The organism is Sphingomonas sp. SP5 (assembly GCF_058313455.1).
In genome coordinates this window covers 1-112549 of the sequence record NZ_JBZFLF010000002.1, presented here as the reverse complement: position 1 = coordinate 112549, position 112549 = coordinate 1, and the positions used below count along the sequence as shown (strand labels likewise).

The 112549-nt window shown below is 68.8% G+C and carries 106 protein-coding genes and 1 pseudogene (1 of these 107 cut by a window edge); 50 read left to right on the top strand and 57 right to left on the bottom strand.

Features of this window, described 5'->3' with window-relative positions:
• Positions 1-96, top strand: partial view of a response regulator gene (locus tag AC4GY7_RS04300; protein WP_443584960.1) — the 3' portion only. It extends 267 nt beyond the left edge of the window; 96 of the gene's 363 nt are visible here — the last part of the coding sequence; its start codon lies off the left edge, out of view; the stop codon is at positions 94-96.
• Between the two features lie 489 nt (positions 97-585).
• Here the strand turns inward: AC4GY7_RS04300 and rpmG are convergent, their stop codons facing one another.
• On the bottom strand, positions 586-753 hold the full coding sequence (gene rpmG / locus AC4GY7_RS04295; RefSeq protein ID WP_017977469.1) for a 50S ribosomal protein L33: 168 nt from the start codon (positions 751-753) through the stop codon (positions 586-588).
• 178 nt (positions 754-931) lie between these two features.
• Here rpmG and AC4GY7_RS04290 point away from each other — a divergent pair, with 178 nt between their 5' ends.
• The 4 genes from AC4GY7_RS04290 (at position 932) to AC4GY7_RS04275 (ending at position 2692) form a co-directional block, all read left to right on the top strand.
• Positions 932-1267, top strand: coding sequence for a hypothetical protein (locus AC4GY7_RS04290; RefSeq protein WP_491112164.1), 336 nt, complete (start codon positions 932-934; stop codon positions 1265-1267).
• Between the two features lie 13 nt (positions 1268-1280).
• Positions 1281-1847 (top strand): TMEM165/GDT1 family protein, encoded by a 567-nt coding sequence (locus AC4GY7_RS04285; RefSeq protein WP_491112163.1) that lies wholly within the window; start codon positions 1281-1283, stop codon positions 1845-1847.
• A gap of 99 nt (positions 1848-1946) precedes the next feature.
• The gene (locus AC4GY7_RS04280) at positions 1947-2438 is read left to right on the top strand and encodes a Dps family protein (protein WP_491112162.1); all 492 of its coding nucleotides are present in this window, start codon (positions 1947-1949) and stop codon (positions 2436-2438) included.
• A 68-nt stretch (positions 2439-2506) separates the two neighbouring features.
• On the top strand, positions 2507-2692 hold the full coding sequence (locus AC4GY7_RS04275; RefSeq protein WP_443584956.1) for a DUF1328 family protein: 186 nt from the start codon (positions 2507-2509) through the stop codon (positions 2690-2692).
• Between the two features lie 4 nt (positions 2693-2696).
• Here AC4GY7_RS04275 and AC4GY7_RS04270 read toward each other — a convergent pair whose 3' ends face one another.
• On the bottom strand, positions 2697-3539 hold the full coding sequence (locus tag AC4GY7_RS04270; protein WP_491112161.1) for a metallophosphoesterase: 843 nt from the start codon (positions 3537-3539) through the stop codon (positions 2697-2699).
• A 50-nt stretch (positions 3540-3589) separates the two neighbouring features.
• On the opposite strand from AC4GY7_RS04270, the gene AC4GY7_RS04265 reads away from it, so the two are divergent.
• Positions 3590-5182, top strand: a complete 1593-nt coding sequence (locus AC4GY7_RS04265; protein WP_491112797.1) for a cisplatin damage response ATP-dependent DNA ligase — start codon at positions 3590-3592, stop codon at positions 5180-5182.
• A gap of 51 nt (positions 5183-5233) precedes the next feature.
• Here AC4GY7_RS04265 and AC4GY7_RS04260 read toward each other — a convergent pair whose 3' ends face one another.
• From AC4GY7_RS04260 to AC4GY7_RS04250, 3 genes are all read right to left on the bottom strand, one after another.
• A complete protein-coding gene (locus AC4GY7_RS04260) occupies positions 5234-6121 on the bottom strand; it encodes an alpha/beta hydrolase family protein (RefSeq protein ID WP_491112160.1) in 888 nt (295 codons plus the stop codon).
• 183 nt (positions 6122-6304) lie between these two features.
• The gene (locus tag AC4GY7_RS04255) at positions 6305-7132 is read right to left on the bottom strand and encodes a glutaminyl-peptide cyclotransferase (RefSeq protein WP_491112159.1); all 828 of its coding nucleotides are present in this window, start codon (positions 7130-7132) and stop codon (positions 6305-6307) included.
• A gap of 109 nt (positions 7133-7241) precedes the next feature.
• Positions 7242-8075 carry a cold-shock protein gene (locus tag AC4GY7_RS04250; protein ID WP_491112158.1) on the bottom strand — a complete coding sequence of 278 codons (834 nt, stop codon included), beginning with the start codon at positions 8073-8075 and terminating at the stop codon, positions 7242-7244.
• A gap of 320 nt (positions 8076-8395) precedes the next feature.
• Between AC4GY7_RS04250 and AC4GY7_RS04245 the strand changes: the two genes are divergently transcribed.
• The 5 genes from AC4GY7_RS04245 (at position 8396) to rpoN (ending at position 12956) form a co-directional block, all read left to right on the top strand.
• Entirely contained in the window at positions 8396-9016 is a 621-nt protein-coding gene (locus AC4GY7_RS04245; RefSeq protein ID WP_491112157.1) for a ribonuclease D, read from the top strand.
• Position 9017: 1 nt separating this feature from the next.
• The gene (lptC, locus tag AC4GY7_RS04240) at positions 9018-9656 is read left to right on the top strand and encodes an LPS export ABC transporter periplasmic protein LptC (protein WP_491112156.1); all 639 of its coding nucleotides are present in this window, start codon (positions 9018-9020) and stop codon (positions 9654-9656) included.
• A 6-nt stretch (positions 9657-9662) separates the two neighbouring features.
• Complete coding sequence (locus AC4GY7_RS04235; protein WP_491112155.1) at positions 9663-10208, top strand: LptA/OstA family protein; 546 nt, start codon at positions 9663-9665, stop codon at positions 10206-10208.
• Positions 10209-10584: 376 nt separating this feature from the next.
• Complete coding sequence (gene lptB, locus AC4GY7_RS04230) at positions 10585-11361, top strand: LPS export ABC transporter ATP-binding protein (RefSeq protein ID WP_491112154.1); 777 nt, start codon at positions 10585-10587, stop codon at positions 11359-11361.
• 116 nt (positions 11362-11477) lie between these two features.
• On the top strand, positions 11478-12956 hold the full coding sequence (rpoN, locus tag AC4GY7_RS04225; protein ID WP_491112153.1) for an RNA polymerase factor sigma-54: 1479 nt from the start codon (positions 11478-11480) through the stop codon (positions 12954-12956).
• 27 nt (positions 12957-12983) lie between these two features.
• On the opposite strand, the gene AC4GY7_RS04220 is transcribed toward rpoN, so the two are convergent.
• A complete protein-coding gene (locus AC4GY7_RS04220; RefSeq protein ID WP_491112152.1) occupies positions 12984-13982 on the bottom strand; it encodes a ligase-associated DNA damage response exonuclease in 999 nt (332 codons plus the stop codon).
• A gap of 96 nt (positions 13983-14078) precedes the next feature.
• Between AC4GY7_RS04220 and AC4GY7_RS04215 the strand changes: the two genes are divergently transcribed.
• Both AC4GY7_RS04215 and AC4GY7_RS04210 read left to right on the top strand, forming a co-directional pair.
• The gene (locus tag AC4GY7_RS04215; RefSeq protein ID WP_443584946.1) at positions 14079-14252 is read left to right on the top strand and encodes a hypothetical protein; all 174 of its coding nucleotides are present in this window, start codon (positions 14079-14081) and stop codon (positions 14250-14252) included.
• Between the two features lie 163 nt (positions 14253-14415).
• Entirely contained in the window at positions 14416-16821 is a 2406-nt protein-coding gene (locus AC4GY7_RS04210) for a ligase-associated DNA damage response DEXH box helicase (protein WP_491112151.1), read from the top strand.
• 151 nt (positions 16822-16972) lie between these two features.
• On the opposite strand, the gene AC4GY7_RS04205 is transcribed toward AC4GY7_RS04210, so the two are convergent.
• On the bottom strand, positions 16973-18907 hold the full coding sequence (locus AC4GY7_RS04205) for a potassium transporter Kup (protein ID WP_491112796.1): 1935 nt from the start codon (positions 18905-18907) through the stop codon (positions 16973-16975).
• A gap of 141 nt (positions 18908-19048) precedes the next feature.
• Here AC4GY7_RS04205 and pdeM point away from each other — a divergent pair, with 141 nt between their 5' ends.
• The gene (gene pdeM, locus AC4GY7_RS04200; protein WP_491112150.1) at positions 19049-19711 is read left to right on the top strand and encodes a ligase-associated DNA damage response endonuclease PdeM; all 663 of its coding nucleotides are present in this window, start codon (positions 19049-19051) and stop codon (positions 19709-19711) included.
• A 51-nt stretch (positions 19712-19762) separates the two neighbouring features.
• On the opposite strand, the gene msrA is transcribed toward pdeM, so the two are convergent.
• The 4 genes from msrA to pabB form a co-directional block, all read right to left on the bottom strand.
• Positions 19763-20416 (bottom strand): peptide-methionine (S)-S-oxide reductase MsrA, encoded by a 654-nt coding sequence (msrA, locus tag AC4GY7_RS04195; RefSeq protein WP_491112149.1) that lies wholly within the window; start codon positions 20414-20416, stop codon positions 19763-19765.
• A gap of 38 nt (positions 20417-20454) precedes the next feature.
• Positions 20455-20601 (bottom strand): hypothetical protein, encoded by a 147-nt coding sequence (locus AC4GY7_RS04190; protein WP_443584941.1) that lies wholly within the window; start codon positions 20599-20601, stop codon positions 20455-20457.
• A 163-nt stretch (positions 20602-20764) separates the two neighbouring features.
• Positions 20765-21964 carry a pyridoxal phosphate-dependent aminotransferase gene (locus AC4GY7_RS04185; RefSeq protein WP_491112148.1) on the bottom strand — a complete coding sequence of 400 codons (1200 nt, stop codon included), beginning with the start codon at positions 21962-21964 and terminating at the stop codon, positions 20765-20767.
• A gap of 39 nt (positions 21965-22003) precedes the next feature.
• Positions 22004-23782 carry an aminodeoxychorismate synthase component I gene (gene pabB, locus AC4GY7_RS04180; RefSeq protein WP_491112147.1) on the bottom strand — a complete coding sequence of 593 codons (1779 nt, stop codon included), beginning with the start codon at positions 23780-23782 and terminating at the stop codon, positions 22004-22006.
• A gap of 80 nt (positions 23783-23862) precedes the next feature.
• Here pabB and AC4GY7_RS04175 point away from each other — a divergent pair, with 80 nt between their 5' ends.
• On the top strand, positions 23863-24522 hold the full coding sequence (locus AC4GY7_RS04175) for an MBL fold metallo-hydrolase (protein WP_491112146.1): 660 nt from the start codon (positions 23863-23865) through the stop codon (positions 24520-24522).
• A gap of 33 nt (positions 24523-24555) precedes the next feature.
• Here AC4GY7_RS04175 and AC4GY7_RS04170 read toward each other — a convergent pair whose 3' ends face one another.
• A complete protein-coding gene (locus AC4GY7_RS04170) occupies positions 24556-24933 on the bottom strand; it encodes a hypothetical protein (protein ID WP_491112145.1) in 378 nt (125 codons plus the stop codon).
• Between the two features lie 248 nt (positions 24934-25181).
• Between AC4GY7_RS04170 and rpmF the strand changes: the two genes are divergently transcribed.
• From rpmF to AC4GY7_RS04145, 5 genes are all read left to right on the top strand, one after another.
• Positions 25182-25361 (top strand): 50S ribosomal protein L32, encoded by a 180-nt coding sequence (rpmF, locus tag AC4GY7_RS04165; protein WP_198354171.1) that lies wholly within the window; start codon positions 25182-25184, stop codon positions 25359-25361.
• 32 nt (positions 25362-25393) lie between these two features.
• On the top strand, positions 25394-26425 hold the full coding sequence (gene plsX / locus AC4GY7_RS04160) for a phosphate acyltransferase PlsX (protein ID WP_491112144.1): 1032 nt from the start codon (positions 25394-25396) through the stop codon (positions 26423-26425).
• Positions 26422-27390 (top strand): beta-ketoacyl-ACP synthase III, encoded by a 969-nt coding sequence (locus AC4GY7_RS04155; RefSeq protein WP_491112143.1) that lies wholly within the window; start codon positions 26422-26424, stop codon positions 27388-27390. The genes plsX and AC4GY7_RS04155 overlap by 4 nt, the downstream gene beginning before the upstream one ends.
• Positions 27391-27655: 265 nt before the next feature.
• A complete protein-coding gene (locus AC4GY7_RS04150) occupies positions 27656-27955 on the top strand; it encodes an integration host factor subunit alpha (RefSeq protein ID WP_443585172.1) in 300 nt (99 codons plus the stop codon).
• 5 nt (positions 27956-27960) lie between these two features.
• Positions 27961-28308: a MerR family transcriptional regulator gene (locus tag AC4GY7_RS04145; RefSeq protein WP_443584934.1), complete on the top strand. Its 348-nt coding sequence runs from the start codon at positions 27961-27963 to the stop codon at positions 28306-28308.
• A 176-nt stretch (positions 28309-28484) separates the two neighbouring features.
• Here AC4GY7_RS04145 and AC4GY7_RS04140 read toward each other — a convergent pair whose 3' ends face one another.
• Positions 28485-29147: a TetR/AcrR family transcriptional regulator gene (locus AC4GY7_RS04140; protein WP_491112142.1), complete on the bottom strand. Its 663-nt coding sequence runs from the start codon at positions 29145-29147 to the stop codon at positions 28485-28487.
• Between the two features lie 115 nt (positions 29148-29262).
• Between AC4GY7_RS04140 and AC4GY7_RS04135 the strand changes: the two genes are divergently transcribed.
• Positions 29263-31650, top strand: coding sequence for a TonB-dependent receptor (locus AC4GY7_RS04135; protein ID WP_491112141.1), 2388 nt, complete (start codon positions 29263-29265; stop codon positions 31648-31650).
• Positions 31651-31895: 245 nt separating this feature from the next.
• Positions 31896-33161 (top strand): spinster family MFS transporter, encoded by a 1266-nt coding sequence (locus tag AC4GY7_RS04130; RefSeq protein ID WP_491112140.1) that lies wholly within the window; start codon positions 31896-31898, stop codon positions 33159-33161.
• 148 nt (positions 33162-33309) lie between these two features.
• Here AC4GY7_RS04130 and AC4GY7_RS04125 read toward each other — a convergent pair whose 3' ends face one another.
• From AC4GY7_RS04125 to AC4GY7_RS04115, 3 genes are all read right to left on the bottom strand, one after another.
• Positions 33310-34836 carry a peptide chain release factor 3 gene (locus AC4GY7_RS04125; protein ID WP_491112139.1) on the bottom strand — a complete coding sequence of 509 codons (1527 nt, stop codon included), beginning with the start codon at positions 34834-34836 and terminating at the stop codon, positions 33310-33312.
• A gap of 325 nt (positions 34837-35161) precedes the next feature.
• Complete coding sequence (locus tag AC4GY7_RS04120) at positions 35162-36037, bottom strand: aldose 1-epimerase family protein (RefSeq protein WP_491112138.1); 876 nt, start codon at positions 36035-36037, stop codon at positions 35162-35164.
• Between the two features lie 67 nt (positions 36038-36104).
• Positions 36105-36716, bottom strand: a complete 612-nt coding sequence (locus AC4GY7_RS04115; protein ID WP_491112137.1) for a L,D-transpeptidase family protein — start codon at positions 36714-36716, stop codon at positions 36105-36107.
• A gap of 211 nt (positions 36717-36927) precedes the next feature.
• On the opposite strand from AC4GY7_RS04115, the gene AC4GY7_RS04110 reads away from it, so the two are divergent.
• The gene (locus AC4GY7_RS04110; RefSeq protein ID WP_491112136.1) at positions 36928-37638 is read left to right on the top strand and encodes a murein L,D-transpeptidase catalytic domain family protein; all 711 of its coding nucleotides are present in this window, start codon (positions 36928-36930) and stop codon (positions 37636-37638) included.
• 534 nt (positions 37639-38172) lie between these two features.
• Here AC4GY7_RS04110 and pheT read toward each other — a convergent pair.
• The 5 genes from pheT to rpmI form a co-directional block, all read right to left on the bottom strand.
• A complete protein-coding gene (pheT, locus tag AC4GY7_RS04105; RefSeq protein WP_491112135.1) occupies positions 38173-40563 on the bottom strand; it encodes a phenylalanine--tRNA ligase subunit beta in 2391 nt (796 codons plus the stop codon).
• Positions 40564-40709: 146 nt separating this feature from the next.
• A complete protein-coding gene (pheS, locus tag AC4GY7_RS04100) occupies positions 40710-41828 on the bottom strand; it encodes a phenylalanine--tRNA ligase subunit alpha (protein WP_443585330.1) in 1119 nt (372 codons plus the stop codon).
• A gap of 14 nt (positions 41829-41842) precedes the next feature.
• Positions 41843-42160, bottom strand: a complete 318-nt coding sequence (locus AC4GY7_RS04095; RefSeq protein ID WP_491112795.1) for a GIY-YIG nuclease family protein — start codon at positions 42158-42160, stop codon at positions 41843-41845.
• Between the two features lie 243 nt (positions 42161-42403).
• Entirely contained in the window at positions 42404-42769 is a 366-nt protein-coding gene (gene rplT, locus AC4GY7_RS04090; protein ID WP_491112134.1) for a 50S ribosomal protein L20, read from the bottom strand.
• A 12-nt stretch (positions 42770-42781) separates the two neighbouring features.
• A complete protein-coding gene (gene rpmI / locus AC4GY7_RS04085; protein WP_017977259.1) occupies positions 42782-42985 on the bottom strand; it encodes a 50S ribosomal protein L35 in 204 nt (67 codons plus the stop codon).
• A gap of 174 nt (positions 42986-43159) precedes the next feature.
• Between rpmI and AC4GY7_RS04080 the strand changes: the two genes are divergently transcribed.
• The 3 genes from AC4GY7_RS04080 (at position 43160) to AC4GY7_RS04070 (ending at position 47362) form a co-directional block, all read left to right on the top strand.
• Positions 43160-45268 carry an AsmA family protein gene (locus tag AC4GY7_RS04080; RefSeq protein ID WP_491112133.1) on the top strand — a complete coding sequence of 703 codons (2109 nt, stop codon included), beginning with the start codon at positions 43160-43162 and terminating at the stop codon, positions 45266-45268.
• Positions 45269-45612: 344 nt separating this feature from the next.
• Positions 45613-46542, top strand: a complete 930-nt coding sequence (locus AC4GY7_RS04075) for an ABC transporter ATP-binding protein (RefSeq protein WP_491112132.1) — start codon at positions 45613-45615, stop codon at positions 46540-46542.
• 58 nt (positions 46543-46600) lie between these two features.
• The gene (locus AC4GY7_RS04070) at positions 46601-47362 is read left to right on the top strand and encodes an ABC transporter permease (RefSeq protein ID WP_443585325.1); all 762 of its coding nucleotides are present in this window, start codon (positions 46601-46603) and stop codon (positions 47360-47362) included.
• Here AC4GY7_RS04070 and AC4GY7_RS04065 read toward each other — a convergent pair.
• The 5 genes from AC4GY7_RS04065 to AC4GY7_RS04045 form a co-directional block, all read right to left on the bottom strand.
• Positions 47334-48056 (bottom strand): CPBP family intramembrane glutamic endopeptidase, encoded by a 723-nt coding sequence (locus tag AC4GY7_RS04065; protein WP_491112131.1) that lies wholly within the window; start codon positions 48054-48056, stop codon positions 47334-47336. The genes AC4GY7_RS04070 and AC4GY7_RS04065 overlap by 29 nt on opposite strands.
• A gap of 212 nt (positions 48057-48268) precedes the next feature.
• Positions 48269-49231 carry a class II fructose-bisphosphatase gene (glpX, locus tag AC4GY7_RS04060; RefSeq protein ID WP_491112130.1) on the bottom strand — a complete coding sequence of 321 codons (963 nt, stop codon included), beginning with the start codon at positions 49229-49231 and terminating at the stop codon, positions 48269-48271.
• A gap of 317 nt (positions 49232-49548) precedes the next feature.
• On the bottom strand, positions 49549-50991 hold the full coding sequence (locus AC4GY7_RS04055; protein ID WP_491112129.1) for a carbohydrate porin: 1443 nt from the start codon (positions 50989-50991) through the stop codon (positions 49549-49551).
• 163 nt (positions 50992-51154) lie between these two features.
• Entirely contained in the window at positions 51155-51970 is an 816-nt protein-coding gene (gene dapD / locus AC4GY7_RS04050) for a 2,3,4,5-tetrahydropyridine-2,6-dicarboxylate N-succinyltransferase (protein ID WP_491112128.1), read from the bottom strand.
• Complete coding sequence (locus AC4GY7_RS04045; protein ID WP_491112127.1) at positions 51967-52632, bottom strand: pyrimidine 5'-nucleotidase; 666 nt, start codon at positions 52630-52632, stop codon at positions 51967-51969. The genes dapD and AC4GY7_RS04045 overlap by 4 nt, the downstream gene beginning before the upstream one ends.
• Positions 52633-52758: 126 nt before the next feature.
• On the opposite strand from AC4GY7_RS04045, the gene AC4GY7_RS04040 reads away from it, so the two are divergent.
• Positions 52759-55092: a S8 family peptidase gene (locus tag AC4GY7_RS04040; RefSeq protein ID WP_491112126.1), complete on the top strand. Its 2334-nt coding sequence runs from the start codon at positions 52759-52761 to the stop codon at positions 55090-55092.
• A 50-nt stretch (positions 55093-55142) separates the two neighbouring features.
• A complete protein-coding gene (locus tag AC4GY7_RS04035) occupies positions 55143-56141 on the top strand; it encodes an LLM class flavin-dependent oxidoreductase (protein WP_443585318.1) in 999 nt (332 codons plus the stop codon).
• Here AC4GY7_RS04035 and AC4GY7_RS04030 read toward each other — a convergent pair.
• The 4 genes from AC4GY7_RS04030 to AC4GY7_RS04015 form a co-directional block, all read right to left on the bottom strand.
• The gene (locus AC4GY7_RS04030) at positions 56101-56781 is read right to left on the bottom strand and encodes an HPP family protein (RefSeq protein ID WP_491112125.1); all 681 of its coding nucleotides are present in this window, start codon (positions 56779-56781) and stop codon (positions 56101-56103) included. The two genes, AC4GY7_RS04035 and AC4GY7_RS04030, sit on opposite strands and share 41 nt — an antisense overlap.
• A 60-nt stretch (positions 56782-56841) precedes the next feature.
• Positions 56842-58224 (bottom strand): sensor histidine kinase, encoded by a 1383-nt coding sequence (locus AC4GY7_RS04025; protein ID WP_443585316.1) that lies wholly within the window; start codon positions 58222-58224, stop codon positions 56842-56844.
• A 117-nt stretch (positions 58225-58341) separates the two neighbouring features.
• Positions 58342-59007: a response regulator transcription factor gene (locus tag AC4GY7_RS04020; RefSeq protein WP_230628729.1), complete on the bottom strand. Its 666-nt coding sequence runs from the start codon at positions 59005-59007 to the stop codon at positions 58342-58344.
• A gap of 12 nt (positions 59008-59019) precedes the next feature.
• Positions 59020-59334, bottom strand: a complete 315-nt coding sequence (locus AC4GY7_RS04015) for a hypothetical protein (protein ID WP_491112124.1) — start codon at positions 59332-59334, stop codon at positions 59020-59022.
• A gap of 111 nt (positions 59335-59445) precedes the next feature.
• Between AC4GY7_RS04015 and AC4GY7_RS04010 the strand changes: the two genes are divergently transcribed.
• Positions 59446-61227 (top strand): ABC-F family ATP-binding cassette domain-containing protein, encoded by a 1782-nt coding sequence (locus AC4GY7_RS04010; RefSeq protein WP_491112123.1) that lies wholly within the window; start codon positions 59446-59448, stop codon positions 61225-61227.
• A 3-nt stretch (positions 61228-61230) separates the two neighbouring features.
• Here the strand turns inward: AC4GY7_RS04010 and AC4GY7_RS04005 are convergent, their stop codons facing one another.
• The 6 genes from AC4GY7_RS04005 to AC4GY7_RS03980 form a co-directional block, all read right to left on the bottom strand.
• Complete coding sequence (locus AC4GY7_RS04005; protein WP_491112122.1) at positions 61231-62253, bottom strand: sensor histidine kinase; 1023 nt, start codon at positions 62251-62253, stop codon at positions 61231-61233.
• A 72-nt stretch (positions 62254-62325) separates the two neighbouring features.
• Entirely contained in the window at positions 62326-63132 is an 807-nt protein-coding gene (locus AC4GY7_RS04000; protein WP_491112121.1) for an ATP-binding protein, read from the bottom strand.
• Between the two features lie 40 nt (positions 63133-63172).
• Positions 63173-65161 (bottom strand): tetratricopeptide repeat protein, encoded by a 1989-nt coding sequence (locus AC4GY7_RS03995; RefSeq protein ID WP_491112120.1) that lies wholly within the window; start codon positions 65159-65161, stop codon positions 63173-63175.
• On the bottom strand, positions 65154-66524 hold the full coding sequence (gene prsR / locus AC4GY7_RS03990) for a PEP-CTERM-box response regulator transcription factor (RefSeq protein ID WP_491112119.1): 1371 nt from the start codon (positions 66522-66524) through the stop codon (positions 65154-65156). The genes AC4GY7_RS03995 and prsR overlap by 8 nt, the downstream gene beginning before the upstream one ends.
• Positions 66521-68563, bottom strand: a complete 2043-nt coding sequence (gene prsK, locus AC4GY7_RS03985) for an XrtA/PEP-CTERM system histidine kinase PrsK (protein WP_491112118.1) — start codon at positions 68561-68563, stop codon at positions 66521-66523. Before prsK ends, prsR begins: the two co-directional genes overlap by 4 nt.
• A 4-nt stretch (positions 68564-68567) precedes the next feature.
• Positions 68568-69956, bottom strand: a complete 1389-nt coding sequence (locus AC4GY7_RS03980) for a TIGR03013 family XrtA/PEP-CTERM system glycosyltransferase (protein WP_491112117.1) — start codon at positions 69954-69956, stop codon at positions 68568-68570.
• A 157-nt stretch (positions 69957-70113) separates the two neighbouring features.
• On the opposite strand from AC4GY7_RS03980, the gene AC4GY7_RS03975 reads away from it, so the two are divergent.
• Positions 70114-71151 (top strand): mannose-1-phosphate guanylyltransferase/mannose-6-phosphate isomerase, encoded by a 1038-nt coding sequence (locus tag AC4GY7_RS03975; RefSeq protein ID WP_491112116.1) that lies wholly within the window; start codon positions 70114-70116, stop codon positions 71149-71151.
• A 13-nt stretch (positions 71152-71164) separates the two neighbouring features.
• Here the strand turns inward: AC4GY7_RS03975 and AC4GY7_RS03970 are convergent, their stop codons facing one another.
• The 5 genes from AC4GY7_RS03970 to AC4GY7_RS03950 all read right to left on the bottom strand — a co-directional run bounded on the left by AC4GY7_RS03970 (position 71165) and on the right by AC4GY7_RS03950 (position 76623).
• The gene (locus AC4GY7_RS03970; protein WP_491112115.1) at positions 71165-71728 is read right to left on the bottom strand and encodes a Uma2 family endonuclease; all 564 of its coding nucleotides are present in this window, start codon (positions 71726-71728) and stop codon (positions 71165-71167) included.
• Between the two features lie 50 nt (positions 71729-71778).
• Complete coding sequence (locus tag AC4GY7_RS03965) at positions 71779-72240, bottom strand: DUF3429 domain-containing protein (RefSeq protein WP_491112114.1); 462 nt, start codon at positions 72238-72240, stop codon at positions 71779-71781.
• Positions 72241-72493: 253 nt separating this feature from the next.
• On the bottom strand, positions 72494-74137 hold the full coding sequence (gene groL / locus AC4GY7_RS03960; protein ID WP_443585304.1) for a chaperonin GroEL: 1644 nt from the start codon (positions 74135-74137) through the stop codon (positions 72494-72496).
• A gap of 69 nt (positions 74138-74206) precedes the next feature.
• Positions 74207-74494 (bottom strand): co-chaperone GroES, encoded by a 288-nt coding sequence (gene groES / locus AC4GY7_RS03955; protein WP_443585303.1) that lies wholly within the window; start codon positions 74492-74494, stop codon positions 74207-74209.
• Positions 74495-74640: 146 nt separating this feature from the next.
• Entirely contained in the window at positions 74641-76623 is a 1983-nt protein-coding gene (locus AC4GY7_RS03950) for an alpha/beta hydrolase family protein (protein WP_491112113.1), read from the bottom strand.
• Positions 76624-76876: 253 nt separating this feature from the next.
• Here AC4GY7_RS03950 and sppA point away from each other — a divergent pair, with 253 nt between their 5' ends.
• The 3 genes from sppA to AC4GY7_RS03935 all read left to right on the top strand — a co-directional run bounded on the left by sppA (position 76877) and on the right by AC4GY7_RS03935 (position 79714).
• Positions 76877-78766: a signal peptide peptidase SppA gene (sppA, locus tag AC4GY7_RS03945; RefSeq protein WP_491112112.1), complete on the top strand. Its 1890-nt coding sequence runs from the start codon at positions 76877-76879 to the stop codon at positions 78764-78766.
• Between the two features lie 2 nt (positions 78767-78768).
• The gene (locus AC4GY7_RS03940; protein WP_491112111.1) at positions 78769-79329 is read left to right on the top strand and encodes a GNAT family N-acetyltransferase; all 561 of its coding nucleotides are present in this window, start codon (positions 78769-78771) and stop codon (positions 79327-79329) included.
• Positions 79330-79522: 193 nt separating this feature from the next.
• The gene (locus AC4GY7_RS03935) at positions 79523-79714 is read left to right on the top strand and encodes a hypothetical protein (RefSeq protein WP_491112110.1); all 192 of its coding nucleotides are present in this window, start codon (positions 79523-79525) and stop codon (positions 79712-79714) included.
• Between the two features lie 13 nt (positions 79715-79727).
• On the opposite strand, the gene AC4GY7_RS03930 is transcribed toward AC4GY7_RS03935, so the two are convergent.
• Together AC4GY7_RS03930 and AC4GY7_RS03925 are read right to left on the bottom strand one after the other, a co-directional pair.
• Positions 79728-80378 (bottom strand): trimeric intracellular cation channel family protein, encoded by a 651-nt coding sequence (locus AC4GY7_RS03930; protein ID WP_491112109.1) that lies wholly within the window; start codon positions 80376-80378, stop codon positions 79728-79730.
• Between the two features lie 358 nt (positions 80379-80736).
• On the bottom strand, positions 80737-81369 hold the full coding sequence (locus AC4GY7_RS03925; RefSeq protein ID WP_491112108.1) for a hypothetical protein: 633 nt from the start codon (positions 81367-81369) through the stop codon (positions 80737-80739).
• Between the two features lie 241 nt (positions 81370-81610).
• Between AC4GY7_RS03925 and ychF the strand changes: the two genes are divergently transcribed.
• From ychF to AC4GY7_RS03910, 3 genes are all read left to right on the top strand, one after another.
• The gene (ychF, locus tag AC4GY7_RS03920) at positions 81611-82711 is read left to right on the top strand and encodes a redox-regulated ATPase YchF (RefSeq protein WP_443585297.1); all 1101 of its coding nucleotides are present in this window, start codon (positions 81611-81613) and stop codon (positions 82709-82711) included.
• 346 nt (positions 82712-83057) lie between these two features.
• On the top strand, positions 83058-84368 hold the full coding sequence (locus tag AC4GY7_RS03915) for an alkaline phosphatase family protein (RefSeq protein ID WP_491112107.1): 1311 nt from the start codon (positions 83058-83060) through the stop codon (positions 84366-84368).
• 11 nt (positions 84369-84379) lie between these two features.
• A complete protein-coding gene (locus tag AC4GY7_RS03910; RefSeq protein ID WP_491112106.1) occupies positions 84380-84826 on the top strand; it encodes a MaoC family dehydratase in 447 nt (148 codons plus the stop codon).
• 48 nt (positions 84827-84874) lie between these two features.
• Here the strand turns inward: AC4GY7_RS03910 and AC4GY7_RS03905 are convergent, their stop codons facing one another.
• The 4 genes from AC4GY7_RS03905 to AC4GY7_RS03890 all read right to left on the bottom strand — a co-directional run bounded on the left by AC4GY7_RS03905 (position 84875) and on the right by AC4GY7_RS03890 (position 90676).
• Positions 84875-85543 (bottom strand): hypothetical protein, encoded by a 669-nt coding sequence (locus tag AC4GY7_RS03905; RefSeq protein WP_491112105.1) that lies wholly within the window; start codon positions 85541-85543, stop codon positions 84875-84877.
• Positions 85544-85642: 99 nt separating this feature from the next.
• Positions 85643-86173 carry an adenine phosphoribosyltransferase gene (locus tag AC4GY7_RS03900; protein WP_443585293.1) on the bottom strand — a complete coding sequence of 177 codons (531 nt, stop codon included), beginning with the start codon at positions 86171-86173 and terminating at the stop codon, positions 85643-85645.
• A gap of 72 nt (positions 86174-86245) precedes the next feature.
• Positions 86246-89476 carry an efflux RND transporter permease subunit gene (locus tag AC4GY7_RS03895; RefSeq protein WP_491112104.1) on the bottom strand — a complete coding sequence of 1077 codons (3231 nt, stop codon included), beginning with the start codon at positions 89474-89476 and terminating at the stop codon, positions 86246-86248.
• Between the two features lie 12 nt (positions 89477-89488).
• Positions 89489-90676 (bottom strand): efflux RND transporter periplasmic adaptor subunit, encoded by a 1188-nt coding sequence (locus tag AC4GY7_RS03890; RefSeq protein WP_491112103.1) that lies wholly within the window; start codon positions 90674-90676, stop codon positions 89489-89491.
• Positions 90677-90890: 214 nt separating this feature from the next.
• Between AC4GY7_RS03890 and AC4GY7_RS03885 the strand changes: the two genes are divergently transcribed.
• Complete coding sequence (locus AC4GY7_RS03885; RefSeq protein ID WP_491112102.1) at positions 90891-91613, top strand: SIMPL domain-containing protein; 723 nt, start codon at positions 90891-90893, stop codon at positions 91611-91613.
• Between the two features lie 63 nt (positions 91614-91676).
• On the opposite strand, the gene AC4GY7_RS03880 is transcribed toward AC4GY7_RS03885, so the two are convergent.
• The 3 genes from AC4GY7_RS03880 to AC4GY7_RS03870 all read right to left on the bottom strand — a co-directional run bounded on the left by AC4GY7_RS03880 (position 91677) and on the right by AC4GY7_RS03870 (position 92671).
• Positions 91677-91934, bottom strand: coding sequence for a GlsB/YeaQ/YmgE family stress response membrane protein (locus AC4GY7_RS03880; protein ID WP_017979892.1), 258 nt, complete (start codon positions 91932-91934; stop codon positions 91677-91679).
• A 106-nt stretch (positions 91935-92040) separates the two neighbouring features.
• Positions 92041-92340 (bottom strand): CtrA inhibitor SciP, encoded by a 300-nt coding sequence (gene sciP, locus AC4GY7_RS03875; RefSeq protein WP_140872437.1) that lies wholly within the window; start codon positions 92338-92340, stop codon positions 92041-92043.
• Positions 92341-92443: 103 nt separating this feature from the next.
• Positions 92444-92671 carry a hypothetical protein gene (locus AC4GY7_RS03870; protein WP_443585289.1) on the bottom strand — a complete coding sequence of 76 codons (228 nt, stop codon included), beginning with the start codon at positions 92669-92671 and terminating at the stop codon, positions 92444-92446.
• A 137-nt stretch (positions 92672-92808) separates the two neighbouring features.
• Here AC4GY7_RS03870 and mnmA point away from each other — a divergent pair, with 137 nt between their 5' ends.
• Together mnmA and AC4GY7_RS03860 are read left to right on the top strand one after the other, a co-directional pair.
• Positions 92809-93921 (top strand): tRNA 2-thiouridine(34) synthase MnmA, encoded by a 1113-nt coding sequence (gene mnmA / locus AC4GY7_RS03865; protein WP_491112101.1) that lies wholly within the window; start codon positions 92809-92811, stop codon positions 93919-93921.
• A complete protein-coding gene (locus AC4GY7_RS03860; RefSeq protein WP_491112100.1) occupies positions 93918-94175 on the top strand; it encodes a UvrB/UvrC motif-containing protein in 258 nt (85 codons plus the stop codon). Before mnmA ends, AC4GY7_RS03860 begins: the two co-directional genes overlap by 4 nt.
• A gap of 194 nt (positions 94176-94369) precedes the next feature.
• On the opposite strand, the gene AC4GY7_RS03855 is transcribed toward AC4GY7_RS03860, so the two are convergent.
• From AC4GY7_RS03855 to pdxH, 3 genes are read right to left on the bottom strand one after another with little or no spacing between them, the layout of a single operon-like run.
• The gene (locus AC4GY7_RS03855) at positions 94370-95164 is read right to left on the bottom strand and encodes a PhzF family phenazine biosynthesis protein (protein WP_491112099.1); all 795 of its coding nucleotides are present in this window, start codon (positions 95162-95164) and stop codon (positions 94370-94372) included.
• Between the two features lie 10 nt (positions 95165-95174).
• Positions 95175-96122, bottom strand: coding sequence for a cation diffusion facilitator family transporter (locus tag AC4GY7_RS03850; RefSeq protein ID WP_491112098.1), 948 nt, complete (start codon positions 96120-96122; stop codon positions 95175-95177).
• Entirely contained in the window at positions 96119-96709 is a 591-nt protein-coding gene (gene pdxH, locus AC4GY7_RS03845) for a pyridoxamine 5'-phosphate oxidase (RefSeq protein WP_491112097.1), read from the bottom strand. Before pdxH ends, AC4GY7_RS03850 begins: the two co-directional genes overlap by 4 nt.
• A 231-nt stretch (positions 96710-96940) precedes the next feature.
• On the opposite strand from pdxH, the gene ku reads away from it, so the two are divergent.
• The 4 genes and pseudogenes from ku (at position 96941) to AC4GY7_RS03825 (ending at position 103893) form a co-directional block, all read left to right on the top strand.
• Positions 96941-97807: a non-homologous end joining protein Ku gene (ku, locus tag AC4GY7_RS03840; protein ID WP_491112096.1), complete on the top strand. Its 867-nt coding sequence runs from the start codon at positions 96941-96943 to the stop codon at positions 97805-97807.
• Positions 97800-100227 (top strand): annotated as a pseudogene (gene ligD / locus AC4GY7_RS03835) (DNA ligase D). The gene ku and the pseudogene ligD overlap by 8 nt, the downstream one beginning before the upstream one ends.
• 313 nt (positions 100228-100540) lie before the next feature.
• Positions 100541-103015: a circularly permuted type 2 ATP-grasp protein gene (locus AC4GY7_RS03830; RefSeq protein WP_491112794.1), complete on the top strand. Its 2475-nt coding sequence runs from the start codon at positions 100541-100543 to the stop codon at positions 103013-103015.
• Positions 103015-103893 carry a transglutaminase family protein gene (locus tag AC4GY7_RS03825; protein ID WP_491112095.1) on the top strand — a complete coding sequence of 293 codons (879 nt, stop codon included), beginning with the start codon at positions 103015-103017 and terminating at the stop codon, positions 103891-103893. The genes AC4GY7_RS03830 and AC4GY7_RS03825 overlap by 1 nt, the downstream gene beginning before the upstream one ends.
• Before the next feature lie 145 nt (positions 103894-104038).
• On the opposite strand, the gene AC4GY7_RS03820 is transcribed toward AC4GY7_RS03825, so the two are convergent.
• A complete protein-coding gene (locus tag AC4GY7_RS03820) occupies positions 104039-104296 on the bottom strand; it encodes a hypothetical protein (protein ID WP_491112094.1) in 258 nt (85 codons plus the stop codon).
• 95 nt (positions 104297-104391) lie between these two features.
• Between AC4GY7_RS03820 and AC4GY7_RS03815 the strand changes: the two genes are divergently transcribed.
• From AC4GY7_RS03815 to AC4GY7_RS03785, 7 genes are all read left to right on the top strand, one after another.
• Complete coding sequence (locus AC4GY7_RS03815; RefSeq protein ID WP_491112093.1) at positions 104392-105336, top strand: DnaJ C-terminal domain-containing protein; 945 nt, start codon at positions 104392-104394, stop codon at positions 105334-105336.
• Positions 105337-105343: 7 nt separating this feature from the next.
• Positions 105344-106294, top strand: coding sequence for a YihY/virulence factor BrkB family protein (locus AC4GY7_RS03810; protein ID WP_491112092.1), 951 nt, complete (start codon positions 105344-105346; stop codon positions 106292-106294).
• Entirely contained in the window at positions 106291-107094 is an 804-nt protein-coding gene (gene fabI, locus AC4GY7_RS03805) for an enoyl-ACP reductase FabI (protein ID WP_491112091.1), read from the top strand. The genes AC4GY7_RS03810 and fabI overlap by 4 nt, the downstream gene beginning before the upstream one ends.
• Complete coding sequence (locus AC4GY7_RS03800) at positions 107095-107286, top strand: DUF4160 domain-containing protein (RefSeq protein ID WP_491112090.1); 192 nt, start codon at positions 107095-107097, stop codon at positions 107284-107286.
• A 33-nt stretch (positions 107287-107319) separates the two neighbouring features.
• The gene (locus AC4GY7_RS03795) at positions 107320-107574 is read left to right on the top strand and encodes a DUF2442 domain-containing protein (RefSeq protein ID WP_443585275.1); all 255 of its coding nucleotides are present in this window, start codon (positions 107320-107322) and stop codon (positions 107572-107574) included.
• On the top strand, positions 107571-108641 hold the full coding sequence (aroC, locus tag AC4GY7_RS03790) for a chorismate synthase (RefSeq protein WP_491112089.1): 1071 nt from the start codon (positions 107571-107573) through the stop codon (positions 108639-108641). The genes AC4GY7_RS03795 and aroC overlap by 4 nt, the downstream gene beginning before the upstream one ends.
• 67 nt (positions 108642-108708) lie before the next feature.
• Complete coding sequence (locus AC4GY7_RS03785; RefSeq protein ID WP_443585273.1) at positions 108709-109173, top strand: hypothetical protein; 465 nt, start codon at positions 108709-108711, stop codon at positions 109171-109173.
• Positions 109174-109240: 67 nt separating this feature from the next.
• Here the strand turns inward: AC4GY7_RS03785 and AC4GY7_RS03780 are convergent, their stop codons facing one another.
• From AC4GY7_RS03780 to AC4GY7_RS03770, 3 genes are all read right to left on the bottom strand, one after another.
• Positions 109241-110530 carry an adenylosuccinate synthase gene (locus tag AC4GY7_RS03780; RefSeq protein WP_491112088.1) on the bottom strand — a complete coding sequence of 430 codons (1290 nt, stop codon included), beginning with the start codon at positions 110528-110530 and terminating at the stop codon, positions 109241-109243.
• A 270-nt stretch (positions 110531-110800) separates the two neighbouring features.
• Entirely contained in the window at positions 110801-110950 is a 150-nt protein-coding gene (locus AC4GY7_RS03775) for a hypothetical protein (protein WP_491112087.1), read from the bottom strand.
• A gap of 29 nt (positions 110951-110979) precedes the next feature.
• Positions 110980-112086: an ATP phosphoribosyltransferase regulatory subunit gene (locus AC4GY7_RS03770; protein ID WP_491112086.1), complete on the bottom strand. Its 1107-nt coding sequence runs from the start codon at positions 112084-112086 to the stop codon at positions 110980-110982.
• Between the last annotated feature and the right edge of the window lie 463 nt (positions 112087-112549).

Here is a 112549-nt window from a genome sequence, read left to right as displayed (position 1 = left end):
GACGAGGAGCGCATCCGCGCGGCGGGCGCGCGATCCTATGTGTCGAAGCCGATCAGCCTCGCCCGCTTCATGGACGCGGTGACCGCGCTGCTCTGACCCGGAAAACGAAAGACGCCCTGCCGAGCGATGAAGCTCCGACAGGGCGCCGCGCGCTCCCAGACCCCTGCCCCCCGAGAGAGGCTGAGTGCTGCAAGCGGAATTCATAACGCAGGTTGGCCGCGGCTGGTTCCGGACGACCGGCACCACCGGTCGCCAGCGACGCGCGTCCGGTGGATCACGATGGGTCGCGATGCGTCCGAACGCACCGTTCGACGCCACAAAAACCAAGGGCGGCATCCTCCGCGAGGAGGATACCGCCCTTGATCCGTAGTGACGCGATACAGGGCGACCGGGGGAATCCGGCCGCCGAAATCTGCTATGACGCGCGAACATGAACGCAATATGGCCGAACCTAGCCCGGCCCAAGGCAGATCACCCAGTGCCTTGCGATGTCACGCGCGCACGCGAAGAGCCGCCGGCGCGGAGTGCACCAGCGGCTCTGCGTGAAGCCGTGCAGACGCGGCGCTGGTCGCGCCGCAGCCCTGCTTACTTGATCTTGGCTTCCTTGAACTCGACGTGCTTGCGCACGACCGGGTCGTACTTGCTGAAGCTCAGCTTCTCGGTCTTCGTGCGCGGGTTCTTCTTGGTGACGTAGAAGAAGCCGGTGTCGGCGGTGCTGACGAGCTTGATCTTGACGGTAGTCGGCTTGGCCATGAGCCCTAATCCTGAAAACAAGGAGAGCGGCAGCACCAACGCCGCCGCTCGATCAGTCGCGGCGCATGGGGCAGCATCGCCGGAAAGTCAACCGCGCGTTGCCCCAGCGCGGGTTCTTAACCGCCCCCTTACCACTGTCGGCGCACGCTGAACCTCGGAAAAACACATGGAGGGGGTAATGACAGGCAGTCTGGAGGGAGACGGTGAAGGGCTGGCGGCAGTACGCGCCGACCTGGCGGCGCGAATCGCGGCGATCGACGTGCGGGCGCCCTATGCCTTTGCCCGCGACCTCAAGCCCGACATCAACCAGATCCGCCTGATCGCGCATCGCGCCGGCCTGAACCCGGCGGTCACCGTCACGCACTTCGTCGATTCGGCGCTGTCGCGCGGCGAACATGGCGCGCTGGTGCATGGCTGGCTGCGGGTGCTCGGCGATGCGGTGGCGTGCGAGCGGCAGGACGTGCGCGCCTGCGACGCCTTCGCCGCCGCCTGTTCGGTACGGCTGTCCGGCTGATGGTGCCCGGCTGATGGATGCCCTGATGGCGGCGCTGCTCGCCGCTGCGCTGGCGCAGATCGGCGATCGACCCGCATGGCTCGCCGCGATCCTGGCCGACCGCTACCGGGCGCCGGGCGTGGTGATCGCGGGCGCTGCCGTCGCCATCCTCGGTGCAGGCTTGGCCGCGGCCGCAGCCGGGGCCCTGCTCGCGCCGCGCATGACGCCTGAGGCCAAGCAGCTGTTCCTCGCGCTGGCGCTGCTGTTCCAGGGCGGCGGCGCCTGGTTTCCGGTGAAGGCACCCGACCGGCTCGATCGCTGGCGCATCGGCGCCCTGCTGACCAGCCTTGTCGGCCTCTTCATCCTCGCGTTCGGTGACGGCGTGCAGTTCATCGTGATGGCGCTCGCCGCACGCGCGACGTTGCCGTGGCTCGCCGCCGTGGGTGCGATGCTGGGATCGCTCGCGGTGATCGTCCCCGCCGCCGTGCTGGGCGAGGCAAGCTGGACCGCGCTGCCGCTCGCCGTCGCGCGGCGCATCATCGGCACGCTGTTCGTCATCGCCGCACTGTGGCTGGGCCTCGGCGCGATCGGCCTCGTCTGAGCGTCGTCCGATCAGTGTGATCCGCAAATTGCCCGCTGGAAATGGAGCGATTCCATCATCGGATCGTTCCCGCAACGAACCTATTCCAGGAGCAAACCCATGCCCGACCCCAATCCGGCGCTCAGCACGCCGACCGACCTCAGCAACACGCGTTCGGTAGCGGACGCACTCAATGCGTCGCTGGCGGATTGCTATGCGCTGTACCTCAAGACCAAGAACTTCCACTGGCACGTCTCCGGCCCGCATTTCCGCGATTACCACCTGTTGCTCGACGATCAGGCGGCGCAGATCCTCGGCGTGACGGACGCGATCGCGGAGCGGGTGCGCAAGACCGGCAACACGACGTTGCGCTCGATCGGCGACATCAGCCGCCGTCAGTCGATCGCCGACAACGATCAGGATTTCGTCGACGCGCACGCGATGCTCGCAGAGCTGCGCGAGGACAATCTCAAGCTGGTCGAAGGCTTCCGCGTAGTAAAGGACGCGGCCGAAGAGGCCAAAGACAATGCCACCAGCGGCATCGTCGATGAATGGACCGATCAGGCCGAGGAACGCGCCTGGTTCCTGTTCGAGGCCAGCCGCAAGGGCTGACCGCTCTCCGCGGCGGTCAACCCACTGGGGCCGCCGCCCATCGTCTCATCCGCCAGAAAGGACCCGCCATGCTCAAGCTTGCCCTCACTTTCCTCATCATCGGCGTCGTGCTGGGCCTGCTCGGCTTCGGCGGCATCGGCGGCGCCTTCGTCGGCATCGCCAAGATCCTGTTCTTCATCGCGATCGCGCTGTTCCTGCTGTTCCTCGTCATCAGCCTGGTGGCCGGCAAGGCGGTCAAGGACGCGGTCGACTGACGTTTTACCGTGCCGGCGGCCGCATCAGGCCGCCGACGCGCACCAGCCAGATGTCCGGCGGCGCACCGACGCGCACCGGAAGCTCGCTGGTGCCGAGGCCGGCGGTGACGATCGTCACCCGGCCGGGATCGTGGACGATGCCGCAGCGGTAATGCGAATCGGTCACCTCCACGGGTGCGCCGATCAGCGGCAACACCACCTGTCCGCAATGGGTATGCCCCGCGAGCAACAACCGGGTGCGCGGCGGCAGCCGCATGGCGATATCCGGCGAATGCGCGACCATCACGCCGGCGCCATCCAGCATCGCCAGTGCAGCGCTGGTCGGGGCGATCCGCTCGCGATGCGTCGCCGGATCGTCCAGCCCGCCGACGGCGAGTGGCCCGATCGCCTGGGCTTGGTTGACCAGCACCACGACACCGATCCGCCGCAGCATCGCGGCGAGCGGCGCAGGGTCCGTCCAATGGTCGTGGTTGCCGAGCACCGCCACCACGCCCAGCGGCGCCCTCAGCCGCGCCAGAGGCCACTCCAGCAGCGGGATCGCGCGCTCCGCCTCGGCCACGCCTTCCCCCTCGACGAAGTCGCCGGCGATCACCACCAGATCGGGATGCAGCGCATTCACCCTAGCCACGATCCGGGCGAGCCGACCTTCGTCCATCGCCGCGCTTTCCATGTGGATGTCGCTCATCAGCGCGATGGTGATCGGCGGTTTTCCAGCGGGCCAGCCGGGCAGGTTCACCGCCGTACGGCGGATCACCGGATCGGCACGGGCGCCGGCATAGCCCGTCAGCAGCGCGGCACAGAGCAGCAGGACGAGCCCCAGCGCGACGAAAAGGAGACGGCGGATCACGCCGCCGCCCGTAGCGGGAGCGGAACGATCGCGCCATGCGTTTGGCAGCCATGCACGCCTTCGCCGCGCTTCTCGATTCGCTCATCTACACCCGCGGGCGTAACGCCAAGCTGAAGCTGATCGTCGACTACCTGCATGCGACGCCCGATCCCGACCGCGGCTGGGCGATGGCGGCGCTGACCGGGGATCTCGACCTGCCCGGCGTCAAGCCGGCCCAGATCCGCGCGCTGATCGAGGCGCGGGTAGATCCGGTGCTGTTCCGGATGAGCCGCGATTATGTCGGCGATACCGCGGAAACGGTGGCGCTGCTCTGGCCGGAGCTGGTCCCCGCGGCCGATGGCGGTCCGCTGTCGATCACCGCCGCGGTGGATGCCCTGCGCCACCTGTCGCGCTCGGATGCGCCGGCGGTGCTCGCCGGCATGCTCGACCGGCTGGATGCCGAGGAGCGATTCGCCCTGCTCAAGATGGCGACGGGCGCATTGCGCATCGGCGTCTCCGCGCGCCTCGCCAAGACGGCGCTCGCACAGGCCTTCGGCCTCGACGTCGATGCTGTGGAGGAGGTGTGGCACGGCCTTACCCCGCCCTATGCCAGCCTGTTCGCCTGGGCACAGGGCAAGGGCGAACAGCCGACGTCGGCTGACGTCCCCGTCTTCCGCCCGTTCATGCTCGCGCACGGACTGGAGGATGCGCAGGTTGATCTTGCCGACTATGCCGCCGAATGGAAGTGGGACGGCATCCGCGTCCAGATCGTTCACGTCAACGGCCAGACGCGGCTCTACAGCCGCACCGGCGACGACGTGACCGCCAGCTTCCCCGACGTCGCCGCCGCCTTCGCCGAGGCCGGCACGGTGGATGGCGAATTGCTGGTCAAGGGTGAGTTCCAGGGCGGCGCCCTGGACGAAGGCGGCGGTGCGGCGAGCTTCAACGCGCTCCAGCAGCGGCTGGGCCGCAAGGTGGTGAGCCAGAAGATGCTCGCCGATTATCCCGCCTTCGTCCGGCTCTACGATATCCTGTTCGACGGAACGGAAGACCTGCGCGCGCTGCCGTGGAGCGAGCGGCGGGCGCGACTGGAGGCATTCGTTCCGCGGCTCGATCCCGACCGGTTTGATATCAGCCAGGTGATCGAGGCCGCCAGTTTCACCGAACTGGAGGCGATCCGTGCCGGCGCCCGCGACGCCGCGATCGAAGGCGTGATGCTCAAGCGGCGTGACAGCCCCTATGTCGGCGGTCGCCGTGCCGGCCTGTGGTACAAATGGAAGCGCGACCCGCTGACCGCCGATTGCGTGATGATGTATGCCCAGCGCGGCAACGGCCGCCGCTCGTCCTATTACAGCGACTATACCTTCGGCTGCTGGACCGAGGACGGCGAGCTGCTGCCCGTCGGCAAGGCCTATTTGGGGATCACCGACGAGGAATTGCGTATGCTCGATTCGTTCGTGCGCCGCCACACCCTCAACCGCTTCGGGCCGGTGCGCGAGGTGGAGAAGACGCTGGTGCTGGAGGTCGCCTTCGATTCGATCCACGCCTCCACCCGCCACAAATCCGGCGTCGCGATGCGCTTTCCGCGGATCGCCCGGATCAGGACGGACAAACCCGCCGCGGAGGCGGACCGGGTGGACACGTTGCGGCGGCTGGTGACGTAGACGGGCACCTGCCGGCTACGTGCCAACCGGGCCGATCATCGCGCGCCGCAGTTACCGGGCCTTCACTCTGTCTCCGGTCGCCGCCACCGCGCGCAGGATGAGCGACACGGTGCCTGCTCCCTCCGGCTCGGTTGGGTTGATGATGCGGAAATGCGAGGGGCGCTGCGTGCGATAGACGTCGACGGGGTCGCCGGCCGCACGGGCACGTCGCACATATGGATCCATCAGGTCAGCGAACGCCCCCTCGGCCATATATTGCGGTATGCCCAGGGGAAGGTGATCTCGCGCGGAGGCGTCACGGTAGCGTTGCGGCACACGCGCGGGCGTGCCGCCCATCAACGGCATGATCACCGGCTTGTCGCAGACCTCCTTGTCCTTGCCGATGAACTCGGCGAGGCTGCTGGGGCCGTCGATCGCGACAACCGCGGCAGGCCTCACCGGATCGGCAGCGTAGATGTCGCTTGTCGGCGCCAGCCTGGGGCGCACCGCCGCCCAGCTTGCAAGCAACGCGCCCGCCGAATGACCAACTACGATCACGCGATCCAGGTTCAACGGATAGCGCGACGCCAGCGGGCGTAGCGAATCGATCGCGGTACCGGCATCGTGAAATGTGCCAGGCCAACCCCCGCCAACCTGCCCCAGCTGCCGATATTCGACGTTCAGCGTCGCGACGCCACGCCGGGTCAGGGCGTCGGCCAGCGGTGCGACACTGCGGGCCGTACCGCCGATCGAAGCATCCCAGCAGCCGCCATGCAACACGACGGCGACGGGAAACGGGCCTCTTCCGGGCGGCAGCCGTAGCTCCTCGATCTGCTCGGCGGCCGGGCCGTAGCGCAGGACGGCGGCAGGCTTGCTGACCGGAAGCCGTTCGAGCGCCGGTGGACCATGCCAATAGACCAGCCAGAGCATGTGCACGAAGGGGGCCACGAACCATGCCACGACGATCGCCGATACCGTGCCGACACCGATCAGCCACCGTCGTTTCGTCATGTTCGCCTACTCCCCCAGGCAGGCGATCGGTCTACGACGGATCGACAATCCTGTCGAGTATAGGCCGGGTCGGACCTGTCGTCTTCCGGCGCACCGTGGCACGGACCGCCATCGCGTCGCCACCGCAGCCGGTCACCGCGCCCGGCCGACCTCGGCACCAAGCTTGATCTCGAACAGCGTCGGCCAGTATTTGCCCGTCACATACAGCCGATCATGCGCCGCATCATAGGCGATGCCGTTGGCGACCGCATCGGGATCGGGGTTGCCGATCTCGGCAAGGAGCGGCCGTACGTCGATCAGGCCGTCGACCTTGCCGGTCGCGGGGTCGATCCGTGCGATGAAGCCGCTCATCCATACGTTGGCGAGGATGCGACCGCGGACATATTCCAGTTCGTTGAGCTGCCGGAGCGGCCGACCGTTCATCGTTACCGCGATCCTGCCACGCTCCGCGAAGGTCGCCGGATCCATCACCCGCAGCGTCGGCGTGCCGTCGGACAGGATGATCCGGTCGCCATCGGTCGTCATCCCCCAGCCCTCGCCCGCGTACCGGAACGGCTTGCCGGTTCGGCTCAAAGCGGGGAGCGCCCAGCGAAAGCCGATTCCCGTCTTCCACGTCACGCTGAGCAACTGGTTCTTCCAGCAGGCGATGCCCTCGCCGAACAGGTCGGGGGCGATTCGCGCTCGCGCGGCGACCTTGCCATCGGCCAGCGTCACGCGGCGGATGTCCGATGCGCCCTCCTTGCCCGTGCTTTCGTACAAGCCGCCGCCGCAGAATAGCAGCCCTTCGGTAAAGGCGCCCTTGTCGTGTGGTAGCCGGGCGACCACCGTCGCCGCATAGACCGGCACGCCCGCCATCGGCGCTTGCGCTGGCGTCGCGGCGCGCTGTCCCGCGGAGGCGGGCGCCTGCGGCAGGTCGGCCGTCACCGTGATCGCCGCCATCGCCATCGCCAGTCTCAACATGCCTGCGCCTCCTGTACCCGCCGTTCGATCGCACGGCCGCGGATGAAACGCAAAAGGCCCGGCGCCGCTGCTGCGGAACCGGGCCCTTCGACTTAGCGAATCGGGATGATTACGATGCCGGCGACAGGTTCACCGCGGCATATTTGCCACGACGGTCGACCTCGATCTCGAACGACAGGCGGTCGCCTTCGTTCAGCGTCGGCATGCCGGCGCGCTCGACGGCCGAGATGTGCACAAACGCATCGGGCTGCCCGTCGTCACGCTGGATGAAGCCGAAGCCCTTCATGGCGTTGAAGAACTTGACCACGCCGGTCGCCTTTTCGCCGGTCAGCTGACGCTGCGGGCCACCGGCACCGCCGGCGCCGCCACGCGGGCCACGATCGCCGAAGCCACCTTCGCGCGGCTCACGCGGCGCACGCTCGGTAACGGCCATCGGCTCGCCATCGATCTTGAGCTCGGTGGCCGAGATACGGCCGCCGCGATCGACGAGCGTGAAGCCGAGCGGCTGCCCTTCGGCCAGCGCGCTGAGGCCGGCCTGCTCGACCGCCGAGATGTGCACGAACACGTCTTCGCCGCCGTCGTCGCGGACGACGAAGCCGAAGCCCTTCTGCGCGTTGAAAAACTTGACCACGCCGGTGCCTTCGCCGACCACCTGCGGGGGCATGCCGCGGCCGCCGCCGAAGCCGCCGCCACCACCGCCGCCGCGGAAGCCACCACCACCGCCGCCGCCACCGAAGCCGCCGCGGTCACCGCCGCCGCCGAAGCCGCCGCCACCGAAACCACCACCGCCGAAGCCGCCACGGTCACCGCCGCCAAAGCCGCCGCCGCCGAAACCGCCGCCGCCGTAGCTGCTGCCGCCACCGAAATCGTCGCCGCCGAAACCGTCGCGCTTATCGCGACCACGTCCGCCACGGTTGCCGCGGCCACCTTTGTCGTAACTCATAACCCTGTTCGTCTTCCCGGTTCGCCCGCATCCAATCCGTTCGAAGAACCCGTGCGCCGGACGACGAACGCGAGCCCTCGGGCGCCAAACCTATTGCGCCTTGGGAGTCGTCATAGCGCACAAAACAAGTCCCCGCGAACAAATTCGTCGCAATCGAGTGTCGCTTCGCACCAATACATCCCCGACCGTGGCCGTAACGGCACAACCCATGTGTCTGTGCGCGCGCCGAGGCACATCGAATCCCGCCGGATAGCGAAGCCGGGCGCAGGGATGCGCGCTTGCCCATTGAGCGCCGGGCGGTTGCGGCGTAGGGCCACGCCATGACCGTTCACTTCCATGAGGAAGACCTCCCCGCAGACGTCTTCGCCCCCGGCGCCTCGATCGCCGTGGATACCGAAACCATGGGCCTCATCACGCCCCGCGACCGCCTGTGCGTCGTGCAATTGTCGGACGGCGGCGCGGACGAGCACCTCGTCCGGTTCGGCCCCGACAGCGACTATGCCGCGCCGAACCTCAAGGCGGTGCTCGCGGATCCGGCGCGGGTGAAGCTCTATCACTACGGCCGGTTCGATATCGCGGCGCTTCAGCATTATCTGGGGATCATCGCGGCGCCGGCCTATGATACCAAGATCGCCTCGCGGCTGGTGCGCACCTACACCGATCGGCACGGCCTCAAGGAGCTGGTGCGCGAACTCCTCGGACAGGAATTGTCCAAGCAGCAGCAATCCTCCGACTGGGGTGCGCCCGAACTCAGCGACGCGCAGAAGGATTATGCCGCCAGCGACGTCCGCTTCCTCCACCGCCTGCAGGCCGAGCTCGACCGGCGGCTGGCACGCGAGGGCCGCACCGCGCTGGCGCAGGCGTGCTTCGATTTCCTGCCGACCCGCGCGGCGCTCGATCTCGCCGGCTGGCCCGAGATCGATATCTTCGCGCACGCCTGACGTGGGCGCGGTCATCGTCCCTCCCCGATCGGCGCGACAGCGCTGGGCGGCGCCCGGCAGCCGGCACGACCGGCTGATCGCGCTGCTCAACAGCGGCCTGCCGATCGCGATCGGCGTGCTGTTCGCCTTTCTGGTGATGGCGCCGCTGACCGCGGGCAGCGAAGTGTCCTTCGTCCTCGACAAGAACAAGGTCGAGGTCGCCAAGGAGCGGATGAAGCTGCAATCGGCCACCTATCGTGGCCAGGACGACAAGGGGCAGGCGTTTGCGCTCAACGCCGGATCGGCGGTGCAGCAGAGCAGCAGCGTGCCGATCGTCCAGATCAACGGCATGTCCGCCGACCTGCAATTGCAGGATGGGCCGGCGGTGCTGCGCGCGCGGCAGGGGCGCTACGATCTCAACAGCGAACAGATGACCGTGCCGGGATCGATCACCTTCCGCGGCCCGGACGGCTACAGCCTCGACACCAGCAACGCCACCATCGACCTCAAGTCGAAGACGATGGACAGCCGCGGCAAGGTGACCGGCACCGTGACGCAGGGGACGTTCAGCGCCAACCGGCTCAGCGCCAATCTCGACGACCGCACCGTGCGCCTCAGCGGCAATGCCCGCTTGCGGATCGTGCCGCGAGGGGCGAAATAGCGCGCCATGCGTGCCCTTCCCGCTCCCATCCTGACCGTAGCCCTGCTGCTCGCCGCCGCGCCCCTCGCGGCGCAGACCGCCCACAATTCGAACGCACCGATCGATTTCGGCGCGGACAATATCGAATTGCAGGACAAGGCGAACCGCGCCGTGCTGTCCGGCAACGTGTCGGTGAAGCAGGCGGAGATGACGCTCAACGCCGCCCGGATGACCGTGACCTACACCGGCCAGGTCGTCGGCGGCAATCCGCAGGTGTCGCGCCTGGACGCGAGTGGCGGCGTCACCGTGCGCCGTCCGGATCAGACCGCGAAGAGCCAATATGCGATCTACGATCTCAACCGCCGGGTCATCACCATGCTCGGCGCGGTGACGCTGACGCAGGGCGGCAATACGGTGAACGGCGGCCGGCTGACCATCAACCTCGACACCGGTCGCGCCGTGATCGACGGATCGTCGGTGCGCGGCGGCGGCGGCAGCACGCCCGGCGGCAGCGTCAGCACCGCACCCAGCGGCCGCGTAACCGGCACCTTCTCGGTACCCAAGCGCAACTGACGCTCACGCGCCTTCCCGCCCAAGGCAGGGCTATCGCATATGGCTGGGACGGCTGTCGCCTTCGGATGAAGGCGTATGCCATCCCGATATTCTTCGTCACCCCGGACTCGGTCCGGGGTCCACCGTGCCCAAATTAACAACGGATTGGTGCGCGGCACGGTGGATGCCGGACCAAGTGCGGCATGACGGAGGAGCGAAGAACACCATTCCCGGATCAGACGGCCCCTATGCGACAGCCCTGCCCCGACGGGGATGATGATCGCATCGCGCCACCCTTTCGCCGAAAAGGGGTTTCCTCCCGCGTCATCCCGCGCCATGACGCGGCCATGCACGAAGCCTGCCAAGGCTTTTCTCATCCGAAGCAAGGCCTCGCCCGATGGACGCCGTGACCGACCTCCAGACCGCCGAAGCGATCCACGAAGACCCGGTGAACCGCGGCCTGCAGGCGATCTCGATCGCCAAGTCCTACGACAAGCGCGTCGTCCTCACCGACGTGTCGGTGTCGGTCGACCGTGGCGAGGTGGTGGGGCTGCTCGGCCCCAACGGCGCAGGCAAGACGACCTGCTTCTATTCGGTGATGGGCCTGGTGAAGCCCGATTCGGGCCGGATCATGCTCGACGGCGAGGATATCACCAAGCTGCCGATGTACCGGCGCGCCATCCTCGGCCTCGGCTATTTGCCGCAGGAAACCAGCATCTTCCGCGGCCTGTCGATCGAGAAGAACATCGGCGCAGTGCTCGAACTCTCCGAGCCCGACCCTGCCGAGCGCGTGCGCAAGCTCGACAAACTGCTCGACGAATTCGGCCTCACCCGGCTGCGTGCCTCCCCCGCGATGGCGCTGTCGGGCGGCGAGCGCCGCCGCGCCGAGATTGCTCGCGCACTCGCCGCCGATCCGTCGATCATGCTGCTCGACGAACCGTTCGCCGGCATCGATCCGATCTCGATCGCCGACATCCGCGATCTGGTGAAGGACCTGAAGCGCCGCGACATCGGTGTGCTCATCACCGACCACAACGTCCGCGAAACGCTCGACATCGTCGATCGCGCCTACATCATCTACGACGGACGCGTGCTGTTCGCCGGATCGCCGGAGGAACTGGTCGCCGACGCCAATGTCCGCCGCCTGTACCTGGGCGAGGGCTTCTCGCTGTAGGGATATGAAGCCGGCGGTCCCCCCAACCGTCATCCCAGCGCAGGCTGGGATCTCGTGCGGCCGGTGCGTCCGCTCGAAAAAGACCCCAGCTTGCGCTGGGGTGACGGGCTAGCCGCATGAGCCTCGCCCCCCGCCTCGACATCCGGCAGACGCAGTCGCTGGTGATGACGCCGCAGCTCCAACAGGCGATCAAGCTGCTGGCGCTATCCAACCTCGAGATCGAAAGCTTCATCGCCGAAGAGGTCGAGAAGAACCCGCTGCTCGAGGCGCAACAGACCGACGAGGTCGTCCGCCCCGAACGTCCCGAGCGCGACGAGCCCGCCGGCGCCGACGAACTGGTCAGCGGTGCCGCCAAGGCCGATCCGCTCGACGTGGATTACGCCACCGAAAGCCATCAGCAGGACAGCGTCGCCGATGGCGGCGGCGGCTTCGACGGCGCGCTGTCGATGACCGGCGGCAGCACGGGTGGCGGCCTCGGCGGCGAGGATGGGCTCGACTTCGATTCGTTCGCGGACACCGACACCAGCCTCGCCGACCATCTGCTCGCTCAGGCGGGGGCGGTGGTGGATGGCACCGACTGGTTCATCGCCCAGCATCTGATCGACCAGCTGGACGAGGCGGGCTACCTCACCGTGCCGTTGCTCGATATCGCCAATCGCCTCGGCATCGCGCTCGCGCGGGTCGAGCGGGTCCTGACGCTGATCCAGACGCTCGACCCGACCGGCGTCGGCGCGCGCGATCTCGCCGAATGCATCGCACTCCAGGCGCGCGAGGCGGATCGCTACGATCCCTGCATGGCGCGGCTGATCGACAATCTAGACCTGCTCGCGCGCGGCGACCTCGCTCGCCTGAAGCGCATGTGCGGCGTCGACGACGAGGACATGGCGGACATGATCCGCGAACTGCGCGGCTACGATCCCAAGCCCGGCTGCCGCTATGGCGGGGAACCTGCGCTCGCCGTTACGCCCGATCTGTTCGTGATGAAGACCAAGGCCGGCTGGGGCATCGAACTCAACGCCGCGACACTGCCGCGCGTGCTGGTCAACCGCCGCTATTATCACGAACTCAGCCACGGGCCGCAGGGCAAGGCATCCAGGGCCTGGCTGTCCGACGCCCTCGCCTCCGCCAACTGGCTCATCAAGGCGCTCGACCAGCGCCAGCGCACGATCATCAAGGTCGCCGCCGAGATCGTGAAGCAGCAGGAGGCGTTCTTCCTGAAGGGCGTCGCGCACCTCAAGCCGATGACGCTCGCGCGGGTCGCCGAGGCGATCGAGATGCACGAATCGACCGTCAGCCGCGTCACCAGCAACAAATATCTCAGCTGCGCACGCGGCGTGTTCGAGCTCAAATATTTCTTCACCTCGGCGATCCAGGCCGCCGACGGCGGCGACGCGGTTTCGGCGGAGGCGGTCAAGTCCGCGATCCGCACGCTGATCGCGGGCGAGGGCGCCAAGATCCTCTCCGACGACACGCTCGTCGAGCTGCTGCAAGCCAAGGGCTTCGACATCGCTCGCCGTACCGTCGCCAAATATCGCGAGGCGATGGGCATCGGCAGCTCCGTCCAGCGCCGCCGCGCGCGGGCGCTGGAAGGGTAACGTCACGCCGGCGGAGCGGACGGCGCCTCAGTCATCCTCGTCCTCGAAACCGAGCAGTGCCAGCGCGCGCGCCTTGATCTGGCGGGTCATGCACCAGTGCACCAGCGCCTCTTCGCGTCCGTGCGTCACCCAGACTTCTTTGGGCGCGATCTCGCTCAACGTCGTCGTCAGTTCGTCCCAATCGGCATGGTCGGAGAGGATCAGCGGCAATTCGACGTTCTTCTGCCGCGCACGCTGGCGCACACGCATCCAGCCCGATGCCATCGCCGTGATCGGATCGGGCAGCCGCCGCGACCAGCGATCGTTGAGCGCGCCGGGCTGGCACATCACGACATGGCCCGCCATGTCCGCCTTCTTCGCATCGGCCACCGGCAGCAATTCGCCGAGGCGCACGCCCTGTTCCTGATACAGGTCGCACAATCTCTGCAGCGCGCCGTGGATGTAGATCGGCGCGTCGTGTCCACGGGCGCGCAACTCGGCGATCACCCGTTGCGCCTTGCCGAGCGCATAGGCGCCGACCAGCACGCAGCGATCGGGGTTGGCGTGCAACCGTTCGATCAGCTTGTCGATCTCGTCGCCGGTGTCGGGATGGCGGAAGACGGGCAGCGCAAAGGTCGCCTCGGTGACGAAGACGTCGCACTTCACCAGTTCGAAGGGCGTGCAGGTCGGGTCGGCACGACGCTTGTAGTCGCCCGACACCACCACCCGCTCGCCGCGGAAATCGAGCACGATCTGCGCCGATCCCAGCACGTGTCCGGCGGGGACGAAGCCGACCTCCACCTCCCCCATGCGGATCGTCTCGCCATATGCGACGGGATGGCCCGCCTGTTCGCCGTAGCGCGCGCCCATGATCGCCAGCGTCTCGGGCGTCGCCCATACCGCGCCATGGCCGCCGCGCGCATGATCCGCGTGGCCGTGGGTCACCAGCGCGCGCGGTTCGGGCTCGGACGGGTCGATCCAGGCGTCGGCAGGCTTCACGTAGATCCCGTGCGGATGCGGTTCCAGCCAGTCGCCCAAGCGTGCCATGCCTGTCATTACGCGCGAGAGGCGCGCCGGTGCCGCCGGATCGAAAGCACGCCCCCAGCCGTTGCAACCCCAGCGATCCGTCGTGGGAGAGATTCGATGGTTATCAGCACATTCTGGGGCCTCGTCGTGTTCGTCGGCGCAATGGTGCTGCTCGGCGTGCTCATCTGGGCGAAGTTCAACAACCGTGTGTCAAAGGACCAGCATCGCCGCACGGAACAGGCGACGCACGACCTGTACCAGGGTGACGCGGTGGATCACGACGCGCGCTGACGCCCCGCCGCAATCCTCGCGCAGGCGCGGATCCATCATCACGGCGGCGGGCGATCGATCCGCGACGTCAGCCAGTATGGATTTCCGCCGTCGCGGGGACGCATGGCCATGGCGGACAGTTGGCCCATTTCCCCGCCCTCGCCGCCTACCTACATAGGTGAGAATGGACCTCCCGCAGCCGCTATCCGACTGGTTCGCCTCCCGCGGCTGGCGTCCCCGCCGTCACCAGCTCGACATGCTGCGCGAAGGCCGCGCCGGACGCCACGCGCTGCTCGTCGCCACCACCGGTGCGGGCAAGACGCTCGCCGGCTTCCTGCCGACGCTCGCCGAGCTGATCGAGGCGCCGACCACCGGCCTGCACACGCTCTACGTCTCGCCGCTGAAAGCCCTTGCCGTCGATATCCAGCGCAATCTCGTCACGCCGATCGACGAGATGGGCGTCGACATCCGCGTCGAGACGCGCACCGGCGACACGCCGTCCGACCGCAAGGCGCGCCAGCGGGTCAAGCCGCCCCAGATCCTGCTCACCACCCCTGAATCGCTGTCGCTGCTGCTGAGCTACCCCGACAGCATCACGATGTTCGAAGGGCTGAAGACGATCGTCATCGACGAGGTCCACGCCTTCGCCACCGGCAAGCGCGGCGACCTCCTTTCGCTGTGCATGGCGCGGTTGCAGCGGATCAGCCCCGGCCTGCGCCGTGTCGCGCTGTCGGCGACGGTGGCGGATACCGACGGCTATCGCGCCTGGCTCGCGCCAGATGGCGACATCGACCAGGTGGCGATGGTGCAGGGCGAGCCCGGCGCCGATCCCGACATCGCCATCCTGCTGCCGCAGGACCGCGTGCCTTGGTCGGGCCATTCGGGCCGCTACGCCGCCGAACAGGTGATGGCGGAGATCGAGACGCACCGAACCTCGATCATCTTCTGCAATACGCGCAGCCTCGCCGAACTGATCTTCCAGGATTTGTGGAAGGTCAACACGATGAGCCTGCCGATCGGCGTCCACCACGGCAGTCTCGCGCTGGAGGCGCGGCGCAAGGTGGAAGGTGCGATGGCGTCCGGGCGGCTGCGCGCCCTGGTCGCGACCGCCAGCCTCGACCTCGGCGTCGACTGGGGCGACGTGGATTGCGTGATCCAGATGGGCGCGCCCAAGGGCTCCAGCCGCCTGCTCCAGCGCCTCGGCCGCTCCAACCACCGGCTCGACGAGGCATCGGAAGGCATCCTCGTCCCCGGCAACCGCTTCGAATATCTCGAAGCGCGCGCGGCGCTCGATGCCGTGGAGGCGGGCGAACTCGACCCCGACCTGTTCCGCCCCGGTGCGCTGGACGTGCTGGCGCAGCACGTCATGGCGCTCGCCTGCGCCGCGCCGTTCGACCAGGCGGCGCTGCTCGACGAGGTTCGCTCCGCTCTGCCCTATTCGGCGTTGACCGACGAGACGTTCGACCGCGTGCTCGGCTTCATCCGCGACGGCGGCTACAGCCTCAAGGCCTATGACCGGTTCAAGCGGCTGACGCAGGATCCCGACGGCCTGTGGCGGGTCAGCCATCCCAAGTTCGTGGCGCAGCATCGCCTCAACGCCGGGATCATCGTTGAGGCGACGATGCTCAACGTCCGCTTCAAGAACGGCCGCAATCTCGGCAAGGTGGAGGAAGGCTTCGCCGCGCAGCTCAGCCCCGGCGACACCTTCTTCTTCGCCGGCCTGTCGTGCGAGGTCGAGCGGATCGATACCGAGGATTTGATCGTCCGCGCCTCGTCCAAGCCGGCGCGCATCCCGACCTATGGCGGCAGCCGCATGCCGCTGTCGACCAACCTCGCGACGCGGGTGCGCGGGTTCCTGGCCGACCCCGACGCATGGCAGCGCTTTCCCGACGACGTGCGCGAATGGCTGCAATTCCAGCAGAAGCGCTCCGCTTTGCCCCGCCCCGGCCAGCTGCTCGTCGAAACCTTCCCGCGTGAAGGGCGCCATTACATGGTCGCCTACAGCTTCGAAGGGTGGAACGCGCACCAGTCGCTCGGCATGCTCGTCACCCGCCGCATGGAGGCGGAGGGGCTGAAACCCCTGGGCTTCGTCTCCAACGATTATGCGCTCGCCGTCTACGGCCTCGAACAGATCACCGACCCTGCCCGCCTGTTCAGCCCCGACATCCTCGAACACGAATTCGTCGACTGGGTGCAGCAATCGCATCTGCTCAAACGTGCGTTCCGTGAGGTGGCGGTGATCGGCGGCCTGGTCGAGCGCCAGCATCCCGGCAAGCGCAAGACCGGGCGACAGGTGACCTTTTCCACCGACCTCATCTACGACGTGCTGCGCAAGTATGAGCCGACGCATCTCCTCTTGCAGGCGGCCTGGGACGATGCACGCGCCCGAATGACCGACGTCGGTCGCCTCGCCGGGCTGCTCGATCGCGCCGCGGACACGATGCTGCATGTCGATCTCGACCGGGTGACGCCGCTCGCAGTCCCGGTACTGACGCTGATCGGGCGCGAAAAGGTGTCGACGGGCAGCGCCGACGATGCGCTGCTGGTCGAGGCGGAGGCGCTGGCCGCCGAAGCGATGCGGGTGGATTGATCCTGGACGCTGCCCACTACTCTCCGTCATCCCCGCGCAGGCGGGGATCCATAATCACGACGCTATGGGCAGGGACCGATGGGTCAGCCAGTATGGATCCCCGCCTGCGCGGGGATGACAATGGAAAGGCCGACGGCGGGACCTGAAACGCCTACACCGTCACCTGTTCGCCCAGTTCCAGCACCTTGCCCGGCGGGATCTTCAGGAAATCCGTCGGGTCGCTCGCGTTGCGCTGCATGAACATGAAGATGCGATCCTGCCACAAGGGCATGCCGACATCCGCCTCCGGCTTCAGCGTATTGCGGCCGATGAAGAAGCTGGTCTTCATCGCATCTAGGCTGCGCATCTCGGCCTTGCCGCCGACGCCCAGGTCGGCAGGCACGTCGGGCGCTTCCATGAAGCCGTAGTTCAGCACCACCACCTCGAAATTGTCGTCGAGCCGCTCCACCGTCGCGCGCAGGGTCGGGTCGACGACCGGGCGGTCGGTGGTGCGGATGCTGACCACCAGGTTGCGCTCGTGCAGCACCTTGTTGTGCTTGAGGTTGTGGAGCAGCGCTCCGGGTGCCGAACGCGGGTTGGCGGTGAGGAACACCGCGGTCCCCGGCACGCGTTCCGGCGGCCGCTTGGCAAGCGCGGCGGCGAGATCGGCGAGCGGGATGCTCTGCCGCGCCTCGAACGCGCGCACGATGCCCTTGCCGCGCACCCAGGTGTAGATGAGCAGGCCGATCGCCGCGGCGATGACGAGCGGCACCCAGCCGCCCTCGATCACCCGCAGGATGTTGGCGCCGAAGAAGATGAGGTCGAGGCACAGGAACGGCAGGATCGCGGCCAGCGCCACCGGCCTGCGCCAGTGCCACACATGCCGCGCGACGAGATAGCCGAGCAGGGTCGTCACCACCATCGTGCCGGTGACCGCGATGCCATAGGCCGCGGCCATCGCCGACGAGGTCTTGAACTGCACGATCAGCACCAGCACGCCGACCAGCAGCAGCCAGTTGATCGCCGGCAGATAGATCTGCCCGGCGAACGCCGCAGACGTCTGCCGGAGCTTCATCCGCGGCAGCAGCCCCAGCTGCACCGCCTGCTGCGTCAGTGAAAAGGCGCCGGTGATGACCGCCTGGCTGGCGATCACCGTGGCGAAGCCCGCCAGCACGATCAGCGGCCCGCGCAGCGACTCGGGCGCCATGAGGAAGAACCAGTCCTGGTTCGTGAAGGGCGTGCTGGCCGCCTGCGCCGCCTCCAGGTGCGACAATGCAAAGGCGCCCTGCCCCAGATAGTTCAGCATCAACGCGGGAAAAACGAGGAACAGCCAGGCGATACGGATCGGCTTCTTGCCGAAATGCCCCATGTCGGCGGTCAGCGCCTCCGCACCGGTCACCGTCAGGAACACCGCGCCCAGAACGAACAGGCCGACCGTGCCGTGAGTCGCCAGGAAATGGATGCCGTAGCTCGGGATCAACACGCGAAAGATCGAAAGCTCGTCGGCGATATGCCAGATGCCGAGCCCGCCGATGGTCAGGAACCAGACGATGCACACCGGACCGAACAGCTTGGCGACCATCGCAGTGCCGCGCCGCTGAATCAGGAACAGCGCGATCAGGATCCCGATCGTCAGCGCCCGGATGGTGCCTTCGTCGAACAATCTGGCCGCGCTCGGGATCGTCCGCAGCCCCTCCATCGCGGACAGGACGGAAAGCGACGGCGTGATGATCGCATCACCGTAAAACAGCGCCGCACCCGCTGCGCCGAGTACCAGCGCGATGCGGCTGCGCATGCCGATCGAGCGGCGCGCCAGTGCGGCGAGCGCCAGCACCCCGCCCTCGCCGTGATTGTCGGCACGCATCAGGAACAGCACGTATTTGACGGTGACGATCAGCGTCAGCGTCCACAGCGCCAGGCTGAGCACGCCCAGGATCTCGCTGGGGTCGATCCCGTCCGCCGCGGACTGGCCCAGCGCCTCGCGAAACGCATAGAGCGGGCTGGTGCCGATATCGCCGAACACGACGCCGATCGCGCCAATGGTCAGGCCGATCATGGCGGGATGCGGATGGGACGATGAACCGGCTGCGTCGTCGGCAAGCGACATGGTGCGCACTTACCCCCTGATGATGCCTTCTCGAGCGGAAGGACGGCGCGCTGTACGCCGATTCCGCCCCCGCGCAAGCGGATTTACATATGTGTGGATAACGTCTTGATCGGACCGGCCGTTGCGGGCAAAGGCGCGGCGATGGTTCCCTTTTCGTTCGGTGGTCACGCGCTGCTCGCGCTGGCGGAGGGCGCGTTGCTCTGGCCGGCGCGGCGCGCGCTGCTGGTCGCCGACCTGCACTTCGAAAAGGCGAGCTGGTTCGCCGCGCGCGGGCAAATGCTGCCGCCCTATGATTCGCTGGCGACGCTCGCCGACCTGACCCGGCTGGTGCAGGCGACCGGCGCGGAGGAGCTGTGGTGCCTTGGCGACAGCTTCCACGACAGTGCCGGTTGCGACCGCCTGCCGCAGGAGGCGCAGGACCGGCTGCGCGCGCTGACCGGTGGACTGCGCTGGACGTGGATCACCGGCAACCACGATGCCGCTTTGCTCGATCGCTGCGGCGGACGGGTGGTCGACGAGGCGGAGGTCGATGGCCTGGTGCTGCGTCACGAGGCCGATCCGCACGAGACGCGGCCGGAACTCTCCGGCCACTTCCACCCCAAATTACGCGTGCAGGTGCGCGGCAAGCTGGTCGCCCGCCGCTGCTTCGTCGCGACGGCGCGCAAGATCGTGCTGCCGGCGTTCGGTGCGCTGACCGGCGGGCTGGACGTCGATCACCCCGCCCTCACCAAGGCGATCGGCCACGGCGCCGAGGCGCTGGTGCCGGTGGAGCAGCGACTGCTACGCTTCCCGATCGCGGCTTGACGGCGGGGCATCCACATCGCCCGTCATCACGACACGCCGGGATGACGGAAGCTATCGCGCCAGCGTCGGAAACCCGGCCTTGAACGCGGCAACCTTCGGTTTGTCCCAACGTACGATGTACGGATAGGTTGGGTTTCGGTCGTAGAAGTTTTGGTGATAGGCTTCGGCCGGGTAGAAACCGCCGTTTTCGATCCGGGTTACGATCGGTTTGGGGAAGCTCTTCGCCGCGGTCAGCTGGGCGATATAGGCGCGTGCGACCGCCGCCTGCCGCGCATCCTGCGGAAAGATCGCGGACCGGTAGCTCGTGCCGCTATCCGGCCCTTGCCGGTTGAGCTGCGTCGGGTCGTGCGCGATCGAAAAATAGACGCGCAGCAGCGTCGCATAGCTGACGACGCGCGGATCGTAGACCACCCGCACCGCCTCGGCATGCCGCGTCGTCTCGGTCGACACCTGATCGTAGGTCGCGGTGCCGGGCGTGCCGCCGGCATAGCCCGCCGTGACCGAGCGGACGCCCTTCACCCGCTCGAACACCGCCTCCATGCCCCAGAAGCAGCCGCCGGCGAACACCGCGGTCTGCGTCGCGCCGGTGGCCGGCACATCGGCCTTGGCCGCCGGGATCGGCACGGCACGCTCGGCCTCGGCGAAGCCGGTGGAGGCAAGCACGGCAGCCACGGTGCCGGCGACGGGCAACAGGATTTTCAGCATGATCGACAAATGGTGGCGATCATGACCGGCGCCAAGGGTCAGCGGACTGCGACGATCGGCGAGACGGCCGGTGCCGGCTGCACGGCCTGGGCACTGGCCGGCTGCAGCGTCACGACGCCGACGGCACCGATCGCGAAGCCGCCGACGAACTGCCAGAAGAAGCCGGTCTTGAAGATCTTGCGCATGACGCACCTTTATCGTTGTTCGCGCGCCGCCCGCCGGGCTGCACGCCATTCGGGTGCGAGATCGTCCCTCCCGCACCCAGGCTCAATGCCGTTTATAGAAACGCTGCATTAACGCCGCGTGGCGGCGGCGTTCATGCCTCAGCAGGGTTTGGCCGGAGCGGGATTACCGCAGGTCGGCGCAGGCCTGCTGGATGCGGGTGCACGCCTCGCGGAGCAGCGCGTCGGAGGTCGCGTAGCTGATCCGCATCGCCGGCGACAGGCCGAACGCCGCACCCTGTACCGCCGCCACCTTGGCATCGTCGAGCAGATAGGCGACGAAATCCTCGTCGCTGTCGATACGGCGGCCGTTCGGCGTGGTCTTGCCGATCAGCTCGGCGAACGAGGGATAGACGTAGAAGGCGCCTTCCGGCGTCGGGCAGTGCATGCCGGGGATCGCGTTCAGCATGCCGACCACCAGGTCGCGCCGCCCCTGGAACGCGGCGGCACGCTCCTTCAAGAAGTCCTGCGGGCCGTTCAGCGCCGCCACCGCCGCCGCCTGCGCGATCGAGCAGGGGTTGCTGGTCGATTGCGACTGCAACTTGGCCATCGCCTTGATGAGCCAGGGCGCGCCGGCCGCGAAGCCGATCCGCCAGCCGGTCATCGCATAGGCCTTGGAACAACCGTTGACGGTCAGCGTCCGCTCGTACAGCTCCGGGCAGACCTCGGCGATCGTCGCGAAGCGGAAGTCGTCATAGACGATATGCTCGTACATATCGTCGGCGAATATCCACACGTGCGGGTGCCGCGCCAGCACCGCGCCCAGCGCCTTCAGCTCGTCCACCGTATAGGCCGCGCCCGTCGGGTTGGACGGCGAATTGAGGATCACCCACTTGGTGCGCGGGGTGATCGCCGCCTCCAGCGCCTCCGGCGACAGCTTGTAATCCTGCTCCGGCCCGGCGATCGCGAAGACGGGCGTGCCGCCGGCGAACTGCACCACGTCGGGGTAGCTCACCCAGTAAGGCGCGGGGATCACCACCTCGTCGCCCGCATCGACGCTGGCGACGATGGCGTTGAACAGGGTGTGCTTGCCGCCGACGTTCACCGTCACTTGGTCGGTGGTGTAGGTGAGGCTGTTGTCGCGCGCGAACTTGGCGACGATCGCCTGCTTCAGCTCGATCGTACCATCGACGTTGGTGTATTTGGTCTTGCCGTCGCGGATCGCCTGGATCGCCGCGTCCTTGACGAAATCGGGCGTGTCGAAGTCGGGCTCGCCCGCACCCAGGCCGATCACGTCGACGCCGGCCCGCTTCAGCTCCAGCACGCGGCTGGTGATGGCAAGCGTGGGGGACGGGCTGATACGGCCGAGGGCGGCGGAGGGCTTCATGGGTCAGGGCCTTGTGGCGACGAGAAAGAACGCGCGGGCCTATAGCGGCAGCGATGGCTCTTTCGCAATCGCAACAACCGCCGGTATCAACCCGCGCAGCGCATTTCCGACAAAAAATTGCTCGCCGAGGTCGGCAGGCGACAGATTTCGTTCGACGGCACGGCCACTTGCGAGCAATTCCGATCGCAGCACGCCGGGCAGCAGGCCAAGGTCGGCGGACGGCGTGAGCAGCATGCCGTCGCTGTGCGCCGCGAACAGCGAGGTGAAGCTACCCTCGGTCAGCAGGCCGTCCGGCCGGACGAACAGCACCTCGTGCGTTCCCGCCGCGCGCCGCGCCGCATCGTAGAAGCCGCGATCGCTGGTCTTGTGGCGCAGCCGGAAATCGGCCGGATCGACCGGCAACGGCACCAGCGCCACCCGCAGCGGCTCGTCGACCGGCGCAGGCATCGGCGCCGATTCGATCGCGATCGCGCCGCTCTGCGCGAGCAGCAGGCGGATGCGGCAAGGTTCGCGCAGGCGAAAGGTCGCCGCCTGCAATTCGTTGCGCGCCGCATGCCGGTTGAACCGAAAGCCGAGCGCCGCCGCGCTGGCCGTCATCCGCGCCAGATGGCTTTCGAGCAGCGGCAGCCCTTCCTCGGGATCGAAGGCCATCGTCTCGATGAGGTCGAGCGGCGGCTGGCCCGCGGTGACGAAGGCGCCCTTGGCCAGCACCTCCGCCCATTCGTCGTCGGCGCGACTGTCGGCAACGATGCCCGACCCCAGGCCGAGTTCCGCCACCGCCCCCCCGACGGGGATCGCCAGCGTGCGGATCGCCACGTTGAAGGCGGCGTCCCCGCCCGCATCGATCCGGCCGATCGCGCCGGTGTAGACGCCCCGCCCCTGGTCCTCGACCGTGCCGATCACCTCCAGGCTGCGCAGCTTGGGCGCGCCGGTGATCGATCCGCAGGGGAATAGCGCGGCGAGGACATCCACCGCATCCCGTCCCTCGGCCAGCCGCGCCGTGATGGTGGAGGTCATCTGATGCACCGTCGGATAGCTTTCGACGGTGAACAGCGCCGGCACCGCGACGCTGCCGGGTGCCGCGACGCGCGACAGGTCGTTGCGCATCAGGTCGACGATCATCAGGTTTTCGGCGCGCTGCTTGGCATCGGCACCGAGCGTCGCGATCCGCGTCGCATCCTCGTCGGCGGTGTCGGCGCGCGGGGCCGTCCCCTTCATCGGCCGGCAGGTGAGCGCATCCCCCTCCAGCACGAAGAACAGCTCGGGCGACAGCGACAGCAGGTGCCGCGTGCCCGTCGCGACCAGCGCGCCATGGCCGGCCGCCGACGTACCCCGCAGCCGCGCGTACAGCGCCAGCGGATCGCCCGCCACCGCCACATCGGCGCGCAGCGTCAGATTGGCCTGGTAGATATCGCCGGCGCGAATCCATTCCAGCACCCGCGCCAGCGCCTCGTCATAGGCCGCCCGGCCGACACGCGGCACCGGTGCCGTCGCCCAGGCACCGGCGGGGTCGGGCAGCAGCGCCGCAACCTCTGCCGCCTCCATCGCGCGATGATCGCGGAACAGCCCGAACCACAGCAACGGCCCCTCGACCGCCGGCCCCGCCGGCGCCCGCGGCATCAGCGCCGCACCCGCCTCATAGGTCAGATATCCGGCGGCATGCAGCCCGCGCCGCCCGGCCTCGCGCACCCTCTCCAGCGCCGGCACGACATCCTCGATCCGTTCCGCCGTCACGATCTCGGCCGGATCGACATAAAGCCGCGCTCCCGCCCCGCCGGGACGGGCATCGTCGAGCAGCACGAAGGGCGCGGTCAGCATCGTCCGCCAGATGCACGCAGCGCCGGCACCGGCGCAAGCGGCGATTGCCCGAGCGTACGCTCGCCCCTATCTCCCGCGGCATGACCAGCACGACCTTGCGCGCCGCTATCGTCCAGGTGACGCCCTTCCAGCAGAATTGCACCCTGATCTGGTGCACGGAGACGATGAAGGCGGCGATCGTCGATCCGGGCGGCGACCTGCCGCGCATCAAGGCGGCGGTGGCGCAGGCCGGCGTGACGGTGGAAAAGATCCTGCTGACCCACGGCCATATCGATCACGCCGGCGAGGCGAAGCCGCTCGCCGAAGACTTGGGCGTGCCGATCGAAGGGCCGCATGAGGCGGACCGTTTCTGGCTGGCGCGGCTGGACGACGACGGTCGCAACTACGGCATGCCCGGCACCGTGTTCGAACCCGATCGCTGGCTGGTCGAGGGCGATACGGTGACGGTCGGCAACCTGCGGCTCGACGTCTACGAAACGCCCGGTCACACCCAGGGCCATGTCATCTTCCATCACGCGCCCTCGAAGTTCGCGCAGGTCGGCGACGTGCTGTTCCAGGGGTCGGTCGGCCGATCGGACATGCCGGGCGGCAACCACAAGCAGCTGATCGAGACGATCGTCACCAAGCTGTGGCCGCTGGGCGACGACACCGCCTTCATCCCTGGCCACGGCAACCCCAGCACCTTCGCCCACGAACGCGCGCACAACATGTTCGTCAGCGATCGCGCGCTGGCGGAGTAGGCGCGCCCGGGCGGGCGGGCCTACTCCAGCCGCTCACGCGCCGACCGGCAGCAGCTTGCCCGTCTCCCGGTCCAGCCCGCGCGCGGTGATCACGTCGAGCGCGGTCGCCGCGATCACGAACAGCAGCGATCCCCAGACCGCCGTGTTGCGGGGATGTGCCCTGGCCGCCAGACCCAGCGCGCCGAGGTCCATCGCATCGCCCGCCACGCGGTTCCACACGTTGGTCGACACCGCCGGCGCCGCGAGCAGGTTGACGCCCGCCAGCATCTCGCGCGCGCCGAAGCCCTTGATGAGGCCTTCGTGGCCTTCTGCCTCCAGCGCACGGGCGATGCGCCGCGATCCAAACAGTTCGGTCACGCCCAGCGCGATCGAGAACACCCCGAGGCCCAAACCTAAAGCTTTGAAATTCATGACAACTCTCCGTTCAACCGCCGATGGCCTGAACGGCAGGGCACGCGCGGTGTTCCGCTATTCGCAAGGCCTTGCGCACGGATCGCGACGGGCTTCGGCTTGCAACCGCTCGGAATATCGCTATAGGCCCGCGCTTCGCGATGCGTCCGGTTGTCGGTGGCGTCCAGCAGTCGGTGCCTTGCCGATCGCCGGCACGTGCCGTAGGGCGCATCTCAATTCCGTAAGCCGATCAGACACAAGGTGCCGAAATGGCCGTCCCCAAGCGAAAGACCTCCCCCTCCAAGCGCGGCATGCGTCGCGGCCACGATTCGCTGAGCATCGAATCGTTCCAGGAGTGCCCGAACTGCGGCGAGCTGAAGCGCCCGCACAACCTGTGCACCGCCTGCGGCCATTACAACGGCCGCGAGATCGTCTCGGTCGAGGGCTGACGCCCTCCCCTTACTCGGATAAGCGCTGAACCATGCCCGACAACTCCTGGATCGCCGTCGATGCGATGGGCGGCGACGAGGGGCTGGAGGTCATGCTCGCCGGCGTCGCGGTTGCGCGGCGGCGGTTCGAGGGCATGCGCTTCCTGCTGGTGGGCGACGAGGCGGCGGTGGCGGAGGGGCTGAAAGGCCATCCCAACCTCGCCCATGCGAGCGAGATCGTCCACGCGCCCGAGACCGTCGGGTCGAGCGACAAGCCGAGCCAGGCGATCCGCCGTGCCAAGACCACCTCGATGGGCATCGCCATCGATCTGGTCAAGCAGGGCCGCGCCGGCGCGGCCGTGTCGTCGGGCAACACCGGCGCCTTGATGGCAATGGCCAAGCTCGCGCTGCGCACGCTGCCCGGTATCGACCGGCCGGCGCTCGCGGCGCCGCTGCCGACGCTCGGCGACAATGACGTGGTGATGCTCGACCTGGGTGCGAATACCGAGGTGGATGCGCGCAACCTCGTCCAGTTCGCGGTGATGGGCGCCGCCTATGCCCGCACCATCCTCGACCTCGATTCGCCGCGCGTCGCGCTGCTCAACATCGGCAGCGAGGACCAGAAGGGTACGGACGAGATCCGCGACGCCGCCGCCGTGCTGCGCGGGCAGAGCCACCTCCCCCTCACCTTCACCGGCTTCGTCGAGGGCAACCAGCTTGCCCGCGGCAATCACGACGTGATCGTGTGCGACGGCTTTGCCGGCAATATCGCGCTGAAGACGGCAGAGGGCACGGCGCGCTTCGTCGCCGACCTGCTGAAGCGCGCGTTCCGATCGTCGGTCCGCTCCAAGGTCGGCTTCCTGATCTCCCGCCCGGCGACCGAATTGCTGCGCGACCACCTCGACCCCAACAACCACAATGGCGCGGTCTTCCTCGGCCTCAACGGCATCGTCGTGAAGAGCCATGGCAGCGCCAACGAGCGCGGCGTCGCCACCGCGATCGGCAATGCCGCCAAGATGGTGCGCGCCGACCTCACCCGCCGCATCGCCGACGACCTCGGCAATTTCGAGAAGAGAGCCGCATGATCCGCTCGGTCGTCCTCGGCACCGGATCGGCGCTTCCGGCGCAGCGCGTCGCCAATGCCGATCTCGAGCAGCGACTCGACACCAGCGATGCCTGGATCGTCGAGCGCACCGGCATCCGCTTCCGCCACATCGCCGCCGCGCACGAGACGACGGCGACGCTCGCCGCCGACGCCTGCCGCGCCGCGCTGGAGGCGGCCGATATGCGCGCGCAGGACATCGACCTGATCGTGCTGGCGACCGCCACCCCCGACCAGACCTTTCCGTCGAGCGCCACCAAGGTGCAGGCGATGCTCGGCATCGACGATTGCGTCGCGTTCGACGTGGCGGCGGTGTGTTCCGGCTTCCTCTACGCGGTGCAGGTCGCCGACGCGATGCTGCGCACCGGCATTCACCGCCGCGCATTGGTGATCGGCGCGGAGACGTTCAGCCGCCTGCTCGACTGGGAGGACCGCACCACCGCGGTGCTGTTCGGCGACGGCGCCGGTGCGATCGTGCTGGAAGGGCAGGAGAGCGATTCGGATACCGGCCGCGGCATCCTTGCCACCAAGCTGCATGCCGACGGCCGCCATAACGAGCTGCTCTACGTCGACGGTGGCCCCTCGACGACCGGCACGGTCGGCAAGCTGCGCATGAAGGGTCGCGAAGTCTTCCGCCACGCGGTGGTCAATCTGGCCGCGGTGATGGAAGAAACGCTGGTGATCGCCGGGCTGAGTGCCGCCGACGTCGACTGGGTCGTCCCGCATCAGGCCAACGCCCGCATCCTTGATGCCACCAGCCGCAAGCTTGGCCTGCCGCCGGAAAAGGTGGTGGTGACCGTCGATCGCCACGCCAACACCTCGGCCGCGTCGGTGCCGCTGGCGCTTGATACGGCGGTCCGCGACGGGCGTATCCGCGAAAATCAGATCGTCGTGCTGGAGGCGATGGGCGGCGGCTTCACCTGGGGCGCAGCCGTCCTGCGCTTCTAGGCGCGACGCAACCCGGCACGCTGACGGTATGCGTGTCCCGATCAGGGGCACGCCGCCCTTCCCATATCAGCCGTCAAGACGATGTTCGGACAGGAGCGGGGTGAAAGCCGCTTGAAATCGCTGCAAATCGGCTCGTTCGTCGGCGTCTTGACCGCCGCTAAAGCCCATTTTGAGCATGGTAACGGAAAAGTCACTTTCTGACACGTTTCATCTGGTGTATCCTGTGCACGGGCTTTTTAGCGAGTGGAGTGGGGCAAGCGTGTTGATGACTACCGCCGGCACGTTGACGCGGGCCGATCTTTCAGAGGCTTTGCACCGGCAAATCGGGCTGTCGCGCAGCGACTCGGCCAAGATCGTCGAACAGATTCTGGGCGAAATGTGCGATGCACTGGCGCGCGGCGAGAACGTCAAGATCTCCGGATTCGGCACGTTCGTGCTGCGCGACAAGGGCGAGCGGATCGGACGCAATCCCAAGACGGGCATCGAAGTACCGATCGCACCGCGCCGCGTGCTGACGTTCCGCGCCAGCCAGATGATGCGCGAACGCATCGTCGCCCCTAGCTGAGCCGCATGCCGCCTGGCACGGTGAAGGCGGACGGCGCGTTCCGGACGATCGGGGAGGTGTCGGCGGAAACCGGCCTACCCCAGCACATCCTGCGCTATTGGGAAACGCGCTTTCCCCAGCTGCGACCCGTGACCCGCGCCGGCAACCGGCGCTATTACCGGCCGGAGGATGTCGCGCTCGTCCGCCGCATCGACGACCTGCTGAACCGCAAGGGCTATACCGTGCGCGGCGTGCAGCAATTGCTGCTCACCGAAACCGCCGCTCCCGATGACGGCGACGCAGGCACCGCCGCGCTGATCGCCATCCGCAACCGCCTGGCGCAAGCCCTGCGCACGGACGAACGCGCCGACTGACGGCGGCATGGCGGCTTGCCGGCGTTGGCACTGGCGGCCCGACGTTTCGCGCAAGTCGCGTCACGCGCGATGCGGATCGTCCTCCTGAAACCTAATCGGGCGGATGATTGTCTCTAAAATCCGTTCGTGCTGAGCCTGTCGAAGCACGGTGAGACTCACGCCGTCCGCCGCCTCGATCACCGCCCGCCGTCGGCGCCATCGCGCCCGCGCGGCGCCAAGCCGTCGCGCAACAGGCTCGCCGCGCTGTCGGCGACGTCATCCACGCCGCGATCCTCATCCCACACGCCGTAGCGCAGGCCGAGGAACACGTTCATGCCCATGATCGCCCAGGCATGCACGTCCGATACGTCGCCGCGGACCTCGCCGCGCGCCGCGGCCGCGGTCAGCCGCGCCTCGATCCGCTCCGCGGTCGAGGCATAATGGCGGCGGAAGCTTTCGACATCGACGAATTCGGCCTCATCGATGATACGATAGATCTCCTTGTGCCGCCGCACGAAGCCGATGAACTGGGCAAGGCCCGCCCGCTCGGCCGCGATGCCGTCGTCTGCCGCCTGGATCGCCGGCGCAACATGATCGCGCACCTGGGCGGAAAGATCGGTGACGAGCGCGCGGAACACCGCGTCCTTCGAATCGAAATAGGTGTAGAAGCTGCCCAGCGCCACGCCGGCGCGCCGCGTGATCGCGCTGATCGACGCATCGTGAAAGCCGCGCTCGCCGAATTCCAGTGCCGCCGCGTCGAGCAGCGCGCGCAGCGTCTTGCGGCCGCGCGCCGTCCGCGGCGCCTTTGCGGCCATCGCGTCGTCGCTCCCGGTCGCGTCCTGCCCCTGTGCGCCCGTCATCGCCGCCTCCCCTCACATCCCAAGTTGAATCCTGGTTCAGGTTTCACTATAGCCTTCCCGACAGGCGTACAACCCGGGTCTACCGGACGGCGCCGTGACAGAGGGGATGAAGTCCATGAAGGCGCGCACGTCCACGTTCCTGATGCTCGGTGCGGCCGCGGCGGCGCTGCTCGCCATGCCGGCCGCCGCGCAGGTCGCACCCACCGATACCGCGAGCGACAGCCGCGATGGCGCTGCGGCGGCGCAGACCACGCCCAACACCAGCGACACGCCGGTCGAGGATAGCGGCGATATCGTCGTCACCGCGCGCCGCCGCGCAGAGACGCTGCTGAGCGTGCCGATCGCGGTCACCGCCTTTTCCGCGGACAAGCTGGACAAGATCGGCGCGGTGGACCTCACCGACCTGCAGAACGTCACGCCCAACACGACGCTGAAGGCGGCGCGCGGCACCAATTCGACGCTCGCCGCCTTCATCCGCGGCGTCGGCCAGCAGGATCCGGTGCCGGGCTTCGAATCGGGTGTCGGCATCTATCTCGACGATGTCTACCTCAACCGTCCGCAGGCAGCCGCCCTGGATATCTACGATGTCGACCGGATCGAGGTGCTGCGCGGGCCGCAGGGCACGCTCTACGGCCGCAACACGATCGGCGGCGCGGTGAAATATGTCACCAAGCGGCTGCCCGACGATCCCGAGGTGCGGGTAAAGGCCAATTACGGCTCGTACGACCAGGCCGACGGCATCGTCGCTCTGTCGGCGCCGATCGGCGACCTCATCAAGCTGGGCGTCGCCGGCGCGCGGCTCAGCCGCGGCGGCTTCGGGCGCAACACCAACCTCAACATCGACAATTACAACAAGGATATCTGGGCGGCACGCGGCACGGTGGAATTCGAATCGCCCGACACGCGGCTGTTCGTGCGCATCACCGGCGATTACACCCACGACCGGAGCAACCCGCGCAACGGCCATCGGTTGATCCCCGGCCTCCTGTCGGGCGCGCCGGTGCTCACCGACGTGTTCGACACGCGCGCCGGGCTGACCTTCCCCAGGCAGGACATCAAGGCCGGCGGCCTGTCGATGACCGCCAATGCGCAGCTGAGCGACCACCTGACGCTGCGCAGCATCAGCGCGTGGCGCAAGGACGACAGCTTCACGCCGATCGATTTCGATGCCCTGCCCGCGGTCGACGTCGACGTGCCCGCGATCTACCGCAACGAACAGACCAGTCAGGAATTCCAGCTGCTCTACAGCTCGGACAGGCTGAACGGCCTCGTCGGCTATTATTATCTGGGCGCCAAGGCATTGACCGGCTTCGGCGTGCTGCTGTCCACCACCCTGCCCGGCTTCGATGCCTATACCGCGGGCGACGTGCGCACCGAAACCTCGTCGGTCTATGGCGACTTCACCTTCGACTTCACGTCGCAGTTCAGCCTGTCGCTCGGCGGCCGCTATACGTGGGATGAGCGCCAGTCCTACGTGTTCAAGGCGAACTACATCGGCCTCACTTCTGAATTCGGCGGCACCCCGGTGCCGTTCGGCGCACCGGCGACCGACTTCCGCGGCAAGGCGAACTTCAAGCGCTTCACCCCGCGTGCGTCGCTGAGCTTCAAGCCGGCGGAGGATCACCTGCTGTATGTGTCCTATGCCGAAGGGTTCAAGGGCGGCGGCTTCGATCCGCGCGGCTCGGGCACCTCGGCCCCGATCAGCAATCCTGCCGCGGGTCGCACTTATCAGGACATCTACAATTACCTGCTGTTCCGCCCGGAGACGGTGACCAGCTACGAAGCCGGCTACAAGGGCGCCGCGTTCGACCATCGGCTGACCTGGGCACTGGCCGGCTTCTACTCGAACTATACCGACGTACAGGTACCGGGGTCGGTCGGCTGCCTGCAGAACGGCGTCCAAAGCTTCTGCGGCATCACCACCAACGCGGCCAAGGCGCGGATCAAGGGCGTCGAGCTGGAGAGCACCGCCATCCTGGCGCGCGATTTCGCCGGGGCGGGTTCGTCGGTCGCGCTCAACGGCACGCTCGGCTATATCGATGCGCGCTACCGCCGCTTCATCGGCCCGACCGGGGTGGACGTCGCCAACGTCCGCGTCTTCCAGAACACGCCGAAATGGACCGCGTCCGGCACGCTGACCGGGAACGTGCCGGTCGCCGGCGGGCTCGTCACCGCCAATTCCACCGTCTCCTACCGCAGCCTCACGCACCAGTTCGAGACGGCGAGCCCCTTCCTCGACCAGCCGGGCTATACCCTGCTCGACGCCGGCATCACCTATGCCTTTGGCGAGGGGCGGCGCTATTCGATCGGCGTGTACGGCAAGAACCTGACCGACAAGCATTACAAGACCAGCGGCTACCAGTATATCAACAGCACGATCGCGGGCGTGCCGATCCTGACCGCGGCAGGCGGCTACACGCCGACGCTGGGCAGGGAAGGCGTCGCTACCGCCTTCTACGGCAATCCGCGGCAGGTGTTCCTCAGCCTCGGGGCGAAGTTCTAGCGTATCGATCGGTAAACCGGCCCACCCTGTTCCGTTTGCCCGGAGCCTGTCGAAGGGCTGCCACAGGCCGTACGTTTGCGGCACGGTGCCCTTCGACAGGCTCGGGGCGAACGGATGAGGTTGAAGCGCGCCACACCAAGGACGCGAAGAACCAGATGATCGTCATCCTGCGCAGGGGGGATGACGGTATGGGGCCGGTGGCACACAGTGATGGCCGCACCTGGCAAGCGAAAGGCAAGAGCGACGTGACCACTCCCGCCCCCTCCCCCCGCTACCGCGCGCTCGTGCTGGCGATGCTGCTCGTCGTCTACACGTTCAACTTCCTCGACCGGCAGATCCTCGGCATCCTCGCCCAGCCGATCAAGGCGGAGCTGCACCTCAGCGATACGCAGCTGGGCCTGCTCGGCGGCCTCGCCTTCGCGCTGCTCTATTCGACGTTGGCCATTCCCCTGGCGCTGATCGCCGACCGCACCAGCCGCAGCTGGGTCATCACCATCAGCCTGGGCATCTGGAGCGCCTTTACCGCCTTGTGCGGGCTCGCCACCGGCTTCTGGCAATTCTTCCTGTTCCGGCTCGGCGTGGGCGTTGGCGAAGCGGGCGGCGTGGCGCCGTCCTATGCGATGATCGCCGACTATTTCCCGCCGCAGCAGCGCGGCCGGGCGCTGTCGATCTATTCGCTCGGCATCCCCGTCGGCTTGGCGGCCGGGGCGCTGCTCGGCGGGCTGCTGGCGAGCGCGGTCGACTGGCGCTGGGCGTTCACCGCGGTCGGCCTTGCCGGCGTGGTGCTGGCGCCGATATTCCGCCTGATCGTGAAGGAGCCGCCGCGCGGGCTGTTCGACCCTGCCGCGGTGGCAAAGGCCGAACGGGTGTCGGTGTGGGCGGTGTTCGGCATCCTCGCTGCCAAGCGCAGCTTCTGGCTGATGAGCTTCGCCGCATCGTTCAGTTCGCTGTGTGGCTATGGCCTCGCCTTCTGGATACCGTCGGTGCTGATCCGTTCGTTCGGCTTCACGCTGCTCACCGCCTCGCAATATGTCGGATCGCTGCTGCTGATCGGCGGCACGATCGGCGTGTTCGCCGGCGGCTGGCTCGCCGACAGGCTCGGCGCGGCGGATCGCGGCGTCTATGCCCGGCTGCCGGCGATCGCCTGGCTGGTGACGGTGCCGCTGTTCGCCGCCGGCCTCACCAGCGGATCGGCGACGCTGTCTTGGTTCCTGTTCCTGATCCCCAACGGGCTCAACATCCTGTGGCTGGGGCCGGTGACGACCGCGGTCCAGCATCTGGTGCCGCCGCCGATGCGCGCCACCGCCTCGGCGAGCTTCCTGTTCATCAACAATCTGATCGGCCTTGGGCTGGGATCGCTGGTGATGGGCCGGCTGTCGGACGCGATGACCGCGGTGCATGGCGACGACGCGCTGCGCTATGCGACGACCTATGCGCTGGGCTTCTACCTGGTCGCGGCGGCGCTGATGCTGCTCGCGGTGCGGCCGCTGAGGCGCGATTGGGTGGGCTGAGAAAGAGCGGACTTATTAGCATCTCCACACCGTCATCCCGGCGCACGCCGGGATCCATGGACAGCGCGCCATCGGCGTCGACGCGCCACCGCCAGCCACTCGCCACCATGGATCCCGGCGTTCGCCGGGATGACGGTGGAGGCTGCCGCTACCGCTCGCGCGTCGCGGCGAAGCGAACCTTGCTGTAGCGATCGGCGATATAGCCGACCTCCCACGCGCTCTTCGCCAGGAACACCGGGTTGCCGTCGCGGTCCTTGGCCATCGCCGCGCGGTTGAGGTCGGCGAAGTCCTTGAGGTCGGACGGGTTCTCCGCCGAGATCCAGCGCGCCGTCTCGAACGGCGCCGGCTCCAGCCCGGCGGCGACCTTGTATTCCACCTCCAGCCGGCTGAGCAGCACCTCGAGTTGCAGCTGGCCGACGACGCCGATGATCCAGTTGGAGCCGATCTCCGGGTAGAAGACCTGCGTCACCCCCTCCTCGGCCATGTCGTCGAGCGCCTTGCGCAGCTGCTTGGTCTTGGTCGGGTCCTTGAGCGCCACACGGCGCAGGATCTCGGGCGCGAAATTGGGCAGGCCGGTGAAGCGCACGTCGGCGCGCTCCGACAGCGTGTCGCCGACGCGCAGCGTGCCGTGGTTGGGGATGCCGATGATGTCGCCGGGAAACGCCTCGTCCGCCACTTCGCGGTTCTGCGCGAAGAACAGGATCGGCGAATGCACCGCGATCGGCTTGCCGTGGCCCGTGGGGGTCAGCTTCATGCCGCGCTTGAACGTCCCCGAACACAGCCGCATGAAGGCGATGCGGTCGCGGTGGTTGGGATCCATGTTCGCCTGCACCTTGAAGACGAAGCCGGTGACCTCGTCGTTCTCGGGCGCGACCGGCGCCGGCTCGGCGGGCTGCGGGCGCGGCGGCGGCGCATGCTCGGCGAGCGCACCGATCAGCTCGGCGACGCCGAAGTCCTTCAATGCGGAGCCGAAATACACCGGCGTCAGGTCGCCGTTGCGATACGCCTCGGCATCGAACGCGGCATAGCCGGCCTGCGCCAGCTCGATCTCTTCGGCCCAGCGGTCCGACAGCTGCGGGTCCGCCTCCGTCTTGCCGTGGAAGGCGCGGCTGTCGCCCTCCGGCCGGCTGATGCGGTTGGTGGTGAGGTCGAGCACGCCTTCGAATTCGCCGCCCATGCCGACCGGCCAGCTCATCGGCGCGACGTCCAGCGCCAGCATGTCGGCGATCTCGTCGAGCAGCTCGAACACCGGGCGGCCTTCGCGATCGACCTTGTTGACGAAGGTGATGATCGGCACGGAGCGCAGGCGGCAGACCTCGAACAATTTGCGCGTCTGCGGCTCGATGCCCTTGGCGGCGTCGATCACCATCACCGCCGAATCGACCGCGGTCAGCGTGCGGTAGGTGTCTTCCGAAAAGTCCTCGTGGCCCGGCGTGTCGAGCAGGTTGAAGGTGATGCCGTCCCGTTCGAACGTCATCACCGACGAGGTGACGGAGATGCCGCGCTGCTGCTCGATCTTCATCCAGTCGGATCGCGCGCGCCGGTTCGCCCCGCGCGCCTTCACCTCGCCGGCGAGGTGGATCGCGCCGCCGAAATACAGCAGCTTCTCGGTCAGCGTCGTCTTGCCGGCGTCGGGGTGGGAGATGATCGCGAAAGTGCGGCGGGGCGAGGTCACGGGCGGCGATATCCAAAAGGCGCGCGACTCGGGCGAGCGGCGCGGAAGTTGGCGAAGTTGACACTACGTCGGGGCTGGAATCGCCCGCCGCGGTTCGCCCGCCGGATGAGCGACGAGGTGCAGCGGACGTTGGTCATGCGCGCCCATTGGCAGATTTGCGCGCCGTAGGACAGATGTTTGCGGACCGCGCACAGGAACCGCACCGTCATCCCCGCGCAGGCGGGGATCCATAGTGGATACCCCTTCGGCTCCTGCGGCACCCGGCGTGATTATGGATCCCCGCCTGCGCGGGGATGACGGCATAGGGAAGCGTCGGCATAGAGGCTCAAGCCTCCAGCGTCACTTGCAGCGCGATGCGCTTTTCACCGCCGGCCGGCACCTCGAAGATGCCGGGCTTGTCGCGGAACGCGCCGGTATAGCCCTCCGGATCGGCGATGCCGTGCCAGGGCTCGATACAGATGAAGGCCGCGCCCGGCTTGGTCCACACGCCGAGCTTGGGCGTATCGGGAAAGGTGATGCGCAGTTGCGGCCCGGTGGCCGCGCCATAGGTGACGCCCTGCGACCGGACGTGATCCCACACCAGCGCGTCCGCGGTGAACAGGTCGTCGCGCAACGCGAGTTCGCGCCCCTGCAACGGCGAGGGCCGTTCCGCCGCCGCGATCGTGCCGTCGGCGGCGATGGTGCGCAGCGCATCGGGCTCTTCGGCGTCGAACAGGATGCGGTGCGCGGTGCGATCCTCGCCATAGGGCAGCGGCCAGGCGAAGGCGGGATGGAAGCCGAAGCTCGCCGGCAACGATACGTCCGCAGGATTCTCGATCCGCGCCTCGACCCGCAGCGTCGCGTCCTCCAGCGTATAGGTGAGCGACAGCCGGAAGGCGAAGGGATAGGAGGCCCGCGTCTCCTCGCTGTCGGTGAGGACGAAGGTGACGCTGTCGTCCGCCACGGCGGCGACGTCGAAGCGGCTGTGGCGGGCGAAACCATGCTTCTTCATCGGGTAGCGTTCGCCATCCACCCGGATCGTCTCGCCATAGGTCATGCCGATCACCGGAAAGAGGATCGGCGCATGCCCGGTCCAGAAGGCGGGATCGGCATCGGTCATCAGCTCGCGGCCATCGGCATCGCGCAGATGCGTCAGCTCCGCGCCGAACGGGTTGATCGCCGCCGAAAGGCCGGCGGAGCGGATGGTTACGAGATCGGTCATGACGGCCCTTGTGCTGTGCCGAAGGAAGTACCGCAAGCGGCATGCGGATGAGTGCGCTACGCCCGCATCACCGCGACGCCGTCTCCAGCGCCTGCGCGTTGGCATCGGCGGTTTCGACCTGCATCGCCTGCGCGTCATAGGGCGTCGGCGGCACCCAGCCCTCGGCTGCCGACGCATCGGTGACCAGCACCGGCGTGCCCTTGCTCGTCACGCCGAACAGCTTCCTGGCGAACTCGGTCGGCACGCGGATGCAGCCGTGCGAGGCGGGAAAACCGGGGTTCATGCCCGCATGGATCGCGACGCCGTCCCAGGTCAGCCGCTGCATGAACGGCATGGGCGCGCTGTCGTAAAGGTTGCTTTTGTGCTTTTCGGATTTCTGCAGGATGGTGAACGTGCCGAGCGGCGTGTCCTTGCCGTCCTTGCCCGTCGACACGGTGGAGGCGGCGATCAGCGTCGGACCGCGGTAGACATAGGCCTTTTGATCCGGGATCGAGATGACGATGCTGACCGGTTCCAGCGAGGCATCGTCCTTCCACAGATAGCGGTTGGGCGCGAGCGTCGTGACCTCGGGTGCCAGCGCATCGGTGGCGGCCAGCGCGGGCGCCGGCGCGATGGCGAGACCCGCGGCACCGGCGATGAGGAAAGCCAGGTTCAGTGCCCGATTGAACCGTCGCGTCATGTCGTCATCGTCCTTCTCGTCCGTCCGTCCCCTTCACCTGCGTTAACGCGCGACTCCGCGGTTCGTGCCCTCGCGGCAGAGCGACCGGCCGGGCGCGAGTCGCGGCCAACCGTGCAACCGGAACGCCAGTCGGCGGGCGTCCTTAAGGAAATTTATGTCCGAAGCTGCTATATGGTGTGCAGCGGGAAACTTCGGGGCTGATGAAATTTCGATGCAAATTGAGCACGATAGCGTACGTGACCGGCGCGCATTGCTGAAGAATGGCCTGGTGCTGGCGGCAACGCTGGCGGTGCCGGGCGCGGTGTCGGCGGCCACCCGCCGGCTGACCCAGCAGGATCTGCGGCCGATCGCCGAGCCACCGCTGCCTGCTCCCCGCCCGATGGTCGCCGCGCGGCCGATCACCTCGCCGCGGGTCGTCCGCCCCGACCTGATGCGCCAGGCGCTCGCCGCGTTGCAGGGCCATGGCAGCCGCGTCGCCCAGCGCGACCGGATCGCGATCGCCGACATGGCGGCGCCGTCCTCCGAAGCGCGCTTCCACCTCATCGACCTGGTGTCGGGCAAGAGCCGCTCGTTCCTGGTCGCGCACGGCAGCGGATCGGACCCCGCGCACACCGGATTCCTGAAGCGCTTCTCCAACGAGCCCAATTCCAACGCATCGTCGGAAGGCTCGTTCGTCACCGCGGATTATTACGTCGGCAAGCACGGCCGCTCGCAGCGGCTGGTCGGCCTCGACCCGACCAACGACAATGCGCTGGCGCGGGCGATCGTGGTCCATTCGGCGTGGTACGCGAACCGCGACATGCTGCGCAGCCACGGCATGCTCGGCCGCAGCCAGGGCTGCTTCGCGGTCGGCGAAGGCGACCTGTCGGACGTCTTCGCGCTGCTCGGGCCGGGCCGGATGATCTATTCGGCGAAGGTGTAACTACGGCCTTTCCCCCTTCCCTCTGACGCGAAGGAGGACTTGCCCGCTCCTTCTCCGCCAGGGGGAGGTGGCGCCGCGTAGCGGTGACGGAGGGGGAGGTAAGCTGCGAACGGCGTGCTTGCGGAAGCGCCCCCTCCACCACGGCCTTCGGCCGCGGTCCCCCTCCCCCGCTGCGCGAGGGAGGACTGCCTCGTTCCTCCCCCGCCAGGGGGAGGTGGCGCCGCGTAGCGGTGACGGAGGGGGAGGTCAGCTTCGAACGGCGCGCTTGCGGAAACGCCCCCTCCACCACGGCCTTCGGCCGCGGTCCCCCTCCCCCGCTGCGCGAGGGAGGACTGCCTCGCTCCTCCCCCGCCAGGGGGAGGTGGCGCCGCGTAGCGGTGACGGAGGGGGAGGTAAGCTGCGAACGGCGTGCTTGCGGAGACGCCCCTTCCACCACGGCCTTCGGCCGCGGTCCCCCTCCCCCGCTGCGCGAGGGAGGACTAGCGCGTTCCCATCCCCCGCTCACGCGAGGGAGGATTTTCAGCGCGGACGACGTCAGCCCCGCAGCACCGCGCCTTGCTTGGCCGCCGCGGCGACCACCTTGTCGGCGATCGCCTTCAGCATCTCGTCGGTGAAGCTCTTGTCGGCGGGTTGCAGCGTCACCTCGACGGCGACCGACTTGTGGCCGTCCTCCACGCCCGCGCCGGTGAACACGTCGAACACGCGGGCGCCGACGATCGCCGCCTTGTCGGCGCTGCGCACCGCGCGGACCAGCGCGTCGGCGCCGAGCGTGACGGGCACCAGGAAGGCGAAGTCGCGCCGCACCGATTGCAGCGCCGGCGGCGCGAAGGCGGCGCGCATGAAGCCGCCGCCGGCCTTCGATCCCCGTTTGGCCGGCAGCGCATCCAGATACACCTCCACCGCCGCCACGGCGCCATCCAGGTCGAACGCCTTGAGCAAGGTCGGATGCAGCATGCCGAAGCGTGCGAGGATCGTCTTCGGCCCCAGCCGCAACGTGCCGCTCTGGCCGGGGTGCCAGGCGTCTCCGGCCTCGCCCATCACCTGCAGATTGTCGACCGGCGCGCCCGCCGCGGCGAGCAGCGCCAGCGCCTCCGCCTTGGCATCATAGGCGTCGAAGCCCGCCGCCTTGCCCTCGCGCCAGCCGCGGTCGCGGCGGTTGCCGGCGAGGACGAGGCCGAGCGTCGGATGCTCGCCATCGGCGAGGTAGCGGCGGCCGATCTCGAACAGCCGCACCGCGGTGACGCCGCGCTTCAGATTGCGCGCGGTCGCCGCGAGCAGGCCGGCGAGCAGCGACGGGCGCATGACCTTCAGGTCTTCGCTGATCGGATTGGCGAGGCTCCAGGCGCCGCCGCCGAAGGGCGCGGCCTGCGCCTCGGAGACGAAGCTCCACGTCACCGCTTCGTCGAGCCCGCGGGCGGCGGCGGCGCGACGGACGCGGCGTTCCAGCATCTGGTCCGGCGTCGCGGTCGGGCGGGCGACGCCGGGCGCGCGCGGCAGGGGCACCGGCGCGACCTTGTCGATCCCCTCGATACGGATCACTTCCTCGACGAGGTCGGCGGCGCCGTCCACGTCGCGGCGCCACGTCGGCACGGTGACCGTCCAGTCATCGGCGACGCCGAAGCCCAGCGATTCGAGGATGGCGCGCTGGCGGTCAGCCGGCACGGCGAGCCCGCCCAGCGTCTCCGCCTTGGCGGGATCGTAGGCATAGCAGCGTGGCGCCAGCGGCGGCTCGCCGGCGCGGGTGACGCCGCTGGCGGTGCCGCCGCAATAATGCTGGACGAGGAAGGTCGCGATGGCGAGCCCGTCGTCAAGGAAGGCGGGATCGACGCCGCGCTCGAATCGCTGGCGCGCGTCGCTGGTCAGGCTGAGCGCCTGGCCGGTGCGGGCGATCGCGTCCGGATCGAAATAGGCGCATTCGATGACCACGTCGGTCGTCCCGGCGGTGACGCCCGAATGTTCGCCGCCCATGATGCCGCCGATGTCGTGGACGCGGGCATCGTCGGCGATGACGGTCATGCCGTCGCGCAGCGTGTAGGTCCTGCCGTTCAGCGCCGCGATCGTCTCCCCCTCGCGCGCGCCGCGGGCGACGAGCGCGCCGGACAGCGTGGCGCGGTCGTAGACGTGCAGCGGTCGGCCGAGATCGACGGTCATGTAATTGGTGATGTCGACCAGGGTCGAGATCGGCTTCTGCCCGATCGCGGTCAGCCGCTGCCGCATCCAGTCCGGCGCCTCGCCGTTGGTGAGGCCGGATACCGCCTGCGCGTAGAAGGCGGGGCAGCCCGCCGCATCCTCGATCCGCACGTCGGGGCCGGCGCCCTCGCCCGCCACCTCGGGCACCGTCAGCGGCACGAGCGTGCCGAGGCCGGCCGCGGCGAGATCGCGCGCGATGCCGCGCACGCCCATGCAATCCTGGCGATTGGGGGTGATGCTGACGTCGATCACCGCATCGTCGAGCCCGGCATAGTCCGGGAAAGGCGTGCCGACCGGCGCATCGGCGGGCAGTTCGATGATCCCGTCGTGATCCTCGCCCAGCTCCAGCTCGCGCGTCGAGCACATCATGCCGTTCGATTCGGCGCCGCGGATGCTCGCCACCTTCAGCGTCACGTCGAGCCCCGGCACATAGGCGCCCGGCGGCCCGAACACGCCGACGAGGCCGGCGCGCGCATTGGGCGCGCCGCAGACGACCTGCAACGGGCCCCCATTTCCGATACCGGCGCCCGCATCGACGCTCAGTACCTGCAGCTTGTCCGCCTGCGGGTGACGCTCCGCGGTCAGCACGCGGGCGACGCGGAAGGCGCGCAGGGCGTCGCCGGGATTGTGCACGCCCTCCACCTCCAGCCCGATGCGGGTCAGCGCATCGAGGATCGCATCGAGGCCGGCATCGGTGTCGAGATGCTCGCGGAGCCAGGAGAGGGTGAATTTCATGCGCTCATTCCACTGTCATCGTCATCCCGGCGAAGGCCGGGACCCATGGACACGGGCCGCTATCGGGCGGGCGGTACGTGTCCTCATCACCTGCACCCCTATCCGTGGATCCCGGCGTGCGCCGGGATGACGGATGGAGGCACGGGTCAGCCCATCGCCCCGACGCCGCCCGACAGCGTCGGCACGTCCAGCGCGGAGAAGCCGTAATGCTTCAACCAGCGGATATCGCCGTCGAAGAAGGCGCGCAGATCGTCCATGCCGTATTTCAGCATGGCGAGCCGGTCGATGCCGCAGCCGAAGGCGAAGCCCTGCCATTCCTCGGGATCGAGGCCGCAGGCGGCGATCACCTTGGGATGGACCATGCCGGACCCCAGCACCTCCATCCAGCCACCGCCTGACCCGCCGATCACGCGCTTGCCCTTCTCGATCGTATAGCCGACGTCGACCTCCGCCGACGGCTCGGTGAACGGGAAATAGCTCGGGCGCAGGCGCAGCACGATGTCGTCGCGCTCGAAGAACGCCTTCAGGAACGTCTCCAGCGTCCATTTGAGGTGGCCGAGCGTGATCCCCTTGTCGATCACCAGCCCCTCGACCTGATGGAACATCGGCGTGTGGGTGGCGTCGCTGTCCGATCGATAGGTGCGGCCCGGGGCGATGATGCGGATCGGCGGCTTCGCCTCCAGCATCGTGCGGATCTGCACCGGCGAGGTATGGGTGCGCAGCAAGGAGAAGGTGGCGCGCTCGTCCGCCTCGCCCGCCGCCTTCGCATCGATGCCCTGCTGGAGGTAAAAGGTGTCGTGCATCGCGCGCGCCGGATGCGTCGCCGGGATATTGAGCGCGGTGAAATTGTGCCAGTCAGTCTCGATCTCCGGCCCGGTCGCGACGGCGAAGCCCAGGTCGGCGAAGATCTCGGCGAGTTCGTCCATCACCTGGGCGACCGGATGGACGGTGCCGGCGAGCGGCGCCTCGGCCGGCAGCGTCATGTCCAGCGTCTCACCGGCCAGACGCGCATCGAGCGCGGCGCGTTCGAGGTCGGCTTTGCGCGCCGCGATGCCCGCGGCGACCGCCTCGCGCAGCCCGTTGATCCGCGGTCCTTGCGCCTGGCGTTCGTCGGGCGTCATCTTGCCCAGCGTCTTGAGCAGCGCGGTGACGCTGCCCTGCTTGCCCAGCGCCTCGACCCGCACCGCTTCGAGTGCGTCGAGCCCGTCGGCGGATCGGATCGCGCCGAGCAGGCGGTCGCTGAGGGTGTCGAGGTCTTCGGTCACGTGTCGCTCTTCCGTTACGGCGCCAGGCCGAGGCCCGTCGCCAGATCATCCCAACCGGGGTTGGCGTCTTCGATCAGGCGCAGCTTCCAGTCGCGGTTCCACTTCTTGAGCTGCTTCTCCCGCCGGATCGCAGCCTCCATGGTATCCGCCACGTCATACCAGACCAGACGGTGGATGCCGTAGCGGGAGGTGAACCCCGGGATCAATCCTTCGCGATGCTGAATCAGACGGCCGATGAGGTTGGACGTGACGCCGACGTAGAGCGTTCCGTGCCGGCCGCTCGCAAGGATGTAGACGCACGGCTGCCGTTCCAATCGCGCTCCCCTCCACATCCCCACCCCGTCATCCCCGCGCAGGCGGGGATCCATAGTCGCCGGATGTGCGGTTCTATCATGAACGGCAGTGCTTATGGATCCCCGCCTGCGCGGGGATGACGGGGTGGTGGCAAGAAACGATGGTGCCCCGATACCTCGTCATCCAAGCCCGCGCGGGGATGAGGAAGGGACGGGCCGCGAACACGAAAAAGGGCGCCGGTGTCTCCACCGGCGCCCCCATTCCAGCACTCGCGCAGGCGCTTACGCGGCCTGGGGCAGTGCCGCCTTCGCCTGGACGACGATCGCGGAGAATGCCGCGGCCTCGTGCATCGCGATGTCGGCCAGGACCTTCCGGTCGAGGTCGACGCCGGCGAGCTTCAGGCCGTGCATGAACTGCGAATAGGTCAGGCCCTCGGCGCGGACGCCGGCGTTGATGCGCTGGATCCACAGGCCGCGGAAGGTCCGCTTCTTCACCTTGCGGTCGCGGTAGGCATACTGGCCGGCCTTTTCGACGGCCTGGCGGGCGATGCGGATCGTGTTCTTGCGACGGCCGTAATAGCCCTTCGCCTGAGACAGGATGTTCTTGTGCTTGGCGCGGGTGGTTACGCCCCGCTTGACGCGTGCCATGTCCTGATCTCCTTACTTGAGGCCGTACGGCGCCCAGGCCTTCACCGTCGCGGTGTCGGCCTTCGACAGCACCTTGGTGCCGCGGTTCTGGCGGATGTACTTGCTGTTGTGCGAAATCAGGCGGTGGCGCTTGCCGGCGACGCCGTGCTTCAACAGGCCGCTGGCAGTGAGCTTGAAGCGCTTCTTGACGCCGCTCTTGGTCTTGAGCTTGGGCATTTTGGTCCTTTCGCTTGAGCAGGGCAAAAACGGCCGCGGCAGCCCTTGATGGCCGGGCCGTCCATAAGCACCTCGCTCGGGAAGCGCGCCCCTTAGCGCCGTGCCGCGCGAAACGCAACCGGGCCAAACGCAACCGATGCGGAACCGGAACGAGCCGCACGCGCTTCACCCGTGATGGAGACGCCGACCACCGCCGCCGCCCCGCCCCCACGCCGCCGCAGTGCGTGGCGGATCGCGCGCAACGTCGCGCTGGCGCTGCTCGGCCTGATCGTGGCGATCTGGCTGGTGCTCTACATCACCAAGGGCCGCTTCCTCAAACATCCCTTCGAGCGATTCGTCGGCGGCCAGACGCATCGCGCGGTGCGCGTCGACGGCGACTTCCAGCTCTATTTCGCGCCGCTCCGCATCAAGTTCCTCGCCGAGCGCATGAGCATCGCCAATCCCGACTGGGCGACGCGGCCCTACCTCTTCCAGGCGGAGCGGATCGACACGCGGATCGCGCCGCTGTCGCTGCTGTGGGGCAAGCGCCGCCTCTACTGGCTCGATCTCGCGAACGGCGCGGTCGACCTGGAATGGAACGCCGCCCACACCGCCAACACCTGGACGTTCAGCGACAAGAAGGGCGGCAAGCCGCTCGACTTCCCGCGCATCGACACCGCCACCGTGCGCGGCACCACCGTCCGCTATCGCGATCCACGCATGCAGCTGCTCGCCGACCTCAAGGTCGACGACATCCGCTCGACCGACGCGCGGATCGGCAAGGCGGTGGGCGTCACCGGCGACGGCACGATCCGCGGCACGCCGTTCCGCGTCGCCGCGCGGCTGCTCGCCCCCGACGCCACCGTCAACCGCGGCCGGAACGAACTGGTGCTGCGCGCCTGGGCGGCGCACAACGTCGTCGACGTATCGGGCACGCTGCCCTCGATCGCCGGCATCGAGGGCGTGCCGCTGCAGACCCGCGCGCGCGGGCGCAACCTGTCCGAACTGCTCGCCATCATCGGCGTCGTCATTCCCAATACGCGCGACTACCGGCTGAAGGCGCAGCTGGTGCAGCAGGGGCAGGTCTATCGCTTCACGCGGATGAGCGGCACGGTCGGCGAGAGCGACGTGGCGGGCACGCTGACGATCACCAACGGCGATCGGCTGCACCTCGATTCGCAGCTCGTGACGAAGACGCTCGATATCGTCGATGCCGCCCCCTTCATCGGCTACAATCCCGATATCGTCGCCGCCAGGGGCGCGGTCGCCGCCGCCGCCGCGACCGGCGCCGCGCCGCAGCGCATCCTGCCCGACGCCGCCTTGCCGATCGCGACGATGCAGCGCTTCGACGCCGACCTCACATGGCGGATCGGCCGGGTGCGCTCGCGCAACCTGCCGATCAGCGATATCCACCTGACACTGGACCTCGATCGCGGGCGGCTGGCGCTGTCGCCGCTCACCTTTGCGATGGCGCGCGGCAATGTCGCGTCCGACGTGATCTTCGACACGCGCCGGCGGCCGGCGGCGGACAGCTACGATATCCGCCTGTCGCCGACGCCGATGGGGCGGCTGCTGGCCGGCTATGGCGTCGCGGAGGCGGGGACGACCGGCACGATCAAGGGCCGGATCAAGCTGGAAGGGCGCGGCGATTCGATCCACGATTCGCTCAGCACCGCGCACGGCCGCATCGCCTTCGTCATGCCGCAGGGGCAATTGTGGACGCGCAACGTCCAGCTCGCCGAACTCGACATCGGCACCTTCGTGCAGAAGATGTTCGAGGACAAGTTGAAGAAGCCGGTGGAGATCAACTGCGGCCTGATCGGCTTCACCGTGCGCAACGGCATCGCCGCGGCGGACCCGATCCTGATCGACACGACCAAGAACGTCATCCTCGGCCGTGGCGGCTTCAGCTTCAAGACCGAGGCGATCGACCTCGCCTTCCGTGCCGACGGCAAGAAATTCAGCCTGTTCTCCGGCCAGTCGCCGGTCGGCATCCAGGGCTATTTCGCGGCGCCTAAGCTCGACGTCATCAGCGACCAGCTGCTCGGCCGTGCCGGCGTCGGGCTGGGCCTCGCGGTGGTGGCGACGCCGGTGGCGGGCGTGCTCGCCTTCGTCGATGTCGGCGATGCCAAGTCGGCGGCGTGCGGCCCGGTGCTGGCCGGCGCCACCGCCGCGGCACAGCGCACCACCAAGGGCAAACCGCGCGACGACGTCGGCCGGGGGACGACCGCCAAGCAAGAGAACGGCAAGGCGGATGCCGGCGAGAAGAAGGAACAGCGCAAGAAGTTCCTGGGGATATTCTAGCTCCCGCCTCATCCCAGCCCCTCCGTCAACACATCCCTTCGTCATCCCGGCGAACGCCGGGACCCATGGAGGCGCTCGGCAGCTGACAGCACCGAATCAGCAACCGCTCGGGTCCATGGATCCCGGCGTTCGCCGGGATGACGGGGAGCGATCCCAACAACCCCTTCGTCATCCCCGCGCAGGCGGGGATCCATAATCACGACGGCGAATGATGAAGCCGAAGCGGCAGCCAGTATGGATCCCCGCCTTCGCGGGGATGACGGAGGGGAGAGGAGCCGCTTCCCCTTCACCCCTTTAACCCCCGCCCCCCTCACCCTATCTTCGCGGGCAATCAGGGGGACCCAATGCCGGAACCGATCCTCGCCGTGGCCGGCGTGTCCAAGACCTATAAGGGCGGCTTCACCGCGCTGCACGGCGTCGACCTCACCATCGACAAGGGCGAGATCTTCGCGCTGCTCGGCCCCAATGGCGCCGGCAAGACGACGCTCATCAGCATCATCTGCGGCATCGTCACGCCCTCCACCGGCACGATTCGGGTCGCCGGCCACGACGCGCTTGCCGACTACAAGGCGGCGCGGCGGCGGATCGGGCTGGTGCCGCAGGAATTATCCGTCGACATGTTCGAAACGGTGCTCGCCACCGTCACCTTCTCGCGCCGGCTGTTCGGGCGATCGGGGCACAGCGCCTATATCGAGCAGGTGCTGCGCGACCTGTCGCTGTGGGACAAGCGCGACGCCAAGATCATGGAACTGTCGGGCGGCATGAAGCGCCGCGTGCTGATCGCCAAGGCGCTCAGCCACGAGCCCGAGATCCTGTTCCTCGACGAACCGACCGCGGGTGTCGACGTCGCGCTGCGCCGCGACATGTGGAAGCTGGTGCATGGCCTGCGCGAACGCGGCACCACCATCATCCTGACGACGCATTATATCGAGGAGGCCGAGGAGATGGCCGACCGCGTCGGCGTCATCGACAAGGGCCGGCTGCTGCTGGTCGAGGAGAAGACCGCGCTGATGAAGAAGCTCGGCAAGCGCGAACTCGACCTTTCGCTGGTCGAGCCGCTGGACGCGGTGCCGGACGGGTTCGAACGCTGGCACCTCAGCTTGCAGAACGAGGGCCGGACGCTGCGCTACGTCTTCGACGCAACCGAAGAGCATACCGGCATCCCGTCGCTCTTACGCGAACTCGCCGCGCGCGACATCGCGTTCAAGGACCTCGAAACGTCCAAGTCCAGCCTCGAGGATATCTTCGTCGACCTTGTGGGGGAGCGGGCATGAGCGCCGACGGCACCTGCGTGGGTGTGACTTTTGTGACTTTTCGCCAGGGGGCACCCGCATGAACCTGCACGGGGTATGGGCGATCTATCGCTTTGAAATGGCTCGTGCTTTGCGCACGCTCTGGCAGAGCCTCGTGGCGCCGGTGCTGACCACCAGCCTCTATTTCATCGTCTTCGGCGGCGCGATCGGCAGCCGCATGCAGACGGTGGACGGCGTCGGCTATGGCAGCTTCATCGTGCCCGGACTCATCATGCTGTCGCTGCTGACCCAGAGCGTCGGCAATGCCTCGATCGGCATCTATTTTCCCAAGTTCACCGGCACGATCTTCGAACTGCTGTCGGCGCCCGTTTCGGCGATGGAGATGGTGCTCGGCTATGTCGGTGCGGCGGCCACCAAATCGGTGGTGCTGGGCGTCATCATCCTCGCGACCTCCGCCTTCTTCGTGCCGATCCGTGTGGAGCATCCGGGCGCGATGATCGCCTTTCTGCTGCTCACCGCCGTGGCGTTCAGCCTGTTCGGCTTCATCCTCGGCATCTGGGCCAAGAGTTTCGAACAATTGAACTTCGTTCCGATGCTGCTCATCACGCCGCTGACCTTCCTGGGTGGCAGCTTCTATTCGATCGACATGCTGCCCCAGCCGTGGCGGACGGTCAGCCTGTTCAATCCGGTCGTCTACCTCGTCAGCGGCTTCCGCTGGAGCTTCTTCGGCAAGGGCGATGTCGACATCGCGATCAGCCTGGGCGTGACATTGGGCTTCCTCGCTGTGTGCCTCGGCATCATCGCCTGGATCTTCAAGAGCGGCTGGCGGCTGAAGTCCTGACGCGGGCGGCGAGCGCCGGCCGCAATACCAGCGCGTTGAGGTCGACCAGCGCATGCACCGCCATCGGCAGCCATAGCGCGCCGCTGCCCATGTAGAGCGCGCTCAGCAGACCGCCACCGACGAAGGTCGCCAGCATGCCCAGCCAGCCCTGATAGCGGTGCATCGCGGCGAAGGCGGCGGTGCCGACCAGCACGCCGGCCAGCCCGGATTGGCAAGCGAGCGCGACCAGCAGTGGCAGGTAGAGCCGGTAGAACAGCTCCTCCGCCACTCCCGCCGACAGCGCCAGCGCGGCGGCGGGCCACAGGTCGGCATCGCTCGTCGGCATGATGCTGCGCGCATCGCCCGCGGTCCACGGCGCCTTGCCCCGCCGCGCCCGCCACCAGGTGAGGAGAAGGCCGAGCAGGCTGCCCGCGCCAAGGCCGATCGCGACCAGCTCGATCCCGATCGCCCCCGGCGGCACGCCGAGCGCCCAGGCGAGCGGCAGGAACTCGGCCGGCAGCCGACCGATGCCGCCGAGCCGTTGCAGCACCAGCAATCCGAGCAGCGCCGGCACGCCATAGCCGAGCCACAGGGCGCTCGCCCAGCGCAGGTGGCGTGCGCGGAAGCCGATCCGCAGACGCGCGAACATCCGCCCTCGGCGCAGCAGCGCGATCTGGTAGCCGAGCGTCAGGACGAGGAGGATGGCGACGAGCATGGCTAAACATCCCCAGTCACCCCGGACGTGTTCCGGGGTCCACTGATCCGCAAGCACACGGATCGAACATCGCATCGATGCGCCTGCCGCCCGGTGGACCCCGGACCAAGTCCGGGGAGACGAACCGAATGAGGCGAGCGATGCGGCTTTCGCAGAGGTTTCGCCTCCGCGGGGATGACGGAGTATGGAAGGAAGCCGGCCAGCCCACCCCCTCACGCCGTGCGGTGTTCGCCCTTCACCCAGCGCACCGTGCCGGTCGAGGCGCGCATCACCACGCTTTCGGTGGTCATCTTGCCCTTGCGGCGCTTGACCCCTTCCAGCAGCGAGCCGTCGGTGACGCCGGTCGCCGCGAAGATGCAGTCGCCCTTGGCCAGTTCCTCCAGGTCGTATTGCTTGTCGAGGTCGGCGATGCCCCATTTGCGGGCGCGGGCGCGCTCGTCGTCGTTGCGGAACAGCAGCCGGCCCTTGAACTGGCCGCCGACGCAGCGCAGCGCGGCGCAGGCGAGTACGCCCTCCGGCGCGCCGCCCGAGCCCATGTAGACGTCGATCGTCGTATCGGGATCGGCGGTGGCGATCACGCCCGCGACGTCGCCGTCGCCGATCAGCATCACGCCGACGCCCAATGAGCGCAGCTCGGCGATCAGCGCCTCGTGCCGCGGCCGATCGAGGACGCAGGCGATGATCTCGTTCGCCTTCACGCCCTTCGCTGCGGCGATGGCGTGGATGTTCTCGGTCGGCGACCGGTCGAGGTCGATCACGCCGGCGGGCAGACCCGGGCCGACCGCGATCTTGTCCATATAGACGTCGGGCGCGTTGAGCAGCCCGCCCGCCTCCGCGATGGCGAGGACGGCGAGGCTGTTCGGCCCCGCCTTGGCGCAGATCGTCGTGCCCTCGAGCGGATCGAGCGCGATGTCGATCGCCGGCCCCGAGCCGCTGCCGACCTTTTCGCCGATGAACAGCATCGGCGCCTCGTCCCGCTCGCCCTCGCCGATCACCACGGTGCCGTCGATGTCGAGGCCGTTCAGTGCCTCCCGCATCGCCTCCACGGCGGCGGCGTCGGCGGCCTTTTCATCGCCGCGGCCGGTGAGCGTCGAGGCGGCGATCGCCGCCGCCTCGGTGACGCGCACCATCTCGAGGACGAGGACGCGGTCGAGGATCGTGCTGGCGTCGGACATGCGAGGCACCTTTGTTAAACGTGTATAACAGCGGTGTAGAGGGACGCGCGGAGTCGCACAACGGGCTTTGTTGGGTGCTCACTCGCAAGGGAAGCCGAACCGCATAGTTTCGCCTGCGGGAATGTCCGTGCACCAGCGGTCACGCAGACGGGCCGTCTGACCCGTTCGTAGCGAAAAGACACGAAATGAGACCGTCATTGCGAGCGCAGCGAAGCAATCCAGAGCCGGACCAGGACGCCCTGGATTGCTTCGCTGCGCTCGCAATGACGACCCTGCTGAGCCTCATGATGTCTCCATTACCATGAGGTACCCAAGGCCTACAGCGTGATCGCCGCCTTCATGCCCAGCACGCCGACATCGTTCGCCTCGCGGATGCCACCGGGGTGGTGGATGTACTGAAGGTTCGGGCGCAGTTCGAGCCAGTCGGCGGGGTGGATGCTGTAATAGACCTCCGCGGCATATTCGGCATGGCGCACCGGCGTGCCGGGAACCAGCCGGTCGGCGGTGGCGGCGCGGCCGTTGACGTTGGTGCGGGCGACGCCGACGCCGAGCACGTCGCCGGGCACCGCCGGCACCAGCCCCTTGTAGAACAGGCCGAGCGACACCTGGTTGTCGGTGACCGAGGTGGCGCGGTCGGCCTGCGTGACGTTGGCGAACATCGACAGGCCGGTCAGCGCCTTGCCGTCCTTGGACGTGCCGGTCAGCTGCTGCTGCATCGTCGCGTAGACGCCATAGCGGCTGCTGTGTTCGAGCGGCGCCAGCCCGGTGACCACGCTCGGCCGGCGGTTGAGGTCGAGCAGCACGTCGTCGCCGTCGGCGGTGCCGATCCAGCCGCCGACCTTGTACGATCCGACGTTGCCGCCCCCTTGCCCGCTGGCGCCTTCGCCGCCGCGCGTCCAGCCGATCTCCACCGGGATCAGCACCCCGGTCGCGCCCTTGAAGTGCGCGACGAAGAAGTCTGCGTCGAGGTTGCGCGGGTTGATCTCGTAGACGCCGCCCTGGATGTAGAGGTCCTGCGGCAGCGCGACGCGGACGCGTGCACCCCACTGCCCGACCGGCCAGTTCTGCCAGTAATCGCCGACGAGGTTGCCGGGCTGCGCACCGCAGAAGCTGAGGTTCATGAAGTGGCAGGAGAAGACGGCGAAATCCTCGCCGGGGTTGGTGCGCCCCAGCTTGATCTCGACATCGGGGCCGATGCGCTGTTCGTACCACAATTGGGTGACGCGCACCGTCTGGCCGCGGCCATAGACCTCCTGCACCTGTTGCAGCGCATCGATGCCGGCGTCCGCGGTGAGGTTGCGCCCGCGCCGCCACGTCACCGTCGCCTGAAAGGCGCCGCCGGTCAGGCCGACGAGCTTGTCGAGGTCGAGCAGCACGCCGGCGTCGAACTGCCCCGTCTCGCGGAACAGCTGCCGGTCGCCACCGGCGAAGTTGTAGCCGCTTTCCGAGGCGTAGCGCGCGGTGACGCCGATGCCGCGCTCGCCCAGCCGGCTGCGGATGTCCTGCCAGTCGCCGATCAGGCCGGGCGGCGGCGCGCTCTGGGTATCGCCGATCAGCGCCGAGGGCGAGGTGTCGCGCGCCCGCGGGATCGGCGTGCGCGGGCGACGCTGCGTGTCGCCCTGCGAGGAGTCGGGTGCCGCCTCCGCCGCGTCGGGCGCAGGCGGGGAGGCTCCGACATCCACCTGCTGGGCCTGGGCGGTGGCGCTCGCTGCAGCGGCAAGAAAGGCGGCAGCCACGGCGCGGCGGAAGGAAGCTGTCATGGATCCCCGGTCGTTGTCGTTTCGGCGACAACCGATGCGCCGCCGCTTCGTTCGCCGCCGGCGGCGGATTCCGCGGGGCTGTGGCCAATCCGCCACGGTGGTGCCATTCTACGTCATCCCGGCGTTCGCCGGGATGACGGCCTGATGGGAAGGCTGCCCCCGATCAATCCCGCAGCAGGTCGTTGATGCTGGTCTTGCTGCGCGTCTGCGCATCGACGCGCTTGACGATCACCGCGCAATAGAGGCCGGGCCTGCCGTCGCTGCCGCCGGTCGAACCGGGGACGACCACGGCATAGGGCGGCACCTCGCCCTTGAAGACCTCGCCGGTCTGGCGGTCGATGATCTTGGTCGACGCGCCGAGATAGACGCCCATCGACAGCACCGCGCCCTCGCCGACGCGCACGCCCTCGGCGACCTCCGACCGCGCGCCGATGAAGGCGCCGTCGCCGATGATGACCGGATCGGCCTGCAGCGGTTCCAGCACACCGCCGATGCCGGCGCCGCCCGACAGATGGACGTTCCTGCCGATCTGCGCGCAGCTGCCGACGGTCGCCCAGGTGTCGACCATCGTGCCTTCGCCGACATGGGCGCCGATGTTGACGAAGCTCGGCATCAGGATCGCGCCCGGCGCGACATAGGCGCCGCGGCGCACGACGCTGCCCGGCACCGCGCGGAAGCCGGCGGCGCGGAACTCGGCTTCGCCCCAGCCGGCGAACTTGGTCGGCACCTTGTCGAACCAGGGGGCATCGCCCATCACCTGGTTGTCGTTGAGGCGGAAGCTCAAGAGCACCGCCTTCTTGAGCCACTGGTTAACCCGCCAGCCGCCGTTGCCATCCGGCTCGGCGACGCGCGCGCGGCCCGCGTCGAGGTCGGCCAGCGCCGCCTCGACCGCATCACGCACCGCGCCCGTGGTGCCGAAGCCCAGGGTGGCGCGATCCTCCCACGCCCGGTCGATGACGGTGCTGAGATCCTGGCTCATGATGCCTCCATGATGTGCTGCAGCCACGGCGCGAGGTCGTGGACGGTGAAATCGATATGGTCGCGCGCCACCTCCGGCCCCTGTTCGGAGCCGTTGTCGACCCAGACCGTGGTCATGCCGATCGCCTTGGCGGGCGCGAGGTTGCGCGCCATGTCCTCGAAGAAGATCGCGCGACTCGGCACGATGCCGAACGCCGCGCACAGGCCGGCATAGGCCGAGGCGTGCGGTTTTGGGACAAGGTCCATCGCGTGGATGTCGTGCACCGCCTCGAAATGGTCGCCCAGCCCCAGCCGGTCGAGCACGCGCAGCGCATAGGGTTTGTCGCCGTTGGTGAAGACCAGCTTGCGCCCCGGCAGCTGCGCGATCGCGGCGGCGAGCGGCGCGTCCGCCTCCAGCACGTCCATCTCGACATCGTGGACGTCGGCGAGGAATTCGTGCGGATCGACGCCGTGATCGGCCATCAACCCGGTCAGCGTCGTGCCGTGGCGGTGGAAATAGTCTTTTTGCAAGGCACGTGCGGCATCCCGGGCGAGGCCCAGCCGGCGCGCGACATAGGCGGTCATCCGCTCGTCGATGCGCGCAAACAGATTAGCACGCGCGGGATAGAGCGTATTGTCGAGATCGAAGATCCAGGTGTCGATCGTGGCGAGCGAGGGGAGCATGTGCGGCGCGTCTAGGCGGCCGCGGCAGCGCGCACAAGCGAGCGGAACCGATCGGAAAGGATAATGGCATCGCAGCGCCGCATGGCGTATCGCGGGCGACGATACGCGTGGGGGGATCAGGGGACGATGCGGGCGACCAGGGGGCTGCTGCGAAGCACGGCGGGCGTGGCGCCGCTGCTGCTGGCCGCCTGCGGCGGCGGTGGCGGCGGTGGTGTGAACAGCACGCCGACGCCGCCCGTCGCCACCATCCCCACGCCGACACCGACGCCGGTCCCGGCGCCGACCCCGAGCCCCACACCCGAAGCGACGCCGACGCCGACGCCCGGCCCCGGCACCAATTACGACACCAGCGAATATCGCGCGACCGTCGGCGCGGTGTCGATGAACGCGCTCAGCGCCTACAACAAGGGTGCGACGGGCAAGGGCATCAACCTCGCCATCATCGACAGCGGCATCGACCTGCAAAGCCCGGAATTTACCGGCCGCATCTCGGCCGCTTCGCAGGACGTGGCAGGCAACGCCAGCATCGACGACGAAGGCGGGCATGGCACCGCCGTCGCCTTCACCGCGGCGGGACGGCGCAACGATACCGGCACGCAGGGCGTCGCCTTCGACGCGACGCTGGTCGTGCTGCGCGCCGACCGGGCCGGAACCTGCGCGACGGAGGGGAAGACCGGCGACGACATGGGCTGCAAGTTCGGCACCGATGCGATCGCGCGCGGCGTCGATGCGGCGCGTGTCGCCGGCGCGCGCGTCATCAACATGTCGCTGGGCGGAGCGACCATGCCGCAGAACCTGATCGATGCGATCGGCCGCGCCACCGCGCAGGGGATCGTCATCGTCATCGCCGCCGGCAACGACGGCACGGACAATCCCGACCCCTTCACCTCGGTCGCCGGCAATGCGGCGGCGCGCAACCTCGTCATCATCGCCGGATCGGTCGGTACGGGCGACGTGCTCTCCACGTTCAGCGATAAGGCCGGCACCGGGGCCGCGCATTACCTGACCGCGGTAGGAGAGCGGGTGCGCGCGCCCGACCAGAACAATACCGCCTACCTTTGGTCAGGCACGTCGTTCGCCGCGCCGCAGATCTCGGGTGCGGTGGCGCTGCTGGCGCAGGCCTTTCCCAACCTGACCGGCGCGCAGATCGTCGACCTGCTCTTCCGCACCGCGCGCGATGCCGGCGCGGCGGGCGTCGACAGCGTGTACGGCAATGGCGTGCTGGACCTCACCCGCGCGTTCCAGCCCGTCGGCATGACGACCGTGGCGGGATCGAACCTCGGCGTGTCGCTCGCCAGCAACGCGACCCTGTCCGCGCCGATGGGGGATGCGACGGTCGGACAGCTGGGCGCGGTGATCCTCGACAGCTATCATCGCGCCTTCGCCATCGACCTTGCCCGCACGATCAACCGTGCGGGGCCGCAGCGCAGCCTTGCCGGCATGCTCCAGACGCGGCAGCGCAACCTGGCGGTCGCCGCCGGCGATACCACCGTGTCGATGACGCTGGCGCCGCGTGGCAACGGCGATGTCGCGCTCCAGCGCAGCATGATGAGCGACGCACAGGCGAATGACGCGCGCGCCATCGCCGGCGCGGTGATGCAGCGGCTGGGGGCCAAGACCAGCTTCGGCTTCGCCTTCTCGCAGGGCACCGGCACGCTGGGCGCGCAGATGGTCGGGCAGGCGCAGCCCGCCTTCCTCGTCGCGGGCCAGGGCGCGCTGGGCTTCGACAGCGTCGCGCGATCTGCGGGCGCGCTGCGGCAGGAGGTCGGCGGCGTCGGACTGACCGCCACCGTCGAGAGCGGCGACGTGCTGGCACGGCGCGATGCGATGCTCGCCGGCCTGCCCGGCTACCGCCGCTCGCCATACCAGCGGGTCAGCGTTTCCGCCGACCGGCGCTGGGGTGGCCTCGCGACGACGCTGAGCCTCAGCTCCCTCGCCGAGCGCGACAGCCTGCTCGGCGCGCGGTTCGACGGCGGCCTGGGCGCGGCGCGCGCGGCGAGCTGGTTCGTCGACGTGGACGCACGCTGGAGCATCAGCGACGGCTGGTCGCTCGGCGGATCGTGGCGGCGCGGCTGGACGCGCGCGACCCTGCGCGGCGGCATGGATGGTGACGGCTCCCTCGCCACGACGGCGTTCGCCGCCGATGTCGGCAAGGACGGCATCTTCGGCCGCGACAGCCTGGGCCTGCGGATCGCGCAGCCGCTGCGGGTGGCGCGCGGCGGCGTCGATTACCGGCTGCCGACGAACTGGGATTATGCGACGCTGACGGTGAGCGACTGGACGACGCAGCGACTGAACCTCAGCCCGCAGGGGCGCGAATTGCAGGTCGAGGCGCGCTATCGGCTGCTGGTCGGCGGGGGCGACATCCAGACGAACCTGTTCTGGCGGCGCGACCCCGGCAATTTCGCCAGCCTGCCGGCGGATGTGGGCGGCGCGCTGCGATACAGCTGGGGTTTCTGATCGCGCCACCGCCAATTGCAGCGCGGCGCCCCCGCCCCCATCTTTCCGGCATGACACGCTTTTCCCTGCTCGATCTCGTTCCCGTCGTCGAAGGCGGCAGCGTGGCGCAGAGCCTCGCCAACGCCGCCGACCTTGCCGCCCATGCCGAGACGCTCGGCTTCCAGCGCTATTGGGTGGCGGAGCATCATGGCATGCGCGGCATCGCCAGCGCCGCGACCGCGGTGGTGATCGCGCATGTCGCCGCCGCGACGCGCCACATCCGCGTCGGTGCGGGCGGGATCATGCTGCCCAACCATGCGCCGCTGGTGATCGCCGAACAGTTCGGCACGCTGGACGCGCTGTTCCCGGGCCGGATCGACCTGGGGCTTGGCCGTGCGCCGGGATCGGACCAGCGCGTCGCACGCGCGATGCGGCGGACGCTGGAGAGCGATCCCAATGCCTTCCCGCAGGACGTGATGGAATTGCAGAGCTATTTCGCGGATGACGGGCGTACCGGCATCGCGGCGACGCCCGGTGCCGGCGCCAACGTGCCGCTGTGGATCCTGGGATCGAGCACATTCGGCGCGCAGCTGGCGGCGGCGCTCGGCCTGCCTTACGCCTTCGCGTCCCATTTCGCGCCGGACGCGCTCGACAGCGCGCTTGCGATCTACCGGCGCGACTTCCGCCCCTCCGCGCAGCTCGATCGGCCCTATGCGATGGCGGGGTTCAACGTCTTCGCCGCCGACACCGACGAGGAAGCGGAGCTGCTGGCGAGTTCGCAGCAGCAGTCGTTCGTCGCGCTGCGCACCGGCAATCCGCGCCAGTTGCCGCCGCCGGTGGCGGGGTATCGCGCCGGGCTGGGGCCGCAGGGTGCGGCGATCCTCGACCATGTGCTGCAATGCTCCGCAGTCGGATCGCGCGACACGGTGGCGCGGGCGACCGCGGCGTTCATCGAGCGGACCGGCGTCGACGAGGTGATGGTGGCGAGCGCCATCTACGATCATGCCGCGCGCAAGCGCAGCCTGGCGATCACCGCGGAGGTGATGAGCGGCCTCGCCGTCGCCGCCTGACCCCGGCATGATGCGCGGCGCGGGCGAGCAGCGCGTCGAGGTCTTCGCGCGCGATGTCGAACGTCTCGTGCATATCGGCGAGCGCCGCGTCGATATCCTCAGGCGCGAAGGCGGACGACGGCGGCGCGGCAGCGGGATGGTGCGGATAGGCGTGGCCGGAGAGGCGGTGGAAGGCGACGCCGGCCAGCACGAGCAGCATCGAATCGAACGCCACGGGTGACAGCGGAAACCCCCAGCCGAGCGGCGCCGGCCCGGCTGCGGCGAGCACCACGCTGAGCGCCACCGCGCCGCCGGGGGGATGCAGGCAGCGCAGCAACGACATGACGAGGATTGCACCACCGACCGCCAGCCCCGCCGCGGTCGCCTCGTGCGGGACGGCATGCACGACCAGCAGCGCCCAGGCGCCGGACAGTGCATTGCCGCCGATCACCGCCCAGGGCTGCGCGAGCGGGCTCGCCGGCACCGCGAACACCAGCACCGCACTCGCCCCGATCGGCGCGACCAGCAGCGGTAGCGCACCCAGCCCGAGCGCATAAGCGGCGAACAGGCCGGCGAAGGCGATGCCGCACGCGGCTCCGGCGCCGGCCAGCAAGCGGTCGCCGAACGCACCGCCGGCGAGGATCGGACGAAAAACGTGCATGACGAGGGCGTTAGCGCGTGCGTTGCGATCTGCAATCCTCCCCGGCACGGGAAGGGCGCGTCAGTTCGCCGCTGGCAGCCGCAGCCGCACCAGCAGGCCGCCGAGGTCTTCGCTTTCTTCCAGGCTCACCGTGCCGCCGTAGATTTCCGCCACGTCGCGGACGATCGCGAGGCCGAGCCCGGTGCCGGGCTTGCCGGTGTCGAGGCGGACGCCGCGGTCGAAGATGCGGATCCGGTCTTCTTCCGGAATGCCCATGCCGTCGTCTTCGATCATCAGTTCGACGAAGCCGGCCTGTCCGGACACGGTGACGAACACGCTGCCGCCCCCGTATTTGGCGGCATTTTCGATGAGGTTGCCGAGCATCTCGTCGAGGTCCTGCCGCTCGACATGGACCTGAAGGTCCTTGGGCCCGGTGATGTCGATGCGGACGTGGCGGTAAAGGCGGGCGACCGCGCGCTCGACCGATTCGAGGCTGGGCCACACATCGGCGCGGCTGTGCGCCGACCCGCGGCGGCCGACGGCGCGGGCGCGGGCGAGATGGTGGTCGACCTGCCGCCGCATCGTCCGCGCCTCGCGGATCACCGTGTCGGCCAGGTCGTCGGCGTGCGCGGTGGCGGCGTTCATGATGACGGTGAGCGGCGTTTTGAGCGCGTGCGCGAGGTTGCCGGCATGCCGCCGCGCTTCCTCCGCCTGCCGCTCGTTGTGCTCGATCAGCGCGTTCAGTTCCTCGACCATCGGTGCCACCTCGATCGGCATCGCGGTGTCGACGCGATTGGACTGCCCCGCCCGCATCCGCGCGATCTCTTCGCGCACCCTGCGCAGCGGCCAGAGGCCGTACAGCGTCTGAAGCGCGGCCAGTACGACGAGGCCCAGGCCGAGCAGCACGAAGCTGCGCACCAGCGTTCGACGCAGGATCGTGATCTGCGAATCCAGTCCGCTGCGGCTCTGCGCCACCTGGAAACGCCAGTGAACCGCCGAACCGGGCAGCAGCGCATCCCGCTCGACGATACGCAGCTTTTCATCGGGAAACTGGGTGCTGTTGTAGAAATGGACGCTGCGATCGTCGTGGACGCTACCGAAGGCGAGGCGTCGATCCCATAGCGAGCGCGATGGGAAGGGGTCGCTGCCCTTCCCCGAAATTTGCCAGTAGAGTCCTGAATTGGGTTCGAGGAAGCGCTGATCGGCGGTAGCGTCCCGGCTGAGGATCACCTCGCCATCCGGCCCGATCTCCGCCGAGACAAGCAACGACCGCAGCACATACTCCAGCTGGTCGTCGAAGTTGCGCGTCACTGCCGCCACCAGCACGCGATCGAGCGCGAAGCCGCCGCCGAACAGCAGCAGCCCGATCCACGCGGCCGCGATCAGGATCATCCGCCGCGACAGCGAGCCCGTCGTCCGCGCACGGGCGCGCGGCGGGGCTTCGGCTAACGGCGGTGTGTCCATGCGGGCATTCGATCTTCTGCCAAACCGTTCGCCCTGAGCCTGTCGAAGGGATTGAAACTCACCTGCCCTTCGACAGGCTCAGGGCGAACGGGTGGGGGGTGGAGGCCGTATTGCCGATCAGGCGTCCGGATCTTCAAGGCTGTAGCCCAGGCCGCGGATGGTTGTGATGACGTCCTGCCCCAGCTTCTTGCGGATGCGCGTCACGAACACCTCGATGGTGTTCGAATCGCGATCGAAATCCTGGTCGTAGATATGCTCGATCAACTCGGTGCGGCTGACCACCTTGCCCTTGTGGTGGAGCAGGTAGCTCAAGAGCTTGTATTCCTGCGCGGTCAGCTTCACCGGTTCGCCGGCCCGGGTGACCTTGCCCGATCGGGTGTCGAGGCGGACGTCGCCGGCGGTGAGTTCGGACGAGGCATTGCCGCTGGCGCGGCGGATCAGCGCGCGCAGGCGGGCGATCAGTTCCTCGGTCTGGAACGGCTTGGCGACGTAATCGTCGGCACCGGCGTCGAGGCCGGCGACCTTGTCCGACCAGCTGTCGCGCGCGGTGAGCACGAGGACGGGCATCGTCTTGCCCTCCTTGCGCCAGCGGTCGAGCACGGTCAGGCCGTCGATCTCCGGCAGGCCGAGATCGAGGACGATCGCATCGTAATTTTCGGTCGAGCCGAGGAAATGCCCCTCTTCGCCATCGGTGGCGAGGTCGATGGCATAGCCTGCACCCTCCAGCGTATTCTTCAGCTGCTGGCCGAGATTGGGCTCGTCCTCGACGATCAGAACGCGCATGCTGTTCCCCTGTTATTTGCCGGTGCGGCCGATGATCTGGCCCGTGCGGCCGTCGACATCGACCCAGACGACCACCCCATTGCGCATGAACTTCAGCGTGTAAACCGAGGTGGAGAAATCGAGATCGAAGCCGAGATATTCATAGCCCTTCATCGTCGGCAGCACGCGCGCCTCGATCGCGCGGGGCGACAGCACCTCGCCCTTGCGACGCGCGTCATAGGCACGATCCTGATCGCTGCGCCGCTGGTCGGGCGCCTGCGCGGCCGCCGGACCGACAAGCGTGACGCCGAGCAGAAGGGGAAGCAGGAAGGGCAAAACCATCTTCATGAAAACTGGCATAGGCAGAACGCATTGAACACCCTGTGAATGGAGCGGTTGCATGCCATTCAGCCGAGGATCGCTTGCCCGCGGGCGCCCCGCCCCCTACCTGCGCCGGCCATGGCTGCCCCTATCCTCGCTTATGAAGACCTTGGCATCATCCAGGGCCACGGCTGGCTGTTCCGCCACCTCGACATCCATATCGGCGCGCGCGACCGGCTGGCGCTGATCGGCCGCAACGGCGCCGGCAAGACGACGCTGCTGAAGCTGATCGCCGGCACGATTGACAGCGACGAAGGCCGGCGCGTGATCGTGCCCGGCACACGCGTGGTGCTGCTGGAGCAGGAACCGAGCCTCACCGGCTGCACCACGCTGGCCGATTACGTGCTCGGCGGCACGGATGCGCCCGAGCGGCACGAGGCGGATGCGATCGCCGACCAGCTGGGCATCGACCTGTCGCGCGAGGCATCGTCGGCGAGCGGTGGCGAGCGGCGCCGTGCCGCGATCGTCCGGGCACTGGCGCAGGACCCCGACGTCCTGCTGCTCGACGAGCCGACCAACCATCTCGACATCGCGGCGATCGACTGGCTGGAGGATTGGCTCGGCCGGTTCCGGGGCGCGTTCGTCGTCATCAGCCACGACCGCACCTTCCTCACCCGCCTGACCCGGCAGACCTTGTGGATGGACCGTGGCTCGATCCGCCGCGCCGAGATCGGCTTCGGCGGGTTCGAGGCGTGGACCGAACAGGTGTATGCCGAGGAGGAGCGCAACGCGCAGCGCCTCGATGCCAAGCTCAAGATCGAGGAACATTGGCTGCAGCGCGGCGTCACCGGGCGGCGTCGGCGCAACCAGGGCCGGCTCGCCAAGCTGAAGGAGATGCGCGCGACGCGTGCGGCGATGATCGGGCCGCAGGGGTCGGCGAACCTCGTCACCGCCGCGGACGACAGCAAGACCAAGGTGGTGATCGACGTGAAGCACGCGTCGAAAAGCTACGGGGACCGCACGATCATCCGCGACCTGACCCTGCGCGTCACGCGCGGCGACCGGATCGGCATCGTGGGGCGCAACGGCGCGGGCAAGACGACGCTGCTCAAGCTGCTGACCGGCGAACTCGCCCCCGACAGCGGCGAGGTGAAGCTCGCCAAGACGCTGGACGGCGTCGTCATCGACCAGCAGCGCAGCCTGATGGCGCCGACCAAGACGGTGCGCGAGGTGCTGGCCGACGGCGGCGACTGGATCGACGTGCTGGGCGTCCGGAAGCACATCCACGGCTATCTGAAGGAATTCCTGTTCGACCCCAGCCTCGCCGAGGCGAAGGTCAACACGCTGTCGGGCGGCGAGCGGTCGCGCCTGTTGCTGGCGCGGGAGTTCGCGCGGGAATCCAACCTGCTGGTGCTGGACGAGCCGACCAACGACCTCGACCTCGAAACGCTCGACCTGTTGCAGGAGGTGATCGCCGATTACGCGGGCACGGTGCTGATCGTCAGCCACGATCGCGACTTCCTCGATCGCACGGTGACGGTGACCTTGGGGCTCGACGGATCGGGGACGGTGGACGTCGTCGCCGGCGGCTACGAGGATTGGGAACGGCAGCGGCAGGCACGGCCCGAGGCGAAGAAGGCGCCCGCGGCGGCGAAGGTGGCGCCCCCTCCCCCGCCGCAGGCGCGCACCAAGCTGTCCTACAAGGACCAGCGCGACTACGACCAGTTGCCCGCGCGCATCGAGACGCTGGACGCCGGCATCGCGCGCGACGAGGCGCTGCTCGGCGACCCGGCGCTCTACACGCGCGATCCCAAGCGCTTCGCCGCCCTGACCGCAGCGATCGAGGCGGCACGCGCCGAAAAGGACGCCGCGGAGATGCGCTGGCTGGAACTGGCCGAACAGGTCGAACAGCTCGCCTGAGGATCAGGCAGGCATGGCGCCGGGCATGTCCATCGTCACGGTCGTGCCCTCCGGCCCGCTTTCGGTGCTGAGCGTGCCGCCGGCCTGACGCGCGAAGCCGGGGATCAGGCGCGAGCCAAGGCCGTGATCCGGGCCCGCCGGCGCCGCGACTTGCGGCATGCCGACGCCGTCGTCGCTGACGATCAGCGTCATGCCCCCCGGGCGGCGGCGCAGGCCGACGGTGATGGTGCCGCCGGTGCGGCCGGTGAAGGCGTGCTTGGCCGCATTGGTGACGAGTTCGTTGACGACGAGGCCGATCGACACCGCCCGATCGCGTGGCATGTTCGCCGCATCGGCCGAGCAGGAGAGCGATACGCCGCCGCGCAGGAGGAGCGCATCGGCCAAGGCCGCGCACAGATCGCCGAGATAGGCCTGCATGTCGACGGCATCGACCTGTCCGGCGCTGCGGTAGAGATGGCGGTGCGCCCGCGCGATGCTCTCGACGCGGGCCAATGCGGCGCCCAATGCCTCCGCCGCCTCGCCATCGGTGCGGCGGCGCTGGATGTCGAGGATCGAGGCGACGATCGCGAAGTTGTTCTTCATGCGATGGTCGATCTCCTGCAACAGCAGGTCGCGCTCGGCGATCTCCCGGTCGCGCTCGCGGGTGGCGCGGCGGACGGAGCGGCGGAACAGTTCGGCGACCGCGACGCTGATGATCGCTGCGACGATGATGAAGGCGACGGTGACGGTCGCCGCCGTGTCGATCAACCGGAAGCTGCCGAGGGGCGCGAAGCCGTAATACCAGGCATAGCCGATGCCGAGCGCTGCCGCGATCGCCCCCGCCTGCCATCGCGCGAACAGCGTTGCGAGCATCATCGCCGGGAAACACAGCGCGAAAGGCGCGCCGCCTTCGGCCAGCACGTCCAGCACCGCGCGCATCAGAATGGCGCTGCTGGCGCATAATACGCCGAAACCGATCTGGGTCACCGCCCGCGGCACAGCGGGGGCGAGGCGATCGGGCAGGTCAAGTTCACCCAGGCGCGGCACGAACCGGAGTGAGCCGGAGCGGTCCTATCATGTCAAGACGAATGACCTAATCCATGATAAAAGATTCTTGCTTCAGGTTAAGGCGATGTCGGCACGTCCGGCGAGTTCGGTGACATATTGCCATGCCACCCGCCCCGACCGGCTGCCGCGCCGCGTTGCCCAATTGATCGCCTCGGCAGCATCGAAGGGCAGATCGTAACGCGCGGCATAGGCGGCGACGATCGCGCAATAGCCGTCCTGATCGAGCGCGTGGAAGCCGAGGCTCAGACCGAAGCGATCGGCGAGCGCAAGCTGGTCGTCGATGCTGTCGCGCGGATTGATGGCGCTATCCTGTTCCGCGATGTCACGGGGTACCAGATGGCGGCGGTTAGCGGTGACGATCAGGCGGACATTCGCCGGGCGCGCCTCCGCGCCGCCCTCCAGCAGCGAGCGCAGGATGCGCGCCTCGGCGGGCGCGTCGAAGCCCAGGTCGTCGAGAAACAGCGCAAAGGCGCGTGGCAGGCCGGCGAGCGACGCGAACAGCTGCGGCAGCGTGTCGAGCGCGGTCACCTCGACCAGCGCGATGGCGCCGCCGTCGCCCTGCACCGCACCGACCGCGGCCTTGACCAGCGCCGATTTGCCGGTGCCGCGCGCGCCCCACAGCAGCACATCCTGCGCCGCCGCGCCGGCAGCGAGGCGGCGCAGATTCTCGACCAGGGCCGCTTTCTGCTTGTCGACGCGGATCATCAGGTCGAGCGGGAGCGGCGCAAAGGCGCGTGCCGCGACCAGCGCGCCGTCTCGCCAGACATAGGCAGGGTGGCGCAGCGGATCGTCGCTTGCCGGCGGCGGGGGAGCGAGGCGGTCCAGCGCCGCGGCGATACGGTCCAGGGGATCGGCCATGGCGGCGCTCATGGCGCCGCGCGGGCGGCCGTGCAAGGCGTCAGCGCATGATGGCGCGGGCATGCGCGGCGATCGTCGCATCGCCGGGCGCCAGCGCGACCGCCTTGACCGCAAGCTGGCGCGCCGCGGCGAGGTCGCCATCGGCGGCGAGCGCGACGGCATAGGCGTCGCACACGCCCGCGTTCATCGGCGACAGCGCGTAGGCGGCGCGGGCATAGCGGCGCGCCACCGTGCCGTCGTCGCCGGCGGCATAGGCGATGGCGAGATCGGCGAGCAGCGCGGCATCGCGGTTGCCGGCGGTGCGCCGGACGCCCTCCAGCGTCTCGATCGCGGCATCGGCCTCGCCGTTCGTCGCCTGCCAATGGCCGAGGATGCGGCGGGCGACGAGGCTTTGCGGGTTCTGCTGCAGGTAGAGCGACAAGGCCGCCGCCGCGTCGCGCGGACGGCCGGCGCGGCCCCAGGCATCGACCAGCCGCAACAGGGTCGGCTCGTCGAAGGCAAGGCCGGCGGCGCGTGCGTAGACCGGCGCTGCCTCGGCAAAGCGACCGGCGACGGCGAGCGCATCGCCGAGCGCGAGTTGCGCCGCGGGAGCGCCCGGCCGCGCCGCCGCCAGCGTGCGGGCGCGCGCGATGGCGCCGGTGACGTCGCCCGCGGTCAACTGCGCGCGGATGGCGCCGAGCAGGTAATTGGGATCGTCGGGATCGGCGCGCGCCTCCGCCAGCGCAGCCGCGACGCTGTCGTCGCTGGCGAAGGCGGCGGCCCCGCCGCGCGCACCACCCGCGGCACGATCGAGGAAGCCGGCGGCGGCGATTCGGTCGCCGCTGGCTTCCGCCGCGCGCGCGACCAGGGTCAGCGTATAGGCATCGGCGTCCGCTCGCGCCGCGACCGGGCGCAACTGGTCGAGCGCGCCCTGCACGTCGCCCGAGCGGAGCAGCGCGGCGCCGAGCAGGCGGCGCACGACGATGTTCATCGGCTGGTCGGCGGCAAGCTGTCGCCAGGTACCGATCGCCAGTTCGTCGCGGCCGGCGGCATGATCGAGCGCCCCGCCGAGCAGCGCCGCACCGGGCAGCCCGCCGATCCCCTGGCCTGCGCGCTGGAGCAGATCGCGGGCCAGCCCCAGCCGCCCGGCGCGCGCGGCCAGCACCGCCTGCAGGTACAGCGCCTGCGGGCTGGCCGGCCGCGCCGCCAGCGCTTGCCGCGTCGCCGCCAGCATGTCGGCATAGCGGCCGGCATCGCCCAGCGTCGCGGCATATTCGATCAAGGCCGGGTGGTAATAGGCATCCCGCTTCAGCGCCGCCTCGAACCACGGCAAGGCGGCGGTGAGGCCGTAGCGGGTCCGCACGATCTCCGCCTGCAAGGCGAGCGGCACCGGATCGCCCGGCGCGAGCCGCGCAGCCCGCGACGCCGCCGCGGTGGCAGTGGCGACCTCTCCGGCGTCGAGCCTGACCCGGCCGAGGTCGCTCCACGCCGCGGCATCGTCGGGATGCGCGGCGAGCCAAGCGGTGAGCAGGTCGACCGCGGCCCCGGCATCGCCCTGCATCGCGGTGGCACGGGCGCGGGCGCGCAGCGCGTCGCCGTCGTCGGCGGGTGCGGCGGCCGCCCCATCGATCGCGCCCTGATAGTCCGCTTGCAGTAAGCGCGCCTGCGCCTGCAACCCGGCGAGCGCCGCCGGGGCGGCCCGCAGATCGCGGGCGCGGCTGAGTGCGCCTTCCGCGGCGACGCCGTCCCCCAGCCGCACATAGGCGCGGGCGAGCAGTAGCAGTGCCGGCTGCGACGTCGGTGCTGCGGCCAGAGCGGCGAGCGCATGGTTGCGCGCGGCGCTGTAATTGCCGATCCGGTATGCGGTGCGCGCATCCGCCAGCGCCTGCGCCGGATCGACCCGCGGCGGCGGGCGCAGCGCATAGGCTGCGGCAAGCCCCGCAACGACCAGCAACAGGCCGAGCGCGACCGCATGGATGCGGCGCGGCCGCGGCAGGCGCCAGCCGCGCCGTCGCCGCCGGCGCAGCATCGGATAAGGCGTATCAGCCATGCAGGTCGTAGCTTTTCAGCAGATCGTACAGCGTCGGCCGGCTGACGCCGAGCAGTCGCGAGGCACCGGAGATGTTGCCGTCCGCCCGCGCCAGCGCCTGGCGGATCGCCTTGCGGTCGGCGACTTCGCGGGCGGCCCGCAGGTTGAGCGCCAGCGCATCGGCGGGGTCGCCGCCAAGGTCGAGATCGGCGGCGGTTACGAGCTTGCCATCCGCCATGATGACCGCGCGCTTGATCCGGTTTTCGAGCTCGCGGACGTTGCCGGGCCAGCCCCAGGCATCGATCGCGGCGAGCGCATCGGGGGCAAGGCCGTTCACCCCCAGCTTCATCGCCGCGGCATGCCGCCGCACGAAGGCGCGGGCGAGCAGGCCGGCATCGCCGGGGCGCTCGGCAAGGCCGGGGATACGCACCACGATCTCGGCAAGCCGGTAATAGAGATCCTCGCGGAAGCGGCCGTCGGCCACCATCGCCTCGACATTCTGGTGCGTCGCGCAGACGATGCGGGTGTCGACGGGGATCGCTTTGCGCCCGCCGATCCGTTCGATGACGCGTTCCTGGAGGAAGCGGAGCAGCTTGACCTGCAACGGCAGCGGCACGTCGCCGATCTCGTCGAGGAACAGGGTGCCGCCCGCGGCCTGTTCGATCTTGCCGGGCGTGGTCTTCACCGCGCCGGTGAACGCGCCCTTTTCATGGCCGAACAGTTCGCTTTCCAGCAGCGTTTCGGGGATGGCGGCACAGTTGATCGCGACGAAGGCACCGTGGCGGCGCGGCGAGGCATCGTGAAGACCGCGCGCCAGCAGTTCCTTGCCGGTGCCGCTCGCGCCGAGCAGCATCACCGACACGTCGGCCGGCGCGACCCGCTCGACGGTGCGCACCACCTTCGCCATCTCGTCGGACGCATAGAGGAGGCCACCGAAGCCGTCGCGCGTGCCCCCGTCGCGGGCGGCGAGGCGCCGATTCTCCGCCTCCAGCGCGTGGACGTGGAAGGCGCGGGCGACGATCAGCCCCAGGGCATCGATGTCGATCGGTTTGGCATAGAAGTCCCACGCCCCCGCCGCGATCGCGTTGAGCGCGCTTTCGCGGGCGCCGTGGCCGGAGGCGACGATCACCTTGGTATCGGGCTTCAGCGCCAGGATCTCGGCCAGCGTCGCGAAGCCTTCGCTGGTGCCGTCCGGATCGGGCGGCAGGCCGAGATCGAGCGTGACGACCGCGGGTTCGTGCGCCCGCAGCGCCTCGATCGCTTCGCCACGGGTGGCGGCGCCGACGATCTCATAACCTTCATAGGCCCAGCGCAACTGGCGCTGGAGCGCCAGATCGTCCTCGACGATCAGCAGCACCGGGCGGGCATCGCCTGCGCCGCTCATGCCGCCCGCTCCAGCGGGCGCGCGGCAGGGAGCGTCAGGCGGAACCGCGTGCCCTCGCCTTCGCGGCTGGTCACGTCGAGCGTGCCGCCCATCGCGGCCGCCAGCGCGCGCGCCTCATAGGCGCCGATGCCGAAGCCGTCCGGCTTGGACGAGGCGAAGGGGCGGAACAACTGGTCGCGGACGAAGGCGGCGCTCATCCCGCAGCCGCGATCGACGACATCGATCGTCACCTGCGTGCCGGTGCCAGCGACCGCGAGATCGATGGCGGCGTCGGCGGGGCTCGCCTCCACCGCATTCTGCAACAGGTGGCCGAGCAGTTGCTCGAGACGGCCGGGCTGCGCCAGCGCGATGCCTTCGCCGGCGACCTGCACGATGTGCTGCGCACGGCGGGCGGCGGCGAGGCGCAGCGCCAGCGCGGCGCAATCCACCGGCTGCAACGGTTCGGGAGTGGCGCGGTGGTGCTGCGACAGGCGGGCGAGCAGCGCGTTCATGCGGGCGGCGGAGTCCTTGAGCGTGGCGACCATGTCGGCGCGGAATTCGGCGTTGTCGGCATGCCGTTCGGCATTGCGCGCGACGAGGCTGAGGCCGCTGACGAGGTTCTTGATGTCGTGGATGATGAAGGCGAAGCGGCGATTGAATTCGTCGAAGCGCGCCGCATCGGCGAGCGCGACATGGGCACGATCCTCGGCCAGATAGCTCGCCGCTTGACGCCCGGCGACGCGGAGCAGGTCGAGGTCCTCCCAGTCGAGCGCGCGGTCGATCGGCGGACGGGCGAGCAGGATCGCGCCGATCAGGCTGGCGCCATGGATCAGCGGCACCAAGGCCCAGGCGTCGGCCGACTGGCGCATCCAGTCGGGGATCGCCGCCGCCTCTTCGGGCGGGGCATCGCCGCGCCGCACCGCGTCCAGTTCGACGATGCGCGTGCTGGTGGCGAGATGGGCGGCGAGCGCGGCATCGGCGGCGCCCGCCTCGTGCCAGTGCCATGCCGCGCCGGCGCCCAGCCCGGCGCCGTCCGGCACCAGCAATAGCCCGGCGGGCGAGCCGGTGAGATCGGCGATGGCGCGGACGATGCGGCGGTCTAGCGGGTCGGCGCCCTCGCCCGGCGTACCGAGCGTCGCGGTGAAGCGCTGCCATTCGGCGCGGTAATCGTAGCGGTGGCGGAAGAAATGCTTGGCGACCTTCACCTTCGCCCAGGCGCGGATCCACGGCGTCGACAGCAGGGTGATGAGCGCGGTGGTGGCGCCGAGCACGATCGCCGTCTGGACGATGCGCACCGTGTCGCCGGCATAATGTTCGGCGACCTGGGTCAGCGCGATGGTCACGCCGGCATAGGCGACGACCGCGGCGACCGAGAGCAGGCGGAGTGCGACGCCGTGCGAGACGGTGAGGCCGCGCTCGCCGCGCCGCGCCGCCAGCGCCAGCAGCAGCGCGGCGCCGGCCATCACGAAGCCGCGCGCGGCGAAGATGGCGAGCGACGGGGTGCCGAGGCTCCAGGCGAGCGTCGCACCGATCAGGTCGACGCCCCACATGGTCGCGATCGCGGCAGCGAGCAGTGCCATCCTGCCCGCGCCGCGTTCGCCGCCGGCGAAGGCGAGGTGATGGACGAGCATCAGGCCGACCACCGCCCCCAGCATGCGCGCGATCCGCCGGACATCGGCGACGGCCGCCAGTGCCGCGTCGCCGAGCGGCAGCGTCTCGGTCAGTGCCAGCGTGGTGGCGAAGATGGTGATGGTCGCCGCCGCCGCATAGACGGCATAGAGCGGCAGGCTGCCGGTGCGCGTCCGCCGCACCAGCACCAGCATCAGGCCGAGCCAGGCGAGGTTGCGCGCCGATTCGGCGATCCGCGGCACCACGTCGCCGGCGCCGATCCCAGCGACCGCCAGGGCCCAGAGCGCGGTGGCGATCATCGCCGATGCGAGGGCGCCGCGCGGCACGGTGCTGCGCGGCACCGCCGCCTGCGGCCCGCGCACCGTCGCGAGCGCCAGCGCGCCGAACGCCAGCGCGGCCAGCGCATGGCCCCAAAGGATGAGCGCGGTCATCGCCCTATCGCGCGCCCGACGGGAACAGCACCACGCGCAGCGTCTGGAGCAGGATCAGCAGGTCGAGGAAGGGCGAATAGTTCTTGGCGTAATACAGGTCGTATTCCAGCTTGTGGCGTGCGTCTTCGATCGAGGCGCCATAGGGATAGTTGATCTGTGCCCAGCCGGTGATCCCGGGTTTCACCATGTGCCGCTCGGCGTAATAGGGCAGTTGCTGTTCCAGCTGTTCGACGAACTGCGGGCGCTCGGGGCGGGGACCGACGAAGCTCATCTCGCCCTTCAGCACCGACCAGGTCTGCGGCAGTTCGTCGATGCGCACCTTGCGGATGAAGCGGCCGATGCGGGTGATGCGCGGATCGTCCCTTTCCGCCCACACCGCCTGGCCCGCGACCTCCGCATCCTGACGCATCGAGCGCAGCTTCACGATGTCGAACCCCTGGTTGTAGAGGCCGACGCGGCGCTGCCGGTAAAAGGCGGGGCCGCGCGATTCGAGCTTGATCGCCACGGCGGTGACCAGGATCACCGGCAGCGTCACGATCAGCAGCAGCAGGCTGACGGTGACGTCGAAGCCGCGCTTGAACACGCTCGACAGCATCCGGCCCGAGGCGAAGCCGTCCGAGAAGATCAGCCAGGACGGGTTGACCGAATGAAGGTCGATCCGACCCGTCTCGCGTTCCAGGAAGCTCGATATCTCGCTGACGCTCACCCCCGTGGTGCGAACGCGCAGCAGGTCCTTCAGCGGCAGCGCGTTGCGCCGCTCCTCCAGCGCGAGCACCACCTCGCCGGCATTATGGTCGACGACGTGCGCGGCGAGGTTGGGAATGGCGTCGCGCGGCACCGCGCCGCGCACCACCGGATTGGGCTCGCCCATCGCGACATAGCCTGCGACGATCACGTTGGCGCCGGGCTGGCTGGCGAGCGCGCCGATCCGCGCGGCGCGATGGCCGGCGCCGAGCACGATGATCCGCCGCTTGAACGTATCGCCGCCCAGCGCCCGGCCGAGCAACGCGCGCACCACCACCAGCAGCGCGGCGGCGATCAGCGTCGCATAGGCGAGGTTGGAGCGCCACAGGGCGAGTGGCGGCACGAGGAAGAACAGGATCGACAGGCACGACACGCCGAGCAGGATCGCCACCGCCAGCCGTGCCGCGGCAAAGCGCAGCGACAGGAAGGATGCGACGCCATAGGCCCCCACCGCGACCAGCGCGATCTGCAACGCCGCGGCGAAGGCGATGAGCTGCGGCAAGCGGGTGACCGTCGGCTCCACCAGCATGCCGATCTGGCGCGCGCGGATCACCCAGCCGAGTTCGGCCGCAGCCATCAGCAGCACGGCATCGACCAGGCCGAGCAGCAGCACGGCGTGCGGGACGTAATGCTTGAACAGGCGGATCATGCCCGCTCCCTTCCGACGGCGGCCTGTAAGCTTTTCCGACAGGCGACACGGGGGTCGCAGAAAAAAGCAAAGAAAGCTTGAACAACCCTGCGGTCTAGATCGTTACGCCTCCGCACTCTTTCGTCCGAAAGAGATCCGAAGGAGTTCACGACCCGCTATGACGATCGTCCCTGTGATCCTTTCCGGAGGATCCGGCACCCGGCTGTGGCCGATGTCGCGCCCGGAAATGCCCAAGCAGCTGCTGGCGCTGACCGCCGAGGAGACGATGCTGCAGCTCACCGCGAAGCGGGCGCATGGCGAGGCCTTCGCCGCGCCGATCGTCGTCGCCAATGCGCGCCATGCCGATCATATCGACGAGCAACTGGCGGCGGTGGGCGCCGCGCCGCAGGCCGTGATCCTGGAGCCGGTGGCACGCAACACCGCGCCGGCGATCGCCCTCGCCGCGCTCGCCGCCAAGGGCGAGGAAGCGCTGCTGGTCATGCCGTCCGACCATGTCATCGCCGATGTCGCGGCCTTTCACGCGGCGATCGAGGCGGCGATGCCGCTGGTCGCCGAAGGGTGGCTGGTCACCTTCGGCATCACGCCCGACGCGCCGGAGACGGGCTATGGCTGGATCAAGGTCGGCGAGGCGCTGGCGTCCGGCGTGCACCGCGTCGCCCGCTTCGTCGAGAAACCGGCGCGCGAGCGGGCCGAGGCGATGCTGGCGTCGGGCGACCATGCCTGGAACGGCGGCATCTTCCTGTTCCGCGCCGACATCTTCCTGGGCGCGCTCGCCGCACATGCGCCGGGCATGCTGACCGCGACGCAGGAGGCGATGACCAAGGCCCGGCGCGAGGGTGTGCGCATCCACCCCGATGCCGAGGCGTTCGGCGCCTCGCCCGCCGACTCGATCGACTATGCGGTGATGGAGCGTGCCGAGCGCGTCGCGGTGGTGCCGGTGGCGATGGGATGGAGCGACGTCGGCAGTTGGGACGCGCTGCATGCGATCAGCGAACTCGATAGCGAGGGCAATGCGCATCGCGGCGAGGTGCTGGCGATCGACACGCGCAACTGCCTGGTCCGTTCGGACGGGATACGGGTGGCGGCGGTCGGCGTCAGCGACCTCATCGTCGTGGCGAGCGGCAACGACGTGCTGATCCTGCCGCGCGGGCACAGCCAGGACGTCAAGAAGCTCATCGAGGCGATGAAGGGATGAGGCGGCGCCCGCGTCAGTCGCGGGCGAAGATCTCGGCATGGGGGATGGTGACGCCGATCGCCGGCAACGCGACATCGTGCGGCTGGGCGAACAGGTCGTCACGCCACGCCGTTGGCCCCAGCCGCTGGACGACCCGGCTGGTTTCCGCCTGCGGGTCGACGAAGACGATGGTGTCGACCGACGGCAGGGCGCGGTAGAGCCGCAGCTTGTCGCCTTCGTCGTTGGCCGAGGTGGAGGGAGACAGCACCTCGACGATCACGACGGGATCGGGATAGGCGCGCTCCATCTCCCGCTCCGGCGCCGCCGGGTTGCCGCAGAAGACGGTGACGTCTGGATAACGCAGGTTGGTGTCGTCGACTCGTACGCCCATGTCAGAATTGTACGGGCGGCAGCCGGTGCCACGGAGCCGTGGATAGAGATAGCCGAGGATGTTCGTCGACACCCGGGCATGAGCGGGTGTGCCGCCGGTCATCATCCTTATCACGCCATGGGCAAGTTCGTACTTCCGGTCGCTCGGGAAATCGATACCCAGGAACGTCTCGACGGTGATCGGCTCATAGAGCGGGTCGTGGCGCATGGCGGCAATATACCACCGCGGCAGGGCGAAACAAAGGGCTCGGGCGGCGCTCAATAAGCGATCGCGCGACCGAGCAGGGCGGCGAGGCCCGCGGCGCCGATCAGCAGCTGGCGCGGCCGGAGCGTCGCGAAATAGAGGGGGGCGTTACCGGACAGCGCGGCGCGGCGGTCGAGCAGTGCGGCGAGCACATAGCCGAGCACCAGGGTCAGCAGGGCCATCGACGGCAGGCCGATCACCAGCGCGAGGCCGGCCAGCGTGAAATAGGCGATGCTGGTCGCGATCTCCTGCGGCTTGGACGCGCGGGCATAGCCGAAGCCGAAGCCGCGGCGCACGCCGGCGATGAAGGCGAGGATCAGCGCGCCCCAGATGATGCCCAGGTGCACCGCCCAGAACGGCCAGGGCGGCGGCAGCAGCCACGCGCCGAGTCCGGCCACGACCAGCGGCAGCATCGGGCCATAACCGAGGATCGCGCCATCGGCGGGCGTGTCGGGGCGGGTCGCGTCATGGTTCATGGCGGCGGTAACGAGCGGAGCCGCAGCGGGTTGCCACGGGGGACGGACGATGGGCGCGCGGGGTCGGCCGGCGTTGAAGCGGCGACTGCCTGACTGGCACAGCAAAGGGCCGGGGGATCGCTCCCCCGGCCCTGTTTGCGTGTGGCGGGCAGCGGCGAAGCCGCTGCCGTGACGTCAGACTGGACCCGCGGAGCGGGCCGGCTGGCCGTTCCGATTTTCTGTCCGGGGCAGGTTTCCCTGCCCCGGTCGAAAATCAGAAGTCCATGCCGCCCATGCCGCCCATGCCGCCGCCGCCGGGCATGGCCGGAGCCTTGTCCTCGGGCAGTTCCGAGACGGTCGCCTCGGTGGTGATGAGCAGGCCGGCGACCGACGCTGCGTTCTGGAGCGCGGTGCGGACGACCTTGGTCGGGTCGATCACGCCGGCCGCGACCAGGTTCTCGTAGGTGTCGGTCGACGCGTTGAAGCCGAACGAGGTGTCGTTCTGGTCGAGCAGCTTGCCCGACACGACCGCACCGTCATGGCCGGCGTTCTGCGCGATCTGGCGGACCAGCGCGGTGAGCGAACGACGGACGATGTCGACGCCGCGCGTCTGGTCGTCGTTGGCGCCGGTGACGCCCTCGAGCGCCTTCGACGCGTAGAGCAGCGCCGTGCCGCCACCGGGGACGATACCCTCTTCGACGGCCGCGCGGGTCGCGTGCAGCGCGTCGTCGACGCGGTCCTTGCGCTCCTTCACCTCGACCTCGGTCGAACCACCGACCTTGATGACCGCAACGCCGCCGGCGAGCTTGGCGAGACGCTCCTGGAGCTTCTCGCGGTCGTAGTCGCTGGTGGTGTTCTCGATCTGCGCACGGATCGCCTCGGTGCGGCCCTTGATCGAATCGGCATCACCGGCGCCATCGACGATGGTGGTGTTGTCCTTGTCGATCGTGACGCGCTTGGCGGTGCCGAGCATGCCGACGGTGACGTTCTCGAGCTTGATACCGAGGTCTTCCGAGATCATCTCGCCCTTGGTCAGGATCGCGATGTCTTCCAGCATCGCCTTGCGGCGATCGCCGAAGCCCGGCGCCTTGACCGCTGCGACCTTCAGGCCGCCGCGCAGCTTGTTCACCACGAGCGTGGCCAGCGCCTCGCCCTCGATGTCCTCGGCGATGATGAGCAGCGGACGACCCGACTGGACGACGGCTTCCAGGATCGGGAGCATCGCCTGCAGGTTGCTGAGCTTCTTCTCGTGGATCAGGATGTACGGGTCGTTCAGTTCGACCGTCATCTTTTCCGGGTTGGTGATGAAGTAGGGCGACAGGTAGCCGCGGTCGAACTGCATGCCCTCGACGACGTCCAGCTCGAATTCGAGGCCCTTGGCCTCCTCGACGGTGATGACGCCTTCCTTGCCGACCTTTTCCATCGCTTCGGCGATCTTCTCGCCGACTTCACGGTCGCCGTTGGCCGAGATGATGCCGACCTGCGCGACTTCCTGCGAACCCGAGACGGGCTTGGAGCGCGACTTGATGTCCTCGGTCACCTTGGTCACGGCGATGTCGATGCCGCGCTTCAGGTCCATCGGGTTCATGCCGGCCGCAACCGACTTCATGCCTTCGCGCACGATCGCCTGCGCCAGAACGGTCGCGGTGGTGGTGCCGTCGCCGGCGATGTCGTTGGTCTTCGAGGCCACTTCGCGCACCATCTGCGCGCCCATGTTCTCGAACTTGTCCTTGAGCTCGATCTCCTTGGCGACGGTGACGCCGTCCTTGGTGATGCGCGGTGCGCCGAAGCTCTTGTCGATCACGACGTTGCGGCCCTTCGGCCCCAGCGTGACCTTGACCGCGTCGGCGAGGATGTCGACGCCGCGCAGAATGCGCTCACGCGCGTCGCGGCCGAATTTTACGTCCTTGGCTGCCATGGTGGCTACCCTTTCAGTTGATCTGGAAAGTCACAAAAGTCGCACCCGCGCGGGGTGCGTCGGATAAGATCAGCCGACGATCCCGAGGATGTCGCTTTCCTTCATGATGAGCAGGTCCTCACCGTCAACCTTCACCTCGGTGCCCGACCACTTGCCGAACAGGATGCGGTCGCCAGCCTTGACGTCGAGCGGGGTGATCGTGCCGTTCTCGGCACGCGCGCCGGTGCCGGCGGCGACGACTTCGCCTTCCTGCGGCTTTTCCTTGGCGGTGTCGGGGATGATGATCCCGCCGGCCGTCTTCTCTTCCGCCTCAACGCGGCGGACGAGGACGCGGTCGTGCAACGGACGAAAGTTCATTGCGAAGTCCCTCTTTCAATCAGTGTTACAGATTTCTGGCACTCAGGATGCCCGAGTGCCAACGCCGCGGATATGTGCCGGGTGCACCGCCCCGTCAAGGCGGTGCCGGAGCTAAAAAGCGGCGCAGCGATGAACCGTGCGCCCGGTCAGTCCTGTATGCCCAGCGCGGTACGCAGAAACGCATCGCTCTTGCCCAGCATGTCGGTGCGGACCGCCGAATCATCGAGCTGATGGGTCAGCCCCTTGTATTCGACGAATTGGACCTGCTTGCCGGCGGCGCGCAGCCGGCCATCCATCAGCCGCGATTCGCCGACGCCGACGTTCTGATCGAGATCGCCGTGGAACAGCAGCACCGGCGCCGTGATGCGCGCCACATTCTGGGCGGGCGATCCCGCACGCACATGGTCGCCATGGCCGATGAAGGAATCGACGAGCCTGAAATCGGTGAAGTCGCGATGTTCGCCACGCAGCGTTTCGAGGTCGGTGACCGGCGCGACCGCGACGATCGCCTTGAACAGGTCGGGATCGAGCACCGCCGATTGCAGCGCGGCATAGCCGCCGTACGACCAGCCGAAGATCGCCAGCTTGCCCGGTGCCGCGATGCCGGAGGACAGCAGATAGCGACCGGCGTCGTTGACGTCGCCGATGGCGACGCGCCACGACTGGAAGCCGTTCTTCTGGAACCAGTCCGAGCCATAGCCGGTCGAGCCGCGGAAGTTGGGCTGGAGCACGGCATAGCCACGGCTGGCGAAGAACTGCGGCAACCAGTCGAAGCCCCATTCGTCGCGATACCCCGGTCCGCCATGCGGCAGGACGATCGCCGGCAGCCCCTTGCCCGCACCGCCGGGCGGGAGCGTCAGATAGGCCGGGATCGCGGTACCGTCCGCCGCCTTGAAGGTGATCGCCTTCACCGGCGCCAGCGTCTTGCCTTCGAGTTCGGGCCTGACCGGCAGGATCGGGGACAGTTTGCGCGCCGTACGATCGAACAGGTAGAAGCGCCCCGGATCGACATCGCTGCCGGCGTAGAGCACCAGTTTCTGCTCGTCGGCGGTCGCATCGACGATGTTGACGATCGGCTGTTTCGGCAGCGCCTTGCCGAGCGAGGCGGCGATCGCCTTCAGCGCGGGATCGAAGATCACCATCTGGCGTCGATCGGTGGCGAAGCTCGCCCCGACGACGCGCTGCTGGCGCCCGATGCGGACGAGACCGTCGACGTCGACGTTCGGGTTGTCGAGCACCAGCTCGCGTTTCAGGCTGCCGTCGAGCGAGACCTTGTAGAGCGCGCCGCGGCCGCCCTGCGCATCGAAGCCGTAGGCGACGTTGAGGTCGCGATCGACGGCCCAGGGATCAAATCCCGTATCGGCGCCGGTCCCGCTGGACGTGACCACCGACAGCGGCAGCCAGCCACGTTCGCCCGGCTTGCGGTAGAGATAGGTCGTGCGACCGGTCAGCATGCCGCTGTCCGCCGCCCCGGCAATGCCCATGATCCGGACGGCACCGTGACCGTCGGTGATATATTGATCGGCATGCCCGTTGGGCCGCTCCACCGGCTGGCGGCGCAGCGTGGTGGTATCGACCCGCTCGACACCGAGGCCGGCGACGTTCGAGGCGAGCAGGGTACCGGTCTGTTGCTGCTTCCCATATGATCGGGTCATCAGCACCGAACCGCCGCCGTCGCCATCGCCATCGCCGAGCAGATCGATGACGCCGCCGCCGAATTGCGCAGGACCGTAGACGCTGTCGCGCGTCTCACCGCTCAATTGCTTGAGATCGCTGCCGTCGGCATTGAGCGTCACGACGCGGCTGAAGCCCAGCCGCATGCCGCCCTGCATCATCAGCGTCGAGATGTTGCAGATCAGCCGTTTCGGCGTCGACCAGTTGCACGATGAAATCTGGTCCGGACGGCCGGTCGCGGTCAGCACGGTAGAGGGCCGCGCGCCGCCGACGATATCGAACACGAACACGGCGCTGCCCGCCCCCGCGATCGCGCGCACCATGGCCAGCTGCGTACCGTCGGGCGAGATACTGACCTGCCGCACGTCCTCGCGCGCGCCGAACGCCTTGGCCATATCGCTCGCGGCAGGTTCGGCGATGGCGCTTGCCGATGTCGCGGCGAGCACCGCCAACATGATCGTCCGATGCATACGTACTTCCCCCAATTCTTGTTTGGTACCGCCCTATGCCGATCCGAAGGGCCTTTCCAGATCGTCGTCGCAAGGGCGATCGCGACAGGGTGAAAGGAGAAAGCGGGGCGTCGCGGTGTCGGCCACGGCAGCGGCCGGTGCATCAATGGCAAGCCTCTCTGTCTTATCCCTCTAACACGGACCGTTGCGCCGCGCCCTCGCGTCCTCTACCGCTGGCGGGCACAAGTAGGAGCACGACGTGAAGCTGGTTCGGGGCGCATGGAAGCTGCTGGTGGCGATCAAGGACGGGTTGGTCCTGATCGCGATGCTGCTGTTCTTCGGGCTGTTGTTCGCGGCGCTCAATGCGCGGCCGGGGACGAAGGCGATTCCGACCGGCGCGCTGCTGCTCGACCTGAAAGGCGCGATCGTCGAGCAGCCCGAGGAGACGAGCCCGTTCGCCGCCCTGTCCGGCGACACCATGCCGCGCCAGTACCGGCTGCGCGACGTGCTGCGGGCGATCGACACCGCGCGCACCGACGATCGGGTGAAGGCGCTGGTGCTCGACCTCGACAGTTTCGGCGGCGGCTATCCGGCGACGCTCAACGAGGTGGGCGAGGCGATCCGCCGGTTCCGCGACACCAGGAAGCCGGTGCTCGCCTATGCCACCGCCTATACCGATGCCGGCTATCGGCTGGCGGCGAACGCCAGCGAGATCTGGGTCAATCCGCTGGGCGGCACGATCTTCAGCGGACCGGGCGGCAGCCAGCTGTATTACAAGGGGCTGATCGACAAGCTGGGCGTCGACGTCCACGTCTATCGCGTCGGCAAGTTCAAGAGCTTCGTCGAACCCTATACCCGCGCCGACCAGAGCCCGGATGCGCGCGCGGCGAACCAGCAGCTGCTCGGCTCGCTGTTCGGCCAGTGGCGCGAGGCGGTGGCACGCGCCCGGCCGCGCGCGCAGGTCGGCCAGTTCCTCGCCCAGCCGGACCGGCTGATCCTGGCGGCGAACGGCGACATCGCCAAGGCGAACCTTGCCGCCGGCATCGTCGACACGCTGGGCGACCGCATCGCCTTCGGCCAGCGCGTCGCCAAGCTGGTCGGCAGCGATGCGCGCAAGGCGGCGGGCAATTTCACCACCATCCGCTACGACGACTGGATCGGCGCGCACCCGCTGCCGAGCGCGGGCGATGCGATCGGCGTGGTCACCGTCGCCGGCGATATCGTCGATGGCGAAGGCGGCCCCGGCAGCGCGCATGGCGACACGATCGCCAAGCTGATCCTCAACGGCCTCGCCACCAAGAACCTGAAGGCGCTGGTGGTGCGCGTCGATTCGCCGGGCGGATCGGTGCTCGCCTCCGAACGCATCCGCCTCGCCATCCTGCAGGCCAAGGCGAAGGGGCTGCCGATCGTCGTCTCGATGGGCGGCCTTGCCGCGTCGGGCGGCTATTGGGTGTCGACGCCGGGCCAGGTGATCTTCGCCGAGCCGGGCACGATCACCGGGTCGATCGGCATCTTCGGCATCATCCCGACCTTCGAGAAGACGCTCGCCAAGATCGGCGTCACCACCGACGGGGTGAAGACGACGCCGCTGTCCGGCCAGCCCGACGTGCTCGCCGGCACCACGCCGGAGCTCGACACGATCCTGCAGGCGGGGATCGAGAACGGCTATCGCCAGTTCCTCGCCCGCGTCGCCCAGTCGCGCGGGATGACGCCCGATCGCGTGAACGAAATCGCGCAGGGCCGCGTGTGGGATGGCGGCACCGCCCGCCAGCTGCACCTGGTCGACCGGTTCGGCGGGCTGGACGATGCGGTGGCCGAGGCGGCGAAGCGCGCGAAGCTCGACCCCGCCAAGGTCCATGCCGAATATCTGGAAAAGGCCCCCGGCTTTGCCGCGCAGCTGGCGCAGAGCCTCGGCCGCAAGGAGGATGACGACGCGGGCGCAGGCGACGCGACCGGCAACGACGTGTTCGCGCGGATCGCGGCCGAGCGGCGCGGGCTGCTCGCCAAGGCGCTTGGCGACGTCAAGCGGCTGGCGCAGGCGGGATCGGTGCAGGCGCGCTGCCTGGAATGCGGCGGCCTGGGGCCGAGCGAAACGGCGGGCGCCGATGCGCGGCTGCTCGACGTGATTCTGGCGCGGATCGGCCTGTAACGGTGATCGCGCTGCGCGCCGCGGTGCCGGAGGATGCCGCCGCGGTCGCGGCGATCTATGCCCCGCACGTGCTGGCGGGCACGGTGTCGTTCGAGACGGAGGCGCCGGACGCGCGGGCGATGCGCAGCCGGATGGCGTCCTCCGCCGGGCTCTACCCGTGGATCGTCGCGACCAACGGCGAGGCCACCGGCGGCGTGCTCGGCTATGCCTATGCGACGCGCTTTTCGGAGCGCGAGGCGTATCGCTGGGTGGTGGAGACGAGCATCTACGTCGCCGACGTGGCGCAGCGGCAAGGCGTCGGGCGACTGCTGTACCGGGCGCTGGTCGACACGCTGCGCGCGCAGGGGTTCACGCAGGCGATCGGCCGGATCGCCCTGCCCAACACCACCTCGATCGCGCTGCACGAGGCGGTGGGCTTTCGCCGCGCCGGCGTGTTCCGCGAGGTCGGCTACAAGCATGGCCAGTGGATCGACGTGGGCTATTGGCAATGCGCGCTGGCCGAACCCGCCGCGCCGCCCGCGGAACCGCGGCGGTTCGCCGATGTGGGGGTGGTGCGGGGGTGAGCGGGCGTGATGCTTGGCGCTTGATAACGGAATGACCTTTACCAGCCGTTCGCCCTGAGCTTGTCGGAGGGTATGAGTCTCACCTGTGCTTCGGCAGGCTCAGCACGAACGGTTACCTGTAGCACCTTCGTGATTTTGAGGCCTTCCTCTTGGCCTCTTCCCGCTGCCAGCTTCGGGTGACAGCCAAAGTCTGATGCTGACTTTCATGCAGATCCTGGCCGCTTTACTTGCCGTCAATGCGATCTACTGCGGACAACATGTCGTCGCGGATTTCAGGCATGGGCAACTGTCACAGGGCGCTTGGGGCCTGCTGGCTATGTCGGGTACATTGTTGGCATCGTTCGGATTGACTTGGGCTTTGCTGGCAAGCTTCGCTTATTACTGACCATTGTCACCCGTCACGACCGCGCCCGGTACGCCGGCAGCGCGATGCGCCAGTGGATCGCGGCGGCGCGCAGGCCGAAGCCGGCGGCGGCGGCGATGATCGCGGCGGGGGCGCCGGCCAGCCCGAGCAGGCCTAGCGCGACGTAAAGCGCGGACGACAGCGCCGCTGCGGTGACATACAATTCCGGGCGCATCAGGATGGAGGGCTCGCCCGCCAGCACATCGCGGATGATGCCGCCGACGCAGGCGGTGACCACCCCCATCAACGCCGCGGGCAGCGGGGGCACGCCATAGCCGATCGCCTTGGCCGCGCCGTAGACGGCGTAGGCGGCGAGGCCGACCGCGTCGAACCAGGCGAGCGCGCTGTCACGCCACAAGCGTTCCGGCGTCACCCAGATCACCGCCGCCATCGCCAGGCACACGGTGGCGGCCCGCGGATCGTGCACCCAGAATACCGGGGCATCGATCAGCAGGTCGCGCACCGTGCCGCCGCCGACCCCGGTAATGAGCGCGAAGAAGGCGAGCGTCACCGCCGTCTGCCCGCGCTTCGCCGCCGCCAGCGCGCCCGAGGCGGCGAACACCGCCAGCCCCGCCACGTCGAACCACGGCGCGAAGGCGGGCAGCAGCGAGGCAGTGGGCGGCAGCAGGGACGCGGGCGGCAACATGACGGAGGCTCGCGTAGAGCATCCCGCGCCGTGCCGGAAGGTGGCGTGGGGCCCTGCTCCATGCGACCTTTCGAGCCGGGGTGCCCGGGCGGGGTTAGGTGGTCGCGCGAAGACGCGAAGACGCGAAGGATGAGGGTTCACGCGGAGGCGCGGAGGCGCTGAGGTGTTTCGCTTGTTGAAGGCGCTGCCCTTCCCTCGCAGGCGACGAAGTTCTGACGGCGCTGCGCGCGGGGCTGGGTGGCCTGCCGCCTAGGGTTCGAACCGTTCTTTCCCAGCCCTCGTGCCGAGCGGGTCGAAGCACAGGTGAGGCTCGACGGCTCCGGGCGGCCCCCGCGCGTCGCGCGGTGTCACCGCAGCCCTAGAAGCGGTGGCCGAGCACCAGGTTGACGACCGGGTTCAGCGGGCTGCCGATCGCATTGCGTTGGGCGCGGGTCTGGCGGGCGATGTCGGCGGCGTCGTTATAGGCGCGGCCCTTCATCGCGCCGATCTCGACGCCGACGCTGGTGTCGGGATCGATCCGGTCGGCATAGCCCATCGTCAGCGCCGGGCTGCGCCGCATCGTCGTCTTCAGGCCGGGGATGTTAAGCCGCCGCTGCGTCGGCAGCATGCCGTGCATCGACACTTCCATGGCGCGCGGGTTGAACAGGCGGGTGCCGGCGGACAGGTGGAAGCCATGGTCGCCGGCCGGGAAGAAATCGATCATCTGGCCGACGACGCGCGAATGCAGCCGGTCGCGCGGCCCCGCAGCCGTGGATTCCACCGTCAGGCGCAGGCGCAGCCGGCTGACCAGACGGGTCGAGCGCTCCACCGATCCGCCGACCGCGACCGGCGACAGGGTGAGCGGCAAGGGCGCACGTGGCGCTGCGGCCGCTGGCGCCGGCAGGATCGGCGCGACGGCCGCAGCAGGCACGGGCGCGACCTGCGCCGCGGCGGCGGCCGCCATGCTGGTCGACGCCATCGCCGCCAGTCCCGCTGCCTGCCGCCACGACATTCGCATATCGCATCCCCCCGTCGCAGCGGCCCTGCCCTCGCGCCCGTCACCCCACGTGCGCATCCGCTGCATGACGAAAGACGACACGCGCCCGATCAAGGCGCAATTGTGGCAGCGCCGATTGCGACGATGCGTGGCTTTCCGTCGTCCAAGCGAGGTGGCGGCGGAAGCGCTGGCCAAGCGGGGCGGGCTTGGCTAAGGGCGGCGGCTTCGATCTCCACTCGCGAACAGAGCACAGGCCATGGGTTTCCGCTGCGGTATCGTGGGCCTGCCGAACGTCGGCAAGTCCACCCTTTTCAACGCGCTGACCGAAACGGCAGCGGCGCAGGCGGCCAATTACCCGTTCTGCACGATCGAGCCGAACGTCGGCAACGTCGCGGTGCCCGACCCGCGGCTTTACACGCTGGCGGAGATCGCCGGATCGGCGAAGGTCATCGAGACGCAGCTCGCCTTCGTCGATATCGCCGGGCTGGTGCGCGGTGCATCCAAGGGCGAGGGCCTGGGCAACCAATTCCTGGGCAATATCCGCGAGGTGGATGCGATCGTCCACGTGCTGCGCTGTTTCGAAAACGGCGACGTGACGCACGTCGAGGGCAAGGTGGATCCGATCGCCGATGCCGAGACGGTCGAGACCGAGCTGATGCTGTCCGACCTCGAAAGCCTCGAAAAGCGCGTCCCCAATCTCGTCAAGAAGGGGCAGCAGGGCGACAAGGAGGCGAAGATCGGCGCGAGCGTGCTCGGCCAGGCGCTGGAACTGCTGCGCGAGGGCAAGCCGGCGCGGCTGACCCAGCCCAAGGATGCCGAGGAGGCGCGCGTGTTCGCCCAGGCGCAGCTCATCACGGCCAAGCCGGTGCTCTACGTCTGCAACGTCGACGAGGGCGATGCGGCGAACGGCAATGCGCTGTCGGCGCGGGTGTTCGACAAGGCCAGAGCGGAGGGTGCCGAGGCGGTGGTGGTCTCGGCCGCGATCGAGGCGGAGATCGCGACGATGCCGCCCGAGGACCGGACCGAGTTCCTCAGCGAGCTGGGGCTTGCCGAAACCGGGCTCGCCCGCGTCATCACCGCCGGGTACAGGCTGCTGAAACTGCTGACCTTCTTCACCGTGGGGCCGAAGGAGGCGCGCGCCTGGACGGTGCATGCCGGCGCCAAGGCGCCGCAGGCCGCCGGCGAAATCCATACCGATTTCGAGCGCGGCTTCATCCGCGCCGAAACCATCGCCTATGACGATTACGTCGCCTGCAAGGGCGAAGCCGGCGCGCGCGAGACGGGCAAGCTGCGCCAGGAGGGCAAGGAATATGTCGTCCACGACGGCGATGTGATGCTGTTCCGGTTCAACGTTTGACGGTGCGGTTCCGGTAACGGGCTATCGCCTATGGGTGCCTGATCCGAGGCGGTGTTCTCTCATCCTCGTCATGCCGGGCTTGTTCCGGCATCCACCGTGCCGCACACCCATGCGCTGTTGGTTTTGCGGCACGGTGGACCCCGGAACGAGTCCGGGGTGACGGAGAATATTGGGATGGCGTGCCCCCTTACCCGAGCCCGGCAGCCGTCCCAGCCATAGGCGATAGCCCTGCCCGGACCGGGGAGAGGGAGGATGCACCGGCTTTCTCGCCGCACCGCCGCTTGTGGCAGTCACCCTGTCCCGCGTAGAGGTCGCTCGCCCTCTCCTCGTTCGGGACGATTCCCTCGTGAGATTCCTTGCCCTCGCCGCCTGTGCGCTCTCACTTACGGGTTGCGCCCTGCCCTATACGCCTGCGGCCCTGTCCCCCGTCACGCAGGTGGCGCCGCCTGCCACCGGGGCGGTGCTGCCCGTCGCTGTACCGATGGCTGCCAGTGCGCCGGTCACGATCCTCGTGTCCATCGACGGGTTCCGGCCCGACTACCTCGATCGCGGGGTGACGCCGAACCTGTCGGCGCTGGCGGCGAACGGGGTGTCGGCGTCGATGCGCCCCTCCTTCCCGTCCGTCACCTTTCCCAATCACTGGACGCTGGTGACCGGCAAGGTGCCCGACCACCACGGCATCGTCGGCAACAGCATGGAGGACCCGGCGCGGCCCGGCGAAACCTTCACCATGGCGAACGACGATCCGTTCTGGTGGAACGCGGCCGAACCGATCTGGGTGACGGCGGAAAAGGCGGGCGTGCGGACGGCGACGATGTTCTGGCCGGGCGCCAATGTCGGCTGGGGTGGCACGCTGATCCCCGACAGCCATGGCGCGGTGCGCGGCGCGACCCGGCCGGAGGACTGGCAGCAGTTCAACCAGGCGGTGACCGGGGCGCAGCGCGTCGATGCGGTGATCGACTGGATGCGCCGGCCGGCGGCGACGCGGCCGCGCTTCGTCACGCTCTATTTCGACACGGTCGACAGCGCCGGCCACGCGCATGGGCCGCAATCGCCCGAGGTGACGCAGGCGGTCGCCGACGTCGACGTGCAGATCGGCCGCCTGGTGGCGGGGCTGCGCGGCCTGAACCAGCCGGCGAACCTCGTCATCGTCGCCGATCACGGCATGTCCGCGACCAGCAGCGACCGCGTCATCGTGATGGACCGGATCGCCGACCCCGCCGACTATCGCCCGCTCAACAGCGGCCCCTATATGGGCCTCTACCCCTTGGCCGGGCATGAGGCCGCGCTGGCGGCGGCGCTGCTGAAGCCGCAGGCGCACATGCAATGCTGGCGCAAGAGCGCGATCCCGGCGCGGTTCCGCTACGGCACCAACCCGCGCGTCCCGCCCTATATCTGCCTTGCCGAACCGGGCTGGATGATCGCCAAGACCGCCTCGTCCAAGGCGTTCAGCGGCGGCGCCCACGGCTATGACAACCGGGCGCCGGACATGGCGGCGCTGTTCATCGCCAACGGGCCGGCATTCCCGGCGGGCAAGCGGCTGGCGAGCTTCGACAATGTCGACATCAACCCGCTGCTGCGCGACCTGATCGGGCTGGCGCCCGGCACGGGACTGGATGGCGACGACACCCCGTTCCGGCAGGTGCTCAAGCGATAGGAGAGGCACGGATGCAGTATTTCGAGGATATCGAGGTCGGGTCGACGGCGCGCTTCGGCGACTATGCGGTGACCCGTGACGAGGTGGTCGCCTTTGCCGAGAAATACGATCCGCAGCCGTTTCACCTGTCCGACGAGGCGGCGGCGACGACCTATTTCGGGCGGCTGTCGGCAAGCGGCTGGCATACCTGCGCGATGACGATGGCGATGCTGGTCGCGCATCTGAAGGCGAACCGACAGGCGGGACTGGGATCGCCGGGCATCGACGAATTGCGCTGGCTGAAGCCGGTCTATCCCGGCGACCGGCTGCGCTGCGAAAGCGAGGTGCTGGAGAAGCGCCGCTCCGCCAGCCGGCCGGAGATGGGGATCTTCAAGAGCCGGATGGCGGTGTTCAACCAGGACGACGAGATGGTGATGACGTTCGTGTCGAACGGGCTGATCGCGACGCGCGAACGGTGAGGCAGCCTCCACCCCGGCGGGAACCGGGGTGGATACGATGATTGGGCGTCAGCGCGGGCCGCGGCCGCCGCCGCGGTTGCCGCCGCCGCGATTGCCGCCCCAGCCGCCGCGGTTACCGCCCCAGTTGCGGCCGCCGCCGCCCCAGCTGCGCTGGCCGGGCGTCGCCTGCGGCGTCGTAGCGCCGGGCGTCGGCGCGGGCTGACCGGAGAGGCCCTGGCGGTTGCCGCGCCAATTGCCCCGGCCGCTCCCCCGGTCGCCGTCGCCGCGCCAGTTGCCGCGATTGCCGTTCCAGCCCTGGCCCGGGACACGGCCGGGATTGCCGTTGCCGCGGATGCCGTCACTGCGGCGATCGAAGCCGTTCCAGTCGTTGCGGAAGTTGCGATCGCCGCGCCAGGCGTTGCGACGCCCTTCCCAATAGCGGCGCTGGCCGTCGTTCCAGCGATAGGGCCGGCGGTATTGATCGTAGACGTAGATGCCGGTGCCCGGATAATAATAATTGCCGTACCAGCCGAAATAGCTGGGATAGCCGCCATAGCCGTAGCCGCCGTAATAGGGGTCGGCATAGCCATAGCCGTCGCCATAATAACCGCCGCCGCCATAGCCGACCGCGACGCCGCTATAGCCATACCCATCGGTGCAGGCCGCGGTGCCGAGGCCGGCGCCGAGGATCAGCCCCAGCAGGGCGAGACGCTTTGCGGCCAAACGCTTGAGGAACATGATGCTCTCCTGAGTCCCATACGGGCGCGAGCATGATGGCCAGGACGCGCCGGTTCGTCGTTCAACGAGGGCGGATCATCGCAGGTTCCGGCTGAACCATTAATGACCGGCGAAGGATAGCAGCGCATCGACGCGGATGCCGTCGGCGCGCAACGCCGCGGCACCGCCGAGGTCGGGCAGGTCGATGACGAACTGCGCCTGCTCCACCGCGGCACCCGCCTTGCGCAGCAGGCGCACCGCAGCGCGCGCGGTGCCGCCGGTGGCGATCAGATCGTCGACCAGCAGCACGCGCTGGCCGGGCACCAGCGCATCCTCGTGCATGGCGATCCGGTCCTCGCCATATTCCAGCGCATAATCCTCGGCGATGGTCGCGCCGGGCAGCTTGCCGTCCTTGCGGATCAGCAGCACGCCGGCGTTCAGCGGCACCGCGAGCGCGGCGGCGAACAGGAAGCCGCGCGCCTCGATCCCGGCGACGAGGTCGACCGGACCTTGCGTCGCGGCGACCATCCGCTCGACGGTGGCGGCGAGGCCGGCAGGATCGAGCAGCAGCGTGGTGATGTCGCGGAACTGGATGCCGGGCTTCGGAAAGTCCGGGATCGTGCGGATCAGCGCCTTCAGATCGTCGTTCATCCCCGCGCTGTCGCGTGATGCGGGCGCGGGGTCAACCGCCATCCCGGCCGGCACCGGGATGGCGGGCGATCGCTATTCCGCCGGCTGCGCGCCGCCCTCGTCGTGGCCGAGGCGGCCGGGGACCGGGCCGAGCGTCGGCTGGTTGGGGCCGGCGATCCCGACCACGGTGCTGCCGTCGTCGCCCGGGCGATAGGTGAGCAGGCGCCGGCCGAGCCGCGGCCCGACGTAGCGCTCGACCCCCACCGCCAGGCTGAACGCCGCCGGCACGATCACCAGCGTCAGCAGGGTGGAGAGGATGAGGCCGCCGATCACGACGATGCCCATCGGCGCGCGCCACGATCCGTCGCCGCCCAGCGACAGCGCGGTCGGGATCATGCCGGCGACCATCGCGACGGTGGTCATTACGATCGGCTGCGCGCGCTTGTGCCCGGCGTCGATGATCGCGGTCAGCGTGTCGACGCCCTTGTTCATCTCCTCCAGCGCGAAATCGATCAGCAGGATCGAATTCTTGGCGACGATGCCCAGCAGCATGAGCAGGCCGATGAACACGGGCAGCGACAAGGGATTGCCGGTCGCCCACAGCGCCAGCAGTCCGCCGAGCGGCGCGAGCAGCAGCGAGGCCATGTTGACGAACGGCGGCAGCGCGCGGCGATAGAGCAGCACCAGCACCGCAAAGACGAGGAAGGTGCCCGAGATGACGGCGATGACGAAGTTCTTCAGCATCTCCGCCTGCCACTTCGCCTGCCCCAGCGTCAGCTTGTTCACGCCCAGTGGCAGGTTCTTCATGATCGGCAGGTTGTCGATCTGCTTCTGCGCGACGCCCGAGACGACGCCGGGCGCGAGGTCCGCACCCACCGCGATGCGGCGCTGCTGGTTGACGCGATCGATCTGGGTCGGCCCGGAACCCAGGCTGATATCGGCGATGAGGTTCAGCGGCACCGATCCGCCCGACTGGGTCGCGACGGGCAGGTTCTGGATCGTCGACAATTCCGTCCGCGCGCCCTGATCGAGCGCGACGCGGATCGGCACCTGCCGGTCGGAGAGCGAGAAGCGCGCCGAATTCTGGTCGATATCGCCCAGCGTCGCGATGCGGATCGCGCTGGAAAGCGCCTGCGTCGTCACGCCCAGATTGGCGGCGAGGTCGAAGCGCGGCTTGATGACGATCTCCGGCCGCTGGAGGTTGCCAGAGATGCGCGGCTGGGTGAGCATCGGCAGCCTCGCCATCTGGTCGACCAGCGTGTTGGCGGTCTTCTGGAGCAGCGCCGGATCGTCGCCGCCCAGCACCACCGTCATGTCGCGGCCCGAGGATCCCCAGCCGAACTGCGAGCGGAAGCCGACGCGGGCGTCCGGAATGCTGGCGAGCTGCGGCGCGAGGTTGCGTTCGAATTCGGTGCTGGTGACGGTGCGATCGTCCTTCAGTGTCGCCGACACGCGGCCGGTGTTGACCGCGCCATTCGAGCCGGTGCGCGCGTAGACGGAGGCGACCTCCGGCTGGCGGCGCAGCAGGTCGGCGACGCGCGTCACCACCGCATCGGTCTGCGCGAGCGTCGCGCCCGGCACCATCTCGATCGTCGCGGTCGAATTGTCGCTGTTTTCCGGCGGCTGGAACTGCATCGGCACCACGCCGAACATCACCAGCGTCAGCGCGAAGGCGACGAAGCCCAGCCCCATCACCCACATGCGATGGTCGCGCCAGCGGCTGGTGAAGCGGTGCATGCCGCCGCGCGCCGCGCTCGCCTTTTGCCGGGTGCTGTCGAGCGTCCAGCGCAGCACCGCCATATAGGCGTCCATCAGCCGCCCCTCGCCATGGCTGGCATGGCCGAAGCTCTTGAGGAAATAGGCGGCGATCATCGGGGTGATGAGGCGCGCGACAGCGAGGCTCATCAGCACCGACACGACGACGGTGAGGCCGAAGTTCTGGAAATACTGGCCGGAGATGCCGGGCATCAGGCTGACCGGCATGAACACCGCGACGATCGACATGGTGGTCGCGAGCACGGCGAGGCCGATCTCGTCCGCCGCGTCGATCGAGGCCTGATAGGCCGATTTGCCCATCCGCATGTGCCGGACGATATTCTCGATCTCCACGATCGCGTCGTCGACCAGCACGCCCGCCACCAGGCTCAGGCCCAGCAGCGTCATCTGGTTGAGGTTGAAGCCGAGCAACTCCATGAACCAGAAGGTCGGGATCGCCGACAGCGGGATGGCGAGCGCCGAGATCAGCGTCGCGCGCCAGTCGCGCAGGAACAGGAACACCACCAGCACCGCCAGCACCGCGCCCTCGATCATCGCATGGATCGCGGATTCGTACTGGATCTCGGTATATTTGACGCTGTTCGAGCGCAGGATGAAGTGGACGTTCGGATTGCGCTTCTCCAGCGCCTCCAGTTTCTTCACAGCCTCGTTGAAGACGCTGACGTCGGATGCACCCTTGGCACGCTGGAAATCGAAGCTGATCGCCTGCCGCCCGTCGACCGCGGCGCGGCTGCGCTGTTCGGCATAGAGGTCGCGTACCGTCGCGATATCCGCCAGCCGCACGGTTCGGCCGTTGCCGACGTTGATCTGCGTCTGGGCGAGGTCATTGGCATTGCGGGCGTTGCCGAGCACGCGCACCGACTGTTCCGACCCGGCTATCTCCGCCCGGCCACCGGCGGCGTTGAGGTTGATCTGGCGCAGCTGGGCGTTGACCTGGCTCGCGGTCAGCCCCTGGCTTTGCAGCTTGAGCGGATCGAGGATCACGCGGATCTCGCGGCTGACGCCGCCGTTGCGGTTGACCGCGGCCATGCCGGGGACGGACAGCAGCTCCTTGGTGACGGTGTTGTCGATGTACCAGCTGAGCTGTTCCACCGTCATGTCGCTGGCGATCGCCGAATAGCTGGCGAGATCGTTGTCCGTGGTGTCGGCGCGGAAGATCTGCGGTTCCAGGATGCCTTCGGGCAGGTTGCTGCGGATCTGGGCGATCTTGTCGCGCGTGTCGTTGACGGCGCGGTCGATCGGCGTGCCGATGGCGAGCTGGACGACGGTGGTCGACTGGCCTTCGGTGACCGTCGAGGTGATCTCGTCGATGCCCTGGAGCGAACGCACCGCCGATTCGACGCGGTTCGTCACCTGGTTTTCGAGTTCGGTCGGCGCCGCGCCGGGCTGGCTGATGACGACGATGACGACGGGGAAGTCGATGTCCGGATCGTTGTTCACGTCCATCCGCATGAAGCTGACGATCCCCGCCAGCGTCAGGGCGATGAACAGCACGATCGGCGGCACCGGATTACGGATCGCCCAGGCGGAGATGTTGCGGAAGCTCATGTCGGCTCGCCCCTAGGATGCCTTGGCCATGACCGGCTTGACCTTCTGGCCCGGTGCCAGGAAGCCGCCGGCCGAGCGGACCACGCGCTCGCTGCCGTCCAGGCCGGAGACGACGGTGACGCCCGCGTCCGACACCTGGCCGACCTTGATGTTGCGGCGTTCGACCTTGTCGTCCTTGCCGACGATGTAGACGAAGCTGCCCTTGTCGTCGCTCTGGAGCGCGGCATCGGGCAGCAGCGGCGCGACCGCCGCACCGCCGACGATCGTCGCCGCCGCGAAGCCACCGGGACGCAGCGCCGGATCGTAGCGCAGCGCGATGCGGGCGATGCCCTGCCGCGTCTGCGCATCGATCACCGGCGACACCTGCCACACCTCGCCGGCGAAGCGGCGGTCGCTGCCGACCGGCGTCACCTCGGCCCGCGCGCCGGTGTGCACCGTCGCGAGGTCGGATTCGGCGAGCTGCGCGCGCATCTCGATCTGCCCGTTCTGCGCCATGCGGAACAGGACGCCCGAGCCGGAGCTGACGATCTGGCCCGGCTCGACCTGACGGGTGAGGACCAGGCCGGCGGCCGGCGCGCGGATATCGAGGCGGCCGTTGCGGGCACGCGCCTCGCGCAGGCTGGCGGCGGCGACCTGCACGCGCGCGGCGGCGGCATCGCGGGTGGCGGCCTTGCGTTGCAGATCCGCCTTGGAGATGAAGCCGCGGTCGACCAGCTGCTGCGCACGATCGAGTTCGGCCTGGGCGATCGTCTGGTCGGAGCGGGCGACGGTGACCTGCGCGGCGAGCGATTCGGCGGTCTGCGTCTGCACCGAGCGATCGACGGTGGCGAGCACCTGTCCGGCGTTCACCCACTGGCCGGGCTCGACGAGCACGCGGGTGATCATGCCGCCCTCGCCCGCGACGCCGACCGGCATCTCGCGCCGTGCGGCGAGCGTGCCGTTGGCGGTGAGGGTGCGATCCACCGTCTTGCGGCCGGGGACGACGACGGTGACGGTCGGCATCTGCTCGACCTTGGGACCGGCGGCGGGATCCGCCTTCTTGCGGCCGAACATCGCCCAGGTGACGAGCGCGAGCAGCGCCACGATGACGATCGCGACGACGATCTTGCGGCCGCGGCCCGATGGCGCAGGCTCGCCCGGCAGTGCCAGCCGTTCCCGGCCTGCCGCGTCCTGACCGATCGAGCCCTGATAGTCGTTCATGCCTGTCCCATCCCCGTGCCGGCCGATCCGATGGCCATTGCTCGACTTAGCTGTGTTATCTGAATATATCACCGCGCTCAAGCCCCCGCTGGCGCACGCTGTGGGCCATGCCTGAAAAGGACAGTGTTCGCAACGTTGTCCGGCCGTTCAGCAAGCGTTGTCCTGTCACGGGGCAGAGCAGCGGCGTCATCGTTACGCAACAAGGGAAGATACCATGCGATACTGGACTGTTCTGGCGTTCGTCGCCGTGCCCGCCGCTGCTTCGGCGCAGGTGGCGCCGACCGCGGTCGAGCCGCTGGTCCCGGCGCAGGGCACGGTGTTGGACATCAGTGCGGAGGGGCGGACGACGCGCGTGCCCGATCTCGCGACGATCCGCGCCGGCGTGGTGTCGCAGGCCGCGACCGCGGCGGCGGCGCTGGCCGACAATGCACAGCGCATGGCGCGGGTGACCGCCGCCTTGAAGCGGGCCGGCATCGCCGAGCGCGACATCGCCACCGCCAGCGTCGGGCTCAGCCCGCAATATCGCTACACCGACGGGCAGCCGCCGGCGATCACCGGCTATCAGGCGACCAACACGGTCAGCGTGCGGTTCCGCGATGTCGCGCGGGCGGGAACGGTGCTCGACGCGCTGGTGGCGCAGGGTGCGAACCAGATCGACGGCCCCAACCTGTCGATCGACACGCCCGATGCAGCGTTGGACGAGGCGCGGACGGACGCGGTGAAGCGGGCGCGGGCGCGCGCCGACCTGTATGCCGCGGCGGCGGGAATGAAGGTGGTGCGGCTGATCTCGATCGCCGAGGCGGGGCAGGATGCCGGCGGGCCGGGCCAGCCGCCGATCTTCCTCGCCCGCGCGATGAAGGCGGATGCGCCGACCGCGATCGCGCCCGGCGAAAAGGACGTGACGGTCACCCTCTCCGTCCGCTTCCTGCTGCAATAACGAAAAGGGCCGCCCGGTTGCCCGGGCGGCCCTTCATCGTTCGCGTGACGAAGCGAAAGCGTTTTAGCGCACGCTGCCGCGACGCACCAGGTTGACGATCCCGAGCAGGATCACCGCACCCAGCAGCGACACCAGGAACGACGTGACGTTCAGCGGTGCGTTGTTGATCGAGCCGCCCGAGATGATCAGGCCGCCGATGAACGCGCCGACGATGCCGACGACGATGTTCAGGAAGATGCCCTGCTGTGCATCGGTGCGCATGATGATGCTGGCGAGCCAGCCGATGACGCCGCCGATGATAAGCCAAAGAATGATACCCATAGGTCCCTCCGTTGCGCCCTCCGTGGGCTCTGTGCGGAAAGACTCACAAGGCCGGAATAATGTTCCGTCTGCGTTTCGGTTTTGCGACGTATGGCGTGCCGGCCCCTCAATATTTCTGCTGGCGTTCGTAGAGCGATTTATAGTGCTGGATGCGGGTTACGCGCAGGCCCGGCATGCCCGACCGGTCGATCGCGCGCTGCCAGCCGGCGAATTCCTCGACGGTCAATCCGTAGCGGGCGCACACCTCGTCCACCGTCAGCAATCCGCCGTTGACCGCAGCGACCACCTCCGCCTTGCGGCGCACCACCCAGCGCGTCGTCGACGGCGGCGGCAGCGAGTCCAGCGTCAGCGATTCACCGAGCGGGCCGATGACTTTCGCGGGGCGGATTTTCTGGTTCTCGATCATTACTCAACCTCGATCGGGGCGGGGGCCCCCTCTCAAAACGCGATACTCGTCCCTAGCGGCACGGACTTGAAGATCGGCTGAAACGCCAAGGTAAACAGCCTGTTCACGGTTCCTTCCACTTCGCGAGCAGCGCTGCCGTCGGGCCGTTGAAGGCACCGTCGAGCGGTTGCAGCAACCGGGACGGCTGGCCGATACGGCCGAACCGTGCCTGGGTGACGGCGGTCGGAGACGCCACCTGCCGAGCCGCGATCCCAACCATGAGCACCGCCAGGTCGCTGGGAAGCTGGGTGACTTCCGTATCCCTGTCGAAGCCGGGGAAGCTGAGATCCAACGCTTTCTCACTCGTGTTACTCGTTCGGGAACACGGGCTTAGGCCCAAGGCGGTGAAGGGGGAGTAAAGCGCGCCGCAAGAATATGTGAACCTAGGTTACTTTGCGGTTCCCGCTGCCAGCGCCTATGTAGCGCGGCATGGCAGACGTGGATTTCCAGCTGGGCGGCGAGGCGCGCGCGAAGCGGATCGTGGTGGCGATGTCGGGCGGCGTCGACAGTTCGGTGGTCGCCGCGCTCGCCGCGCAGACCGGCGCGGAGACGATCGGCGTCACGCTCCAGCTCTACGATCATGGCGAGGCGACGGGGCGCAGCGGCAGCTGCTGCGCGGGGCGCGACATCCGCGATGCGCGCGCGGTGTGCGACCGGCTGGGCATTGCGCATTACGTGTTCGACCACGAAAGCCGCTTTCGCGAGACGGTGGTCGATACGTTCGCCGACGCCTATCTCGCCGGGCAGACGCCGATCCCGTGCGTCCAGTGCAACACCGGGCCGAAGTTCACCGACCTGCTGAACCTTTCCCGCGACCTCGGCGCCGATTGCCTGGCGACGGGCCATTACGTGCAGCGGGTGGCAGGACCGGCGGGCGCCGAGCTGCACCGTGGTGCCGATCCGGCGCGCGACCAGAGCTATTTCCTGTTCGCGACGACGCAGGCGCAGCTGGAATATCTCCGCTTCCCCTTGGGTGCGCTGCCCAAGACGCGGGTGCGCGCAATCGCCGCGGAGCTCGGCCTCGGCGTCGCCGCCAAGCCTGACAGCCAGGACATCTGCTTCGTCCCCGACGGCGATTATGCCGGCCTCGTCCGCAAGCTGAGGCCGGAGGCGGATACGGCGGGCGATATCGTCGACCTGTCCGGCAAGACGCTCGGCAGGCACCGCGGCATCATCCACTTCACCGTCGGCCAGCGGCGCGGGCTGGAGATCGGCGGCAGCCCCGAACCGTTGTACGTCGTGCGGGTGGATGCGTCGACGCGGCAGGTGGTGGTCGGCCCGCGCGCGGCACTGGCGGTGGCGGCGGCGCGGATCAACGGGCTGAACTGGATCGGCGGCGACCATCGCGGGCCGCTGACCGCCAAGGTCCGCTCGATGGCGAAGCCGGTGCCGGCGCTGCTCGATGGCGACCGCCTGCTGTTCGACGCGCCCGAATATGGCGTCGCGCCGGGACAGGCGGCGGTGCTCTATGCCGGCGAGCGGGTGCTCGGCGGCGGCTGGATCGCCGCGACCGAACCGGCGCGGGTGGCCGAGGCGGCATGACCGTCTCGATCGCCGCCTTGCAGGCCGAGATGGAGGCTGCGGCGGCGGCGCTCGATTTCGAGACGGCGGGGCGGCTGCGCGACCGGATCAGCCTGTTGCGCAGCGGCGGCGACGCCGATGCCGACCCGGCCGGGCTGGACCGCCAGCAGCCCGGCGCGATGGGCCTCGGCACCAGCCGCCAGCGCGTCGCACCGCCGGACGGCTGGGTGAAGCCGAAGAAGCCCGATCCGATGACCAGGGGCCGGGGGCGGTAGGCTTCACGGAGCCATCCGTGCCGGGCCGCACAGGTGAGACTTGAGCCCCCTGCCCCCATCCCGCCCCTCCGTCATCCCGACGCAAGTCGGGACCCATGGAGGCGGGCGGCCGACGGTGCGCGCCGACGCCGACACACTGGCATCCATGGGTCCCGGCGTTCGCCGGGATGACGGGGGAAGTGAGGGGGAACCCCTTACGGCAGCAGGAACGTGCCCTCGATCACCGTGACGCAGGCGCCGCCCAGGATCACGCGGTCCCCCTCCAGCGCGCAGGTGATGAGCCCGCCGCGGCGGCTCGCCTGATAGGCGGTGAAGCGGTCGCGCCCGAGCTTTTCGGCCCAATAGGGCACCATCACCGCATGGGCGGAGCCGGTGACCGGGTCTTCGGGGATATCGTAATAGGCGGTGAACACGCGGCTGACGATATCCGTCGCCTCGCCCCGTGCCGCCACGATCGCGACGATCGGCCCCAGAGCGGCGAGCGCACGGTCGTCTGGGCGGGCGGCGCGGACCGCGGCCTCGTCGGCGACGATGACCAGCGCATAGCCCTTGTCGTGCCACAGCGTCTCCACCGCCTCGACGCCGAGCGCGGCGACGATCGCGTCCAGCGGCCTGGGCGCCGGCCCCCAGGCGGGCAGCGCCATGCGATAGCGATCGCCCTCGCGTGCCACCTCCAGCACGCCGGCCTGCCGGGTCTGGAAGCGCACCGCGTGGCGGTCCTCGTCCGACGACAGCACGAAATGCCCGCTCGCCAGCGTCGCATGGCCGCACAGCGCCACCTCCGCCGCCGGCGTGAACCAGCGCAGGTCGAAATCCGCCGCATCGCCCTGATGCGGCACGAGGAAGGCCGTCTCGCTCAGATTGTTCTCGGACGCGATGTTCTGCAGCACGGCATCCTCGGGCCATGCCGACAGCGGCATCACCGCGGCGGGATTGCCGCCGAACGCGCGCTCCGCGAAGGCATCGATCTGGGCGAAGGGGATTCTCACGTTGCGAACCTCACAGGCGTTTCCCGAACCAATGGGGGGTGACGTCCGCCTCGACCAGCGGATTGTCGGTATCGACATGGCCTTCCGGGTCGAGGTGGATCAGCACCTCGACCTTGGGGAAGGTGCGGCGCAGGTTGTGCTCCACCGCCTCGACGATGTCGTGCGCCGCGCCGACCGTCAGGTTGCGATCGACCTCCATGTGGAACTGCGCGAAATCGTGGCTGCCCGAGCGGCGCGTGCGGAAATCGTGAATGCCCTTGAGGCCCGGCTGGCGCGCGGCGACGTCGAGGAAGGCGGCGCGCTGGTCCTCCGGCCATTCCTTGTCCATCAGCTGGTCGATCGCGTTGGACGATGCCTGGAACGCGCCCCAGGCGAGCCACAGCGCGATGGCGATGCCGAGCACCGGGTCCGCCTTGTGCAGCCCGACATATTGATCGAGCACCAGCGCCAGGATCACCGAGCCGTTGAGCAGCACGTCCGACTGGTAATGGACGTTGTCCGCCATGATCGCGACCGATCCGGTCTGGCGGATGATGCTGCGCTGGTACCAGAGCAGCACCACCGTCGCGAGGATGGCGACGATCGACACGGTGATGCCGAAATCGGCGTCGGCGGTCGGCCCGTTCTGCCCCAGCGCCACGATCGCGCGCCAGGCGATGGCGCCGGCCGAGGCAGTGATGAGCGCGACCTGGAACAGCGCCGCCAGCGCCTCCGCCTTGCCATGGCCGAAGCGGTGGTCGTGATCGGCCGGCGTCGCGGCGAGGCGCACGCCGTACAGCGTCACCAGGCTGGCGAGCAGGTCGAGCGCGGTGTCGGCGAGGCTGCCCAGCATCGCCACCGACCCGGTCTGCCACGCGGCGAAGCTCTTGAGCGCGAGCAGGAAGCACGCCATCGCCACACTGGCGAGCGCGGCGCGCGTCGCCAGCGGCAGAAACCGGCGCTGTTCGTCGCGGGTCATGGGTAGAGCAATCCTTCGGCCCAGCCGTCACCCCCATGTTCGCCGGTGCGGGTGAACAGCCGCCGTTCGTGCAGGCGGTGCGCGCGGTCCTGCCAGAATTCGATGGCGTGCGGCGTCACGCGATAGCCGCCCCAATGCGGCGGCCGCGGCACGTCGCCGCCATCGAACCGCGCCTTGGCCGCTGCGAACCGTTCCTCGAAGGTCGCACGCGCAGCGAGGGGGCGCGACTGGTCGGACGCCCAGGCGCCGAGCTGCGAATCGCGGCCGCGGCTGGCGAAATAGGCATCCGATTCGGCGTCGGTCGCCCATTGCACCGCGCCTTCGATCCGCACCTGGCGGCGCAGCGACTTCCAGTGGAACAGCAGCGCCGCCTTGGGCACCGCGGCCAGATCGGCCGCCTTGCGGCTTTCGCGGTTGGTGTAGAAGACGAAGCCGTCGGGGCCATGGCCCTTCAGCAGCACCATCCGCACCGACGGTTGCCCCGCGGCATCGACGGTGGCGAGCGCCATCGCATTGGGATCGTTGGGCTCGCTGTCCCGCGCCTCCGCGTACCAGGCATCGAACAGAGCGAAAGGATCGTCGGCCATGACCGGGTCCTTAGCGCAAATGCCCTGCCTGTCACAGTCCTCCCCCGCCAGGGGGAGGTGGCGCCGCGAAGCGGTGACGGAGGGGGAGGTCAGCTGCGAACGTCATGCTTGTGGCACCGCCCCTCCACCACTCGCCTTCGGCGAGCGGTCCCCCTCCCCGTGCCGGGGAGGAATTGGCGGAACGACTCTTTCTCCCGCGAATTGAATCGCTTCCGCAACGGAAAGACGCTCATGCCCGCACGCGCCTATTGGCAAGGACAGATCCGGCTCGCCCTCGTGTCGATCCCCGTCGAAATCTATTCGGCGACCAAGAGCGGCGCGACCGTCGCGTTCAAGCAGATCCACGAACCGACCGGCAAGCCGATCCATTACGAAAAGGTCGTCACCGGCGTCGGCCCGGTCGACACCGACGAGATCATGAAGGGCTATGAGGTGTCCAAGGGCGAATTCGTGCTGCTGGAGCAGGACGAGATTGACGCGGTGAAACTGGAATCGAAGAAGACGCTGGAGCTGACGCAGTTCGTCGACGCGAGCGAGATCCCGGTGCTGTACTATGAAAAGCCCTATTTCGTCGTCCCCGCCGACGACCTTGCCGAGGAAGCGTTCATCGTGCTGCGCGAGGCGCTGCGGCGGACCAAGAAGGTCGGGCTGGGCCAGCTGGCGATGCGCGGCCGCGAATATGTCGTCAGCCTGAAGCCCTGCGGGCGCGGCATGGTGCTGGAGACGCTGCGCTACGCCGACGAGGTCAACAAGGCGCAGGGCTATTTCCGCGAGATTCCGGATGCCAAGCCCGACGCCGAGCTGCTCGACCTCGCCGAGGCGCTGATCGACAAGAAGACCGCCGCCTTCGACCCGCAGGAATTCCACGACCGCTACGTCGATGCGCTGAAGGACCTCGTCGAGCGCAAGCGCAAGGCGAAGGGGCGCAAGGTGATCGAGGACAAGGACGACGGCAATGCCAAGTCGGGCAGCAACGTCGTCGACCTGATGGCCGCGCTGAAGAAGTCGATGGAGAAATCCGGCGGCGCCGCGACCACGGCGGCGCCCGCCAAGAAGAAGGCCGCACCCCGCAAGGCGCCGGCGAAGAAACGTGCCTGAGGCCGATCCGCTCGCCCGCTACAATGCCAAGCGCGATTTCGGCAAGACCGCGGAGCCCGCCGGCACGCTGGAGCCGGGCCACGGCCCTTCGCCAGGCTCAGGACAGGCGCGCTTCATGGTGCAGAAGCACGACGCGACGCGCCTGCACTGGGATTTCCGGCTGGAGGTGGACGGCGTCCTCAAGAGCTGGGCGGTGACACGCGGCCCCAGCCTCGACCCGGACGAGAAGCGGCTGGCGGTGCGGACGGAGGATCACCCCTTGTCCTATGCGACGTTCGAAGGGACGATCCCCCAGGGCGAATATGGCGGCGGCACGGTGATGCTGTGGGACCGCGGCACCTGGGCGCCGATCGCCGGCAAATCGGCGAGGGATCTGGACAAGGGACACCTCCACTTCACGCTCGATGGCGAGCGGATGAAGGGCGAATGGCTGCTGATCCGCCTGAAACCGCGCGGCAAGGAACGGGCCGAGAACTGGCTGCTGCGCAAGATCGACGATGGCCATGCAGGCGGCACCGACACGCTGACCGAAGAGGCGCTGACCAGCGTCGCGACCGGCCGGACGATGGCGGAGATCGCCGAGGGGAAGCGGGCGAAATCCTCCCCGGCACGGGGAGGACTTGCCCGCGCTCCAGCTCTGCACCCTCGTCGACAGTGTGCCCGCCGGCTCTGGCTGGCTGCACGAGGTCAAATACGACGGCTACCGCGCCCTCGTCGCCGTCGCCGGTGGCGAGGCCAAGGTCTACACCCGCAGCGGCCTCGACTGGACGGACAAGTTCGCCGCGATCGCCGAGGCCGCCGCTGCGCTGCCGGTGGACACGGCGCTGATCGATGGCGAGATCGTCGCCTTCAAGGATGGCCGGCCGGATTTCTCGACGCTGAAGGACGCGATCGGCAATGCCGGCGCGATGACGCTGTTTGCCTTCGACCTGCTGGCGGTCGATGGCGAGGACCTGACCGGCCTGTCCACCGTCGCGCGCAAGGAGCGGCTGCGCGCAGTGATCCCCGGCGGCGAGCGCATCCAGTTCGCGGAACACGTCCTCGGCGCGGGCGAGCAGCTGTTCGAGACGATGTGTCGCGAAGGGCTGGAGGGCGTGGTTTCCAAGCGCGCCGACGCGCCTTATGCCGGCGGCCGGACCCGGGCGTGGCTCAAGACCAAGTGCATCCAGCGGCAGGAATTCGTCATTGTCGGCTGGACGCGGTCGGACAAGAACCGCGGCTTCAAGTCGCTGCTGCTCGGCGTGCGCGAGGGCAAGGGCTATCGCTATGCGGGAAAGGTCGGCACCGGCTTCGACCATGCGACGATGGACGATCTTGCCGAGCGCATGGCGGCACTGGCGGTGGATGCGCCATCGGTCGAGGCCGCCAGCATCAAGCCGTTCAAGGCGGCGCTGCGCGGCGCGCGCTGGGTGCGGCCCGAACTGGTCGCGGAGATCGCCTTTACCGAAGTGACGCCGGACAAGGTGCTGCGCCACCCGAGCTTCATCGGCCTGCGCGGCGACAAGCCGGCCGGGGAGGTCGTGGCGGAAATCCCCGAACCGGCTCCCGAAGCGCCGGCGGTGCACGTCAAGGTCAGCAACCGCGACCGCGTGATCTTTCCCGACAGCACCGTCACCAAGGGCGAGCTGGCGGATTACTACACCGCGGTGGCGCCGATCATGCTGCCCTGGGCCGGGCAGCGGCCGGTCAGCCTGGTGCGCTGCCCGCAAGGCCGGGCGCGCGCCTGCTTCTTCCAGAAGCATGACGCGGGCAGCTTCGGCGAACACGTGCATCATGTCGACGTGCGCGAGAAGGACGGGTCGGTGGAACCCTATCTGTGGGTCGACGATGCCGACGGCCTCGTCGCCTGCGTGCAGATGGGAACGATCGAGTTCCACGGCTGGGGATCGCGGATCGACGCACTCGAACAGCCCGACCGGCTGGTGATCGACCTCGATCCCGACGAAGGGCTGGACTTCGCCGACACCAAACGTGCGGCCGAGCACGTCTCGGCGCAGCTGGCGGAGATCGGCCTTGCCAGCTTCCCGTTGCTGTCGGGCGGCAAGGGCATTCACGTCGTCGTGCCGCTCACGCCGCAGGCCGAATGGCCGGCGGTGAAGGACTTCGCCGACCGCTTCGCCCGCGCGCTGGCGGCGGCGGAGCCGGAGCGGTTCGTCGCGGTGATGACCAAGGCGAAGCGCAAGGGCCGCATCTTCATCGACTATCTGCGCAACCAGCGCGGCAGCACCGCGATCATGCCCTATTCCGCCCGCGCCCGCGCCGGTGCGCCGGTGGCGGCCCCGGTGTCGTGGACCGAACTGCGCGACATCGACACCGCGGCGCGCTGGACCGTGCGGGACGGCGCCGAACTGCTGCAACGCGCCACCTCCCGCGCGTTGGCGGGCTGGGGCGTGGCGGACCAGGTGCTGCCGGATGTGTGACGGAGCGACACGCCGATCATCCCGCACCACAAGCCGCCCTAAATCTTTGTGTGCCGAATCGCTGAAGATTCCTCCCCCGCCAGGGGGAGGTGGCGCCGCGTAGCGGTGACGGAGGGGGAGGTCAGCGGCGAACGTCGTAGTTGCGGAAACGCCCCCTCCACCACGGCCTTCGGCCGCGGTCCCCCTCCCCCGCTAAGGCGAGGGAGGAATGTAGGCGCAATACCACCTCGCCACGCAGGACTTTGGGGTTGCGCCGCACTCCACATGCCGACACGGTGCACGGCGGGTTCAACGGGGTGACGTGCTGACGGTCATGGCGACGCAGGCTGCGCCCCTGTTCGATGCGGATACGCAGGCCCGGCGGTGGATCGCCGATTATTGCGCGCGCGCGACCAGCGGCGACGTGCTGTGCGACGGCGACGATCCCGCCTGGGCGGCGATGCTGGAAGAGCTGGCGACGGTCGCCTCCCACGATCTCGACCATGTCCGCGAGCGCGTCCGCCGGCATGCCGCCGATATCGGCATGGGCTTCCGCATCATCGGCGAGGCGGACGAGCGGCCGTGGCCGGTCTCGCCGGTGCCCCTGCTGATCGGGGCGGGCGAATGGGCGGCGATCAGCCGCGGCGTGGTGCAGCGGGCCGAGCTGATGGAGACGGTGATCGCCGATCTCTACGGCCCCGGCCGCCTCGTCGAACGCGGCATGATCCCCGCCGCGCTGGTGACCGGCAGCCCCTATTTCCTGCGGCCGATGGTCGGGCTGCAGCCGCCGGGCGGGCGCCACCTCCATTTCATCGCCGTCGATCTCGGCCGCGGGCCGACCGGCGAATGGCGCGTGCTCGCCGATCATCTGCGCGCCCCGGCCGGTGCCGGCTATGCGCTGGAGAACCGGCTGGCGATCAATCGCACGCTGCGCGGGCTGCAGGCCCGGCTCAACGTACAGCGGCATGCCCCCTTCTTCGCCGCCTTTCGCGCCGGCATCGCCGCATTGTGCCGGCGGTCGGATCCGCGCATCGGCCTGCTGACCCCCGGCCGGTTCAATCCCAGCTACCCCGAACAGGCGCATCTCGCCCGCTATCTCGGCCTGCTGCTGGTCGAGGGCGCCGATCTCGCCGCGCTGGAGGATACGCTCTACGTCCGCACCATCGGCGGCCTCAAGCGGGTCGATGCGCTGTGGCGGCGGGTCGATCCGCGGCTGCTCGATCCGCTCGCCTTCGATTCGCATTCGCAGATCGGGGTCGCCGGGCTGATCGACGCCTATGCCGCGGGCAATGTCGTGCTCGCCAACGCACCGGGCGCGGGCGTGCTGGAGGCGCCGGCGTTCGGCGCGTTCCTGCCGCAGCTGGCGACGCGGCTGCTCGGCGAAAGCCTGCACCTGCCCAATATCGCCACCTGGTGGTGCGGCCAGCCGGGCGAGCGGCTGCGCGTCGAGGAGGATTTCGACCGGATGCTGATCGGCGCCGCCTTCGGCCCGGTGCCGCTCGGCCTGCCGGGCGGGCGGACGGTGCACGGCGGCGAGCTCGACGCGGGGCAGCGCGATGCGCTGCTCGCCGACATGGCGCGCCGGCCGCAGGATTATGTCGGGCAGGAGATCGTGCGCCTGTCGACCATGCCGGTGGTGATCGGCGATGCGCTGGAACCGCGCCCGTTCACCCTGCGCGTCTTTGCGGCGCGCGATGCGAGCGGCGGCTGGACGGTGCTGCCCGGCGGCTTCGCCCGCATCGGCGAGGCGAGCGATCCGCGGGCGAGCGTGCTCGGTGAGGGCACGTGGTCGGCCGACGTGTGCATCCACGGGGCGGAGGCGGTGGCGCCCGTCTCGCTGCTGCCCGCGCCGGATTCGCATCACGTCCGCCGCAATCCCGGCACGCTGCCGAGCCGGGTCGCCGACAATTTCTACTGGCTCGGCCGCTACCTCGAACGCGGCGAGGCGCTGCTCGCGGCGATTCGCGTGATGCTGGGCAATTCGATCGATGCGGATGGCGGCGCGGCGCTGTCGAGCGCGACGGTCGGCAAGCTCGTCGGCCTGCTCGTCGGCGGCGGGGCGGCGCCGCAACCCGCCTCGCTCCGCCGCAGCGATCTCACCGCCTTCGCCCGCACCGCGATGGAGGATGAAGGCTGGCATTCGATCGCCACGATCAACCGCCTGGCCCGCGGCATCGGCGACGGATCGCGCGACCGGCTGTCGGCGGACATGGTGCGGCTGCTGGAAGCGCCCTTCCCCACGCATCGCGGCATGCTCGACCGGGCGGGCTCGCTCCAGCGCCGCTATGTCGCGATCGCCGGCCTGTCCGCCGAGCATATGGGGCGCACCGCGGCGTGGCGGTTCCACGATCTCGGCCGGCGGGTGGAGCGGGCGATGGCGATGGCGCGCGCGCTGCGCCTGTTCGGCATGCCGGGCGCGACCGCGGACGACCTCTCCACCCTGCTCGACCTCGCCGACAGCCAGATCAGCTATCGCCAGCGCTACCTGACCGGCATCGCGCGGGTGCCGGTGGTCGACCTCGTCGCGCTCGATCCCGACAATCCGCGCAGCCTCGCCTATCAGGCGGAGCGGATCGGCGAGCGGCTGCGCGCCCTGCCCGTGCTGAGCGACGACGGCATGCCGGAGGCGCAGCAGGCGCAGGGCCGCGAATTGTCGGCCGCACTGGCGATGACCACCGCGGCGACCCTGGACGAGGACGTCCTCGGCGATATCGAGCGGCGGCTGGCGCAATTGTCGGAAGCGGTGGCGCGCCGCTATTTCCTGCAGGGCGCCGAGCCGCTGCGCGCGGTCGGGCTGACGCTGGCGTGATGCTGTACGATATCCGCCACATCACCCGGTTCAGCTATGGCGGCAACGTCCGCTTCGCGCGCTGCAACCTGCGCCTCCAGCCGATCGACTGGCCGGGGCAGGAGCTGGAGGATTATGCGCTGACCGTGGAGCCGGTCGGCCGGCTGCGGGCGGCACGCGCGGAAGCCGGGCTCGCCAACGTTACCCGGCTGACCATCGACACGCCGGTGCGCGACCTGACGATCGAGAGCCGGTCGCGGATGCGGGTCGACCGGCTGGTGCCGGTGCCCGACGCCGGCGATCCGACGCTGGGCGAGATCGCCGCGCTCGCCCGCGCCAGCCGCGACCTGTCGGCGGCGGGGCCGGCCAATTACCTGTTCCCCTCGCCGCTGATCCCGCTCGACTATGCGATCGCCGCCTATTGCGCGCCCGACCTCGCGCCCGAACGCGGCAGCCTGGAGGCGGGGATCGCGCTCGCCCGCCGCATCCAGGCCGACTTCGCCTTCGATGCGACCGCGACGCTGGTCGACACGCCGCCGCACGAGGCGTTCCTGAAGCGCAAGGGCGTGTGCCAGGACTTCGCGCAGATCATGATCACCGGCCTGCGCGCCGCCGGCCTGCCCGCGGCCTATGCCAGCGGCTATATCCGCACCATCCCGCCGCCCGGCCAGGCGCGGCTGGTCGGCGCCGACGCCACCCACGCCTGGGTGATGCTATGGTGCGGGCCGGAGCGTGGCTGGATCGGCCTCGATCCGACCAACGGGATCTGGATGGCGGGCGACCATATCGTCATGGCGGTCGGCCGCGACTATACCGAGATCGCGCCGGTCGACGGCGTCGTGCTGGGGTCGCAGGCGCAGGACATGGCGGTCAGCGTGGACGTGGCGCCGCTGGAGTGACGCGAGAGTAGATCCGTCATCCCGGCGAACGCCGGGACCCATGAATGCGCTCGGATGATGGTGCGCGAACCAGCAGCGACACGGGCTCCATGGGTCCCGGCGAACGTCGGGATGACGTGAAGGGCGGCCAGGCTCGCGCCTGCCCCTATTTCGTCACCGCATTCTCATTGCCGACATCCTCGTCCGTATCGCCGTCGCCGGTGCCGGAATAATCCATGCCGCTCTGCCCGCCATGGCCCAGGAAGCCGCCGCCGACGTCGTCCTGCTTGCCCTTGCCGGTGTGCGGATTGGGATAGGCGCCGCCGCTGCTCTCGCTGTCGGACTTGCCCGAGGGATTGCCGACGCCGTCCTTCGCGCCGTTATGATCTTCGCTCATCGCCTGCATCGGTTGCTTGTCGCTCATCTTGGCTCTCCTCGGCCCCTTCAACGAAGCAGCCGGCGATTGCGTTGCGCCGCACACTCCCCCACATACGTCCGTAATACACCAACGGGGAACCAATGGCCGATCCATATCAGACCTTGGGCGTTGCCCGCGGCGCGTCCGAGGCGGACATCAAGAAAGCGTATCGCAAGCTCGCCAAGGAGCTGCATCCCGATCGCAACAAGGACAATCCCAAGGCGTCGGAACGGTTCAGCCAGGTCACGAGCGCCTACGATCTGCTGACCGACAAGGACAAGCGCGCCCGCTTCGACCGGGGCGAGATCGACGGCGACGGCAACCCCGCCTCGCCCTTCGGCTTCGGCGGCGGCGCGCGGCCGGGTGCCGGCGGCCGCGCCGGAGGCCCCGGCGGCGGCTTCAGCAGCGCCGGCTTCGAATTCGGCGGCGGCGATGGCGACATGAGCGACATCTTCGAAGGGCTGTTCGGCGGCGGCCAGGCGCGCGGCGGCGGCTTCGCCAGCGGCTTCGGCCGGCGCCCGCAGCCGAAGGGCGCCAACATCACCTACCGCTTGCAGGTCCCCTTCATCGACGCAGCGACGCTGAGCCCGCAGCGCGTGACGCTGGGCGATGGCAAGACCATCGACCTCAAGCTGCCCGCCGGCGTCGAGACGGGCACGCAGATGAAGCTCACCGGCAAGGGCGAACAGGGCGCGGGCGGTGCCGGCGACGCGATCGTCGCGATCGAGGTGCAGGGCCACCGCTTCTTCACCCGCGACGGCGGCGACGTGCGGCTCGACCTGCCGATCACGCTCGGCGAGGCGGTCGCCGGCGGCCCGGTGCGCGTGCCCACGGTCGACAAGCCGGTGATGCTCACCATCCCCAAGGGCACCACCTCCGGCAAGACGCTGCGCCTCAAGGGCAAGGGCTTCCACAAGAAGGACGGCAGCCGCGGCGACCAGCTGGTGACGTTGCTGATCGACGTGCCGGCCGATGATGCAGCATTGCAACAGTTCGTGGCAAGCTGGAGTGACACGCGGAACCCGAGGGCGGCGATGGGCGTCTGACGCCGGAGTGACCGATACCACTGCCCTCACCCCCGAAGACCGGGCGCACCAGCGCCACGGCGCCCGCCATCGCCTCGCCAAGCTGAAGCCGGGCCCCGCCGTGATCGAGGTCGTGAAACGATCCGCGCTCGGCGTGTTCAACGACGGGTTCATCCACGCCGGCAACCTTGCCTATCTGGCGCTGATGACGGTGTTTCCGTTCTTCATCACGGCGGCGGCGGTGCTGTCGCTGCTCGGTCAGAGCGAGGAGACGCAGCGCGCCGTCACCTCGTTCCTGCACGTGCTGCCGCCCAACGTCGCCGATATCCTGAGGAAGCCGATCGCCGACGTGCTGGTCGCGCGCACGGGCTCGCTGCTCTGGCTGGGCGGCCTCGTCGGGCTGTGGACGGTCGGCAGCTTCGTCGAGACGATCCGCGACATCTTCCACCGCGCCTATGGCGTGAAGGCGAGCGTCCCGTTCTGGCGCTCGCGGCTGTCGTCGTCGGGCGTCATCATCCTGTCGGTCATCATCGCGCTGATGAGCTTCCTGGTGCAGGGCATCCTGACCGCCGCCGAACAGTTCATCTACCGCCTGCTGCCCTTCGCCGAGGGGCTGGCCGGCTGGGTCGGGCTGTCGCGGATCATCCCCGGGCTGGTGATGTACGGTGCGCTGTACCTGCTGTTCTATTCGGTGACGCCGTCCAAATACCGCTACACCGATTGTCCGAAATGGCCGGGCGCGCTGTTCACCGCGGCATGGTGGATCAGCATGACCGCGCTGCTGCCGATCGTGCTGTCGTCGCTCGGCGGCTACGACCTCACCTATGGCAGCCTGGCCGGTGTGGTCGTCATGCTGCTGTTCTTCTACCTCATCGGCCTGGGCCTCGTCTTCGGCGCGCATCTCAACGCGGCTCTAGCCGAACCCCCGGAACCGGCGCTAAAGGAGGCACCGACGATAGCGGAGGCGAAGACGGCGTGACGGGTTTGATGGCGGGCAAGCGGGGTCTCATCATGGGGCTGGCGAACGACAAGTCGCTGGCCTGGGGGATCGCCAGGCAATTGTCCGAACATGGCGCGGAACTCGCCTTCTCCTACCAGGGGGCGGCGATGGAGAAGCGCGTACGCCCGCTCGCCGAGCAACTGGGCGTCGCCCGCCTGTTCGATTGCGACGTCAGCGACATGGCGGCGCTCGATGCGACGTTCGACGCGCTGAAGGCGGAATGGCCGACGATCGACTTCGTCGTCCATGCCATCGGCTTTTCCGACAAGTCGCAGCTGCGCGGCCGCTATTACGACACCACGCTCGACAATTTCCTGATGACGATGAACATTTCCGCCTATTCGCTGGTGGCGGTGGCGAAGCGCGCGCGCGCAATGATGCCGGAGGGCGGATCGATCCTCACCCTCACCTATTACGGCGCCGAAAAGGTCATTCCGCACTACAACGTGATGGGCGTCGCCAAGGCGGCCTTGGAGACGAGCGTCAAATATCTCGCCGTCGATCTCGGGCCGGAGAATATCCGCGTCAACGCGATCTCGGCCGGTCCCATCCAGACGCTGGCGGCGCGCGGCATCGGCGATTTCAACTACATCCTCAAATGGAACGAGCTCAACAGCCCGCTCCGCCGCACCGTGACCATCGAGGACGTCGGCGGTGCCGGCCTCTACATGCTCAGCGACCTGGCGAGCGGCGTCACCGGTGAGATCCACCATGTCGACGCCGGCTACAACGTCATCGGCATGAAGGCGGAGGACGCACCGGATATCGCGCTGGCGTAGGTGCCGGTCGTCTTCCGCGAGCGGGGCTATCGCTTTTATTTCTATTCCGATGAAGGCGACCTTCGCGAGCCGCTGCACATCCATGTGTACAAGGATGGCGCCGACGCCAAGCTTTGGCTTTATCCCGAGGTGGTCTATGAGGAAACCATGGCTTCGATGCCCGTACGCAGCGATGGATTGCCAAGATCGTAGAAACGCGCCGGGACGAGATTGAGGGAGCGTGGCATGACCATTTCGGCACGGGCGCTTAGCGTCACGTTCGATGAGGACCAGATGTGGGTGCGGCTGGAAGATGGGCGGACCATCGGTGTGCCGCTGGCGTGGTTCCCACGCCTTCTGCACGGGTCGATGGCGGCGCGCGAACAGGTGGAGATCAGCCCGAGCGGCTTGCATTGGGACGAACTCGATGAGGATATATCCATCGCCGGCATCCTCGCCGGCCGCGGCGACATGACCCGCGCATCGTCGCGCGCCGCATGAGCCTCAATTCCTTCGGTCACCTGTTCCGCTTCACCACCTGGGGCGAGAGTCATGGTCCGGCGATCGGCGCGGTCGTCGATGGCTGCCCCCCCGGCCTGCCGCTGTCGGAAGCCGATATCCAGCCGTGGCTCGACAAGCGGCGCCCCGGCACGTCGCGCTTCACCACGCAGCGGCGCGAACCCGATCAGGTCCGCATCCTGTCCGGCGTATTCGAGGGGCGCACCACCGGCACGCCGATCAGCCTGATGATCGAGAACGTCGACCAAAGATCGAAGGATTATTCGGAGGTCGCGCTCGCCTACCGCCCCGGCCACGCCGATTACGCCTATGACGCCAAATACGGCTTCCGCGATTACCGGGGCGGCGGGCGATCCTCGGCACGCGAGACGGCGTCGCGGGTCGCGGCGGGCGCGGTCGCGCGTGCGGTGATCCCCCAGGTGCGAATCCGCGGCTGGGTGGAGGCGATCGGTGGCGATGCCATCGACTATGCCGCCTTCGACGATGCGGCGATCGACACCAATCCCTTCTTCTGCCCCGATCCCGCCGCCGCCACGCGCTGGGAGGCCTTGGTAGACGGCGCGCGCAAGGCGGGATCGTCGCTCGGCGCCGTGGTGGCGTGCGAGGCGACGAGCGTTCCGGCCGGCTGGGGCGCGCCGCTCTACGCCAAGCTCGACGCCGAACTGGCGCATGCCTGCATGGGCATCAACGCGGTAAAGGGCGTCGAGATCGGCGACGGCTTCGCCGCGGCGGCGCTGACCGGGGAAGGCAATGCCGATGCGATGCGGCCCGGCAGCGACGGGCCGGATTTCCTCGCCAACCATGCCGGCGGCATCACCGGCGGCATCGCCACCGGCCAGCCGATCCGGCTGCGCGTCGCCTTCAAGCCGACCAGCTCGATCCTGACGCCGGTGCCGACGATCGATCGTTCCGGACAAGCGGCGGAGATCGCCACGAAGGGACGCCACGACCCCTGCGTCGGCATCCGCGGCGTGCCGGTGGTGGAGGCGATGATGGCGCTGGTGCTGGCCGACCAGGCGTTGCTGCATCGCGGCCAGACGGGCCGCTGACGGCGATAACCGGGAACTCTCTCCTGATCGACCCGTTGGGGTCAAGCAATTTCTGCAGGAGAGAACAATGCGTAAGGTCATTCCGATCATGGCAGCGGCCATGCTGATCCCGGCCGCAGCGTTTGCACAGACGACCACCGGCGGCACGTCGGGTTCCACCACGGGTAGCACCATGGGAACGATGGGCGGTCAGACCACCACCTCGCCGACCGACCAGACGACCACGTCGGGCAGCACGACGACGTCCGGCAAGGCGACCAAGCGCGGCCGCCGCGGCAGCTCGACCACGGGTAGCTCGACGACGGGCACCATGGGAGGCACCACGGGCAGCACCACCGGCACGATGGACGGCACCACCGGCACGACGACGGGTACGCCCGACACGATGGGCGGCACCACCGGCACCGGCACGGGCACGACCACCGGAACGATGGGTGGCACCACGGGCACGATGGGCGGCACGTCGACGACGGGCAGCATGGGCGGCACCACCGGCGGTACGACCACCGGCGGCACGACTACCCCGCAATAAGCGCCTCGTCGAAGGACACGAAGAGCCGGGTGGCGATGCCGCCCGGCTTTTTCGTGCCCGGCGCCCGTCAGTCGGCGAAGGGATCGCGGACCAGGATCGTGTCCTCGCGCTCCGGGCTGGTCGAGACCAGCGCGACCGGGCACCGGATCAGCTCCTCGACCCGGCGGATGTATTTGATCGCCTGCGCCGGCAGGTCCGCCCAGCTGCGCGCGCCGGCGGTCGACTGCTGCCAGCCCTCCATCACCTCGTAGATCGGCTCGACGGCGGCCTGATCGGCGGCATGTGCGGGAAAATAGTCGAGCTCCTCGCCGTTGAGGCGATAGCCGGTGCAGATCTTCACCTGGTCGAAGCCGTCCAGCACGTCGATCTTGGTCAGCGCGATGCCGGTGATCCCGCCGACCGCCGCCGACTGGCGCAGCAGCACCGTGTCGATCCAGCCGCAGCGCCGCTTGCGGCCCGTGACGGTGCCGAACTCATGGCCCCGCTGCCCCAGCCGCTCGCCCGTCTCGTCGTCGAGTTCCGTCGGGAACGGCCCCGATCCGACGCGCGTCGTATAGGCCTTGGCGATGCCCAGCACGAAGCCGACCGCCGCCGGCCCCAGCCCCGATCCGCCCGCCGCGGTGCCGGCGATGGTGTTGGACGAGGTGACGAACGGATAGGTGCCGTGATCGACGTCGAGCAGCACGCCCTGCGCGCCTTCGAACAGGATGCGCTTGCCGCGTCCCTTCGCCGCATTGAGGTCGCGCCACACCGGCTTGGCGAACGGCAGCACGAAGCCGGCGATCTCGCGCAGCTCCGCCAGCAGCCCCTCGCGATCGATCGCCGGCGCGCCGAAGCCCGCCCGCAGCGCGTCGTGATGCGCCAGCAGCCGGTCGAGCTGCGGCCCGAGGTCGTCGAGATGGGCAAGATCGCAGACGCGGATCGCGCGGCGGCCGACCTTGTCCTCATATGCCGGGCCGATGCCGCGGCGCGTCGTGCCGATCTTGCCTGCGCCGCTCGCATCCTCGCGCAGGCCGTCGAGGTCGCGGTGCAGCGGCAGGATCAGCGCGCAGGTGTCGGCGATGCGCAGCGTCTCGGGCGACGCCGCCACGCCCTGCCCCGCCAGCCGCTCGATCTCCGCCTTGAGCGCCCAGGGGTCGAGCACCACGCCATTGCCGATCACCGATGGCGTGCCGCGGACGATGCCCGACGGCAGCAGCGACAGCTTGTAGACGTTGTCGCCGACGACGAGCGTGTGGCCGGCGTTATGCCCGCCCTGGAAGCGCACCACCATGTCGGCGCGCTCGGCGAGCCAGTCGACGATCTTGCCCTTGCCCTCGTCGCCCCATTGCGCGCCGATGACTGCTACGTTGGCCATGGATACAGGTCTCCGCCTGCCGGCGTTGATCCCTCGCGCCCTTCGACAGGACTCGGCGCGAGCGATGGTCCTGAAATGCGAGGGCGCGGGTACCGGGGTGCGGGCTGCGGGTCAACCGCCTGGCGGTGGATTGCCAAAACGGACCGGATGCACTATACCATGCCTACCAAACGACATGGCACTGCCATTGGATGAACCCCCGCCATTGCCGTGGCGGGGGTTCTTTCGTTTGGGGAGACGCGTTGCCGCGCGCCTCCCCGCCCGTTGCACCTACTTGTGACGCGACACTTCGACCACCTTCAGGAGAAGGGTGCCGAAGCCGAACAACGCCGCAAGAAACAGGCACACGTCACCAAACGACATGGCTGCCTCCCATCGGAATGGCGGCAGGATCGCCGCCGCCCCAAGCTTAGCGTCCATTTCGGATCGATGTCACACGAAAGTAGCGGCTACATGGCCCGCGCCTCGCCCTCGACGTACAGGTGCGTCGCCAATTGCGCCTCCGGCGTATCGTGCGGCTCCAACGCCGCGACGGTGACCCAGCCTGCTGCGCGCATGGCCGCGCCGGCCTGCGGCGGCGTGCCGAAGGGCAGGAACAGGCGGCGGCGCGCGCCCGCGACCGCATTGGCGGCGATCAGGTCGGCGAACAGCGAAAATCCGGTCGCCGCCTCTTCGCGTCCATCGCCGTGAACGATCGTATAGGTGCCGCCGCGTCCCACCTCGCGCGCGACGCCGCGCGCGAACAGCGAGAAGCCGAGCCACGTCTGATATTCGAACCCGTGCCGCTCGGTAGGGTCGAGCGTCAGCGTCACCCCCTCGCCGATCTCGCCCGCGATCCGGGTGAGGCCGTCCAGCCGGGACGCGAGCGCGCCGCTGGTGTCGAAGACGCGCAGCCGCTCGATCGCGTCTGCGAACGGCCCCGCCGCGGCGATCAACGGCAGATAGGCGGGCGCGATCTCGGCGACGCCGCCGGCATCCTTGGCATCCAGCCGCTCGCGCAGCCGCGCGATGCGATCGGCCGGCACCGGCAGCGGTCCTGTAGCGAGGACGCCGACGAGGTCGGGCAGCGTGAAGTCGATCGATACCCCCGCGACGCCGGCCGCGGCGAGGCCCGCTACCGCCACGCCGACCACCTCCTGCGCCGCGGCGATCGAATCGAGGCCGATCAGTTCCGCCCCCACCTGCCGCCGCTCGCGTCCCGGCTGCAGCGGCGAAGCGCGCAACTGCAGCACCGAACCGGCATAGGACAGGCGCACGGGACGCGGGTGGTGCCCCATCCGCGTCGCCGCGATCCGCGCGACCTGCGCGGTCAGGTCCGGCCGGATCGCCATCGTCGTCTGGCTGACCGGATCGACGAAGCGCACCGCATCGCGCAAGGCGCCTGCCTTCAGCCGCTCGGCAAGTCCGTCGGCGAATTCGGCAAGCGGCGGATCGACCCGTTCGTAGCCGTGGCCGTGCGCCGCCTCCAGCACCCGCCCCTCGACCGCCGCGGCGGCGTCGGCGAAAGGCGGCAGGCGGTCGTGGAATCCTTCGGGAAGCAGGCCGGACGTGGTCATACGGCGGCGGATAGCGTCACCATCCGCGGAGCGCCATAGCCGCGATGCACCGCCGCGCGAACCCGACGTCGCTCCAGAACCAACCGCCATCCAATCCTCCCCCGCCGGGGGAGGTGGCAGGCGCAGCCTGACGGAGGGGGAGGTAAGCGACCACCACAGTTGTGCGCTCGCCCCCTTCCGTCGCCTTCGGCGCCCCCCCCGAAAGGGCAGGGCTATCGCATATGGCGATGATGGCTGCCGACTTCGGGGAAGGGGCATGCCACCCCGGTATTCTTCGTCACCCCGGACTCGTTCCGGGGTCCACCGTGCCGCAAAATCAACAGCGTATGGGTGTGCGGCACGGTGGATGCCGGACCGAGTCCGGCATTGTCTGTTGGAAAGAGTGTAGGGAGGGGACGTTCCGCGATGAGCGGGATGCCCGGGTCGGGTGGCCACCCGACCCGGGCGCGGACAGCGTGACCGT

Coding starts and splice junctions, on each gene's coding strand:
- rpmG (WP_017977469.1), bottom strand. CDS start 753: ATGGCCAAGCCGACTACCGTCAAGATCAAGCTCGTCAGCACCGCCGAC.
- AC4GY7_RS04290 (WP_491112164.1), top strand. CDS start 932: ATGACAGGCAGTCTGGAGGGAGACGGTGAAGGGCTGGCGGCAGTACGC.
- AC4GY7_RS04285 (WP_491112163.1), top strand. CDS start 1,281: ATGGATGCCCTGATGGCGGCGCTGCTCGCCGCTGCGCTGGCGCAGATC.
- AC4GY7_RS04280 (WP_491112162.1), top strand. CDS start 1,947: ATGCCCGACCCCAATCCGGCGCTCAGCACGCCGACCGACCTCAGCAAC.
- AC4GY7_RS04275 (WP_443584956.1), top strand. CDS start 2,507: ATGCTCAAGCTTGCCCTCACTTTCCTCATCATCGGCGTCGTGCTGGGC.
- AC4GY7_RS04265 (WP_491112797.1), top strand. CDS start 3,590: ATGCACGCCTTCGCCGCGCTTCTCGATTCGCTCATCTACACCCGCGGG.
- AC4GY7_RS04255 (WP_491112159.1), bottom strand. CDS start 7,132: ATGTTGAGACTGGCGATGGCGATGGCGGCGATCACGGTGACGGCCGAC.
- AC4GY7_RS04250 (WP_491112158.1), bottom strand. CDS start 8,075: ATGAGTTACGACAAAGGTGGCCGCGGCAACCGTGGCGGACGTGGTCGC.
- AC4GY7_RS04245 (WP_491112157.1), top strand. CDS start 8,396: ATGACCGTTCACTTCCATGAGGAAGACCTCCCCGCAGACGTCTTCGCC.
- AC4GY7_RS04235 (WP_491112155.1), top strand. CDS start 9,663: ATGCGTGCCCTTCCCGCTCCCATCCTGACCGTAGCCCTGCTGCTCGCC.
- lptB (WP_491112154.1), top strand. CDS start 10,585: ATGGACGCCGTGACCGACCTCCAGACCGCCGAAGCGATCCACGAAGAC.
- rpoN (WP_491112153.1), top strand. CDS start 11,478: ATGAGCCTCGCCCCCCGCCTCGACATCCGGCAGACGCAGTCGCTGGTG.
- AC4GY7_RS04220 (WP_491112152.1), bottom strand. CDS start 13,982: ATGGCACGCTTGGGCGACTGGCTGGAACCGCATCCGCACGGGATCTAC.
- AC4GY7_RS04215 (WP_443584946.1), top strand. CDS start 14,079: ATGGTTATCAGCACATTCTGGGGCCTCGTCGTGTTCGTCGGCGCAATG.
- AC4GY7_RS04210 (WP_491112151.1), top strand. CDS start 14,416: ATGGACCTCCCGCAGCCGCTATCCGACTGGTTCGCCTCCCGCGGCTGG.
- AC4GY7_RS04205 (WP_491112796.1), bottom strand. CDS start 18,907: ATGTCGCTTGCCGACGACGCAGCCGGTTCATCGTCCCATCCGCATCCC.
- pdeM (WP_491112150.1), top strand. CDS start 19,049: ATGGTTCCCTTTTCGTTCGGTGGTCACGCGCTGCTCGCGCTGGCGGAG.
- msrA (WP_491112149.1), bottom strand. CDS start 20,416: ATGCTGAAAATCCTGTTGCCCGTCGCCGGCACCGTGGCTGCCGTGCTT.
- AC4GY7_RS04190 (WP_443584941.1), bottom strand. CDS start 20,601: ATGCGCAAGATCTTCAAGACCGGCTTCTTCTGGCAGTTCGTCGGCGGC.
- AC4GY7_RS04185 (WP_491112148.1), bottom strand. CDS start 21,964: ATGAAGCCCTCCGCCGCCCTCGGCCGTATCAGCCCGTCCCCCACGCTT.
- pabB (WP_491112147.1), bottom strand. CDS start 23,782: ATGCTGACCGCGCCCTTCGTGCTGCTCGACGATGCCCGTCCCGGCGGG.
- AC4GY7_RS04175 (WP_491112146.1), top strand. CDS start 23,863: ATGACCAGCACGACCTTGCGCGCCGCTATCGTCCAGGTGACGCCCTTC.
- AC4GY7_RS04170 (WP_491112145.1), bottom strand. CDS start 24,933: ATGAATTTCAAAGCTTTAGGTTTGGGCCTCGGGGTGTTCTCGATCGCG.
- rpmF (WP_198354171.1), top strand. CDS start 25,182: ATGGCCGTCCCCAAGCGAAAGACCTCCCCCTCCAAGCGCGGCATGCGT.
- plsX (WP_491112144.1), top strand. CDS start 25,394: ATGCCCGACAACTCCTGGATCGCCGTCGATGCGATGGGCGGCGACGAG.
- AC4GY7_RS04155 (WP_491112143.1), top strand. CDS start 26,422: ATGATCCGCTCGGTCGTCCTCGGCACCGGATCGGCGCTTCCGGCGCAG.
- AC4GY7_RS04150 (WP_443585172.1), top strand. CDS start 27,656: ATGACTACCGCCGGCACGTTGACGCGGGCCGATCTTTCAGAGGCTTTG.
- AC4GY7_RS04145 (WP_443584934.1), top strand. CDS start 27,961: ATGCCGCCTGGCACGGTGAAGGCGGACGGCGCGTTCCGGACGATCGGG.
- AC4GY7_RS04140 (WP_491112142.1), bottom strand. CDS start 29,147: ATGACGGGCGCACAGGGGCAGGACGCGACCGGGAGCGACGACGCGATG.
- AC4GY7_RS04135 (WP_491112141.1), top strand. CDS start 29,263: ATGAAGGCGCGCACGTCCACGTTCCTGATGCTCGGTGCGGCCGCGGCG.
- AC4GY7_RS04120 (WP_491112138.1), bottom strand. CDS start 36,037: ATGACCGATCTCGTAACCATCCGCTCCGCCGGCCTTTCGGCGGCGATC.
- AC4GY7_RS04115 (WP_491112137.1), bottom strand. CDS start 36,716: ATGACGCGACGGTTCAATCGGGCACTGAACCTGGCTTTCCTCATCGCC.
- AC4GY7_RS04110 (WP_491112136.1), top strand. CDS start 36,928: ATGCAAATTGAGCACGATAGCGTACGTGACCGGCGCGCATTGCTGAAG.
- pheT (WP_491112135.1), bottom strand. CDS start 40,563: ATGAAATTCACCCTCTCCTGGCTCCGCGAGCATCTCGACACCGATGCC.
- AC4GY7_RS04095 (WP_491112795.1), bottom strand. CDS start 42,160: ATGTGGAGGGGAGCGCGATTGGAACGGCAGCCGTGCGTCTACATCCTT.
- rplT (WP_491112134.1), bottom strand. CDS start 42,769: ATGGCACGCGTCAAGCGGGGCGTAACCACCCGCGCCAAGCACAAGAAC.
- rpmI (WP_017977259.1), bottom strand. CDS start 42,985: ATGCCCAAGCTCAAGACCAAGAGCGGCGTCAAGAAGCGCTTCAAGCTC.
- AC4GY7_RS04080 (WP_491112133.1), top strand. CDS start 43,160: ATGGAGACGCCGACCACCGCCGCCGCCCCGCCCCCACGCCGCCGCAGT.
- AC4GY7_RS04075 (WP_491112132.1), top strand. CDS start 45,613: ATGCCGGAACCGATCCTCGCCGTGGCCGGCGTGTCCAAGACCTATAAG.
- AC4GY7_RS04070 (WP_443585325.1), top strand. CDS start 46,601: ATGAACCTGCACGGGGTATGGGCGATCTATCGCTTTGAAATGGCTCGT.
- AC4GY7_RS04065 (WP_491112131.1), bottom strand. CDS start 48,056: ATGCTCGTCGCCATCCTCCTCGTCCTGACGCTCGGCTACCAGATCGCG.
- glpX (WP_491112130.1), bottom strand. CDS start 49,231: ATGTCCGACGCCAGCACGATCCTCGACCGCGTCCTCGTCCTCGAGATG.
- AC4GY7_RS04055 (WP_491112129.1), bottom strand. CDS start 50,991: ATGACAGCTTCCTTCCGCCGCGCCGTGGCTGCCGCCTTTCTTGCCGCT.
- dapD (WP_491112128.1), bottom strand. CDS start 51,970: ATGAGCCAGGATCTCAGCACCGTCATCGACCGGGCGTGGGAGGATCGC.
- AC4GY7_RS04045 (WP_491112127.1), bottom strand. CDS start 52,632: ATGCTCCCCTCGCTCGCCACGATCGACACCTGGATCTTCGATCTCGAC.
- AC4GY7_RS04040 (WP_491112126.1), top strand. CDS start 52,759: ATGCGGGCGACCAGGGGGCTGCTGCGAAGCACGGCGGGCGTGGCGCCG.
- AC4GY7_RS04035 (WP_443585318.1), top strand. CDS start 55,143: ATGACACGCTTTTCCCTGCTCGATCTCGTTCCCGTCGTCGAAGGCGGC.
- AC4GY7_RS04030 (WP_491112125.1), bottom strand. CDS start 56,781: ATGCACGTTTTTCGTCCGATCCTCGCCGGCGGTGCGTTCGGCGACCGC.
- AC4GY7_RS04025 (WP_443585316.1), bottom strand. CDS start 58,224: ATGGACACACCGCCGTTAGCCGAAGCCCCGCCGCGCGCCCGTGCGCGG.
- AC4GY7_RS04020 (WP_230628729.1), bottom strand. CDS start 59,007: ATGCGCGTTCTGATCGTCGAGGACGAGCCCAATCTCGGCCAGCAGCTG.
- AC4GY7_RS04015 (WP_491112124.1), bottom strand. CDS start 59,334: ATGAAGATGGTTTTGCCCTTCCTGCTTCCCCTTCTGCTCGGCGTCACG.
- AC4GY7_RS04010 (WP_491112123.1), top strand. CDS start 59,446: ATGGCTGCCCCTATCCTCGCTTATGAAGACCTTGGCATCATCCAGGGC.
- AC4GY7_RS04000 (WP_491112121.1), bottom strand. CDS start 63,132: ATGGCCGATCCCCTGGACCGTATCGCCGCGGCGCTGGACCGCCTCGCT.
- AC4GY7_RS03995 (WP_491112120.1), bottom strand. CDS start 65,161: ATGGCTGATACGCCTTATCCGATGCTGCGCCGGCGGCGACGGCGCGGC.
- prsR (WP_491112119.1), bottom strand. CDS start 66,524: ATGAGCGGCGCAGGCGATGCCCGCCCGGTGCTGCTGATCGTCGAGGAC.
- prsK (WP_491112118.1), bottom strand. CDS start 68,563: ATGACCGCGCTCATCCTTTGGGGCCATGCGCTGGCCGCGCTGGCGTTC.
- AC4GY7_RS03980 (WP_491112117.1), bottom strand. CDS start 69,956: ATGATCCGCCTGTTCAAGCATTACGTCCCGCACGCCGTGCTGCTGCTC.
- AC4GY7_RS03975 (WP_491112116.1), top strand. CDS start 70,114: ATGACGATCGTCCCTGTGATCCTTTCCGGAGGATCCGGCACCCGGCTG.
- AC4GY7_RS03970 (WP_491112115.1), bottom strand. CDS start 71,728: ATGCGCCACGACCCGCTCTATGAGCCGATCACCGTCGAGACGTTCCTG.
- AC4GY7_RS03965 (WP_491112114.1), bottom strand. CDS start 72,240: ATGAACCATGACGCGACCCGCCCCGACACGCCCGCCGATGGCGCGATC.
- groL (WP_443585304.1), bottom strand. CDS start 74,137: ATGGCAGCCAAGGACGTAAAATTCGGCCGCGACGCGCGTGAGCGCATT.
- groES (WP_443585303.1), bottom strand. CDS start 74,494: ATGAACTTTCGTCCGTTGCACGACCGCGTCCTCGTCCGCCGCGTTGAG.
- AC4GY7_RS03950 (WP_491112113.1), bottom strand. CDS start 76,623: ATGTTGGCGGTGCTCGCCGCGACATCGGCAAGCGCCATCGCCGAACCT.
- AC4GY7_RS03935 (WP_491112110.1), top strand. CDS start 79,523: ATGCTGACTTTCATGCAGATCCTGGCCGCTTTACTTGCCGTCAATGCG.
- AC4GY7_RS03930 (WP_491112109.1), bottom strand. CDS start 80,378: ATGTTGCCGCCCGCGTCCCTGCTGCCGCCCACTGCCTCGCTGCTGCCC.
- AC4GY7_RS03925 (WP_491112108.1), bottom strand. CDS start 81,369: ATGTCGTGGCGGCAGGCAGCGGGACTGGCGGCGATGGCGTCGACCAGC.
- ychF (WP_443585297.1), top strand. CDS start 81,611: ATGGGTTTCCGCTGCGGTATCGTGGGCCTGCCGAACGTCGGCAAGTCC.
- AC4GY7_RS03910 (WP_491112106.1), top strand. CDS start 84,380: ATGCAGTATTTCGAGGATATCGAGGTCGGGTCGACGGCGCGCTTCGGC.
- AC4GY7_RS03905 (WP_491112105.1), bottom strand. CDS start 85,543: ATGTTCCTCAAGCGTTTGGCCGCAAAGCGTCTCGCCCTGCTGGGGCTG.
- AC4GY7_RS03900 (WP_443585293.1), bottom strand. CDS start 86,173: ATGAACGACGATCTGAAGGCGCTGATCCGCACGATCCCGGACTTTCCG.
- AC4GY7_RS03895 (WP_491112104.1), bottom strand. CDS start 89,476: ATGAGCTTCCGCAACATCTCCGCCTGGGCGATCCGTAATCCGGTGCCG.
- AC4GY7_RS03890 (WP_491112103.1), bottom strand. CDS start 90,676: ATGAACGACTATCAGGGCTCGATCGGTCAGGACGCGGCAGGCCGGGAA.
- AC4GY7_RS03885 (WP_491112102.1), top strand. CDS start 90,891: ATGCGATACTGGACTGTTCTGGCGTTCGTCGCCGTGCCCGCCGCTGCT.
- AC4GY7_RS03880 (WP_017979892.1), bottom strand. CDS start 91,934: ATGGGTATCATTCTTTGGCTTATCATCGGCGGCGTCATCGGCTGGCTC.
- sciP (WP_140872437.1), bottom strand. CDS start 92,340: ATGATCGAGAACCAGAAAATCCGCCCCGCGAAAGTCATCGGCCCGCTC.
- mnmA (WP_491112101.1), top strand. CDS start 92,809: ATGGCAGACGTGGATTTCCAGCTGGGCGGCGAGGCGCGCGCGAAGCGG.
- AC4GY7_RS03860 (WP_491112100.1), top strand. CDS start 93,918: ATGACCGTCTCGATCGCCGCCTTGCAGGCCGAGATGGAGGCTGCGGCG.
- AC4GY7_RS03850 (WP_491112098.1), bottom strand. CDS start 96,122: ATGACCCGCGACGAACAGCGCCGGTTTCTGCCGCTGGCGACGCGCGCC.
- pdxH (WP_491112097.1), bottom strand. CDS start 96,709: ATGGCCGACGATCCTTTCGCTCTGTTCGATGCCTGGTACGCGGAGGCG.
- ku (WP_491112096.1), top strand. CDS start 96,941: ATGCCCGCACGCGCCTATTGGCAAGGACAGATCCGGCTCGCCCTCGTG.
- AC4GY7_RS03830 (WP_491112794.1), top strand. CDS start 100,541: ATGGCGACGCAGGCTGCGCCCCTGTTCGATGCGGATACGCAGGCCCGG.
- AC4GY7_RS03825 (WP_491112095.1), top strand. CDS start 103,015: ATGCTGTACGATATCCGCCACATCACCCGGTTCAGCTATGGCGGCAAC.
- AC4GY7_RS03820 (WP_491112094.1), bottom strand. CDS start 104,296: ATGAGCGACAAGCAACCGATGCAGGCGATGAGCGAAGATCATAACGGC.
- AC4GY7_RS03815 (WP_491112093.1), top strand. CDS start 104,392: ATGGCCGATCCATATCAGACCTTGGGCGTTGCCCGCGGCGCGTCCGAG.
- AC4GY7_RS03795 (WP_443585275.1), top strand. CDS start 107,320: ATGACCATTTCGGCACGGGCGCTTAGCGTCACGTTCGATGAGGACCAG.
- aroC (WP_491112089.1), top strand. CDS start 107,571: ATGAGCCTCAATTCCTTCGGTCACCTGTTCCGCTTCACCACCTGGGGC.
- AC4GY7_RS03785 (WP_443585273.1), top strand. CDS start 108,709: ATGCGTAAGGTCATTCCGATCATGGCAGCGGCCATGCTGATCCCGGCC.
- AC4GY7_RS03780 (WP_491112088.1), bottom strand. CDS start 110,530: ATGGCCAACGTAGCAGTCATCGGCGCGCAATGGGGCGACGAGGGCAAG.
- AC4GY7_RS03775 (WP_491112087.1), bottom strand. CDS start 110,950: ATGGACGCTAAGCTTGGGGCGGCGGCGATCCTGCCGCCATTCCGATGG.
- AC4GY7_RS03770 (WP_491112086.1), bottom strand. CDS start 112,086: ATGACCACGTCCGGCCTGCTTCCCGAAGGATTCCACGACCGCCTGCCG.